This is a genomic window from Megasphaera jansseni (assembly GCF_047974155.1).
In the GTDB taxonomy this organism is placed as follows: Bacteria; Bacillota; Negativicutes; order Veillonellales; family Megasphaeraceae; genus Megasphaera.
The window spans coordinates 1-87,547 of record NZ_JBHYRR010000010.1; the positions used below are offsets into that span (position 1 = coordinate 1).

The 87,547-nt window shown below is 53.3% G+C and carries 74 protein-coding genes, 3 tRNA genes and 2 riboswitches; of the genes, 11 read left to right on the forward strand and 66 right to left on the reverse strand.

All coding sequences use genetic code 11. From position 1 onward, the window contains the following. Positions 1–331 precede the first annotated feature (331 nt). From ACE418_RS05275 to ACE418_RS05290, 4 genes are all read right to left on the reverse strand, one after another. Positions 332–2,032, reverse strand: a complete 1,701-nt coding sequence (locus ACE418_RS05275) for a sensor histidine kinase (protein ID WP_416449629.1) — start codon at positions 2,030–2,032, stop codon at positions 332–334. After that, complete coding sequence (locus ACE418_RS05280; protein WP_416449630.1) at positions 2,029–2,712, reverse strand: response regulator transcription factor; 684 nt, start codon at positions 2,710–2,712, stop codon at positions 2,029–2,031. Before ACE418_RS05280 ends, ACE418_RS05275 begins: the two co-directional genes overlap by 4 nt. Positions 2,713–2,894: 182 nt before the next feature. After that, positions 2,895–4,397 (reverse strand): LPS-assembly protein LptD, encoded by a 1,503-nt coding sequence (locus ACE418_RS05285; RefSeq protein ID WP_416449631.1) that lies wholly within the window; start codon positions 4,395–4,397, stop codon positions 2,895–2,897. Then, a complete protein-coding gene (locus ACE418_RS05290; RefSeq protein ID WP_416449632.1) occupies positions 4,390–5,583 on the reverse strand; it encodes a hypothetical protein in 1,194 nt (397 codons plus the stop codon). Before ACE418_RS05290 ends, ACE418_RS05285 begins: the two co-directional genes overlap by 8 nt. Positions 5,584–5,884: 301 nt before the next feature. Between ACE418_RS05290 and ACE418_RS05295 the strand changes: the two genes are divergently transcribed. Continuing rightward, positions 5,885–6,433, forward strand: a complete 549-nt coding sequence (locus ACE418_RS05295; RefSeq protein ID WP_416449692.1) for an NADH peroxidase — start codon at positions 5,885–5,887, stop codon at positions 6,431–6,433. A gap of 68 nt (positions 6,434–6,501) precedes the next feature. Here the strand turns inward: ACE418_RS05295 and ACE418_RS05300 are convergent, their stop codons facing one another. Then, entirely contained in the window at positions 6,502–7,509 is a 1,008-nt protein-coding gene (locus ACE418_RS05300) for an SLAC1 family transporter (RefSeq protein ID WP_416449633.1), read from the reverse strand. Positions 7,510–7,629: 120 nt separating this feature from the next. Then, on the reverse strand, positions 7,630–8,556 hold the full coding sequence (locus tag ACE418_RS05305) for a LysR family transcriptional regulator (RefSeq protein WP_416449634.1): 927 nt from the start codon (positions 8,554–8,556) through the stop codon (positions 7,630–7,632). Between the two features lie 138 nt (positions 8,557–8,694). Here ACE418_RS05305 and ACE418_RS05310 point away from each other — a divergent pair, with 138 nt between their 5' ends. After that, positions 8,695–9,594, forward strand: a complete 900-nt coding sequence (locus tag ACE418_RS05310) for a universal stress protein (protein WP_416449635.1) — start codon at positions 8,695–8,697, stop codon at positions 9,592–9,594. 26 nt (positions 9,595–9,620) lie between these two features. Continuing rightward, a complete protein-coding gene (locus ACE418_RS05315; RefSeq protein WP_416449636.1) occupies positions 9,621–11,027 on the forward strand; it encodes a radical SAM protein in 1,407 nt (468 codons plus the stop codon). 212 nt (positions 11,028–11,239) lie between these two features. Here ACE418_RS05315 and ACE418_RS05320 read toward each other — a convergent pair whose 3' ends face one another. From ACE418_RS05320 to ACE418_RS05360, 9 genes are all read right to left on the reverse strand, one after another. Further along, a complete protein-coding gene (locus ACE418_RS05320; RefSeq protein WP_416449637.1) occupies positions 11,240–11,938 on the reverse strand; it encodes a TVP38/TMEM64 family protein in 699 nt (232 codons plus the stop codon). A 45-nt stretch (positions 11,939–11,983) separates the two neighbouring features. Beyond that, positions 11,984–13,048: an anthranilate phosphoribosyltransferase gene (gene trpD, locus ACE418_RS05325; protein ID WP_416449638.1), complete on the reverse strand. Its 1,065-nt coding sequence runs from the start codon at positions 13,046–13,048 to the stop codon at positions 11,984–11,986. Between the two features lie 85 nt (positions 13,049–13,133). Then, the gene (gene truA / locus ACE418_RS05330; RefSeq protein WP_416449693.1) at positions 13,134–13,916 is read right to left on the reverse strand and encodes a tRNA pseudouridine(38-40) synthase TruA; all 783 of its coding nucleotides are present in this window, start codon (positions 13,914–13,916) and stop codon (positions 13,134–13,136) included. After that, complete coding sequence (locus ACE418_RS05335) at positions 13,916–14,713, reverse strand: energy-coupling factor transporter transmembrane component T family protein (protein WP_416449639.1); 798 nt, start codon at positions 14,711–14,713, stop codon at positions 13,916–13,918. Before ACE418_RS05335 ends, truA begins: the two co-directional genes overlap by 1 nt. Further along, positions 14,703–15,575 carry an energy-coupling factor transporter ATPase gene (locus tag ACE418_RS05340; RefSeq protein ID WP_416449640.1) on the reverse strand — a complete coding sequence of 291 codons (873 nt, stop codon included), beginning with the start codon at positions 15,573–15,575 and terminating at the stop codon, positions 14,703–14,705. The genes ACE418_RS05335 and ACE418_RS05340 overlap by 11 nt, the downstream gene beginning before the upstream one ends. Beyond that, on the reverse strand, positions 15,560–16,399 hold the full coding sequence (locus ACE418_RS05345) for an energy-coupling factor transporter ATPase (RefSeq protein ID WP_416449641.1): 840 nt from the start codon (positions 16,397–16,399) through the stop codon (positions 15,560–15,562). Before ACE418_RS05345 ends, ACE418_RS05340 begins: the two co-directional genes overlap by 16 nt. A 25-nt stretch (positions 16,400–16,424) precedes the next feature. Further along, entirely contained in the window at positions 16,425–18,530 is a 2,106-nt protein-coding gene (feoB, locus tag ACE418_RS05350) for a ferrous iron transport protein B (RefSeq protein ID WP_416449642.1), read from the reverse strand. After that, on the reverse strand, positions 18,523–18,753 hold the full coding sequence (locus tag ACE418_RS05355) for a FeoA family protein (RefSeq protein ID WP_416449643.1): 231 nt from the start codon (positions 18,751–18,753) through the stop codon (positions 18,523–18,525). The genes feoB and ACE418_RS05355 overlap by 8 nt, the downstream gene beginning before the upstream one ends. Before the next feature lie 11 nt (positions 18,754–18,764). Then, a complete protein-coding gene (locus tag ACE418_RS05360; RefSeq protein WP_416449644.1) occupies positions 18,765–19,322 on the reverse strand; it encodes a DUF805 domain-containing protein in 558 nt (185 codons plus the stop codon). A gap of 116 nt (positions 19,323–19,438) precedes the next feature. Between ACE418_RS05360 and ACE418_RS05365 the strand changes: the two genes are divergently transcribed. Then, the gene (locus ACE418_RS05365) at positions 19,439–19,900 is read left to right on the forward strand and encodes a hypothetical protein (RefSeq protein WP_416449645.1); all 462 of its coding nucleotides are present in this window, start codon (positions 19,439–19,441) and stop codon (positions 19,898–19,900) included. A 258-nt stretch (positions 19,901–20,158) separates the two neighbouring features. On the opposite strand, the gene ACE418_RS05370 is transcribed toward ACE418_RS05365, so the two are convergent. The 14 genes from ACE418_RS05370 to ACE418_RS05435 form a co-directional block, all read right to left on the reverse strand. Next, positions 20,159–20,986: an undecaprenyl-diphosphate phosphatase gene (locus tag ACE418_RS05370; protein WP_416449646.1), complete on the reverse strand. Its 828-nt coding sequence runs from the start codon at positions 20,984–20,986 to the stop codon at positions 20,159–20,161. A 192-nt stretch (positions 20,987–21,178) separates the two neighbouring features. Then, on the reverse strand, positions 21,179–21,646 hold the full coding sequence (gene brxF, locus ACE418_RS05375; RefSeq protein ID WP_416449647.1) for a BREX-3 system P-loop-containing protein BrxF: 468 nt from the start codon (positions 21,644–21,646) through the stop codon (positions 21,179–21,181). A 112-nt stretch (positions 21,647–21,758) separates the two neighbouring features. After that, the gene (locus tag ACE418_RS05380; RefSeq protein WP_416449648.1) at positions 21,759–23,057 is read right to left on the reverse strand and encodes a hypothetical protein; all 1,299 of its coding nucleotides are present in this window, start codon (positions 23,055–23,057) and stop codon (positions 21,759–21,761) included. Positions 23,058–23,261: 204 nt separating this feature from the next. Further along, a complete protein-coding gene (gene lysS / locus ACE418_RS05385) occupies positions 23,262–24,773 on the reverse strand; it encodes a lysine--tRNA ligase (protein ID WP_416449649.1) in 1,512 nt (503 codons plus the stop codon). Between the two features lie 17 nt (positions 24,774–24,790). Continuing rightward, positions 24,791–25,279: a transcription elongation factor GreA gene (gene greA / locus ACE418_RS05390; protein ID WP_416449650.1), complete on the reverse strand. Its 489-nt coding sequence runs from the start codon at positions 25,277–25,279 to the stop codon at positions 24,791–24,793. A gap of 118 nt (positions 25,280–25,397) precedes the next feature. Beyond that, a complete protein-coding gene (gene dusB, locus ACE418_RS05395; protein ID WP_416449651.1) occupies positions 25,398–26,384 on the reverse strand; it encodes a tRNA dihydrouridine synthase DusB in 987 nt (328 codons plus the stop codon). Continuing rightward, positions 26,368–27,132, reverse strand: coding sequence for a type III pantothenate kinase (locus ACE418_RS05400; protein WP_302485022.1), 765 nt, complete (start codon positions 27,130–27,132; stop codon positions 26,368–26,370). The genes dusB and ACE418_RS05400 overlap by 17 nt, the downstream gene beginning before the upstream one ends. Before the next feature lie 86 nt (positions 27,133–27,218). Then, positions 27,219–28,187 carry a biotin--[acetyl-CoA-carboxylase] ligase gene (locus tag ACE418_RS05405; protein ID WP_416449652.1) on the reverse strand — a complete coding sequence of 323 codons (969 nt, stop codon included), beginning with the start codon at positions 28,185–28,187 and terminating at the stop codon, positions 27,219–27,221. Positions 28,188–28,524: 337 nt separating this feature from the next. Next, positions 28,525–30,573, reverse strand: coding sequence for an ATP-dependent zinc metalloprotease FtsH (gene ftsH / locus ACE418_RS05410; RefSeq protein ID WP_416449653.1), 2,049 nt, complete (start codon positions 30,571–30,573; stop codon positions 28,525–28,527). An 89-nt stretch (positions 30,574–30,662) separates the two neighbouring features. Then, positions 30,663–31,202 (reverse strand): hypoxanthine phosphoribosyltransferase, encoded by a 540-nt coding sequence (hpt, locus tag ACE418_RS05415; protein WP_416449654.1) that lies wholly within the window; start codon positions 31,200–31,202, stop codon positions 30,663–30,665. A 26-nt stretch (positions 31,203–31,228) separates the two neighbouring features. Continuing rightward, positions 31,229–32,221, reverse strand: a complete 993-nt coding sequence (gene tilS / locus ACE418_RS05420) for a tRNA lysidine(34) synthetase TilS (protein WP_416449655.1) — start codon at positions 32,219–32,221, stop codon at positions 31,229–31,231. Beyond that, on the reverse strand, positions 32,218–33,141 hold the full coding sequence (locus ACE418_RS05425; RefSeq protein ID WP_416449656.1) for a Ppx/GppA phosphatase family protein: 924 nt from the start codon (positions 33,139–33,141) through the stop codon (positions 32,218–32,220). The genes tilS and ACE418_RS05425 overlap by 4 nt, the downstream gene beginning before the upstream one ends. 86 nt (positions 33,142–33,227) lie before the next feature. Next, a complete protein-coding gene (locus ACE418_RS05430) occupies positions 33,228–33,677 on the reverse strand; it encodes a S1 domain-containing RNA-binding protein (RefSeq protein WP_014015111.1) in 450 nt (149 codons plus the stop codon). Positions 33,678–33,785: 108 nt separating this feature from the next. Further along, positions 33,786–34,133, reverse strand: coding sequence for an FtsB family cell division protein (locus ACE418_RS05435; RefSeq protein ID WP_416449657.1), 348 nt, complete (start codon positions 34,131–34,133; stop codon positions 33,786–33,788). A 166-nt stretch (positions 34,134–34,299) separates the two neighbouring features. Here ACE418_RS05435 and ACE418_RS05440 point away from each other — a divergent pair, with 166 nt between their 5' ends. Both ACE418_RS05440 and ACE418_RS05445 read left to right on the forward strand, forming a co-directional pair. Then, positions 34,300–35,703, forward strand: a complete 1,404-nt coding sequence (locus ACE418_RS05440) for an FAD-binding oxidoreductase (protein ID WP_416449658.1) — start codon at positions 34,300–34,302, stop codon at positions 35,701–35,703. Positions 35,704–35,755: 52 nt separating this feature from the next. Beyond that, positions 35,756–35,887, forward strand: a riboswitch (FMN riboswitch). 115 nt (positions 35,888–36,002) lie between these two features. Next, positions 36,003–37,220, forward strand: coding sequence for a bifunctional 3,4-dihydroxy-2-butanone-4-phosphate synthase/GTP cyclohydrolase II (locus ACE418_RS05445; protein WP_416449659.1), 1,218 nt, complete (start codon positions 36,003–36,005; stop codon positions 37,218–37,220). Between the two features lie 194 nt (positions 37,221–37,414). Here the strand turns inward: ACE418_RS05445 and ACE418_RS05450 are convergent, their stop codons facing one another. Continuing rightward, on the reverse strand, positions 37,415–38,077 hold the full coding sequence (locus ACE418_RS05450) for a Crp/Fnr family transcriptional regulator (RefSeq protein WP_416449660.1): 663 nt from the start codon (positions 38,075–38,077) through the stop codon (positions 37,415–37,417). A 123-nt stretch (positions 38,078–38,200) separates the two neighbouring features. On the opposite strand from ACE418_RS05450, the gene ACE418_RS05455 reads away from it, so the two are divergent. Then, positions 38,201–38,899: a 4Fe-4S binding protein gene (locus tag ACE418_RS05455; RefSeq protein WP_416449661.1), complete on the forward strand. Its 699-nt coding sequence runs from the start codon at positions 38,201–38,203 to the stop codon at positions 38,897–38,899. A 235-nt stretch (positions 38,900–39,134) separates the two neighbouring features. Here ACE418_RS05455 and ACE418_RS05460 read toward each other — a convergent pair whose 3' ends face one another. The 19 genes from ACE418_RS05460 to ACE418_RS05550 form a co-directional block, all read right to left on the reverse strand. Further along, positions 39,135–39,575 (reverse strand): Lrp/AsnC family transcriptional regulator, encoded by a 441-nt coding sequence (locus ACE418_RS05460; RefSeq protein WP_014015117.1) that lies wholly within the window; start codon positions 39,573–39,575, stop codon positions 39,135–39,137. Between the two features lie 129 nt (positions 39,576–39,704). Then, entirely contained in the window at positions 39,705–40,652 is a 948-nt protein-coding gene (locus ACE418_RS05465) for an FAD:protein FMN transferase (RefSeq protein WP_416449663.1), read from the reverse strand. 117 nt (positions 40,653–40,769) lie between these two features. Beyond that, complete coding sequence (gene rnfB / locus ACE418_RS05470; RefSeq protein ID WP_416449664.1) at positions 40,770–41,627, reverse strand: RnfABCDGE type electron transport complex subunit B; 858 nt, start codon at positions 41,625–41,627, stop codon at positions 40,770–40,772. Between the two features lie 21 nt (positions 41,628–41,648). After that, positions 41,649–42,221 carry an electron transport complex protein RnfA gene (locus ACE418_RS05475; protein WP_020311510.1) on the reverse strand — a complete coding sequence of 191 codons (573 nt, stop codon included), beginning with the start codon at positions 42,219–42,221 and terminating at the stop codon, positions 41,649–41,651. Next, the gene (rsxE, locus tag ACE418_RS05480; protein WP_416449665.1) at positions 42,221–42,844 is read right to left on the reverse strand and encodes an electron transport complex subunit RsxE; all 624 of its coding nucleotides are present in this window, start codon (positions 42,842–42,844) and stop codon (positions 42,221–42,223) included. The genes ACE418_RS05475 and rsxE overlap by 1 nt, the downstream gene beginning before the upstream one ends. A 2-nt stretch (positions 42,845–42,846) precedes the next feature. Then, positions 42,847–43,398, reverse strand: coding sequence for an RnfABCDGE type electron transport complex subunit G (locus ACE418_RS05485; protein WP_416449666.1), 552 nt, complete (start codon positions 43,396–43,398; stop codon positions 42,847–42,849). A gap of 1 nt (position 43,399) precedes the next feature. Then, positions 43,400–44,431, reverse strand: a complete 1,032-nt coding sequence (locus tag ACE418_RS05490) for an RnfABCDGE type electron transport complex subunit D (RefSeq protein ID WP_416449667.1) — start codon at positions 44,429–44,431, stop codon at positions 43,400–43,402. Positions 44,432–44,448: 17 nt separating this feature from the next. Then, positions 44,449–45,804: an electron transport complex subunit RsxC gene (rsxC, locus tag ACE418_RS05495; RefSeq protein WP_014015125.1), complete on the reverse strand. Its 1,356-nt coding sequence runs from the start codon at positions 45,802–45,804 to the stop codon at positions 44,449–44,451. 566 nt (positions 45,805–46,370) lie between these two features. Beyond that, positions 46,371–47,981, reverse strand: coding sequence for a CTP synthase (locus ACE418_RS05500; RefSeq protein ID WP_298587117.1), 1,611 nt, complete (start codon positions 47,979–47,981; stop codon positions 46,371–46,373). A 66-nt stretch (positions 47,982–48,047) separates the two neighbouring features. After that, positions 48,048–49,712 (reverse strand): arginine--tRNA ligase, encoded by a 1,665-nt coding sequence (gene argS / locus ACE418_RS05505; RefSeq protein WP_416449668.1) that lies wholly within the window; start codon positions 49,710–49,712, stop codon positions 48,048–48,050. Then, a complete protein-coding gene (locus ACE418_RS05510) occupies positions 49,712–50,140 on the reverse strand; it encodes a YwiB family protein (RefSeq protein ID WP_292296663.1) in 429 nt (142 codons plus the stop codon). Before ACE418_RS05510 ends, argS begins: the two co-directional genes overlap by 1 nt. Positions 50,141–50,215: 75 nt before the next feature. Continuing rightward, positions 50,216–50,953, reverse strand: coding sequence for a TIGR03915 family putative DNA repair protein (locus tag ACE418_RS05515; protein WP_416449669.1), 738 nt, complete (start codon positions 50,951–50,953; stop codon positions 50,216–50,218). A gap of 12 nt (positions 50,954–50,965) precedes the next feature. After that, the gene (locus ACE418_RS05520) at positions 50,966–52,210 is read right to left on the reverse strand and encodes a putative DNA modification/repair radical SAM protein (protein ID WP_416449670.1); all 1,245 of its coding nucleotides are present in this window, start codon (positions 52,208–52,210) and stop codon (positions 50,966–50,968) included. A 276-nt stretch (positions 52,211–52,486) separates the two neighbouring features. Next, on the reverse strand, positions 52,487–52,642 hold the full coding sequence (locus tag ACE418_RS05525) for a hypothetical protein (protein WP_014015129.1): 156 nt from the start codon (positions 52,640–52,642) through the stop codon (positions 52,487–52,489). Between the two features lie 12 nt (positions 52,643–52,654). Then, a complete protein-coding gene (locus tag ACE418_RS05530; protein WP_298589988.1) occupies positions 52,655–53,890 on the reverse strand; it encodes an FprA family A-type flavoprotein in 1,236 nt (411 codons plus the stop codon). Between the two features lie 126 nt (positions 53,891–54,016). Then, positions 54,017–55,300 carry a hypothetical protein gene (locus ACE418_RS05535; protein ID WP_416449671.1) on the reverse strand — a complete coding sequence of 428 codons (1,284 nt, stop codon included), beginning with the start codon at positions 55,298–55,300 and terminating at the stop codon, positions 54,017–54,019. 26 nt (positions 55,301–55,326) lie between these two features. Beyond that, positions 55,327–56,001 (reverse strand): hypothetical protein, encoded by a 675-nt coding sequence (locus ACE418_RS05540; RefSeq protein WP_416449672.1) that lies wholly within the window; start codon positions 55,999–56,001, stop codon positions 55,327–55,329. Further along, positions 55,998–57,812, reverse strand: coding sequence for a DUF2157 domain-containing protein (locus ACE418_RS05545; RefSeq protein WP_416449673.1), 1,815 nt, complete (start codon positions 57,810–57,812; stop codon positions 55,998–56,000). Before ACE418_RS05545 ends, ACE418_RS05540 begins: the two co-directional genes overlap by 4 nt. A gap of 389 nt (positions 57,813–58,201) precedes the next feature. Continuing rightward, positions 58,202–58,648: a universal stress protein gene (locus tag ACE418_RS05550; protein ID WP_014015134.1), complete on the reverse strand. Its 447-nt coding sequence runs from the start codon at positions 58,646–58,648 to the stop codon at positions 58,202–58,204. A 263-nt stretch (positions 58,649–58,911) separates the two neighbouring features. Between ACE418_RS05550 and ACE418_RS05555 the strand changes: the two genes are divergently transcribed. Beyond that, positions 58,912–60,279 carry a sodium:proton antiporter gene (locus ACE418_RS05555; RefSeq protein ID WP_416449674.1) on the forward strand — a complete coding sequence of 456 codons (1,368 nt, stop codon included), beginning with the start codon at positions 58,912–58,914 and terminating at the stop codon, positions 60,277–60,279. 410 nt (positions 60,280–60,689) lie between these two features. Here the strand turns inward: ACE418_RS05555 and ACE418_RS05560 are convergent. The 4 genes from ACE418_RS05560 to speE all read right to left on the reverse strand — a co-directional run bounded on the left by ACE418_RS05560 (position 60,690) and on the right by speE (position 61,871). Beyond that, positions 60,690–60,765, reverse strand: a tRNA-Lys gene (locus ACE418_RS05560). Positions 60,766–60,770: 5 nt separating this feature from the next. Then, positions 60,771–60,845, reverse strand: a tRNA-Gln gene (locus ACE418_RS05565). Position 60,846: 1 nt separating this feature from the next. After that, a tRNA-His gene (locus ACE418_RS05570) sits at positions 60,847–60,922 on the reverse strand. 100 nt (positions 60,923–61,022) lie between these two features. Further along, complete coding sequence (speE, locus tag ACE418_RS05575) at positions 61,023–61,871, reverse strand: polyamine aminopropyltransferase (protein ID WP_416449675.1); 849 nt, start codon at positions 61,869–61,871, stop codon at positions 61,023–61,025. Positions 61,872–62,108: 237 nt separating this feature from the next. Here speE and ACE418_RS05580 point away from each other — a divergent pair, with 237 nt between their 5' ends. Both ACE418_RS05580 and ACE418_RS05585 read left to right on the forward strand, forming a co-directional pair. Next, the gene (locus tag ACE418_RS05580; protein WP_416449676.1) at positions 62,109–66,404 is read left to right on the forward strand and encodes an acyl-CoA dehydratase activase-related protein; all 4,296 of its coding nucleotides are present in this window, start codon (positions 62,109–62,111) and stop codon (positions 66,402–66,404) included. Positions 66,405–66,429: 25 nt separating this feature from the next. Beyond that, a complete protein-coding gene (locus ACE418_RS05585; protein WP_416449677.1) occupies positions 66,430–67,326 on the forward strand; it encodes a universal stress protein in 897 nt (298 codons plus the stop codon). A 419-nt stretch (positions 67,327–67,745) separates the two neighbouring features. Here ACE418_RS05585 and ACE418_RS05590 read toward each other — a convergent pair whose 3' ends face one another. The 11 genes from ACE418_RS05590 to ACE418_RS05640 form a co-directional block, all read right to left on the reverse strand. Then, complete coding sequence (locus ACE418_RS05590) at positions 67,746–70,031, reverse strand: xanthine dehydrogenase family protein molybdopterin-binding subunit (protein WP_416449678.1); 2,286 nt, start codon at positions 70,029–70,031, stop codon at positions 67,746–67,748. Next, positions 70,031–70,498 carry a (2Fe-2S)-binding protein gene (locus ACE418_RS05595; RefSeq protein ID WP_416449679.1) on the reverse strand — a complete coding sequence of 156 codons (468 nt, stop codon included), beginning with the start codon at positions 70,496–70,498 and terminating at the stop codon, positions 70,031–70,033. The genes ACE418_RS05590 and ACE418_RS05595 overlap by 1 nt, the downstream gene beginning before the upstream one ends. Beyond that, the gene (locus ACE418_RS05600; RefSeq protein WP_416449680.1) at positions 70,498–71,280 is read right to left on the reverse strand and encodes an FAD binding domain-containing protein; all 783 of its coding nucleotides are present in this window, start codon (positions 71,278–71,280) and stop codon (positions 70,498–70,500) included. Before ACE418_RS05600 ends, ACE418_RS05595 begins: the two co-directional genes overlap by 1 nt. Positions 71,281–71,378: 98 nt before the next feature. Continuing rightward, a complete protein-coding gene (locus tag ACE418_RS05605) occupies positions 71,379–72,341 on the reverse strand; it encodes a GGDEF domain-containing protein (protein ID WP_416449681.1) in 963 nt (320 codons plus the stop codon). A gap of 112 nt (positions 72,342–72,453) precedes the next feature. Beyond that, positions 72,454–72,527: riboswitch (cyclic di-GMP riboswitch) on the reverse strand. A gap of 75 nt (positions 72,528–72,602) precedes the next feature. Next, on the reverse strand, positions 72,603–73,679 hold the full coding sequence (locus ACE418_RS05610) for a glycosyl hydrolase family 18 protein (protein WP_416449682.1): 1,077 nt from the start codon (positions 73,677–73,679) through the stop codon (positions 72,603–72,605). An 18-nt stretch (positions 73,680–73,697) separates the two neighbouring features. Continuing rightward, positions 73,698–75,566: a hypothetical protein gene (locus ACE418_RS05615; protein ID WP_416449683.1), complete on the reverse strand. Its 1,869-nt coding sequence runs from the start codon at positions 75,564–75,566 to the stop codon at positions 73,698–73,700. After that, a complete protein-coding gene (locus tag ACE418_RS05620; protein ID WP_416449684.1) occupies positions 75,553–77,664 on the reverse strand; it encodes a glycosyltransferase family 2 protein in 2,112 nt (703 codons plus the stop codon). The genes ACE418_RS05615 and ACE418_RS05620 overlap by 14 nt, the downstream gene beginning before the upstream one ends. Further along, positions 77,661–79,784, reverse strand: coding sequence for a polysaccharide deacetylase family protein (locus ACE418_RS05625; protein WP_416449685.1), 2,124 nt, complete (start codon positions 79,782–79,784; stop codon positions 77,661–77,663). Before ACE418_RS05625 ends, ACE418_RS05620 begins: the two co-directional genes overlap by 4 nt. After that, positions 79,774–80,709, reverse strand: a complete 936-nt coding sequence (locus tag ACE418_RS05630) for a polysaccharide deacetylase family protein (protein ID WP_416449686.1) — start codon at positions 80,707–80,709, stop codon at positions 79,774–79,776. The genes ACE418_RS05625 and ACE418_RS05630 overlap by 11 nt, the downstream gene beginning before the upstream one ends. A gap of 1 nt (position 80,710) precedes the next feature. Further along, entirely contained in the window at positions 80,711–82,024 is a 1,314-nt protein-coding gene (locus ACE418_RS05635) for a nucleotide sugar dehydrogenase (RefSeq protein WP_416449687.1), read from the reverse strand. 22 nt (positions 82,025–82,046) lie between these two features. Beyond that, positions 82,047–83,339 (reverse strand): hypothetical protein, encoded by a 1,293-nt coding sequence (locus tag ACE418_RS05640; protein ID WP_416449688.1) that lies wholly within the window; start codon positions 83,337–83,339, stop codon positions 82,047–82,049. 370 nt (positions 83,340–83,709) lie between these two features. Between ACE418_RS05640 and ACE418_RS05645 the strand changes: the two genes are divergently transcribed. Further along, positions 83,710–84,369, forward strand: a complete 660-nt coding sequence (locus tag ACE418_RS05645) for a DUF4143 domain-containing protein (protein ID WP_416449689.1) — start codon at positions 83,710–83,712, stop codon at positions 84,367–84,369. Positions 84,370–84,501: 132 nt separating this feature from the next. On the opposite strand, the gene ACE418_RS05650 is transcribed toward ACE418_RS05645, so the two are convergent. Beyond that, entirely contained in the window at positions 84,502–86,319 is a 1,818-nt protein-coding gene (locus ACE418_RS05650) for an ammonium transporter (protein ID WP_416449690.1), read from the reverse strand. A gap of 150 nt (positions 86,320–86,469) precedes the next feature. Beyond that, positions 86,470–87,246, reverse strand: coding sequence for a TatD family hydrolase (locus tag ACE418_RS05655; RefSeq protein ID WP_416449691.1), 777 nt, complete (start codon positions 87,244–87,246; stop codon positions 86,470–86,472). Positions 87,247–87,547 lie beyond the last annotated feature (301 nt).

Genomic DNA, 87,547 nt, shown 5'->3' on the forward strand with positions numbered 1-87,547 from the left:
AACGAAAAACTTTTAAGTTGAAGGGGCCTCGCATGATGGCAAAAACCTTCGTGCGACAGCCCCTTTTAAGTGGTTAGCAGTTAGTGGCTAGTGGCTAGAGGATGGGGTTAAATTTAAAGGTTTTCTCTGCAAACTACAAACTCTATTGCTACAAACTATAAAGTAAATGGGGCCTAGCATGAAAGCAAAAGCCTTCGTGCGACAGCCCCCTTTTTTGTAGGGGCGTCCCGTGGGACGCCCGCTTCGGACAAGTATTGAACTCCCAGACCGGAAATTTCTCCTCCAAATGTTGGGGCGGGCTTGCCACGTGCAAGCCCCTACGGATGGCTCCCTACATCGGCAGGGTGACGGTGATGGTCGTGCCTTCGTTTTCTTTACTGCTCAAGGCAATGGTGCCGTGATGCTGTTCGACGATGTGCTTGACGATAGCCAGGCCCAGGCCAGTCCCCTTGATTTTGCGTGAACGGCTGGAATCGGCCCGGTAAAAGCGTTCAAAGACACGCTGCTGTTTATCCTCAGGTATGCCGATACCTGTATCACGGATGATGAAGAAGGCCTTGTGCCCATCGTGTCGGACATCGATGTAGACATGGCCGCCAGGCCGATTGTACTTGATGGCATTGTCGAGGAGATTCATGATCATTTCCCGGAACAGGCCACGGTCCGCCCAGACTTCTGTATCGTCCATGGTGCAGTGGACGGTGACTTTCTTTTCCATCAGGACCGGTTCCATGAATTCCACGATATCCTGGATCAAATCGCGCAGGCACAGCCGGTCGGGATGGATTTGGCGCTTGCCATCTTCGATGCGGGCCAAGTGCATGATTTCTTCGATCATCTGCAAGAGGCGCAGGGCTTCCTTGCGGATGAGCGTCCCGAAATGGATGACGTCGTCTTTATTCTTGAAAATACCCGTCGACAAGACTTCGGCGAAGCCGCTGATCGACGTGAGGGGCGTCTTCAGTTCATGCGATACATTAGATGTAAATTCCCGGCGCAGCTGTTCCCGATGTTCCTGTTCGGTCACGTCGTCGATGATGAAGAGGGTCCCATAAAAATCGTCATCTTTATAGACGGGCTGAATGGTCAGCAAGTACAGGCGGTCCGACCGGATCAGCTTCACGTCACAGGCACTGTCGATATGCTGCAAGGCATCCCAGGATACATCAGGGATGAGTTCCTTCAGATTGCGCTGCAAGACGTCCTGAGTCTGGCTGGCTCCGAGGAAATGGGCAGCCCGCAGGTTGAGGCCGGCAATACCGCAGGCCTTGTCTGTCAGAATGACGCCTTCCTGAAGATTTTCCATGATGAGGCGCATAATATTGCGCTGCTGCTCCAGGCTGCGCATATTGTCGGTAATGGTCTGGCTCTGCAAGAAAATTTTATCGACTAACGGCTGCAGTTCATGGTCGACCTGCGGCGGCTGCCCCATCTTCACATCGCTGTCGTTGATCTGACGGATGAACAGGGCCGTCTGCCGCAGCGGGCTGAGCAGGCTCGCCGTCAGCAGCCGCGACGCCTTGATGCAGGCCAGGGCTGACAACCCCAGTAAGAGCAAGGCCCAGGGCAGGAGGCTGAGGAAGTGGGCATAAAACGTATCCCGTTCCAAACTGACCCGGAGAATAGTCCCATCGGGCAGCTTCTTGGCATAATAGTAGAGGGCTTTCGATACGGTCTGAGAATCGCGGACAGCTGTCCCCTTGCCGTTCTCGATAGCGGCCTTGACTTCCGGCCGGGCCAGGTGGTTTTCCATGACGCCCTTATCATAATCCGACTCAAAGAGGACATCGCCGTTGGTGTTGATCCAGGTGATGCGCAGACCATCCGTATCATGAATGCCGAGTTTCTTCAAATACAGCGACGTATCCTTTCCTTCTTCAATCGTCGTCTCGACAACATCCATGGTCATGACCAGTTCCTGCTGGATCTGATGCTGCGTAGAGTTCCAGAAGAACCACGTCGAAATGAGCAGGGTCACGGCCATGCAGGCCAGGCCCATCGTCAGCAGGCTGAGGTAGACTTTACGCTTCATACGTTCCCTCCGATGACGTAGCCTACGCCGCGGACGGTATGGATGATCTTGCCGCCATCGCCCAATTTCTGGCGCAGGCTCTTGATGTGCATATCAATGGTCCGGCTTTCGCCTTCATAAGTAAAGCCCCAGACGGCTTCCATAATCTGTTCCCGCTTGAGGACGATATCCGTATTGACCAGGAGATAGCGCAGGAGCTCAAATTCCTTGACCGTCAGGTGGCAGGGCTTGCCGTCGACGGTCACGATGTGTTTTTCCTGGTCCAAGGAAACGGGGCCATACGTATAGAGATTCGTTTCCGTGTTCTGCCGGCCGGAACGGCGCAGGACGGCACGGATACGGGAAATGAGCTCGACGATGCCGAACGGCTTGCAGACGTAGTCATCGGCGCCGCCGTCCAGGCCTTTGACGATATCGTATTCACTGGTCTTGGCCGTCAGCATGATGACGGGCAGCGTCTTGTACTGCTGGGTCTTGCGCAGTTTATCGAGGATATCATTGCCGCTTTCACCGGGCAGCATGATATCCAGGAGGAGCAGGGCCGGCGTCCGCTTCTCTAAAGCCGGCCAGAATTCCTTACTGTCGGCAAACGTTTCGACTTCGAAATCCTGGCTGCGCAGGGCATACCCGACGAGTTCACGAATATTTTCATCATCTTCCACACAGTAAATCAAAGGCATAAAGCTACAGTCCTTTCCTGTAAAATCTAGTTTTCTCATTTTATTCCATTATAGCGCAAAATCACAAAAATGCGCTGTAAAAAGAGGGTAAAAAAAGGAGCTGTCGCATCGCGACAGCTCCTTTCAAGTTGTTAGTGGCTAGTTGTTAGTTGTTAGCGGATGGATTCAAAATCACCCATCCTTTAGAAATCGAAGTCCTTGGCTTTTATTTTGACCTGCCATTCTTTGTCTACCTGTTTGTAGGTAATGGTGGCGATGAAGGAGTGGAGGTCGCGGACCCAGGTGTAGTTACGGTCGGAAATGTGGTCATCGTCGAGGTCCTGAGCCCAGGTGAAGATGATGGTATCCCGCGGCGTCAGGACGTAGCCGATGGACAGGCCATGCTGGCGGGGATCATCGAGGGTATCGAAGCGGTATGGCGTGTAGCCGCTGACATTGTGCTTCTTATACCAGAAACTGGTCCACAAGCGGTCGTTGATGCCCTGGTTGAGGATGACACCCGAATAGGGATCGCGGCGCTGGGCATCATTGGTAGAATACAAGTCCTTGCGATAGCCGGCGAAGAAACGGACATTGGCCCGCTGCCACAAGGGAATGGGCGTATGGGTGATTTCCGTGCGGAAGCCTTTATGGGTCCCCGTCTTGACACCATCTTCGGCCCAGCGGCCCCAGTTGGCACTGGAATCGATGTAGAGGCCCGTGTCACCGAGATGGATGCGTGGCGCGAAATATTCCAGTTCCGGCCACTTCGTAGCCCAGATATTATCGTCATTATCGGTACTTTCTTCCTGGCTGTAGCCAAAGCGGAAAGTGCCTATCTTGGTATTCTTCTGAAGCTGGGCAGCCGGCTTGAAGCCATTCTTGGTATTCAAGGCATAGCTGGCATGGAAGCTCAAGTCGCCGGACTGGTTGAGGGGCACATCGGCATAGCCCCGGACGCCTAAGCCGTCATCACTGTTATATGTCGGCCGCGGCAGCAGCGTGAATAAATAGGATTTCGTATGTTCGCTATCCAGGCGGCCTTCATAATGGCCATAGGTGAACAGGCGGATGTGCTTGAACCAAAGGGCCGTATTTTCAGCCGTGAACTTTTCGCCCGGGTAGATGCGGATGTCGTCGCCGGTGATATAATAGTCCGGCGTCTTGGCAACGGCATGGGGCGTCGTAATCAGGCCATGCTTGATGTAGCCGACGTTATCGTACATTTCAGCATCGGTCCCGCGGACGTATGTCGTCGGGCCGACGAAGCCTTCGACCTTGTCCATGACCATGCTGCCGTTCTGGCTGTTATAGGTCACATCCTGACCGGTCAGGGCATTGGTTTCGTTGACGTAGACTACAGGGCCTTTCGTATGATAGACACCGCTCTTCATGTTGCCTTCGACATAGTTGGCATGGACTTCATCCATGCCCTGCTTGATATCGACATTGCCCCGGCTCTTGACATAGCCATCGGAGTTGCGGGCGACAAAGGTATCGGCCGTCATGTGGACGGGCTGCTGCGGCAGGACGACGTCCTGCGAAGCAGAGGCCTGGTCCAAATCGACGGGCAGGATTTTCTTTTCTGTCACGGGAACGGCCATGACCTTATCTGTATGAAGTTTCGCTGTATTATCAGCTGCACTGGCCGAAAAGGTCAAGGGCAGCAGGGCTGCAATCATCGCCGCTGTCCACGTTTTATTCATTCGCGTCACCTGCTGTATTGGATTGAATGGTCACGACGGCCTGCTGGTCGTCATTATGTTTGCTGTTTTCCAAATCGATAGGCGTAACCGTACCGTCTTTCAGGCCGGCCTGCAAGTCGCCGTTGCTGCTCTGGGGAGCCGTATCGCTATCGCTGTAGGTTCCGGCATCGCCAGCACCGCTGTTGTCGACATCACCATTGGTAACGGGAGCAAAGGACGGGACTTGTACGCCGCTGGCAGCCATATTGGCCGTCTTCATATCATCCATGACCCCATTTTCCTTGAAGCCGACGACTTCGGCATTTTCCTTGGTTTCGGCGTACATCGTCGTCCCTGCCGGGATATCGACTTCATTGCCATGGACGAAGAGGCCGCCGACCAGGCCGACCGGGCCGAGGATGATGGCCCCGGCTGCCGAAGCGCCGACAGCACCGGCCATGCGCTTATATTCTTCTTTCGTCTTATCGCCGACCGTCAGGGCTACGGGCGAACCATCGGCGGCGCGGACGTTGTCATAAGTGATTTCGATTTTGCCGTCCTTGCCAAAGCGCCCCGATTTCCGGGCTTTCGTAACCGTCCCCGTCGCTTCCATGCCGCGGGGGATAGCGATGACGTCGCCGACGCAGACATCATCGGCCACAGCAAAGCGGACGACGTCGCCTTCCTGAATGGTCTTCGAGTTAAGGGCGTCGATATTGGTCAGCGTCACCAGCGTATTGGCCGGGATGGTCACGGTCTGAGAAACATACTTCTTATTGCCCAGGAGTGTGCGGCGCAGGGCCAGGATGCGGCCTTCCAGCGAGCCGCTCATGGTCTTGCCGTCGATGCTCTGTTCCAAGGATTCGACACGGACCAGCAGCGGTTCATCCGTAATCTGGCCGGAATACTGCCACTGCATGAGATTGACGGCTGTCAGCAGGGACAAATCAGAACCGGAATTCCCATATACATCTTTATATAAGGTATCGGTCTTATCCTGTAAGCTGCCCGATACTGTTGACTGGCCGTTGAGCAACTTGTCCAGTGCTGCGATGCGGTCGTTCAGGGATCCGGTCTGTGTCGTCCCGTAAACCGTCGTTTCGACTTTATCCGCTTTTTCCAGAATTGTATAATTGGCTGCACTGGCGGCCATGGTTCCACACAAGGCCATGACAGCCAGGATGCATGCTGCTTTCTTCTTCCACATAGGCGTAACCTCCAAATTTCAGTCTCTTTCTATGCTAATCGTATCGTCTTGGCTTTTTCTGAATACTACCTCCATTATATAAGACTCATGTATAAATTGCAATAAAATGGTGCCGCCTCGGCCTTTCAAGGGCTTACTTTTTAATCAATAATTATTTTCAATTAAAAGTTTTACAAAATTACTCTTGATTTTCCACCATCGGTCTGTTATAATGTAGCCATAACAAATAAAAGTTATTTGTTAGTATTCAGTTAATATCCATTTTATTCAAAATGTATTATAATATCAGGAGGAATGAATGATGAAAAAATTTGTATGCGGTATCTGCGGTTTTGTTTATGAAGGTACAGAAGCTCCGGAAAAGTGTCCTCAGTGCGGCGCTCCGAAAGAAAAATTCACGGAACTCGTCGCTGGCGTCAAAGAATATGCTGACGAACATCGCGTAGGCGTTGCTAAAGGCGTCGACGAACGCATCCTCGAAGGCCTCCACCTTAACTTCACCGGTGAATGCTCCGAAGTCGGCATGTACCTTGCTATGAGCCGTGTCGCTGACCGCCAGGGTTATCCGGAAGTTGCTGAAGCTTACAAACGCATCGCTTTTGAAGAAGCTGAACACGCTGCTAAATTCGCTGAACTCCTCGGCGAAGTCGTTACACCGGACACCAAGAAAAACCTCGAAATGCGCGCTGCTGCTGAACAGGGTGCCTGCGCTGGCAAGAAAGAACTCGCTACCCTCGCAAAACAGCTCAACCTCGACGCTATCCATGATACTGTTCATGAAATGGCAAAAGACGAAGCTCGTCATGGCCGTGTATTCGATGGCCTCCTGGCTCGTTACTTCGCAAAATAATCCTTTTCAGGATTCTAAAAGCCCTGCTGCACATGCAGCAGGGCTTTTTTGCGCTATCGTGAACCAGGTCAATATAATTTCCATAACTCCCGATGAAAGGCAGCGCTCATCGTCTTCCAAGACAAGTACAGGAGCAGGATGGTCCCGAACAGCAATAAGAATAAGGCCAGTCCTTCCGTCCAGGCCGCAGCATGGTCGACGCTATAATGGAGGACGCCATTGGTAAAGGCCATGGTAGGAAAACTACAGGCCCACCAGCCCATGCAAAAGGAAGAATGGCGCATGACGTGCAGGACTTTCAAGGCAATCGGCCAAAACATAAAAATCCCGGCATTGATGAACAGTTCCGTAAAAATATCAGCTTCAAAAGTCTGTGTATAGGTAATATAGCCCATGCCGAACGGCGCCATCAGAATCATCAGGCTGGGCTGGACCGCATCTTCAACATGTTTGGCAAAGACACTGTGCGTAAACAGCAGGGCAATGACGGGAATCCCCGTTACCAGGCCGATAGCTACACAAAAAATGGAAATATCATGATAGCCAGGATTTTGCAGGACATTGCCTGCAACGGGAATGGTAATGGGGCCGAGGACGGCCAGCAGCCACGCCGGCGTCACCGAAGAAATTTGCTGGTCATCATACAGCCAGTGCTTCAGCAAGACCCAGCTGAAAACCAGGATGATAATCATGCCGGCATACCAAAAGACACTGGCTGCGACCGTATTGTACGGTGCCAAGACGGCAGCCAGCAAAACTGTCGAAACATTGAAGGTCCCAAAAAAATTGACCTTTGTCGGACTGTTCCATTCAGCCCGGACAGCTTCTGCATCGATACGCCATTTCTGGAAATAACGAAAGAAGATATACACATACAGGCCAAGCGCACAGAAGCCAAAGAATTCGCCAATGAACGGCGTAATTCCCCAAATATCATGCGCCATGCGCCAGGCAAAACAGAGACCGCAATACCCCATAGCCGCTGCAAAAGTCGAGATGGACATAAAATGTACAAAGCCAATGTCCCGGACACGCTGCCGGTCTGCCCGCTTGATGATTTCAATATGCCGTGCCATACAGGATCTTCCCCTTTCATAAATCGTGACTGGATTCACATGCAACTCCACTGTAGCACGGCCGGCATCATAGGACAAATATTTTTTAATTTATTATTTTCATAAGTTTTTGGCTATGGTTTATGGCCTGACGACATCACAGATGACGCTGATGACCGCTTTGTCGGCCTTAGATAAGTACCGTCCCCGTTTATAAGCCAGGACGACATCCCAATCGTCCAGATAGGCCCGTAAGGAAAAATATTGCGGTTCCACAGCCGGAATATTGGATACAGCCAGGCCGCCCGGTACGATAGCCGCGCCGACGCCGATGCCGGCCAGAGTCTGAGCCGTAGCCATGTCGGTCGTTTCCAGGGCGATGTCCGGCGTTATGTTCAGCGCTTCGATTAGGGAAAAAAAGGAATGGCGCAGTTCCTGGCCTTCTTTCATGACTAAAAAAGGATGCCCGTCGAGGTCGTGATAATCAAAGACCGGATAGATGGAATGGAGGCCCTTGTCATACAGCGGTTCCCGTCCCAGTCCCCACTCCGGCGAGACGGCCAAGAGCAATTCTTCCCGGAAAAGTTCGATATAGTCCAAATCCGTATGACCGGCTGGCTTGACGACGATAGAAAAATCCGTTTTCCCCTGGAGGGCAAAATCCTCCAATTCCCGCGTCGTCCCTTCTTCCAGACAGATGTTGATATGCGGATATCGTTCATTGATGATGGGAATCGCCCGTGCCAGGATTGTTGAACTGCGATAATTAGAACTGCCAATGCGCACAGTCCCGCCAATGGTCTGTCCCAAATCCTGGATACGCTGTTCCCGGACCTTGCACAAGTCTTGTATCTGCCCTTCGATTTCCAGATAAATCCGCCCGGCTTCGGTCAAGGTCACGGGCTGATGGGAACGGTCAAAGAGTTCCGCACCGATATTGCGCTCGATGCGGCGAATGAACTGGCTCAGCGACGGCTGCGTAATATATAATTTTTCCGCTGCTGCCATGAAACTCCCTGTTTCAGCAATTTTACGAATATATTCATATTCACGTCTTTCTGAATCCATAAGCACTCCTTTCAAGTACAAAAATGCTTCGTAATACTAATTATAACACATCGATTATATTTGGTATATCGCAAAACCACTTTGACGGAAGACCCCTGCAAGACTATGCTAAAGATAACCTGGTAAGGAGGTATTTTTATGAAAACATATCATCATATCCTCGTCCCCGTCGACGGGTCTGATCATGCTAAACAAGCACTGCAGCATGCTATTGATATCGCTACGATTACCGGCGCATCGATTACCCTGCTAAGTGTTGCCAATATGGCGGACATCATCAATCAATTCAGCCAGATAGAAAATACGAGCAAATTGACGATGGACGAAATGACGGCTTCCGCCCAGGCGAACAGCACGGGCATTTTAAAACAATTTGCAGCAATGGTGCCCGATTCGATTCCGGTACAGTCCATTTTTGAGCTCAGTGCCCCGGAAGCGGCCATACTGGAAGAGCAGAAATCCCAATCGGCAGACCTCATCTGTATGGGCCGTGGTGGCAGCCAGCCCTTCAAGAATTTCCTGCTCGGCAGTGTCAGCACGTACGTCGTCACCCACGCGCCTTGCCCGATTCTCCTGGCCCGCGATGAAAAGAAAGGGCCATACCAGCATATTCTGGTCCCGGTAGATGGCTCGGAATCATCCTTGCAGGCTTTACAGCAGGCTGAAGTCCTGGCCAAAGGAGATGGCGCTTCCCTGACGCTCCTCTACGTCGCCAGTGTTAGTGACAGCCTGCATGATACGGCAGTTCCCGACACGATGGAGCCACATAAACTGCAAGAATTGGCCGAACATATGAAGAACAAGGGCCAGAATGCCTTTCTGCGCTGTAAAGAACAGCTTACTTCTGAAGTTCCATTGCAATGTCTCTACCGCATAGGCTCACCGGGTCCGGTCATCTTACAGACTGCCGCCGCATCAGATACGGACCTCATCGTCATGGGCAGCCGCGGCCTGGGCCGCATCCAAAGCGTCCTCTTAGGCAGTGTCGGCCGCTACGTTTCGTCCCATTCCGGACTTCCAGTCCTCATTATCCGCTAGAACTGCCGCTTGTATTTCCTTAGGAGATGATACCCTTGAACAAACTCGTACATAAAGCCCAAAAAGAATCCGTCTCCCTTCTGGTCAACCGCATCATGGCCGAAAAAAATCCTGAAGACAGAAAAAAGACCTTGAAGCGCCTGTCCTATATTATGGAAACCTTTTTTGGCGATTTATTTGAAAAGGAATCTTTTGCCAATGCCCGCAAGCTCATCGATGAAGGTGGCAAATGGTTCCAATTCCTGAACCGGGCCTTAGACACCCTCAATCCGAATGTCGTCCGTACGGCCATCATGGACCTCGGCTTTGAATCCGGTTTCTACGGCCTGCGCACGCGGGAAGAAGCCAAAACAAAATATCACTGCAATATCCCCTGGGCCATCCTCTTCGACCCGACCAGTGCCTGCAATCTGCACTGCATTGGCTGTTGGGCCGCCGAATATGGCCATACCATGAACCTGTCCTACGACGTTATGGACAAAATCGTAAGCCAGGGCAAGGAAGTCGGTTGTCATTTCTATCTGCTCACCGGTGGGGAACCGCTGGTCCGCAAAGCCGATATCCTCAAGCTCTGCCAGAAACATCGGGACTGTGAATTCCACGCCTTTACCAACGGGACCCTGATTGACGAAGCGTTCTGCCAGGAAGTCACCCGGGTCGGGAATCTCAGTTTTTCCCTCAGTGTCGAAGGCTTCCGCGAAGTCAATGACAGCCGCCGCGGCGAAGGCGTCTTTGACAAAGTCATGCACGCCATGGACCTGCTCCGTCAGTACGGCATCGTTTTCGGTACTTCGATTTGCTATACCCGTAAAAACATCCAGACCGTCACGTCGGACAAGTTCCTCGACCTCCTCATCAGCAAGGGAGCCTGGTTCACCTGGTACTTCCATTATATGCCCGTCGGCAACGACGCGTCCGTCGATTTATTGCCAACGGCAGAACAGCGTGCCTATATGGTCCGCCGCATCCGTGAAATCCGCAGCGTCAAAGGCGGCAAGCCGATCTTCGCCATTGATTTCCAGAACGACGGCCAGTTCATCGACGGCTGCGTCGCCGGCGGCCGCAATTACTGCCACATCAACCCGAACGGTGATGTAGAACCGTGCGTCTTCATCCATTATTCCAGCGCCAATATCAATGACCAGGACCTCATCTCCTGTCTCCAGCAGCCGTTATTCCAGGAATATGCCAAAGGGCAGCCCTTTAATCACAACCACCTTCGTCCCTGCCCGATGCTGGAAAATCCCCAGGCCCTCGTCGATATGGTCAAACGAACGGGAGCCAAATCGACGGACATGCAGTCACCAGAATCGGTTGAACACCTCTGTGCCAAATGTAAAGCCTATGCTAAACATTGGCAGCCGGTAGCCGATAAGTTATGGACTGATATCGTCCAGGACGATAAAAAATCGTCAGAACAAGAAATCTCGTAAAAATTAAATCCATCCGCTAACAACTAACAACTTGAAAGGGGCTGTCGCACGAAGGTTTTTGCCATCATGCGAGGCCCCTTCAACTTAAAAGTTTTTCGTTCGTAGTTCATCGTTCATCGCGATGGATTGATATTTTTAATCCCATACGACAAACGATGAACGACCTACGATCAACGTAAAAAGAGGCTGTCTTAATGCGACAGCCTCTTTTTTTACTTCACGCTATGATATCGGTTTTTTTTTATGTGACGCTTGCGCCACCAGATGATGCCGTAGATTACGGAGACGACAGCTATCAGTATGAGCAGGCGGCCCCAGTGTTCCTGGATGCGCAGCAAATCATGGCCCAGCCAGACTTCGACCAGGACGGCCGGCATCTTGCCGAAGAAGTTGGCGATGAAATGGTCGCGGTAGGAAATATGACTCAGCGCGCTGAACGCCGTGACGACGACATTCGGTGCATACGGGATGGCCCGGCCCATCATGACCGTCTTGATGCAGCTGTAGGAATCGAGTTTCTCCAGCATCTTGCTCTTGGAAATGACCTTCTGTGCCTGCTTGCGGAGCAGCGTCCGCGTCAGGCGGAAGCTGATTTCAATGCCGATGACTTCGCCGATCCAGGAAATGATGATGCCCGGGATGAGGCCGAAGATGATGCCGTTGACAGTCAGGAAAGGAATGGACGGCAGGCCGATAGCATTGACAAAGGCAATCATGAAAATGCTGATGCCGATGGCATAGAAGCCAAACGAGGCAATGTAATCGGCTAACCCATCCAGATCGCCACTGACGGTCAAATGCCACATGATCGAATAAAAATCAGGCGCCATGAGCTGAATCGATAAAAACATCAAGATAACCAGCAGGCCCCCGCCGATATGAAGGAGCCAGCCTAAATATTTATCATTCATAGAAATGCGGTCCTCACGTAATAATGAATTTTTTCGTACCCTTTATTATACCATATCACCCGGGTCCTTGTCTGCTATGAGCTTCACTTTTTCAGCCTCACCCAGGCGATGGCTCAGGATGAGGAAATCATCGAGCTTCTGCCGGGCCAGGCCGCTGTCGATGAGACGGGCCGCTTTGCGGATACCGGCATAGAGATTGAGGACACTGCCCCCAACATAGAGGCCGGCGCCGGCATTGAGGAGGACCGCCGTCCGTGCCCCGCCCTTGCGGCCATCGAGAACAGCTCGGGTAATGGCGGCATTGTGCTTGGGCAGGCCGCCGCGCAGTTCGTCCCGCGAAGCCCTGGACAGGTTGAAGTCTTCCGGCCTGATTTCATAGGTTGAAAACGCTTCCGGCGTAAATTCGCAAACCGTCGTCGCTGCCGATGCCGAAATCTCATCACTGCCGTCCTGTCCATAGACGACCATGCCGTGACGGACGCCGAGAGCGGCCAGGACATGGGCCATGGGCTCGACCAGGTGCGGCGCATTGACGCCGAGGATCTCATAGGCTGCATGGGCCGGATTGGTCAGCGGCCGCAGGACATCGAAGACCGTATAGATTCCCAGCTGTTCACGGACGGCATCGATGCGCTTCATCATATAATAGTAATAACGCGTATAGAAATAGCAGAGGCCGATCTGCCGCAGCATGTCCAGGCAGCTTTCCGGACTGAGGAAGATATTGGCCCCCAAGGCCTCCAGGACGTCAGCCGAGCCGCTGCGCGACGTCTTGGCCCGGTTGCCGTGCTTGGCGACGCGGACGCCGCCGGCGGCGATGACGAAAGACGCCGTCGTCGAGATATTGAAGGTCTTGGTCCGGCCGCCGCCAGTCCCGACGATATCGAAGACGTCCATCGTACAGGGAACGTGCATGCTATATTTCCGCATCGTCCGGGCAAAGGCCGTGATTTCCTGCTCTGAGGCGCCCTTCGTCGTCAAAGCTGCAAAAAAAGCAGCCAACTGGACGTCTGAAATCGTCCCTTCCATGATCTGTTCCATGACGATAGCACTTTCCCGTTCGCTAAGGTCTCTTCCTTTAGTAATGGTTTTCAGTAAGCTGGTCAGCATCGTCCTCACCTCCGCCTGAAAAAAACGGAACTATACTATTCTCTTTTATTATAGCATATTATGCCCATCAGTGTCGCCAAAAGGCTTATTTTCCCTCTAATTCGGCAATGCGCCTTTTCAATTCCCCTTCATCATAAAAGACGGTCTCCAGGCACAGGCCCTGAGCCGGTGCTGTCGCCCCGAGCTGAGTCCGGTCACCGCTGGCGAGGATTTCCCGGAATCGGTCCGGTGTCAGGCGGTGCAGCCCCAAGTCGACGAGACCGCCGGCTATATTGCGTACCATATGATAGAGGAACCCATCTCCGACGACATCGATATCGAGGACATGGCCCCGCTCATGGAGTGTAATAGAATACATCGTCTTCACCGGATTCATGGGCGTCGTATTCTGGCCTTCAAAGGCAGAAAAATCATGGGTCCCCAAGAGGATGGCCGCCCCTTCGCGCATGGCCTGCCGGTCCAAGGGCTTGCGGATGAACCAGGCATAGCGCAGGAGAAAGGGATCGTGCATGCGGTTGTTGTCGATGGAATAGCGGTAATGCTTGCCGACATTGTCGTGCCGGACGCTGAAGCGCTCGGGCATTTCCCGGGCCGACAGGACGGCAATTTCCGGCGGCAGATAGCCCTTCATGGCATAGGGTATTTTTTCCGTCGGAATCGATCCCTGACCATAGAAATTGACGACCTGGCCGCGGGCGTGGACGCCGGCATCGGTGCGGGCTGCGCCATAAATGGTAATAGGCGTCTGAAAGATAGCCGACAATCCCTGTTCGATACAGCGTTGGATCGATTCGGCATTGGTCTGACGCTGAAAGCCGTGAAAATCCGTACCGTCATAGGCGACGACGAGGCAGATATTTTTCTTCATCATAACCACCGCATGGCAGCCAGGACGGCCGTGACGATCAGGACGGCTGCCATGGCGATGCCGTCCCGGTAAGTATAGGACAATTCGTTCATCCGCGTCCGCCCTTCCCCGCCGCGATAGCAGCGGGCTTCCATGGCCGTCGCCAGGTCATCGGCCCGGCGGAAGGCGCTGACGAAGAGGGGCACCAGCAAAGGTATCATATTCTTGCCGCGCTGCAGGAGGCTGCCGCTGGTAAAATTGGCACCCCGTGCCGTCTGGGCCTTCATGATGCGGTCTGTTTCTTCCAGCAGGGTCGGGATGAAGCGCAGGGCAATGGTCATCATCATGGCCAGCTCATGAGCCGGAACGCCGATGCGCTTAAAGGGATTGAGCAGGTGTTCAATGCCGTCAGTCAGGACGATCGGCGACGTCGTATAGGTCAGGAGCGACGAAAAGACGATGAGGAAAACCAGGCGGGCCGTCATGAGAGCCCCCTGATACAGGCCTTCTTTGGTGATGTGGAAGATGCCGTACTGCCAGAGGACATCACCGGGCGTCGTAAAGATATGGACGCCCATGGTGAAAATAATGATGACCCACAAGGGCTTCAGCGACTTGAGGATGAATTTTGCCGGCAGGCGGGAAATGGCGAAATTCAAGGCCACGAAGGCCGTGACGATGGCATAGGACGCCAGGGAATGAGCAAAGAAGATGGCGACAATGAAGATCATCGTAGCGACGATCTTGATGCGCGGGTCGAGTTTATGTAAGAAAGACGTGCCAGGGAAATACTGGCCCAACGTAATATCACTGAGCATGGCCCTTGCCTCCTTTCAGGCAGTCAAAAATAGCCTGTGCCCCTTCTTCGACCGTCCGTACCCGGTCGTCGACGGCAAAGCCCCGTCCCTGGAGATACTGGAGGACCCCCGTCACAGGCGGCACGGATACGCCGGCATCGTGCAGGGCCTGCTGCTGAGTCGCAAAGATGTCCAGCGGTTCGCCGTCGAGAACGATGTGGCCGTGGGACAAGACCAGGAGGCGGCTGGCCAAGCGGGAAATATCATCCATGTTGTGCGATACTAAAATGACGGTAATGCCCTTTTCCTGATGCCAGCGCTGGATTTCCGAAAAGATTTCCCGCCGGCCGATGGGGTCCAGGCCGGCTGACGGTTCGTCCAGGATGAGGTACGACGGATGGATGGCGATGACACCGGCAATGGCGACGCGGCGCATCTGACCGCCGCTCAGTCGGAATGGCGAGCGGTCGGCATACGTTTTATAATCGAGGCCGACGAAGTCCATAGCTTCTTTGACCCGTTCCGTGATTTCTTCTTCGCTCAGGCCGAAATTGCGCGGCCCGAAAGCGATATCCTTGGCAATGGTTTCTTCAAAGAGCTGATATTCTGGATACTGGAAGACCATGCCGACTTTATGGCGCATAGCCATGGCTTCTTTCGTCTTCTTGCCGATATCGGTCCCGTCGACGGTCACCGTCCCTCCCGTCGGCCTGATGAGGCCGTTGAGGATCTGGACCAGGGTAGACTTGCCCGAACCGGTATGACCGATGATGCCGACGAATTCCCCTTCATGGATTTCAACATCCGTATCGTAGAGGGCCGTCTTTTCAAAAGGCGTCCCGATGCCGTAGGTATAGGTCACATTGCTTAACTTAATCGACATAATGCATCTCCTAATTCTTCCTCTGTAATGATGGAATCCGGCAAATCAAGGCCTTTCTGGCGCAGCCGTTCTGCCAGCTCTGCCGCGACCGGTACGTCGAGGCCCATGGCCTTCAGTTCTTTGACACGGGTGAAGACATCGCGCGGCGTGCCGTCCATCTTCAGTTCGGCCCGGTCGACGACGACGACCCGGTCGGCCTGGACCGCTTCTTCCATGAAATGAGTGATGATGATGATGGTAATGCCTTCGTCATGGAGCTGATGGAGCGTATCCATGACTTCCTTGCGGCCGACAGGGTCGAGCATCGCTGTCGGTTCGTCGAGGACGATGCAGTCGCACTGCATGGCCAGGATGCCGGCGATGGCGACGCGCTGTTTCTGGCCGCCGCTCAGGAGATGCGGGCCGTGCTTGGCATAAATGGTCATATTGACGCGGCGCAGGGCATCGCTGACGCGTGTCTTGATTTCATCCGACGGAACGCCGAGGTTTTCCGGCCCGAAGGCGACGTCTTCTTCGACGACGGCGGCGACGATCTGGTTATCCGGATTCTGGAAGACCATGCCGACGTGCTGGCGTATCTTCCAAATATTGTCCGGGTCGTCGGTCCGCATGCCGCAGACTTCACACGAGCCGGACGTCGGCGTCAAGAGAACGTTGAAATGCTTAGCCAGGGTCGATTTGCCCGAGCCGTTGGTCCCGATAATGGCGACAAACTCGCCCTTGCCGATTTCCAGGGAAATATCCTTCAAAGCATAGACCACCTTGCCGTCTTCATCTTCATAGGTATGGCTGAGATGATCCGTTTTAATCATAGGTTCTGTCATACTGCACTCCTTAGGTGATTAGTGATTAAAAAATCCGACTTCCGATCTGGTAGACGAAGAAGGTCAGGACCCAGGCGACGGCAATCTGGAAACAGACGGAGAAAGCCGTCCACTTCCAGCTGTGCGATTCGGCATGGATCGTGGCGATCGTCGCAGCACAGGGAATATAGAGCAGCGAGAAGAGCATCATGCAATACGCATTGAGCTGGGTAAAGCCGCCTTGGCTCATCATAGAAGCCAGCGCCGCCAGGGCTGCGGGAGAATTGATGTTGACGCCATCGAAAAGGACGGCAAAGCTGGAGACGACGACTTCCTTCGCCGAAATACCGGCGATGAGGGCCAGGGAAATCTGCCAGTACCCCAGGCCGATAGGCGCAAAGAAAGGCACAATAGCCTTGCCGACGATAGCCCCGAAACTGTCGGCCATATCGCCATAGCCGGCAGGGCCGAAGTTGAGGATGAACCACATGAGGATGGAAGCGGCAAAGATGACTGTACCGGCACGGCTCAGGTAATCCTTGATCTTTTCCCAGACATAGACGTAGACCGTGTGGGCACTGGGCCGCTTGTATTCCGGCAGCTCGATGAGCAGGTCATTTTCCTTTTTCTGATGACTGAAAAGGTTCATCGCCTTCAACGCCACCAGGGCGACGATGATACCGATGAGGTACATGGAATAAGCGACGATCATGGCATCATGCGGGAAGAACATGCCCGAAAAGAGGATATAAATAGGCAGGCGGGCGCTGCAAGACATGAACGGCGTGACCAGCATCGTCCGATAGCGGTCGCGCTTATCTTCCAGGGCCCGGGAGGCCATGATGGCCGGCACGCTGCAGCCAAAACCGAGGATCATGGGGATGAAAGCCCGGCCGGATAAGCCCAGGCGGTTCATGATGTCGTTCATGACGTAGGCCACGCGGGACATATAGCCGCTGTCTTCCAGGATGGCCAGGGCAAAGAAGAGGATACAGATATTGGGCAGGAAAGTCAAAATCCCACCGACGCCGGCGATGATGCCGTCGCAGACCAGGGAAATGAGCATGTCGTCAGCGCCCAGTGAGGTCAGGCCGCTTTCAGCCATGGCCGACAAGGCGTCAATGGAGCCCTGGAAGGAATCCTGTACCATATCGCCGATGAAGAAGGTCAGAAAAAAGACGACGGCCATAATGGCCAGGAAGATAGGGATACCCATCCATTTATCGGTCAGATAACGGTCGACGGAGTCGGTCGCCGCCGCTTTCGACGCCTGATTGACGACGACTTCATGGATGATTTCTTCAATGAAGGCATATTTCTCAGTAATGATATCCGTTTCATAGCTGCGGTCCAGGACGTGATGGACGTCATCGACGGGATACTTGGCCGTAATTTCCGGGTCCCGTTCGAGGAGTTTCAGGGCGTGCCAGCGGTGATTGTACAAATCGGGATATTTATCGTGCAGGAGCTGGCGCACGGCGTCGATGCGGTCTTCCATTTCATCGCTGTAGACCATGGCGAATTCACTGTGATGGTTGTGCTGATGATGGGTATGATCCGAATGGTTGTGGATGAGCCGGTCCGGATGGACGTGGTCTTTATGGTGTACCGCCGCATGGAGCAGGACGCTCAGGCCGCGGCGTTTCAAGGCCGATACGGGGATGACCGGTACGCCGAGCATTTCAGGCAGGCGGTGCAAGTCGATTTCCATCCCCCGCTTTTCGACGATGTCCATCATGTTCAAGGCGACGACGACGGGTTTCCCCAGTTCCAGCAGCTGCAAGGTCAGGTAGAGATTGCGTTCCAGAGCCGACGCGTCGATGACATCGACGATGACGTCGACATCGTCACTGAGGATGAAATTACGTGAAACCTGTTCTTCCATAGTGTACGACGTCAAGCTGTACGTCCCGGGCAGGTCGACGAGGTGGATGTGATAGCCATGGGCATTGATGGCGCCTTCGACTTTTTCTACGGTAACGCCGGGCCAGTTGGCGACCTTGAGGTTAGCCCCCGTGTAGGCGTTGAACAGCGTCGTCTTGCCGCAGTTCGGATTGCCGATGAAAGCGACGGTCATTTCCTTTTTTTCAGCTGCTGCCGGTGCCTTCTGTACCTGTGGCCGGCTGGCTTTTGTCTTCACTTCGCTAGTCATGGTCTTTCCTCCTTACACCGATGTGCGACGAAATCCCCTTTCCCAGGGCCAGGCGGGTACTGCGCATCTTGATGATGACCGTCCCTTCATTCTTGTTGTTGAGCACGGAGATTTCCGTCCCCTCGATCATCCCCAGAGCCTGCAGGCGTTTTTCCGTCTGATCTGGCAAATCCAATTTTTCGATGATATAATCGTGTCCGATTTTTCCTTCTGCTAAGGTCATGCTGCTGCCCCCTATCGTGCCCGTTCCGGGCCATAGGCATTGTCACCAGACGTCCCCTTGACGGTGAACAGGCCTAAATATGATACGGCCATGATCGACTGGACAGCCGTCGCCGCCGTGTCCTGCCCCAGGATGGGCAGGACATAACTGGCCAGGTAACAGATAAAGGGAATGGTAAACATGAGACCCGGCTTATTGATGTCGTGACAGCGCCGGACGCCCAGGGAAATCTGGGACCAGATGGCAGGAATGGACAGCAGGACGAAAATGATACCGAAGATGATGGCATATTCCATATGATTGATTAAAATAGATTCGACAATCTTGCTGTAGAGGATGATGGAAAACATGAACTGGGCGAACATCAAAATCAGGGTCCGGAAAATAAAAGGCCGGCGCTGGATGCGGCCGGTAAAGCGGAAATACTTGGCCTTCAGATCGGCAAAGTCGCGGAAACTGACCAGGCTGTTTTCACTGCCCGGGCCGACAGGCATGGCAAAGCCGCGATGGATCCGTGCCGATTGGCGGGACCGCTTCTTCAATTTAATTTTCTGATTGCGTTGAGACACAACGATTACCTCCTATAAAATACTCTTAGTATTATCCTACTATATTCATGGCCTCGATTCAATTCATTTCTGGCAAAATATGATATAATAGAAAAAATTACTTGAAGGAGGTCCCTATGGAATCTACTGTCTTTACGAATCTGCGCGGCTCTGAAGGAGCCCTGACCTTTAATTTTTTCTGTGAATCCCTGATTACGTCGCTCCACACCCTGACACACGTCATGGAAGATGCCGGAATTACCGTCCCGGACAACGTCGGCGACATCGCCGATGCCTTAGGGGAAATGGGCAGCCACCTCATGGAAGACTATCAGCGCGACGAACTCGACTTAGGCCGCTTCAAGGACGAAATCCTCGACTTCTATGACCTCAATTTCGCCGTCAACGATGCCCTGGCCTCAGCCATCATGAGCCATGATGACCTGCAGTATTATTACTATGTCTACATGCAGGGTCTGTACATCTTCTTCCCCAACATGATGGAAGCCTTCAATGCCGACATCGACGACGAAAAGATCATCCCCTTCCTCGACAGCCTGGCCAACGAATTCCGCCAGCTTGCCGGCAGCGGGTCGTAATTCGTGGTTCGTGGCTGCGGCCTGCGGCCTAGTGGTTCGTGGCTCGGGCGACCTTCATGGCCGCATCGTAGGGGCCGTCCCAAAGGGCGGCCCGTTGTGGGAATCCCGATAACCGATTCAAAAAAAAGAGCCTGTGCACGATTACGTGCGACAGGCCCTTTTTATCGTAGGGGCCGTCCCAAAGGGCGGCCCGTTCTGGTTAGTGGTTAGCGGATGGCTTCAAATTTAAAGGTTTTCTCTGAAAACCAAGCCGATGCCCTACAGGATGAAGAAGTAGACGAAGGAAATGACGGCTACGACGAAGCGGTAGTAGGCAAAGGATGCCAGCGTCGATTTGTTCATGAATTTCAGGAACCAAAGGACCGAGACATAAGCGACGATGAAGGCCGTAATGAAGCCGATGACGATCATGACCAGGTCGTTGCCGCTGAGGTCGCTCAGGCTCTTCAAGAGGTCGTAGAAGCAGGCGACAATCATGACCGGTACGGCAATGATGAAGGAAAAGTCAGCGGCTGCCTTACGGCTGAGGCCCAGGAAGAGGCCGCCGGCAATGGTCGAACCGGAACGGGAAAAACCAGGCCATAAAGCCAGGATCTGGAACATGCCCGTCAGGAAGGCCTGGGCAATGGTCATCTTTTCGACGTCGTTACAGACCGTCTTGGTATGGGACTTTTCAGCGACGAGCATGAAGATACCGCCGATGATGAGGCCGATGATAACTGTCCCTGCCGAAAAGAGATAGGTCTTGATGGCATGATGGGCCAGATAACCGATACCCATGACCGGTACGATGCCGGCTGCGATGTGCGCCAGGGTCAGGCCCGTATCGGTGCGGAACCAGTTTTCCCGGCGGAAGAGGTCCCAGCAGCGGTACTGATGGAGCATGCGGATGAATTTTTCCTTATAGATGATGATGACCGACAAGATAGCGCCGAGCTGGATGAAGACTTCGAAGACGCTGGCCCTGGGGCCGGTAAAGCCGAGCATATCGCCGACGAGAATCATATGGCCTGTCGAAGAAACTGGCAAATATTCCGTTACCCCTTCGACGATGCCCAGGATGACGGCAATAATATAATCACTCATGTTTTTAACTCCTTTTCGCTGAATACCTGATGAAATGCTTACAACAATACTAGAAAGTATACCACAATGGCTGGTAAAAAAAAAGTGCTGCCGCGCAAAGAGCTTGTCTTCACGTGACAGCACCCATTCTAACAGGGATCTATGAAAAAACGATTGCGAAAAGATAACGAATCTTTAAACTACGCTTCTTTTTTATTCATCGAGGCAAATGACGTGATTCGGGTTATCGATGACGAATTTAGCGTATTTCGGATCGCCATTGTGTTCAAAATACAACGTATTGCCTTCCAGGCTGCCGCGCCAGCTGACGATGATCGGGCATTCGCGGCTCAGCTTCTTCAACATCGCTACGGGATCGAGATTCAGGATCGGTGCGAACAAGAATTCAACGTTATCAATCATGACAACACGGGCATTGAGACGGTGAATAGCTTCCGACACCAGGGCAATGGCCTTATCCGGGCGGTCAGCACGGGGGATTTCCAGGAATTCATCGTCAAAGAGTTCCCGGGCTTCACAGATTTTCCAGCCATCCTGGAATGTCAGTTCACGAATCAGTTTGCTCTTGCCGGAGCCGGGTCCGCCAATGAGAATCAACAATTTTTCATCGTCCTGGGCAATGTACTTCCACCGTTTTAAAACATCTGCATCTGTAACCATGAAAATCACCTTCGTTTTCTTATATTATTTATTTTATTATACCTAACTTTCATCATATAAGTAAAGCATTTTTGCTATTTTATTTTGACATATGATAAAACAGTATGTATCATCATTTCAATCCATACCGTTCCATCGGGTCCTGGATGTTCTTGATCGGCATCGACGTCAGGATGATGTCATCGACGTAAGGCTCATTGTGGCGCACGACGATGACCAGGGACACGCCTTTCTGATAAGGGCTGTCATAGTAATAGGCGTCGACGGATTTTTCTTTGTCCGGACCCCATTCGACGCGGTCCGGCCGGCCATATAAGGCCAGGATGGTCGAGACGTGATAGCCCAGGGTCGCTCCGCGGCCGGTATAGGCATTATTCGTCAAGAGGAAGACTTTCTGCACGATGTTGCGCCGGTCCACTTCGACGCCGTAATCGCCGTAGAGCCAGAAATTACTATTATTGCGCTTGACCAGGTTGGTCCACATGTTGTATTTGTTCGGCTCGAACGGCTGGTTAAGGGCGAAGCCCATGAGGGTAAAGTCCCGTTCACTCAGCTTCATGCGGTCTGCCGGTTCGTCACCGGTAATATACGGCGGCCGCACCGGCATGAGGGCGACGCGTTCGATGCGGCGGTTGCCGATAGCAAAGACGTACATGACATCTTTCCGCGGGCTCTCATAGGTAAAGTAATAGACATTGGCGTCGGCATCACGCAGGACCGAATCGGGCAGGCCATACTGGCGCAGCAGCACTTCAGCCGGATATTTCAGGCGCACGTCCCGGCCGATGAGGATGTTCGTCCCGGCAGACAGGAACATCGATTCGGCACCGGGAATGACGGCTTTGCGCGTCTCTGCGCTGTGGCGCAGGCTGTCGGCCGTCTTATTGCGGAAGACGAAGCGCATCTTCAAGTCCTTGTCATTGTACTGCATGGTCGTATAATGAGTACTGCTGGAAAATTTCGCCGGCGGCCCAAAAATACGCTTGACTTTGGCCTGGCTGTCGCCATGGTGGATACTGCCTATGTAGAAATCACTGGCCTGCAGGGGCGGAATGGTCAGCGTATCCAGCGAATCGAGGAGGGCATAGTCATCATCCGTCGGTATATGGGCCGTTTCTTTTTTGCTATCTTTATTATCTTTGCCGTCTTTATCGGCTTTATCGGCTTTATCGGCTTTACCGTCTTTATCGGCTTTACCGGTTTTATCCGCTTGGCCGGCTTTATCACCGGCCCCCGGTGTGACGGCCTTATCGGCGGACTGGACGGCCCCGGCATTCCCGCCGGCATCCACTGCGGCAATAGCGGCCCCGGGCAGGGCTTTTTCCGGCTTTTCAGCCGACGCCGCTCCCGTTGCCGGCCCCCAGGCCAGGCAGGCAGCGAAGACCAGCGCAGCCATGGCTGTACATTTCATAGCGATCCTCCTTCGTAGGATTGAGAAAACGGAGCTGTCCAATGAAGACAGCTCCGTTTTACGTTGGTCGCAGGCCGTTCATCGTTTGTCGCAAGGGAGCAAAAATAACAAGCCATCGCGATGAACGATGAACGACGAACGAAAAACTTTTAAGTCAAAGGAATCGTGCATGATGGCAGAAACCTTCATGGAACCGTCCTTGTCTTATTTATGCTGTTCCGGACGGCTCAACGGGAAGAGGAGGACGTCGCGGATAGACGGGCTGTTGGTCAGGAACATGACCAGCCGGTCAATGCCGATGCCCAGGCCGCCTGTCGGAGGCAGGCCGTATTCCAGTGCGCGGCAGTAATCTTCGTCCATCTGATGGGCTTCGTCATCGCCGCGTTCCCGTTCCTTCATCTGTTCGATGAAGCGGTTGCGCTGATCGATGGGGTCATTCAATTCCGAGAAGCCATTAGCCAGTTCACGGCCATAGATGAAGGCTTCAAAACGATAGGTCAGAAGCGGGTTGTCCCGATCCTGTTTGGTGAGCGGTGAGATTTCCAGGGGATGACCGGTAATGATCGTCGGCTGGATGAGGTTTTCTTCGACGAATTTTTCAAAGAAAGCGTTGATAATCTTGCCGACACCATCGTACTGTCCATATTCGACGTCGTGTTCGTCAGCCATCTTGCGGGCCGTTTCGACATCGGTGATGCCTTCAAAATCAGCGCCGCTGAATTTCTTGACAGCTTCGATCATGGTCATGCGGTCCCACGGCGGCGTGAGGTCGATTTCCTTGTCGATGTAGGTTAGTTTCATCGTGCCATAGAGCATTTCTGCCAGTTTGGAAACCATGTCTTCCGTAATGTTGATGACGTCTTCCAAGTCGCCATAAGCCTGGTACAATTCGACGGTCGTGAATTCCGGGTTATGACGTGTATCGATGCCTTCGTTGCGGAAGCAGCGGTTCATTTCATAGACCCGTTCCAAGCCGCCGACGAGGAGGCGTTTGAGGTGGAGTTCCGGGGCGATACGCAGGTAGATGTCCATATCAAGGGCGTTGTGATGCGTCTTGAACGGGCGGGCAGCTGCACCGCCGGCGATGGTATGGAGCATCGGCGTTTCGACTTCCAGGAAATGGCGGTCATCGAGGTATTTGCGGATGCCCTTGATGATCTTCGACCGTTTGATGAACGTATCTTTGACTTCCGGATTGACGATGAGGTCGAGATAACGCTGGCGATAACGCGTTTCCTTATCGGTCAGGCCGTGGAATTTTTCCGGCAGCGGACGGAGCGATTTGGACAAGAGGGTCCACTTTTCGACGCGGATCGTCGTTTCTCCCGTATGAGTGACGAAGACGGTCCCTTCGACGCCGACGATATCACCGATATCGAGGAGCTTGAACAAATTATACGATTCTTCACCGAGTACGTCTTTACGGAAATAGAGCTGGATTTCACCGCTCAAGTCGCGGAGGACGCAGAATGCGGTCTTGCCGTGACGGCGGATGGCCATGAGGCGGCCGGCGACGCTGACGACGGTTTCATTCTTTTCCAGTTCGACGGCGTCATCTTTGACTTCCTGTGCATGATGATCCCAGTTGTATTTCTGACCGAAGGGATAGATACCGGCATCGATGAATGCCTGCATCTTTTCGCGGCGGACCTTCATCTGGTCATTCAATTTTTCTTCTTCAATAATGGGCGTTTCTTTTTCTTTCGTGTCCGACATGATATTCCTCCTAGGATTTATTCTGCATCAGGCGGCAAGATGCGGTATTTGATTTCACCTGCCGGTGCTTTGACGGTAACGACAGCCGGATTGGCAGCATCGATGACCTGGCCGAGAATGGCTTTCCCTACAGGAGATTCATTGGAAATACGGCCGTTGAACGGATCGGCTTCAGCCGTACCGACGACGGTGTAATCGAAGCGGTCCCCTGTTTCGGCATCTTCCAGGATGACTTTGGAACCGAGGCGGACTTTATCAGAACCATCATCGGTTTCTTTGATGATCTTAGCCGTGCGGATCTTGGCTTCCAGTTCGGCAATGCGGCCTTCGATGATGCCCTGTTCATTCTTGGCAGCATCGTATTCGGCGTTTTCGCTCAAGTCACCGAGGGCGATAGCTTCTTTGATGCGCTGAGAAATTTCAATACGGCGGACCGATTTCAATTCATTCAATTCATCTTGTAATTTCTGTAACCCTTCCTGGGTAATCAGCGTTTCGTTGGTCATGATATTGTGCTCCTCCTGCGATATAATCACGTTTCAATATTATATCTTTAATTTATACCGTACTCTTAATTATATGCACATCCGTCCCTTGTGTCAATAAAACAGCTATTTTCCTGCTTCAGCGCGCCTTATCCATCATATCGTGGACGACAGCCCGGAATTCATCAGCCGAGCCGGCCCGATTGATGCGTTCGCGGAGCGCCGCCGAGCCATAGAGGCCGTGGGTATACCACGAGGCGTGGGAGCGCATCTCCCGGACGCCGATGTACTCGCCTTTATAGGCCAGCAGGGCTTCAAAATGAGACAGCATCTGTTCATAGCGTTCCATAGCCGTCGGCGGCGGCAGGACTTCACCCGTCGCCAGATAATGACGTATCTGCGGGAAAACCCAGGGATTCCCCTGGGCGCCGCGGCCGACCATGACGGCACCACAGCCGGTCTGGCCCATCATGGCCGCAGCCGACGGGCCATCGACGACGTCGCCGTTGCCGATGACCGGGATGGATACGGCATCGACGACGGCTTTGATTTTCTGCCAGTCGGCCTTGCCGCTATAGAATTGTTCCCGCGTCCGGCCGTGGACGGTGACGGCAGCGGCGCCAGCCGCTTCCGCCCGTTTCGCCAGCTCCGGTGCCGTGAAAGAAGCGTCATCCCAGCCGGTGCGCATCTTGACCGTGACCGGGATGGACACGGCATGGACGACGGCGCGGATGACTTTCTCTGCCAGGGGCAGATTCTTCATCAGGGCCGAGCCATCGCCGTTCTTGACGACTTTCTTGACAGGGCAGCCCATATTGATGTCGACGATATCGGCACCGGCTTCTTCCACGACAGCCGCTGCCTGGGCCATGACGTCCGGATCCGAGCCGAAAATCTGCATGGACAGGGGATGTTCCCCGTCTTCGATGTGCAGCAGTTCTTCCGTGTGCTGGTTGCGGTAACGGATGCCCTGGGAGCTGACCATCTCCGCACAGACCAGGGCTGCCCCATAGCGGTGGGCGATGACCCGGTACGGCGCATCGCAGACGCCGGCCATAGGGGCCAGGATGACGGGCGCATCCAGTTCGACAGTCCCGATGGAAAAAGGCTTAATGGTTGCGGTCATAAATGATTCTCAACCCTTCCAGGGTCAGCATGGGTTCGACGACGTCGATGGCGTCCGTTGCCGGGGCGACGATGACAGCCAGGCCGCCCGTAGCGACGACTTTGGCCTTACAGCCCAATTCCTTGCGCATCCGGGCGACAATGCCGTCGACCTGGCCGACGAAGCCGTAGAAGACACCGGCCTGCATACTTTCGACCGTATTGCGGCAGATGACCTTATCCGTGCGGACGACTTCGATACGCGGCAATTTCGCCGTGCGCTGTACCAGGGCATCCGTAGAAATGCCGATGCCCGGGCAGATGGCACCGCCGAGATAGGTTCCCTTCTTGTCGACGGCACAGAACGTCGTCGCCGTGCCGAAATCGATGATGATGACTGGGCCGCCGAATTTTTCATAGGCTGCGACGGCGTTGACGATGCGGTCGGCCCCGACTTCACGGGGATTGTCGTATTTGATGTCCATGCCCGTCTTGACACCGGGTCCGATGACCAGCGGCGTCAGGCCGAAATAGCGCTGGCACATGCGTTCCAGCGTAGGCATGACCGGCGGGACGACGGACGAAATGATGATGGCATCGATTTCGTCAGAGTTGACGCCGTTCAAATAAAAGAGGTTGCGGATTAGGACGCCGTATTCATCGGTCGTCCGGAGGCGGTTCGTCGATACGCGCCAATGGTCCATGAGCTCTTTTCCCTTGAAAATGCCCAGGACAATATTTGTATTCCCTACATCAATGACTAATAGCATAACTTTATCTCCTGCCTACTTTAAGTTGATAATACGCCTATTATAATAACAGAGTTTGCCCCTCTTGAATAGTCTTTACAGTCAAATTAAGCCGGACGGACATGAATATCCCCTGCCAGGACGACTTCCACCCCTTCTGGCGTCGCGACGAGGAGATTTCCGTTCTCGTCGATGTCGACGGCTTTTCCAGAAAAGGTCTTGTCGATGGACGTGACCGTCACGTCCTGGCCCAGCATACAGGCCAGGGTCCGCCATTCGGCCAGAACCGGGCCGAAGCCCTGACGGCAGACCGTATCATAGAGCCGTTCCAGTTCAGACAGGATAGTCTGCAGCAGTCTGGCACGGCGGACGGGTACCCCTTCGATGGCAAAACTGGTGACAGTCCCCTTCAGGTCTTTGGGCAGATCCTTTTCCGTAATGCCCGTGTTGATGCCGATACCCATGATGATATAATTGACTTTTTCCGCCGAGCCGTTGAGTTCAGTCAGGATGCCCACCATCTTGCGGCCCTTGACCAGGATGTCGTTAGGCCACTTGATACCGCAGTCCTTCAAGCCGTGATGACGGATAGCCCGGGCCACGGCGACGGCAGCCAAGAGCGTCATCTTGGAGACTTCCATGGGCGGGATATTGGGCCGCAGGATCAGGGAAAACCAGACGCCCTTGGCAAAGGGCGACAAGAACGAGCGGTTGATGCGTCCCCGGCCGCCCGTCTGTTCTTCGGCGACGACGACCGTCCCTTCCGCAGCTCCTTCATCGGCCAGCTTCTTGGCAACGTTGTTCGTCGAGTCGACGCGTTCCCGGTAGATGATATGACGCCCCAGGACCTTCGTCGTAAGCCCTTCTCCGATAGCCTGTTCCGACAGCAGTTCCGGTGCTTCCCGCAGACAATAGCCTTTCTTGGTATACGACTCGATGACATAGCCCCGCTGTTTGAGGACGCGGATGTGCTTCCATACCGCCGTCCGGGAAATACCGAGCTGTTCAGAAATCTGCTGGCCCGATACGAATTCATCTTTATGCTGTATCAAAAAATCGAGAATGTCTTGTCTCATAGCAATCACCCCTGCCGCTGCCCCTGGCAGCATCCATTCAAAAAAAAGCGCTACTCCTAGCGCAGAACCTACCTATTCTATGTAGAAATTGTAACATAAACGATAACCCTGTCAAGGGGAGGCTGGGGGGTTAGGGGTTAGTGGCTCGTGGTTAGTGGTTAGTGGCTCGTGGCTAGCAGTCAGCTAGTGGCCCGTAGAAAGAATTTCCAAATATCCAGCGGATTGCCTACGTAGCGTTCCCTTTAAATTTAAAACCATCCGCTAACAACTAGCTACTAGCCACTAGCAACGTAAAAGGGTTTGTCGTCATGCGACAAACCCTTTTTTCACTTGTTTCCTATTTTTCTTCGTCAGCCTTTTTTTCTTCTTCGTCTTTATCGGTCAGGCCTGTTGTCAGGCCGCCTTTGGGGACGGGGTTGCCCCAGGGGCTGATCTGTACTTCTGTCTGTTCGGCTTTGGGAGCTGCCGGGGCAGGAGTTTCTTCTTTAGCTGCCGGGACGGCTTCGGGATCCGCTGCCGTGTCCGGTGTTCCGGCTTCTGCCGTCACAGCCGGCTTTTCTCCGGCTTCTTCCTTAGCGTCCTGCGGCCCTTCCAAGGTGCCGTATTTGACCAGGTTATCGACTTGCTGATGGTTGATCGTTTCGACTTCCATCAGGGCGTTAGCCATATTCTTCAGCGTATCCAGGTGTTCCCGCAGCATGTGGAGCACGTCGGCATAGGCTTCGGATACGGTATCGTGCATTTCCTTGTCGATGAGTTCGGCTACGCTTTCGCCATAATTGCGTTCGTGGCCCAGGCTCTTGCCGAGGAAGACCTGGTCCTGCTGTTCGCCGAAGACCATGGGGCCCAGTTTCGGGCTCATGCCCAGGCGGGTGATCATCTGGCGGGCGATGCGGGTGACGCTCTGCAAGTCGCCAGAAGCACCGCTGCTGATTTCGTTGAAGACGATTTCTTCCGCAGCCCGGCCGCCGAGGGCGACGCGGATCTGTGCCAGGTAATACGACTTCGTTTCATACGACCGGTCTTCTTCCGGCAGCATCATGGTATAGCCGCCAGCCCGGCCGCGCGGGATGATGGTGACCTTGTGGACCGGATCGGCATCAGGCAGGAGATACGCGATGAGGGCGTGGCCCGATTCATGGACCGCCGTCAGGCGTTTTTCCTTATCGCTGATGACATGGCTGCGGCGTTCCGGACCGAAGCAGACTTTTTCACTGGCTTCTTCCAGTTCAGCCATGTTGATGACTTTCTTATTGGCCCGGGCTGCCAAGAGGGCTGCTTCATTGAGCAGGTTGCCCAAGTCGGCCCCAGTAAAGCCCGGCGTCTTCTTGGCGATGACGTCGAGGTCGACATCCTTGCCGAGGGGCTTGCCTTTGGCATGGACGTCGAGGATAGCCCGGCGGCCGCGCAGGTCTGGTCGGTCGACGGTGATCTGCCGGTCGAAACGGCCCGGACGGAGGAGCGCCGGGTCGAGGATATCCGGACGGTTGGTCGCAGCGATGGTGATGATACCTTCATTGGAACCAAAGCCATCCATTTCGACCAGGAGCTGGTTCAGCGTCTGTTCCCGTTCGTCATGACCGCCGCCAAGACCAGCACCGCGCTGGCGGCCGACGGCATCGATTTCGTCGATGAAGACGATACAGGGCGCGTTCTTCTTGGCCTGGGTGAACAAATCGCGGACACGGGAAGCACCGACACCGACGAACATTTCGACGAAGTCGGAACCGCTGATGCTGAAGAAGGGGACACCGGCTTCGCCGGCTACGGCACGGGCCAGGAGGGTCTTGCCGGTCCCCGGAGGGCCGAAGAGGAGCACCCCTTTGGGTATCTTGGCGCCAATGGCATTATACTTGCTGGGGTTACGCAGGAATTCGACGATTTCCGCCAGTTCCTCCTTCGCTTCGTCTTCACCAGCAACGTCTTTAAAGGTAACCTTGATCTTACCTTCCCCGTGCATCTTGGCATGGCTCTTGCCGAAGTTCATGACCCGGCCGCCGCCGCCCTGTGTCTGCTGCATGATGAAGAACCAGACGGCAATGAGGACCAGGATTGGCAGGACTGCTGTCAGCATGTTCATCCACCACGAAGGCTGTTCGGGCGGTTTGGCGATGATGTTGACATCAGCATCGCGCAGTGCCGGCAAGAGTGCCGAATCGGTCGGGGCGTAGGAGGTAAAGGATGTTCCGTCTTTCAGCTGGCCGACGATAGCATGGTCAGCTGTAATCTGGACGGCATCGACTTTTTTCTGCTGCACCTGACTCATGAAATTCGTGTAAGAGATTTCCGATTTATCTGTCTTACTGCTCGTAAAGGCATCTATGATCGATACGGCGACGATGATGATGAGTAAGTATAAACTTACATTCCGCACAAATTTACTCAAAATATGGCTCCTTTCACTTAATTTATGATAATGCTTTTTTATTCCAACCAATACAGTCTTATATTACCACACTTCTTCTAAAGCAACAACTACTTGGAATATACTTCTTCTTTCAAAATGCCAATGTACGGCAGGTTGCGATAACGGCTGTCATAGTCGAGGCCATAGCCGACGACGAAGGCATCGGGGATTTCAAAACCGTTGTAATCGACAGGGACTTCGACCTGGCGGCGGGCCGGCTTGCTGAGGAGTGTTGCCAGTTTGACCGAGCGGGCCCCCCGTTCCTTGAGCATGGGGACGAGATGGCTCAAGGTGACGCCGGTATCGATGATGTCTTCGACGATGAGTACATCTTTATCCTTGACGTCGTTGTCAAGGTCCTTGCGGATCTTGAGGACGCCAGACGACGTCGTCGACGAGCCATAGCTGGAACAGCTCATGAAGTCGAAGTAGACCGGGCCGTCGATGCAGCGGGCCAGGTCGGTGAAAAAGGTGACGGCCCCTTTGAGGATGCCGCACATGAGGATGGTTCTGCCGGCATAATCCTTGGTGATCTGTGCGCCCAGTTCGCGGACGCGGGCTGCGATCTGTTCTTCTGTCAATAAAATTTCTTTGATATCCTGATGCATCTTGTTTTCCTCCGTGAAAAAGTGAATTACCGCTGCCGTCCCCGACGGGGAACGGCAGGCCCCAGGCAGAGGGCTGTCCGGGTCGTATAAGCACAGGCCCGGCCGCACTGGAACTGTTTCCCAGCTCCTTTGGCGGCCAGGTCCCGTATGGTTTCAACATAATGAAAAGGCAGGTCCTGACGAGAGCCCGTCGCTTCCTGCCACAAGCGGCGGATGAGGCGCCGCTGCATGGCCAGCGGCTGGGCCAGCAGGCGTTTTTTGTCTAAAGCCGGCACGGCTCCGGGAAGGACGAGCTGCCCATAGCGCACTTTGGCAGCGTCGTCCAGAAAGGCTTCGTCAGCTCTGACGATATCGGCCAGGCGGTTCAAATCTGCCGTAATGGCCGGGTTATAGGCCTGCAGCTGCGGCAGCAGATCCAGCCGTATCCGGTTGCGGCCGTAGCGCCGGCTGTCATTGGTTTCGTCGTGACAGACCGGAAGCTGACGTTCTGCGGCATAAGCCGCCAGCTCCGCCTTGGTCAGCGTCAGGAGCGGCCGGATGATGTCGCCCCGCCGGGGAGCCATGCCGCAGAGGCCGTCGAGGCCGCTGCCGCGCAGGAGATGGAGCAGCACCGTTTCGGCCTGGTCATCGGCGTGATGGGCCACGGCAATGCGGTCGGCGCCGCAGGCCCGGGCCGTTTCCCGCAGGATGCGGTAGCGTTCGCGCCGGCCGACAGCTTCTTCGGAAGCTTTTTCCTGCCGGGCCAGGGCCGGCACGTCGACGTACTGCCAGGCAAAGCCGCAATGGCGGCGCACGGCTTCGCGCCGTACCAGGCCGACTTCCCCATCAGCAGCCTGGCGGATGCCGTGATGGACGTAGCAGGCCGTCAAAGTCAGCCTATATAACGGGGCCAGGCGGCTCAGTATATCCAGCAGGGCCAATGAATCGGGACCGCCGGAACAGGCGACGACGATGGCACTGCCCGGCTGCCACAGGCCGTGCTGCCTGCCGTAATCGTCTACGCGGCCGACGAGGGTCACGACTGGCGATCCCGGGAGTTCCAGGCCGCATCATGGAAGGAATGGCGGAAAAATACGCCTTCCATGAGATCCCGTTCGCTGACGGTGATGGCCGGGATGTGATAGCGCTGGAGAAAGGATTTGGCAATAAGCAGGCCGGCGACGATGATATCACTGCGCTTGGGCTGCAGACCCGGTACGTGGCGCCGTTCTTCCGGCGTCATGGCCTGGAGGCGTTCGATGTGGCCGCACAGGGCTTCATAGGAAACGCGATGACCTTCGACTTTCTTGGCATCATAGACGGCCAGCTGCAAATCCATCGCCGCCAAGGTCGTCAGCGTCCCGCCGACGCCGATGAGCAGGTCCGGCTGGACCTGCATGGGCAGCCATTCCTGATGACAGCGGTTTTCCAGATGGGCGACAGCCTGATGGCTCATGACTTCCCCCCGTGTGAAGCGCACAGCCCCCATGGGGTAGCTGTGGGACCAGCACAGGTCGCCGCCGCGGCCGACGGCGACTTCGCTGCTGCCGCCGCCGATGTCGATGACGGCAGCCATCACATCGGGACTGAGCGAAGCCGTGGCCCCGGTGAAACTGAGCGATGCTTCTTCCAGGCCCGAAATGGCCCGGCAGTGCCAGCCAAAGCGGGCCCGCACTTCGGCCAGGAAGGCCTGGCCGTCGACGGCTTCGCGGACGGCACTGGTCGCTACCGCACAGACCGGGACGCCTGTCAGCTGCGCTTTCCAGCCTTCCATGGCCGCAAAGGACGCTTCCATCCCTGCCGGTGACAAATGATGTGTTTCATCGATATCTTTTCCCAGCCGCGTCGTCGCCAGTTCTTTCGGCGAAAAGATCCACGTGCCCGGGACTTCCTGCCAGCCTGTCATGAGGCGCAGGGAGTTGGAGCCGATGTCGATGACTGCATACTTCTGATACTCCATATCTGCTCCTTTCCATAAACGTAAAAAGACGCTGTCTTTGTGCAACAGCGCCCTTCTTTTTTTACCTTCCGCTATTCAATACGCACTCAATCAGCATGGCGCGCACCGCGGCCGCCGCGTTTCGATTCCGTATTGCGCTTCAAATCCATCAGGCGTTCATCGCTTTCCTTCAGGAATTTGCTGAGCCGGTCTTCAAAAGACAGCGAGCCCGACGAACGGCGCGAATCAAAGCCGTTATGCTGGCGGAATTCATGTTTCTGCCGAAAATCGCGTTTCGGGCGGAATTCTTTCTTTTCCGGCGCCGGCTGGGTCTGTTTGATAGACAGGGCGATCTTTCCCTTATCGTCTACAGACAACACTTTGACGTTGACCTTGTCTCGAACTTTCAAAAAATCATTTACATCTTTGACATACTCATTAGCGACTTCAGAAATATGTACAAGACCTACTTTCTTATCCGGAAGCTCTACGAATGCGCCAAATTTTGTGATTCCTGTAACGGTACCTTCCATCACACTGCCTACTTCGATTGTCATGCTGTTTTAATTTCCTCCTTGTAATATCAGCATTACTGCTAAACGTATACAGCCATTATACTCATAAATGCCAAAAAATTCAATCATCAAAATACAAAATATAGGGAATCACGGCTTATAGGGAATTTCATCGGGCTTGGCCAGGCCGAACTGTTCGCGCGCTTCCCGGGCGATTTCATCGGGATCGTTCAGCTTGTCACGCCGTTCCCGGAGCCGGAGATTTTCGTCGCGCAAGGTCTGTTCCTGCTGCAGGGTCTGATTCATGTCATCATGGATTTCCCACAGCCGGTAGAGGCGGACGCCGATGAGATAGAAGCCGGCGACGACGATGGCTATGAGGATAAGATTGTACCAGCTTATCTGCCGGAGCCGGATGAGCAGCCCTGAACGGCGCTTCCTGGGAACCTTGCGGCGCTTCTTCCTGCGCCGAGGCTGGCGATACTGCTTGGTTTCCACCCAATCACCCTTTCTAAAGAATAAGAGACTGAAAAAAGTCTTACTCTATAGTATACCGTGCTTTGATGGCAAGATAAAGTTTTTTTGTAAAATTCCTTTTAAAATAAGCAGTAGTTATATATAATAGAGGCACGACATTTGTATCTTATTCCGAGGGGGAACCTTTATGCACTATGAAAAAATAACGACAGAAATCCTGGAAAAATTAAAGGCCATCGTCGGCCCGAAAGACGTCGTCACCGACGCCGATGCCATGCAGCCCTATTCCCATGACGAAGTGACCGACCCGGCTTATCACCACATGCCCGAAGCCGTCGTCTTTGCCGAAACGGCCCAGCAGGTCAGCGCCATCATCAAGCTGGCCAACGCCTGCCACTTCCCTGTCGTCCCCCGCGGGGCCGGCACGGGCCTGGCTTGCGGCGCCGTCCCGGAATACGGCGGCATCGTCTTGTCGCTGGAAAAGATGAACAAGATCCTGGAAATCAATGAAGACGGTCTCTATGCCGTCGTCGAACCGGGCGTGCGCACGTCGGACCTGCAGGAAGCAGCGGAAAAGAAAGGTCTCTTCTACGCCGGCGACCCGTGCAGCGGTGATTCGTGCTTCATCGGCGGCAACATCGCCACCAATGCCGGCGGCAACCGGGCCGTCAAATACGGGACGACGCGCCACCAGGTATACAGCGTGGAAGTCGTCAATCCTACCGGGCGCATCGTCAACCTCGGCGCGCGCCTGCAGAAACAGTCGACAGGCTATTCCCTGGACCAGCTGGTCATCGGCTCCGAGGGGACGCTGGGCATCATCACCAAGGCGACGCTGAAGCTCCTGCCCAAGCCGAAATACGCCCTCGACCTGCTGGCCATCTTCGACGACCGCCGCCAGGCAATGGGCGTCGTCACCAAGATCATCAAGGCCGGCATCACGCCGACGTGCGTCGAATTCATGGACAACATCACCATCAAATCCGTCGAAAAATACCTCAATGAAAGCCTCCAGGGCAGCGACAACGGCAACTACGTCATCGTCGAAGTCGAAGGGACCAGTGACGACGACCTGGACGACAAGGCCGTCGTCCTCGACGAAGTCTGCACGGAAAACGGGGCATCGTCGGTCCTCGTCGCCGACCACAACAAGATCTGGCAGGCCCGCAAGGCCTTTGCCGAAGCCGTCCGTGCCGAAAGCCTCATCGTCTGCAAAGAAGACGTCGTCGTCCCGGTTGACCAGGAAGCGGCCCTCCTCGATGAAATCCTGCGCCTGGCCAAGAAATATCATTTAGTCACCCGCATCGCCAGTCATGCCGGCGACGGCAACATCCACCTGAACATCCTCAAAAACGAAGACGCTACCTATGAAGACTGGGACCAGCGGGTCAAGGCCAACCAGCAGGAACTGTACAAGTTCATCTATGCCCACGGCGGCCGCCTGTCCGGCGAACACGGCATCGGCTACAAGCGCAAGCACTTGATGGAAGAATTCACCGATCCGGGCGAACTGGAAATGATGAAAGCCATCAAGAAGGCCCTCGATCCGAACGACATCCTCAACCCGGGGAAAATCTTCGACGTCGACTAACTTGCAAAAATCGCTGCTACCGTGTATAATACATAACAGAACTGAATAAAACGTATATCTTCAGGGCAGGGTGAAATTCCCGATCGGCGGTATAGTCCGCGAACGCTACGGCGTAGGAGCCATTGGCTCGTGATTTGGTGCAATTCCAAAACCGACAGTATAGTCTGGATGGAAGAAGATGTGGCGTGCTGTCTTTTCAGCGTGCCTTTCCTTGCATGTCAAAGCCCTGTGCCTTACCGCCAGGGCTTTTTAAGTACCACCAAACTATCAACAATACAGACTTTAAGGAGGTCTTTATTTTGACTACAGAAAAACGCAAATTCAACACCATCGAAGAAGCATTGGAAGAATTACAGGCCGGCCACGTCATCATCGTCACCGATGACCCGGACCGCGAAAACGAAGGCGACTTCATCTGCGCCGCCCAGTACTGCACGACAGAAAACATGAACTTCATGGCCAGCCACGGCAAGGGCCTGATCTGCATGCCCATGAGCATCGAATACGCCCATAAGCTCGGCCTGCCCCAGATGGTCAGCGAAAATACAGATAACCACGAAACGGCCTTCACCGTTTCCATCGACCACGTCGACACGACGACGGGTATCTCCGCTGTCGAACGCGCCCTGACAGCCCGCAAATGTGCTGAAGAATCGGCTCGTCCCGAAGATTTCCGCCGTCCTGGCCACAACTTCCCCCTCGTCGCCAAACGCGGCGGCGTCCTGACTCGCAACGGCCATACAGAAGCTACGGTCGACCTCCTGCGCCTGGCAGGCCTCAAACAGGTCGGCCTGTGCTGCGAAATCATGGCCGATGACGGCACGATGATGCGCACACCGGACCTCTGGAAAATCGCCGATGAATACGGCCTGAAATTCATCACCATCCACGATCTCCAGAACTACTGCCGCCGCCACGATAAACACGTCATCCGCGAAGCCGTCGCCAAGATGCCGACGAAATACGGCGATTTCAAGATCTACGGCTACGTCAACGACCTGACCGGTGAACACCACGTCGCCCTGGTCAAAGGGGAAATCGGCGACGGTAAGAACCTCTTGTGCCGCGTCCATTCCGAATGCCTCACAGGCGACGTCTTCGGCTCCCGCCGCTGCGACTGCGGTGAACAGCTGGCAGCAGCCCTCACGCAGATCAACGCCGAAGGCCGGGGCATCCTTCTCTACATGCGCCAGGAAGGCCGCGGCATCGGCCTCATCAACAAACTCAAAGCCTATGTCCTCCAGGAACAGGGCTATGACACAGTAGAAGCCAACGAAAAACTCGGCTTCGCTCCGGATCTGCGCGAATACTGGATCGGTGCCCAGATCCTTCAGGACATGGGCGCTAAAGAAATCCGCCTGCTCACCAACAACCCGGAAAAAATCTACGGCCTCGAAGGCTTCGGCGTCGAAATCGTAGAACGCGTCCCCATCGAAATGAAACCGCAGAAATTCGACGAATTCTACTTGGAAACGAAAAAGAATAAAATGGGCCACATCCTCCCCCATTTGCATTAAAAGCGAGGAAAAAAGGCGCTGTCCCATGAAGACAGCGCCTTTTTTAGTGGTTAGTGGTTAGTGGTTAGTGGTTAGTGGCTCTCCTTATAGGAGAGCTGTCAGCGAAGCTGACTGAGAGGTTGCTCTTTCAGCATGTGGTTCGTAGTTCGTAGGGGCCGTCCTGTAAAGGCGGCCCGCCATTTTCCTTAATGGTTCTATTGCAGCAAAGTGAATTTGTCCTTATGGTAATCGATGAGGCCTTCTTTTTTCATCTTGCTCAGTTCGGCCGACAAGGCACTGCGGTCGACGGAGAGGAAGTCGGCCATCTGCTGGCGGTTGAAGGGCAGGATGAAGGTGGACTTCCCTTTTTTCCGGGCCAGGTCGGACAAATAGAGCATGATTTTCTGGCGCGTCGAGCGCTGGGTCAGGTAGCGTATCTTTTCCGTAAGGAGGCGGTTCTTTTCAGACATCAGGGCCAGGAGATTGCCCATGAAACGGGCCTGAGCCGGTGTCAGGACCTGACCGGCATGGAGGACGTTGCCGACATAGATCTGCATGATGACCGTATCCGCTGCGGCGACGACATCGACTGTCGCCGGCGAGTCGGGCAGACAGGCAAAGGCTTCGCCGAAAAAGAAGCCTGCCGGAATCTGGGAAAGGATATTGCGGTTCCCCCAGTAATCTTCCTGGATGATGTGGACCGCCCCTTCCAGGACCAGGCCGATATAGGGGACGGCATCGCCGGAATAAAAGAGGAATTCTCCTTTCTCATATTTCTTCTTACGCACCTTCAAGCGCTGCAAGAGCGGCAGGACATCGGCTTCGGCCACGCCGTGGAAAAGCGGCGACGTTTCAATGAGGGACAGATATTGTTCCATGGAAAGACCTCCCAAGAAAAGATAATAGTTGGAAAAACAACAGCCAATTCTCGCTCCATAGGGTATACTAAGACCATAAAGGTCCCAAACCAGTTTGATTCATGTAACACGATGGAGGAAATTATGATACGTAAAATTATACAGATTGATTCGGAAAAATGCAATGGCTGCGGCGCCTGCGCCACGGCCTGTCACGAAGGGGCTATCGCCATGGTCGACGGCAAGGCCCGCCTCATGCGCGATGATTATTGCGACGGTCTGGGCGACTGCCTGCCCCATTGCCCGACGGATGCCATCACCTTTGTTGAACGCGAAGCCGCTGCCTATGACGAAGAAGCCGTAAAGCAGCACATGGCCGCTCAGGGAAGAGTCTACACCGGCCGCTGTCCCGGCAGCCAGGCCCGCCGCCTCGCGGACACACCGAAAGGCGCTGGTGAAATCCCTGCCGGACCGTCTATTTCCCGCCTGAGCCAGTGGCCAGTCCAGATCAAGCTCGTACCGCCTCATACGCCTTATTTCAACGGTGCCAGCCTGCTCATCGCTGCCGACTGCACGGCCTATGCCTACGCCCGCTTCCACGAAGATTTCATCAAGGGCCGCATCACCCTCATCGGCTGCCCGAAACTCGACAACATCGACTACGCTGAAAAATTGACAGAAATCCTTCGCCAGAACGATATCCATGACGTCACCCTAGTCCGCATGGAAGTCCCATGCTGCGGCGGCCTGGAAATGGCTGCCAAAAAAGCCCTCGCCCAGAGCGGCAAGGACATCCCCTTCAAGGTTCACATCATCAGCCTCGACGGGAAGATAAAAGGATAGTAAAAAGGGCTTGTCGCACGACGACAAGCCCTTTAAAGTGGTTAGTGGCTAGCAGTTAGTTGTTAGCGAATGGCTTTAAATTTAACGGTCTTTTCTGAAAACTACAAACTCCGTGCTACAAACTATAAAGTAAAAGGGACCTCGTATGATGGCAGAATCCTTCGTGCGACAGTCCCTTTTTATCGTAGGGGCCGTCCCAAAGGGCGGCCCCTACTAGCTACGAACCACGACGCTCTTACACATTCCATTCTTCCTTCAGTGTCGACAGGCACATGAAGGTCTGAGACGAGGCGACCGTCGGGATTTCGTTCAATACCTGCATGAGGAAGTGTTCCAGGTCATCCGGTGTCTTGACCAGTACTTTCAGCAAGTAGTCAAAGGCGCCGACGACGTGGTGACATTCCAGGACTTCCGGATACTGGACGATCTTCGAGCGGAATTCTTCGACATCGCCAGAGCGTTCGAGGTTGACCATGATGAAAGCCGTCACGTTATAACCGGTTTTGCGGCGGCTGATCTTGGCACCGTAGCCTTCGATGATGCCATTGTGTTCCATCTTGCGGATGCGTTCGGCGACAGCCGGGATGGACAGGCCGACAACCTTGCTGATTTCCGTAGCCGAAGCTTTGCCATTGTGTTTGAGTATCGTTAAAATTTTGTCATCGATATGATCCATATGTAGATACTACCCTCCATAATTTCTAAAATTTACATATCTATTATCTTACAAACGAATGAAAAAGTAAATAGACTTAAAGATATTAATTTTTTTTCTGCTATACTTTTTACTTCTATGGAGGCCGGTTTATTCCGAATCGGAAAGATGGAAATCACTATTCAAGTCAGAGAAATTATCGGCAAAGCCCTGCGTCATGTAGACGGCATTATCGCTGCCTGTGATTTCACAGTTGACGCCTTCCATGCTGCTTACCAGTTCCATCCCCTTCTGCGGTCCCAGGACGAAGACGATAGTCGTCATCATATCGCTGAGCATACCGGCATGAGGCACCGAACCGTCGATGACGACGGAGTCGCTCATGACGCCGGACCGGGCCGGATAGCCCGTGCGGGGGTCGAAAATGTGGTGGTAGCGGACGCCATCCTGAATGAAATAGCGTTCGTAGTCGCCCGACGTGGACAGGGCCTGGTTCTCGATGGATACGATCCCCAGAAAGGTCTTGTCGTCATCCGAGCGGGGATGCTTGATGCCAATCCGCCAGGGCTTGCCTTTTGTCGTCTTGCCAACGGCATACATCGAGCTGGCCCCGAGGTTGATGAGACCGCTTTCGATGTGGTGTTTTTCGTAAATCTTGCGGATTTCGTCGACGGCATAGCCTTTGGCCACGCCGCCCAGGTCAATGGCCATACCGGGCTTGGCCAGCATGACGCTGTGGTCTTGCGGCCGCAGAAGAATATCCTTGTAGTTGACCTTCATCAGGGCCTGGGAAATTTCATCGGCTGACGGCACATGCTGGTCGTCGTTGCCGATGCGCCATAAATTGGTCATGACGCCGACCGTGATGTCCCATTCGCCCTGGCTCTTGGCCGAATAATCCTTGGCGTATTCAATCATTTCATAAATGGCCGGATCGACCTGGACGTATTCCTTGCCGGCAGCGGCATTGATACGGCTCACGTCACTGTCTTCATTCTGTCCGGCCAGTTTATCCAGCTGATTCAGGCGGTCAAAGCCCTCGTCGACTGCTTCTTTGGCTTCTTTCCCGGACGCCCGCAGGGAGACCGTCGTATCCATAGCGACACCGCTCCTATCAAAAGAAGACTCCGGATGCAAAGTGCATCCGGAGCAACTTAAAACGATGAGCAACGCCATGGTGAGAAGAACCCATACATACCGTTTCTTATCCATGTATTAACCTACGTTTTCTTCTTTCTTGAAGGAACCTTTGATCATTTCGTTGATAGCACCTGTCGGGCACTTGGTCAGGCACGTAGCATTGTCACAGTTGCGGCAGATTTCCTGATTGATGACAGCCAGATGGTCGACGATCTTGATAGCGCCTTCATCTTTGTGAGAGCAGTTACGCATGCAAGAACCGCAGCCAAGGCACATAGCCTTGCAGTTCTTCATAGCCGGAGCGCCGAAATCTTTAGAGCTGCAGCTGATGCTGACTTTGGCACTGACCGGTAACAGTTCGATGACGTGGTTCGGGCAGACAGAAGCGCATTTGCCACAGCCTGTGCACAGCGTCTTATTGACGACAGGCAGGCCATTTTCGCCCATGCTCATAGCACCGAACGGGCAGGCACGCGTGCAGTTGCCGAAGCCGAGACAGCCAAATTTACAGAATTTCGGGCCCTGCTGGACAATCTTAGCAGCAGCGCAGTCATGAACGCCTTTGTATTCATAAGCCAGTTTGGCAATGCCATTGCCGCCGCGGCATTTGATGTGAGCGTATTTCGGTTCCGTAGCTTCAGCGACTTTGCCCGTCAACTTAGCGACGACAGCAGCGACTTCAGCTTTCCCAGGAACACAGAGGTTAGGCGGAACGTTCGGGTCGAGGACGACGGCTTCCGCATATTTTGCACAGCCGGCGAAACCGCAGGCACCGCACTGGCCCTGAGGAAGTGCTTCTTTTACTTCGCCGATGAGCGGATTTTCTTCCATGGCAAATTTCTTATCAGCACTTGCAAGGATAAAGCCGAAGACGATACCGATGCAAACCATGACGCCGACAGCATACATAGCTATCGTTGTATAATCGTACATAATCTAATTCACTCCTTTGCCTTAAATCATACCGGAGAAGCCGAGGAATGCCAGGGACATCATACCGGCGACGATGAAAGCGATTGGTGTGCCTTTCAAAGCGTGCGGAACAGCGGCATAGTCCAATTTTTCACGGCAGCTTGCCATGAGGATCAGGGCTACGGCGAAACCGAGACCTGCGCCAACAGCGAAGACGATGTTTTCCAAGAAGTTATAACCGCTGGTGACACTGATGACCGGGACGGACAGGACGATACAGTTCGTAGCGATCAGCATGAGGTAAATGCCCCACATGTTATACAGGGTCGGCGATTCTTTCTTGATGACGATTTCCAGCAACTGTACGAAACTTGCAATCAAGATAACGAAGGAAATCGTGCGCAGGAATTCCAAATGAAGCGGTACCAGGACTAAGTTGTACAGGCACCATGCCAGGATAGTACTCATAGTGATGACGGCAGTGACGGCGAAGCCCATGCCGACAGAGGCGTTCAGGTTCTTGGAAACGCCGAAGAAGATACACAAACCGAGGAACTTGGTCAATACGAAGTTGTTAATCAAGACAGCCCCGATGAACAGCGTAAAGTATTCCATTATCCTTCACTCCCTTTCAGTTGTCTCTGTCTTTCAACATGTTCATTCCACATCTTGAAACCAGCCATGATGAAACCGATGAGCATGAAGGCTCCAGGCGGCAAAGCCATGATCAGGGCCGGCTGATAGGACGGACCGAAGACAGGGATACCAAAGAAGGTACCATTGCCGAGGATTTCACGGACGAAGGAAATGAGGAACATAGCAATGGTGAAGCCAATGCCCATGCCCATGCCGTCGAGGAAGGAAACGACGACGCCGTTTTTCGATGCAACCGATTCAGCACGAGCCAGGATGATAGCAAATACGACGACCAGGTCGAGGTATACGCCCAAGGCTTTGTACAGATCCGGAGCAAAGGCCTGCAGGAACAACTGTACGCAGGTTACGATGGTAGCGATACAGGTGATATAAACAGGGATACGGACTTTTTTGTTGATCAGCTTGTGAATGATGGAAACGACCGTATTGTTGGCCGTGATAACGAACCATACTGTGCAGCCCATGGTCAGGCCATTGACGATGCTTGTCGTAACGGCAAGGCCCGGGCACAGGCTCAAGGCCAGGACGAAGTACGGGTTTTCTTCAATAATGCCTCTAGTAAATACTTTCCAAAGATTCATTATTATTTACCCCCTAACTGTGCTGCTTTTTCAACAGCCTGCTTAACGCCCAAAGTGAAAGCACGGGAAGAAATGGTAGCACCGGTCATGGCCTGGATCTTATCTTTTACGCCAGCGTCCTTGGTGACTTCCAAGTTTTCCAGTTTCTTGCCTTTGAACTGATCTTTAAACGGAGATTTAGCACCTCTGTCGCCGAGGCCCGGCGTTTCGTTAGCTTCGAGGACGGTGTAATCCATAACCGTGCCATCCATGGAAACGGCCGTCAGCATCTTGATAGTGCCGCCGTAACCTTTCGGAGCCGTCGGAATGATATAAGCCACTTTTTTACCGCCCTGTTCAGCGACGAAGGTATCTTTTTCACCAGGGACGGGATCGAATTTTTCAGCCTGCGGAACGAGGGATTTCATGGAATCCTGTTTCATCTGTTCTGCCTTTTCATAGGCGATCTTGCCAGTAGCAGCATAGACGACGCCGATGATACAGCCGGAAACCAGGCAGGTCAGGATCAGGTTCATCGCAACCTTGAAGATTCCGCTTTCGTTTTTGTCTGCCATTTTATTTAGCCCCCTTTTTTACTGCGCCAAAGACGGTCGGTTTGACCAGACGGTCGATGAGCGGAGTCAAGGTATTCATGAGCAAGATGGAGTAGCAAACCCCTTCCGGATAACCGCCGAGCGTACGGATGAGGACCGTAATCAGGCCGCAGCCCAATGCGAAGATCATCTGGCCTTTCAGGGTAATCGGAGCCGTGACCATATCGGTTGCCATGAAGAAGGCGCCGATGATGAGGCCGCCAGCCATCATTTCAAAGATTGCAACGTTGACGCCATAGAAAGCACCCATGAGGACGCCGACGGTAGCAATCATGATGACCGGAACCTGCCAGTTGATGTAGCCTTTGTAGATCAGCCACAGACCACCGAGGATGAGGAGAACCGTCGACGTTTCACCGAGGGACCCGTTGCGGAACCCGAAGAACAAGCTCTGATAAATAGTGCCCCAATCGTTCGTACCGAAGAGATTGAAGAGAGCATCTGTGCCGCCATGTTTGAAGACGTTCAGCGGCGTAGCCCCAGCGACACCGTCGATGACGGTCCCATTGAGCTGGGTCCAGGTCGTCATGGCAATCGGCCAGGAAACCATCAAGCCAGCACGGCCGACGTGAGCCGGGTTGAAGATGTTGTAGCCAAGGCCGCCCATGGCCTGTTTACAAACGACGATAGCCAGGAAGGAACCGACGATGCTCATCCACCAGGGAAGGTTCGGCGGGCAGCACATAGCCAGGAGAAGGCCCGTGATGACGGCAGAACCATCTTTGATGGTGACGCGTTTGTGCATCAGTTTTTCCCATAAGAATTCAAATACAACTGCCGAGACAATTGCGACGATGATATTGACGAGAGCATTGACACCGAAATAGTAGACGCCGAACGCAGCAGCCGGTACAAGGGCAGCGACGACATTCCACATGATCTTAGGAATGGTTTCGTTACAGCGAACATGCGGTGAAGATGCTACGGTAAGTTTAAATTCCTGCATGTCTTTAGCATCCTTTCCATTTGTTTGTCCTTTAGCTTCTGGACTCATGATATCCCTTCTTCCAATTAGTTCTTGGCTTTCTGTGCTTCAGCTTTAGCCTGCGCTGCGCGCTGGATAGCTTTGCACTGGCCTTTCGCATTGCGGATATACTGGACAATGTTACGTTTTGCCGGGCAGGTATAGACACAGCTGCCACATTCGACACAGTTCATGACGCCGTATTCCATGCATTTATCCCATGCCTGGCAGGACGAGAAGATGCTGAGCTGGCTCGGAATGAGGCCCATGGGACATGCTTCTACGCAACGGCCGCAGCGGATGCACGGAGATTCTTCGCCGACCTGGCATTTTTCCGGAGAGAGAGCCAGGATACCGGAAGCCCCTTTGGTGATCGGCACATCGAGCTGATACTGGGCCAGGCCCATCATCGGGCCGCCGGCGATCAGGCGATCCGGCTGTTTGGAGAAGCCGCCGCAGTAATCAATGGCTTCCTGGAAAGTCGTACCGATACGGAGACGGAGGTTCTTCGGTTCTTTGATGCAGTCACCGGTAACGGTCGTAAGGCGTTCGATGAAGGGGATGCCCTGGCAGACAGCATCGGTGATGGCAATGACCGTACCGACGTTGCTGACGACGCAGCCGACGTTCATAGGAAGTCCGCCCGGTTCGACCTGACGGCCTGTGCAGGCTTCGATCATCATCTTTTCAGCACCCTGAGGGTACTTCGTCTTACAAGCGAGGACTGTAACTTCAGGAATATCTTTGAAAGCTTCGGTCAGGTTCTGGATAGCTTCCGGCTTGTTGTCTTCAATGCCGATGAAGGCCTTCTTGACACCGAGGACTTTCATGCAGATTTGGACGCCTGTGACGAGTTTGTCCGTCGTTTCCTTTTCGACCATGGCACGATAGTCGCAGGTCAGATACGGTTCACATTCCGCACCGTTGACGATGAACGTATCGACCGGTTTGTTCGGAGCCAATTTGACATGAGCCGGGAAGGTAGCACCGCCGCAACCGACGACGCCGGCTTTCTTGATGAGTTCCAGGATTTCCTTGCTGTCGAGCTGTTTCCAGTCGTGAGCCTGGGGAATCCCTTCTGCCCATTCATCTTTACCATCTGCTTCGATGACGACAGCCATGCATTTGACCATCATGTTGTGCGGCATAGGCGCAACTTTGATGACTTTGCCGGACGTAGATGCATGGATGTCGGCATGCAAGAATGCGTCACTCGTCCCGATAAGCTGGCCTTTCTTGACCAGGTCACCGACTTTGACGGTCGGCGTACAAGGCGCACCAAAGTGCTGGCTCATGGGAATGACGACTTGAGCCGGTACTGCCGGGGTTTCTATGGCTTTGTCTTTTGCATAGATCTTGCCATCATCAGGATGGACCCCACCTCTTTTAAAGGTATTCAACATCAAAAATCACCTCATTATTATATAATGAAAAATAATAAAAACATGAATCATGCTTTCAATCGCTTACATTATATCATTATGTAGCATATTATTCAATGTGAAAATCAGAGCAAAGTTACACATTTAACTTATTTTTATGACCTGCAATGCGCAGGAAAAAGAAGTCAAAATTCGTCCAAATTCAAAGAGATAATGTAGTTTACATTTTCGTATACATCACCTGTTTTGTATAGTATGAAGCCCATTCTTACCGTATTTTATAAGGATGCATAATAACAAAAAATAGTTTATTTTTCTCTCCATAGCAACTAACTTTTGTCATATTTCACGGGAATAAAGCGTTCTGCCATATGTTCAATAAATCACATATATATGCATCCTATATGCGTTTGCCGCATAGACGTGAAAAAGGCGCTGTCTTATGACAGCGCCTTTTTAGTGGCTAGTGGCTAGGGGTTAGGGGTTAGGGGCTAGGGGTTAGGGGTTAACTGTTAACTGTTAACTGCTAACTGCTGACCGGACCCCTACGAGCCACGAATCACGAAGCACGAGCCACGAGCCACCAATTATTCCCCTTTCAATTCCAGGGCCGTTTTGATCAGGCCTTTGAATAACGGATGGGCTTTGGTCGGGCGGGATTTGAATTCCGGATGGAACTGGCAGCCTACGAACCAGGGGTGATCCTTGAGTTCGACGATTTCTACCAAGCGGTCATCCGGCGATGTCCCAGAAAGGACGAGACCGGCATTGACCATTTCCGTGCGGTATTTGTTGTTGAATTCCCAGCGATGGCGATGGCGTTCGTAAATGAGGTTGGTGCCATAGACTTCATGAGCTTTCGTGCCTTCTGTCAGTTTGCAGGGATAGAGGCCGAGGCGCATGGTGCCGCCTTTATCGGAGATGTCGACCTGGTCCGGCATGAGGTCGATGACCGGGAATTTGGCATCTTCATGGAATTCCGACGACGTAGCACCTTCGAGGCCGACGACGTGGCGGGCGAATTCCATGACAGCGCACTGCATGCCCAGGCAGAGGCCGAGATAGGGAACCTTGTTTTCACGGGCATACTGAACGGCGCGGATCTTGCCTTCGACGCCGCGGTTGCCGAAACCGCCGGGAACGACGATGCCGTCGATGCCCTTGAAGACTTCTTCCATCGAGAGGTTCGGGTCTTCCAGCGTTTCCGAATCGATCCAATGGATGTTGACTTTCGTCTTATAGGCGATGCCAGCATGGTTCAGGGCTTCAGCGACGCTGAGGTAGGCATCGTGGAGGGCGACGTATTTGCCGACCAGGGCGATTTCCAAGGTCTTTTCCGTATTGTAAATGGCATGGACCATCTTCTTCCAGTCTTCCATGTCGCAGGGACGGTTGGGCAGGTCGAGTTTTTCCAGGACGATGCGGTCCATCCCTTCTTCAGAGAGCAGGAGAGGAACTTCATAGATGCTGTTCAAGGTCTTGTTTTCAATGACGGCGTCTTTGTCGATGTCGCAGAACAAGGCCAGTTTTTCTTTCATTTCATCCGACAGCGGCCGTTCCGTACGGCAGACGATGATGTCCGGCTGGATACCGATGCCGCGCAGTTCCTTGACGCTGTGCTGGGTCGGTTTGGTCTTCAATTCGCCAGCAGCCCCGATGTACGGTACGAGAGTGACGTGGATGTACAAGACGTCATTGCGGCCGACTTCCTTCTTGATCTGGCGGATAGCTTCCAGGAACGGCAGGCTTTCGATGTCGCCGACAGTGCCGCCGATTTCGGTGATGACGATATCCGCATTGTCATCGTCGCCGACGCGGTAGACGCGGTTCTTGATTTCATTGGTGATGTGCGGGATGACCTGGACAGTATGGCCCAAATAGTCGCCGCGCCGTTCTTTCTGCAGGACCGACCAGTAAATCTTGCCGGTCGTGACGTTGGAGTTCTTGCCGAGGTTAATGTCGATGAAGCGTTCATAATGACCGAGGTCGAGGTCCGTTTCCGTGCCATCGTCGGTGACGAAGACTTCGCCGTGCTGATACGGGCTCATCGTACCCGGGTCGATGTTGATATAGGGGTCAAACTTCTGGATCGTGACCTTATAGCCGCGGTTCTTCAGCAAACGGCCCAGCGATGCTGCTGTAATGCCTTTCCCTAACGAAGAAACGACGCCGCCTGTGACAAAGATGTATTTAGCCATATTTCCTCCCTGTTGAGCTTCTGCTCATCGAATCAAAAATCAATCAATAACGTTTATTTTATTATATTACATTTTTTCAGGAGCAGAAACCCCTAAAATAGCCAAACTGTTGGCGATGGTGATGCGGACTGCCGTGACCAGGGCCAGACGGGCTCTTTCCAGATTCTTGTCTTCCTGGATGATACGGCAGTGATTGTAGAACGTATGGAACATGCCAGCCAGTTCGTGGACAAAGTGGGCAATGCGGTGCGGTGCCCGTTCGCGGGCGGCACGCTGGACTTCTTCCGGGAAAGCAGCCATCTTCTTGATCAGTTCCAGTTCGTATTCATTGGTCAGCGTATCCCATTTGACGTCGGACCAGTCCGTGCTGAGGTCTGCACCGGCTTCCTTGGCCTGACGGTAAATGCTGTAGATACGGGCATGGGCGTACTGGATGTAGTAGACCGGGTTTTCGTTGCTGTGCGATTTCGCTAAATCGAGGTCGAAATCGAGCTGCGTATCCAGGGACCGCATGATGAAGAAGTAACGGGCTGCATCGGTGCCGACTTCTTCGATGAGTTCGTTCAGCGTAATGGCCTGGCCCGTACGCTTGCTCATCTTGACCGGTTTGCCGTCGCGGAAGAGGCTGACCATCTGCAAGAGGAGCACTTCCAGCTGGTTGACGTCATAGCCGAGAGCCGCCATAGCCGCTTTGACGCGGGCGACATAACCGTGGTGGTCGGCACCCCAGATATTGATCATCTTCTTGAAGCCCCGGTCGTATTTATTCTTATGATAAGCGATATCGGCAGCCAGGTAGGTCGGCACGCCGTTATCGCGGATGACGACGCGGTCTTTGTCATCGCCGTAATCCGTCGATTTCAGCCACAGGGCGCCGTCTTTTTCATAAATCTTGCCCCGTTCTTCCAGGACCTTGCAGGCTGCCTGGATGGCATCGGGATGAAGGGTCCGTTCGCTGAACCAGTTGTCATAATGGACGTTGAAATGAGCCAGGTCGCGTTTGAGGGCCTTGAGCTTTTCGGCATAGGCCCGATCCTTGAAGAGTTCCAGCCGTTCTTCTTCGGGCATGTCCAAATATTTATCGCCGTCCTGGTCGATGATGGCCTGGGCCGTTTCAATGATGTCGTGACCGTGATAGCCGTTTTCCGGGATTTCTGCCGGCTTGCCCAACAGTTCCAGGTAGCGGGCATTGACGGAAGCGGCCAGGTTGTTCATCTGGTTGCCGGCATCGTTGATGTAGTATTCAGCCTGGACGTTATAACCGGCAGCCCGCAGGAGATTGACCAAAGCACTGCCGTAAGCGGCGCCGCGGCCATGGCCGACGTGGAGCGGCCCAGTCGGGTTGGCGCTGACGTATTCGACCTGGATCGTGTCTTCCTGGCGCAGCGGTGCATGGCCATAGGCATCGCCGGCAGCCAGGATCTGTTTGAGCGTATCGTAGATGACGTCGTTCTTCAAGAAGAAGTTGATGAAGCCGGCACCGGCGATTTCAGCATGGTCGAGCCAGGGATAATCCATCCCGTCGACGATGGCCTGGGCAATGAGTCTCGGTGCTTTATGGGCGACGCGGGCCGACTGCATGGCAATGTTGCTGGCGAAGTCGCCAAATTCCTTCTGCGGCGGTACTTCCAGTGCGACGTCGGGATAGTCGCCGGCTGGAAGGGTGCCGGCTGCAATAGCCTTGTTCAGGGCTTCCGTAATGCCCTGCTTCAATAAATCCTTCATTTCCATTACGCTTGATCCTCCTGCACGGTTATGGTTAATTGTGTATAATTGGCACTGACGCCTTCGATATGGACGTCGTAGCCCAACTGAATCGTACCGATTCCATCGATTAAATCGGCACGGCATTCATAGGTCTTCATCTGCACGTCGAACGTGCCGACCGGTGTGTCATACTGGGAGCGCGTCACCTTCCCCTTGCGGAATTCCTGACGCTGGCGCAGCTTCCCAAGGCGCAACAATAAGACGGACCCTCCGGGTAATACCTTGATGACCGTCGTAACGCCTTTCATTTCCGTCAGCTCGCTTTCTTCATAGACGATGTACTGCGTCCCGTCCTTGACGTAAAACTTGCCTTCAGAAACGAGCTCCATTTTCAGCTCTTCTCCCTCTTTGTTACGTTGGATACTTTTTACACTTACTAAGACAGGTTTCAATGTATTCCACCTTTCCTATCACAAATCCAATGTTACTATTATATAACAAGTGCCGGGAAAAAGAAATACTTTTTTTCACTTCATTTCAATCAGGGAGGACCAATACTTCTTGGGCATATAACTGCGGCGCAGGGCCTCGTTGCGGCGTGATGGGATGGCAATGGTCCGGTAATAATCCTGCCAGACATGTTCGATGGCCTCTTCATCGGCCGACAGGTCCGGTGCCGCCGCAGCCCGGGGGATGGTCACCATGACCGGCTGATGGCCGTCATAATAGACGCCGATGCCGCGGCCTGTGTCGTGGAGGACCCAGCGTTCAGCCGGGAAGCGGCGGACGAAATGAGGTGCCATGACGGGGACGACACAGCACGTCGGCTGGAGCTGACAATAGAGCATGCCGTCGGACAATTCCCGGAAGCGGGCCAGGCCCAGGAGTTTATGGCGTTCATTCCCGGCCTTACGGGCCCACTGGCGGACCGTCCAGATAGGTTTTTCACTGAGATGATGCAGAAAGCCGCCTTTATACCGGAAGGCCAGCCACAGATACTGCAGGAGGGCCGGGCCGCGCCCTTCCTGTTCGGCCAGGAAAGCATAGTACAGATAATGGCAGGGCTTGGGCCCGCACTGGGCCAGAAGAGCGTCGAGGATGCGCCGGGCTTTGCCGTCATCAGCCGGGACGAAGCGCTGCTGGGAAAAAATCAATCCCAGCCGGCTGTCCGGGCAGATGTCTTCGACTTGGCCCAGGCCATCGTGCCAGGCATCGAAGACGGCCGACAAATAGCCGAAGAAAGTTCCATCGTAACTATAAATCATATCCCATCGCCCCTAAAACAGACTCATCGGTTCATAAGCCGCCTGCACTGCCGGCCGGGCCAGGAGCAGCCGGCGGATGCGGACCGGGTCCGTCGTCGCCCCATAATACTTCCCCTTGCAGGTAATGAAATACTGGGCCCGCTTGAGGACGATGCCCAGGCGGCGCAGCGTATCATAGGACAAGAAGGCCTGGCGCCGGGCCGCACAGATGCGCCGGGCCGATGTGACGCCGATACCGGGGACGCGCAGCAGGGCATGGTACGACGCGCGGTTGACTTCGACCGGAAAGAATTCGGGATGGCGCAGGGCCCAACAGGCCTTGGGGTCCAGGTCGAGGTCGAAATCGGGTGCCTCGTCGGTCAAGATCTCATCGGCCTTGAACTGGTAGAAGCGCAGCAGCCAGTCGGCCTGATAGAGACGGTGCTCCCGCAGGAGCGGCGGCTTGGCAATGGCCGGCAGGTTCGGGCCGGTCACAGCCGGGACATAGGCCGAATAATAGACACGTTTCAATTCCACCTTGTCATATAGGGCCTGGCTCAGGCGCAGGATCGTCCGGTCGCTGTCGGGCGTCGCACCGACGATGAGCTGTGTCGTCTGGCCGGCCGGGACGAAGGAAGGTACCTTCTTATGGTGCTTTTTCTCTTCCCGCCGCTCGAGGATTCCCTGGCGGATATGCCCCATAGGGACGAGGATGTTCTCCTTCGTCTTCTGCGGCGCCAGCAGGTGCAGGCTCGGTGCCGACGGCAGTTCGATGTTGACGCTCAGACGGTCGACGTAGCGACCCAGTTCACGGATAAGGGGGGCACTCGTCCCGGGGATGCCCTTCATATGGATGTAGCCGTTGAATTTCTTTTCGTCCCGCAGGATGCGAGCCGTCCGGATGAGGAGCTCTGTCGTATAGTCCGGCGAGCGATAGACACCGGAACTGAGGAACAGGCCTTCGATGTAATTGCGCCGGTAAAAGGCGATGGTCACATCGGCGATTTCTTCCGGCGTCAGGATAGCCCGTTCCGCTTCCCGGCTGGCCGCGTTGACACAGTAGGCGCAGTCGTAGATACAGCGGTTGGTCATGAGGATCTTGAGGAGTGACACGCAGCGGCCGTCAGACGACCAGGTATGGCAGATGCCACAGGCAGCGCCATTGCCGATACCCCCGGCCTGATTGGCCCGCCGGCTGCCGCTGGATGAACAGGACACGTCGTACTTGGCCGCGTCGCTGAGAATATGAAGTTTCTGTTGAATCCGGTCCCAATCCATGATAAAGCCCCCTCTTTCCCTTTATCATAGCATAACGCCGCCGCCATTGCAAACGTATGTTTTAGTCAACAGTCCGCAGGTCGCTAAAATCATACCTCATGGTCAAGAAGGGGTTATCGCCAGCTTTCCACAGCGGGCCGCCCTTTGGGACGGCCCCTACGATGCGCCATATAGGCGCCCCTACATTTGCGGCCTGCGAACGGCGAACGGCGGGCGCCCCACGCGGGCGCCCCTACAGCGGAAAAAGGACTTGCCCTATGGGCAAGTCCTTTTTCCTTACATATGTAATCCTTCGCGCAATTTTTCAAAGATTTTTTGTTCGTCTTCGGTCAGGTCGCGGCCCAAGTCGATGTGGAGTTCTTCCCCATTGCTGCGGGCCTTATCCTGTTCGTGCTTATCGCCGCTCTTGGCGCTATCGTCACGGATGATCACGCTTACACCACCTTAGATCAAAGTTTTCGGATCCGGATAAGCTTTGATGCTTTCAGCAAGCTTATCAGCCAATTCATCGAGTTCACATTCCTGGTCGTCGCGGAGGGACGATTTCATATCCATCGTCGGTTCCAGGAGTTCGCAGCATTTGAACTGGTTTTCAACATAGTCGACCATGGTCTTATAAGCAGCCGATGCCCAGCTGTGGCAGGCGAGGACGCCGATGGTACGTTTCTGGAACATGAGGGTCTTCAAGTCGTGGAGGAAGTTTTCCATGGGCAGGAAGAGATTCAGGTTGTACGTCGGAGCAGCCAGGACGAGATGGCTGTATTCCCAGGCCTTAGCCGTAATGTACGACGAATGGATCTTGGCGACGTCGTAGAGGCGGATATCCTGGATACCGCGCTGGCTCAATTTATGGGCCAGGACGCAGGCAGCCCGTTCGGTATTGCCATAAATGGACGAGAAAGCGATGACGACGCCTTTCTTTTCCGGTACGTATTTAGCCCAGTGGAGGTATTTGTCGATGATGTACTTAATCGTAGCCGGCGTACGGAATACGAACCCATGGAGCGGGCAGATGAAGTCGATAGGAAGGCCCGATGCCTTCTTGAGGACGTTGACGACCTGCGGGCCGTATTTGCCAACGATGTTGACATAGTAACGGCGGGCCGAATCGAGGTAGTTTTCTTCAAAGTCGACCTGGTCGGCATAGACGTTGCCGACGGTACCGAACTGGCCAAAGGCGTCGGCACTGAAGAGGACATGGTCTGTCAGGTCATAGGACATGATGACTTCCGGCCAGTGAACCATAGGCGCTTTGACGAACTGCAGGGTATGTTTGCCGAGAGCCAGCTGGTCCCCTTCTTTGACAGCGACGTAACGGTCCGTCATGGGATGGCGGAAGAACTGTTCAAAGAGCTTGAACGTCTGCGGCTGGCCGATGATCTTGGCATCCGGATATTTTTCCAGGAGAGCCAAGGCAGAGCTGGCATGGTCCGGTTCCATATGCTGGAGGACGAAGTAGTCCAGTTTACGGCCTTTGAGCAGGTATTCGACGTCTTCCAGGAATTCGTCGCGGCACGATTTGTCCATAGCATCGACGACGCATGTCTTTTCGTCATCGATGAAATAGGAGTTGTACGTAACGCCTTCGGGAATCGGGAAAATCCGTTCAAACAATTCCGTGCGGAAATCGTTGCATCCCATCCAATAAATACCATTTTTGATTTCTTCTACACAATGCATACTGATATGACCTCCTTAAAAAGTACAAGCAGCATTCATGCTGTAATGTCAATTCTCATACCCATATCATACCATTTTTCGGACAAATAGGAAATACTAACAAGAAAAAAAGTTAATTAAAAATCTTTATTGTTTATTTGTCTTGCTCGTATCGCGGTTGTTATCGGACGACTGGCGGGTCTTCGACGAGTCACTGCTCTTGGTGTTGGACGTCGACTTATCATCCGACCGGCTGCGGGTCGTGCTCTGGGACTCGGAAACGGATTCACTGCGCCGCGTTTCCTGCGAGGAGCTGCGGCTCGGTGCCGATGCGCCGATGGAGTCCGCTTCGGCTACGACATTGTCGATGAGCTGTTCCAGGACATCGCGGTCGGCCTGGGACAAATTCGTGCTTTCACTGAGCATGTCCTTGGCCTGCTGGGCCAGGCTCTGTGCCTGGGAACGGGCCGAGCTGCGGCTGATGGATCCATTGCGGTACTGGACTTTCAGATTGCGCAGTTCATTGGAAATATCGTTGGCCTTGCTGCGGATGCGGGCCGCTGCCATTTCACCACTGCGCTGCTTGCGGGCATCGGCATCCTGCAGGCGTTTATCTTCTTCCCTGTTTTCCAGCAGTTCTTCCTGCTGCTGTTCGGCGACTTTGTCCAGCGATGCCGCCGTCACATGGGTCCCGACGTAGTATTCATAGCCCATGTAGCCCAGGATGATGATCGGGATGCAGAGGAGCATCATTTCCAGTTTACGCATGTGCGCCGCCCGTTTCCAGCTGATGACGTTCTTGCGGCGGTGTTCCATGATGAGGACGATGATCAGGATAAGGACGACCAGGAACAGGGCGATATAGATGAACAATTTATGCCAGACCGTGGCCTGGAGCTTGATTTCCGTCGGGTTGGAATTGGACAGGTTCCACAAATAGGTGCTGCCCTGGTCATCGGCTTTATCGCTGTTGCTGACGACGCGCGTTCCCGACGGGAAGGAGACGATGTATTCCAGGTCGACGCCATTTTCCGGCATCGGCGTGCCTAAGCGCAGGGTCTGGATACTGTTTCCATCAAAGTTATAATCGATATAATAGGTCGAACAGATGAGGCCGTCGTGTGTCTTGTGGACAATGTGGTCGACAGAGCTCTTGCTGGCTCCGTCCTTGGTGATCGTCTTCATAGCCCGGAAGCCTTCGCCATTATCGTTGTTATAATCCATAATGGTATAATTGCGCTTCTGGAATTCATCGGCATCGTCTTTCAAGTCTTTCTGCCCCTTAGCCGAATCGGATACTTTCAGGACATCTTGTGTTTCGCTGCCATCGTCGTGGATGATGGTCTGCGCCCGGAACCCCGATAAGAGGAAGAACGCTGCCAACAGCATGACAGTCATAGCAATCTTGGCAATTTTCGCGTATGCTTTCATAAACTCCTCGCTTTCTTTCTGTGCCATCATTCTTCTTTCGGCGGTACCATCCCGGTATCGACGAGATGAGGCCGGTCAAATAAGGTCTGGGCCTCTTTCTCCTGGCGGGCCTTGGCCATGGCTGCGCCATTGCTGATATTTTCCAACGGGACCCCATTGACGAAGATGCCTTCGATGACGCCTTCGCCCCGCTTTATGCGGATGCTGGCGATGATGCTGTCATCCGGACGGAGGCTGTAGATGCCATCGGTCAGCTCCGGTGCCATGCGATAGCGGTCAAAGCCGACCTGGAACTGGACGAAGCCATCCTGATAGGAAACGACAGTGGCTTGCATATAGTCGCCGCCGACGAAAGGCTTCGACGCCGAAGCCCCCTGGATTTCCATAAGGCCCGACGTATCCCGTGAAATATAGACATAAATCTGCTGCCCTTTTTCGGGCGGCGTGTCGTCCTTCCACTGCGTCGTGTCTTCAGGAAAGACGACGCGGACGTAATCCGTCCCAAAAGCGGAAACTTCCAGCCGCGGGACGCAGCGCCACTGATAGGGAATGCCATCGACGGCGATGTTATGCCAGCGCCAGCCCATATAGGCGACGACGGCAAACTGGACGAGGACGACAAAGATGAAAAAGATCCAGCGATACCGTCCATCCAGCGAAAAGGAAAGACGGAACCCCTGCAAAGGCGGTGAAAATTTCATTTCGTATCGCCTCCTTGATGAGACCACGGCGAGTGGGTAAAGTATTTTTTACGTTTCGGTGCCGGCTTCATCGAGCTCCACGGCGACTCGGTCACCCGCGGCTTTTCTTCCGGGACCGGTTCCTGGGGAACGGCCATCTGCTGCGGCACGGCTTCGGTCTTTTCGTGGACTGTCGGCGTGACCGGTACTGCCGGCGTCTCCGGTGTTTCATCCGTTACAGAATCAGCCGGTGCCGTAAAGGTGAAGGCTGGCGGCGCTTCTTCCGGTTCTGCCGGGACAGGCGGCGCTTTCGGCAGGTCATCAGCCGTCTTTTCCCCTGCCGGTTCGGCCGGCAGTCCCAATTCGGACGGCGACGGGATACGGACTTCTTTCATCCACTCGGCCAGGGTATCGGCATCGCTGGCTGCATCCTGGGTCTGCCAGGACGGCGTCTCTGTAGGTGGAAGTTCGGCCTGGACTTCTTCGCCTTCACGGCGGACGCGCGTCGACGAATGGCGAAGGCCGGCCCGCCGGGCAGCGCGCAAGGCGGCAGCGGCTTTATCTTTCCGGGTCCGTTTGAACTGGAAGATGATCAGGGCCAGGACGATGATGGCCAAAAGTGGTGCCAGCGGTGAGAACTGGGTCCCAAAAATAAAGGCCAGCACCAGGCTGATGAAGAGGACGACGCCGAACTTCATATGGAGACTGTGTCCCGGCTTGAAGCCCTGGGACGTTTCAAAGAAGCCTAAGACGACCATATATAACGATGAAAGGACCAGGGGAATCGACGAATAGAGCCCGGCCCGGACGAGGATCGTTTCAAAGGCCAGGATGAAGGGGACGGCCAGGTAGAAGACGGGGCCCCACAAGCGTTTCTTCACGGTTTGTGCCATAAGGGCGATCATGACGGCAAAGAGGACGATGGTCACCAAAGCTGTCACCCAATGAAACGCATGGACCCTGGCAATGCCATCCCAAGCCGCAGGCAGGCAGGAAATAAGCAGCGAGCCGGCAGCGGCAAAACGGCCGAACCAGCGGAAGGGCACGCCCCAGGACTGGTGGATGTCGATGGAATAGCCGACGAGCATGATGGTGACGGCCAGGCTCCCCAGCATGAGGAAGGGAATGTAATCCGTCGACCTGGCAGCCAGGCCAAAGGCAGCGAAGACGGTAATCGTCATGACCCAGGAAAAAATGGACAGACGCCGTTCATCGCGCATGGTGATGAGGGTATTGTAAAAGGGAACGGCCAGGAGGAGGAAAATCCACAACAACGCCGTCCCGCCCAATGTATTCATGGGGCCGCCGGCAGCCGTCCAGTACAGGAGGGCCAGGTCATAGACGACGAGGGCCGCTACGGAACGCAGCAGGTAGACGACGGGCAGGCAGAGGATGGCACAGACGGCGACATAGGCCGTCACATCCCAGCCGATATAGAAAGACTGTTCCGCCATAGCCAGGACGGCAAAGACGCCCAGACAATGGACCAAGGCCACGCCTTCGGCGGCGAGGCTCCCCTGCCGTTCCTGGAACATGGCGACGCCGACCCCGATCTGGGTGAGCAGGAGCAGGCTACAGGCCAGGCCCATGCGGACCGTAAGCGATACGTAGTACCAGAACTGGGAAAGGCCCCAGATCAAGGCGATACCGGCAGCAGCCAAGCCGATAACGGCCAGCAGGGCATATAAAGGCAGGGTCGTCAAAAGAGGATTCCTTTGTTCGTCCCTGCCATAAGATTTTCGTATTTTTTGCTGGGATTCTTCACTGATCCATCCCTTAGAAACCCAGTCAGCGACCTTGCGGTCGAGCCATTCGTTGGTATTTCGTTTCATACTTGCCTCCCAGGCACTTATCCCGGAACGAGGCACTCCGGGACCCTATACTCATGAATAGGTATTGTGTAATCAGGCAAAAAAAGGCATACCTGTGTACCCAGTATACCACAAAAAGAACGATTCCCCTATGGCGTAACGTAAAATTTTCAAAAAAAGGCGCTGTCCTATGGAGACAGCGCCTTTTTTCTGTAGGGGCGCCACGTGGGGCGCCCGTTCGGGACATGTAAAATTTCCCAATCAGTTTGCTAGATGAATCATCCAAATTCCTAACGGGTCGCCCACGTGACGACCCCTACAAACTCCATACTACTTTTTAGGGGCTAGGGGTTAGTAACACAGATTGTCTTTCCGCGAACCACGAACCACGAACTACGAACCACTAATCACTATTTAACGATCAATACAGGGCAGACGGAATGGGTGACGACGTAGCTGCTGACGGAACCCATGAACAAGCCTTTCAACGGCCCGAGGCCGCGGCTGCCCATGACGATGAGGTCGGCGTTATATTTCTTGGCGACCGATAAGACGGCCGGTCCCGGAGACCCGACTTCAAAGACACTCTTGACTTCGATGTTCTGCGGAATGGATTTGGCGAATTCGTCGAGGATGCCTTTCCCTTCTTCTTCCATATCCAGGGCGACTTGTTCCGTGACGTAGCCGCTGGCATTAGGGATCTGGTCAAAATTAGAGATAACCGATACGATATTGGCGACATAGACCAGGGTAATCGTAGCCCCTAAAGACGAAGCGATGACGACGGCATGTTCCAGCGCACGTTTCGAGTTAACCGAACCATCCGTCGGCACGATGATGTTATTATATTTTTTCATATGAATCCCTCCTTATTAAGGCCTGTTCTTATCCTTAACTTATATATTCGCCATGACTTTTACAGATTCCTGCTTAGCTGACAAAAAAATTTCAGAAATTATCAGCCTTTTATTTTTTAGAGAAACCTCGGTCCTATGCTTAAATGACGATGCGAAATCCGAAAAATGAGTATAAACTTTCTTGTCCATATGCTATAATACTGAATATGATTGTAAAAATTTTTAAGTTTATCTACAATCAGATAACAAGAAAGGTGGTTTTTATGACACATGAACTCGTAAGTGCGACCTTGCCCGTATGGAGTATCATCCCCTTCGCCGGGATGCTCTTGTCCATCGCCATCGTCCCCCTCGTCCGTCCGGAATGGTGGGAAAAACACATGCTCGGCGCTGCTTTCGCCTGGTCTCTTTTATTCCTCATCCCCTTTGCTGCCGCCTATGGCGTCGGTGAGTCGTGGTTCCGCCTGCTCGAATCGGTGCTCCTCGACTATATCCCTTTCATTGTCCTCCTCTTCGGTCTCTTTGTCGTCGCCGGCGGTATCGCCGTCCGCGGTACCTTAGCCGGGACAACGAAGATCAACTGTCTTCTGCTCTTCATCGGCACTTTCCTGGCCAGCTGGATCGGTACGACCGGCGCAGCTATGCTGCTCATCCGTCCTATCATCCGTGCCAATTCCTGGCGCAAGAATAAAGTACACCTCATGGTGTTCTTCATCTTCCTCGTCGCCAACATGGGCGGCTGTCTGACCCCGCTCGGCGACCCTCCCCTGTTCATGGGCTTCCAGCGCGGCGTTCCCTTCACCTGGACTTTCCATCTCCTGCCCATCCTGATTTTCAATCTGGTCCTCATGTTCGCCTTATTCGCCTTCCTTGACAAGCATTTCTATAATAAGGAAATAAAAGAAGGCCGCACGCCGCTCGACTTGATTGATGAAAACGATAAGCAGCCTCTCCGCCTGGAAGGGGCCCACAACCTCATCTTCATCGCCATGATCATCGTCGGCGTCCTGGCCAACGGCCTCCTGCCGGACCTCTTCCCGGCCTTTGCCAATGGCGCTGGCCTGCATATCTACGATGAAATCGTCTTCCCCTATGCAACCCTTGCAGAAATCGTCATCATCCTCGTCGCCGCTTTCCTCTCCATCAAGACGACGAAGACGTCGACGCGGGAACTCAACGAATTCACGTATGCTCCTATCCTGGAAGTCGCGAAACTGTTCATCGGCATCTTCATCACCATGATTCCGGCCCTGATCCTGCTCAAAGCCCATGGCGCTGAACTGGGTCTGACCCATCCGTGGCAGATGTTCTGGGCAGCCGGTGCCCTGTCGTCCTTCCTGGACAACACGCCGACATACCTGGTCTTCCTTCAGACAGCCGGCGCCCTCGGTGCTACCCAGGGAATCACGACCTCTGTCGGGACCGTATCCCAGCTCATGCTGGAAGCCATCTCGGCCGGTGCCGTCTTCATGGGCGCCAACACGTACATCGGCAATGCACCGAACTTCATGGTCAAATCCATTGCCGAAGAAAACAAGATCAAGATGCCGAGCTTCTTCGGTTACATGGGCTGGTCCGTCGCCATCCTCATCCCGTTGTTCGTCATCGACATGGTCGTCTTCTTCTTGTAAGTTGTGAGCAGCCGTTAGTGGCTCGTGGTTAGTGGTTAGTGGCTCGTGGCTCGTGGTTAGTGGCTCGTGGCTCGTGGCTCGTGGCCCGTGGCTCGTGGCTCGTGGCCCGTGGCTAGTAGCTAGTGGCTCGTGGCTAGCGGTCCCATGGACCGCATTTGTAGGGGCCGTCCCAGCGGGCGGCCCGTTTCTTTGTTAGAACGCCAAAAAGGGGCTGTCGCACATGCGACAGCCCCTTTTAAGTGGTTAGGGGATGACTTCAAATTTAAAGCTTTTCACTACAAACTCCATACGACAAACTATAAAAAGCGGGGCCGTGCATAGCAGAAACCATCTGTAACAGCACCTTCTAACCACGAACTACGAACTACGAGCAACAAAAAAGCTGTCGCAAATGCGACAGCTTTTTTAATTGGTGATCCATCCGAGATTCGAACTCGGGACACCCTGATTAAAAGTCAGGTGCTCTACCAGCTGAGCTAATGAATCATGGCTGGCAGGGGTAGCTGGATTCGAACCAGCGCATAGCGGAGTCAAAGTCCGGTGCCTTACCACTTGGCTATACCCCTATGGGGCGAGTATAGGGATTCGAACCCTAGCGTAACGGAGCCACAATCCGCCGTGTTAACCACTTCACCATACCCGCCATATTGGATTATCTGCGTCGGCCGCGCTGTGTTAGCGCCGTCAACGTAGATAATCTTACCATGAGTCGCTCACAAAGTCAAGCACTTTTTCAAACTTTTTTATCTTTCTTTTTCACCGTATAATAAATCTTTGACAAAGTTCGGCAGGACGAAGGCGCTCTGCTGGATGCCTTCGTTATAGTACCGCGTCGGGAAGGTCCGTTTACGGTTCGGCTGCCACGTGAGGGGGTCGTATTTCTTCGAGCCCATGGTGAAACAGTGCATGCCCGACGGATAGAGGGGGATGAAGGCCGTGTACAGGCGGGTGATGGGGAAGATGTCCGACACGCAGTCGAAGATGTCCTTGACCAGCTTGCGGTGCATGAACGGCGATTCCGTCTGCTGTACGAAGAGGCCGTCGTCTTTGAGGGCCTTGAAGGTATCTTTGTAGAAATCATACGAGAACAGGCCTTCGCCGGGACCGACCGGGTCTGAGCAGTCTACGATGATGACATCGTAGTAATTTTCCGCTTCCCGCATGAAAGCGATGCCGTCGCCGACTTTGACGGTCAGTTTCGGGTCGCCTTCAATCATAGCCTTGGCGATTTCCGGGAAATATTTCTTGGACAATTCGATGACCTGGCCATCGATGTCGACCATGGTAACCGATTCGACTTCAGGATGACGGACGGCTTCCCTTGCGGCGCCACCATCACCGCCACCGATGATGAGGACTTTCTTAGGATTGGGATGGAGGAACATGGGGATGTGGACGATGCTCTCATGGTACATGAATTCATCCTTGATAGACGTCTGGAAAACGCCGTCCAGGACGAGCATACGGCCGAATTCCTTAGAGTCGGCGACGATGATATCCTGGAACTGCGAATGGCCGCGATAGAGGATATCCGACACTTCCGTCGTCAAATCCAGGTATGGGGACTGATGTTCGCTTACGAATTTTCTCATGACAAGGCTCCTTTATCATAAAAAGTATAGATTTCATTAAGACATTGGCACTTTTATTTTACCATATTTACAGCCATTTGTCGTAACCCATTTTGCAGCACAAAAAAAAATCCTCTGCCCCACCCCTTACAGAATAAGAGGAATATGGTACAATATAAAGTAGACTCTTTATATAGTCTTTATCATATAGAAATTTATAAGAAAGAATCGGTTGGTAAACCGATAGGGTGACAAAACATGAAAAATCTCTTACATATCGGCATTGACATCGGTTCGACGACGGTAAAAATCGCCGTCCTCAACCATGCCAAACAGTGCCTTCACGCATGCTATGTCCGCCACTATACGGATATACGCCAAAAAGTCTGGGATTTACTGCAAAACGCCTATGAAATCTTTGGCGACCGTCAAATCACCATGGCCATTACCGGCTCTGGCGGCATCGCCCTGGCAGACTACCTGCATATCCCCTTTTTGCAGGAAGTCATTGCCGGTACCAAAGCCGTCCGCGCGTACTATCCCCAGTCGGACGTCATCATCGAACTCGGCGGTGAAGATGCCAAGATCACCTACCTGACCGGCGGCAACGAACACCGCATGAACGGCAACTGCGCCGGCGGGACCGGGGCCTTCATCGACCAGATGGCGACCCTCCTCGATACCGATGCCGGCGGCCTCAATGAAATGGCCAAGAAAGCTGATACGATTTATCCTATCGCCGCCCGCTGCGGCGTCTTCGCCAAGACCGATATCCAGGCCTTGCTCAACGAAGGAGCCAGCAAGGAAAATGTCGCGGCGTCGGTCTTCCAGTCCATCGTCTTCCAGACCATCACCGGCTTGGCCTGCGGCCGCCCCATCAAGGGTACGGTCTGCTTCCTCGGCGGTCCGCTGACCTACTTGTCCCAGCTGCGGGAACAGTTCGCCAAGACCCTCCACCTGACGCCGGAACAGGTCATCGCTCCGGAAAACGCCCAGGTCTACGTAGCCATCGGTGCCGCTCTGGGCAGTATGGACACAAAACCCGTGTCCTTCATGAACCTCATGGGCCAGCTGAAGAACGTCGACGAATCGACACTGGCCAAATCGGACCGCGTCGAACCGCTGTTCAACAATCAGGCTGAGCTCGACGAATTCCGGGCCCGCCACAGCCAGCACACAGTTCCGCAAGCGGACATAGCTGCCTACAGCGGCCCATGCTACCTGGGCATCGACGCTGGCTCGACGACAATCAAAGCCGTCGTCCTCAGCGAAGACATGAAGATTCTCTATTCGCACTATCAGAATAACGAAGGCAGCCCGCTGGCAGCCGCCAAGAAAATCGTCGCTGAAGTCTACCGCCGTCTGCCGGAAAAGGCCTTCATCGCCAAGGCTGGCATCACGGGTTATGGCGAATCGCTGCTCAAAGAAGCGCTGCACCTCGATTTGGGTGAAGTCGAAACCATTGCCCACTATCAGGCAGCATCCCACTTCTGCCCGGACGTCGACTTTCTCCTCGACATCGGCGGCCAGGACATGAAGTGCAGCCGCATCAAAGACGGCCATATCGAAGATATCCTGCTCAACGAAGCCTGCTCGTCGGGCTGCGGTTCTTTCCTGGATACCTTCGCCAAATCCCTGAAGATGTCCATCCAGGACTTCTCCCAGGCCGCCCTCTTGGCCAAGAGCCCTATCGACCTGGGCTCGCGCTGCACGGTCTTCATGAATTCCAAAGTCAAGCAGGCCCAGAAAGAAGGAGCCACATTGGCCGACATTTCCGCCGGTCTTTCCTATTCCGTCATCAAGAATGCCCTTTATAAAGTCATCAAAGTCAAAGACCCGGCCAAATTAGGCAAGCACATCGTCGTCCAGGGCGGTACTTTTTACAACGACGCCGTCCTGCGGGCTTTTGAAAAGCTCCTGGGCCGCCACGTCATCCGCCCGGCTATTTCCGGCCTCATGGGGGCCTTTGGCATGGGCCTCATCTGCCGCACGGCCTACCACGAAGACCACGCCAAATCGACCATCGTCAGCCCGAAAGCCCTGGAAGAATTGCAGGTCACGACGTCCATCCGCCACTGCGGCTTGTGCACCAACAACTGCCTGCTGACGGTCAACACCTTTAACGACGGCCGTTCCTTCATCACGGGCAACCGCTGCGAACGCGGTGCCGCCGGTTCGACAGCAGTCCGCAAGAAGCCCTTGCCCAATATGTACAAAGTCAAATATAACCTGCTTTTTGGCTATAAACCGGTAAAAGATGCGCCGCGCGGCACGGTCGGGATTCCGCGGGTCCTCAACATGTATGAAGATTATCCTTTCTGGTTCACGTTCTTCACCAAGCTCGGCTATACCGTCGTCCTCTCGGACCCGTCGTCGAAGGCCCTCTTTGAAAAGGCCATGGACACGGTCCCGTCGGACTCGGCCTGCTACCCGGCTAAACTGGTCCACGGCCACATCGAGAACCTCCTGGAAAAAGGCGTCGACCGCATCTTCTATCCGTGCATCCAGAATGGCCCCAGCGAAGGCAGCAAGGACAATACCTTCAACTGCCCCATGGTCATGAGCTATCCCGAAGTCATCCGCAACAACATGGGCGAACGCCTGGCCGAAACCAACACGCCTTACCTCTGCCCCTTCCTGCCCCTCCACGACAAGAAGCGCATCGGCAAGCGCCTGGCCGAAGAACTGAAAGCCTGGAACCTGCCGGCTCACGAAGTCAAGGCCGCTGCAGCTGCCGCTTGGGACGAAGAAGAAGCGTACAAACAGAAGATATACGACATTACCAAAAAAATCCTGGATAACCTGGAAAAGACGGGCCAGCGGGCTATCGTCCTCTGCGGCCGCCCGTACCACGTCGACCCGGAAATCAACCACGGCATACCGGAACTCATCAACAGCCTGGGCCTGGCCGTCCTCACTGAAGACGGCGTCGCTCCCCTGGGTCAGTTCTCCGGCCATCTGCGCGTCGTCGACCAGTGGTCTTATCATTCGCGCCTCTACCGGGCTGCCCAGTACATCACGCAGCATCCGAACCTGGAACTGGTCGAACTCAATTCCTTCGGCTGCGGCCTCGATGCCATCGTCGCCGACCAGGTACAGGACATCCTGGCCCACGGCCATAAAATCCACACGCTGCTCAAGATCGACGAAGGCTCTAACCTGGGCGCCATCCGCATCCGCCTGCGTTCGCTGCTCTTCGTCATGAACCACCGTCCCAAAGAAGATCACGTCGTCGAACCTTATTCCTACGAAAAGACGATTTTCACCAAGGAAGACGCCAAACAGAACGTCATCCTGGCTCCGTCGATGACACCGATCCACTTCCCCTTGTTCAGTGCCGCCTTTGAACACGAAGGCTACCGCGTCGAGCTCCTGCCCCACCAGGGACAGAAGGCCATCGATACGGGCCTGGCCTATATCCACAACGATGCCTGCTATCCGGCCATCATGAGCCTGGGCCAGATCATTACGGCCCTCAAATCGGGCAAATATGACCTGGACCACACGACGGTCATGATTTCCCAGACTGGCGGCTGCTGCCGGGCGACGAACTACATCGGCATGATTCGCAAAGCCCTGAACGATGCCAACATGTCGCAAGTCGCCATCTTGTCGCTGAACCTCAAAGGCATGAACAAACAGCCCGGGTTCCAGCCCGGCATCGGCTTCTGGCACCGCCTGGTCATGGGCATGATCTATGGCGACGCCCTGCAGCAGGTCCTCTACCGCACACGGCCTTATGAAAAGGTCAAGGGTACGGCCGAAGCCCTCTTCCACAAGTGGCAGAAGAAATGTGCCGAACAGTTGAAGAAAGCCGATTTCAAATCGTTCAAGAGAAATATCCGCGACCTCATCGATGAATTCGACCATATCGACATGAGCGAAACCATGAAGCCGCGTATCGGCCTGGTCGGTGAAATCTACGTCAAGTTCCACCCCATCGCCAATAACCATATCGTCCGCATGATTGAAGAAGAAGGCGGCGAAATCATTGTCTCCGGCCTGGCAGATTTCTTCCTCTACGGCCAGCTGGACAACCAGTTCCGCCATAAATACCTGTCGGGCAGCTGGAAGGATTCCTTCCTCAGTAAGACTGCCGTCCGCCTCTTGGAATGGTACCGCAAACCCTACGAACAGGCCGTTGCCAAGAGCCGCCATTTCGACCCCATCACTTCGATTTACGACATCGCTGACGAAGCGAAGAAATACTTGTCCCTGGGCCATGAAGCCGGTGAAGGCTGGTTCCTCACGGGGGATATGATCGACCTCATCCACCGCGGAGCCAAGAACATCGTCTGCCTCCAGCCCTGGGCCTGCCTGCCGAATCACGTTACGGGCAAAGGCATGATCAAGACTTTAAAAGCTGCCTTCCCGGAAACGAATATCGTCGCTATCGACTATGACCCCAGCGCCAGCTCGGTCAACCAGACCAACCGCCTGAAGCTGATGCTGACGACGACCTTTGAAGGCATCCGTGAACCGGTACAGGAAGATACAAAACCGGTCATGCCCTTTATGAGCGGCGTCCGCATCAACAGTTCGCTGGAAAAATAGTCTCTATACAAAGGGGGTATGTATCATGAAAAACATCTTGGTTCCTATTGATGGTTCCAAACCGTCGCGCAACGCCTTGCAGCATGCCATCGACATTGCCAACGTCTACAACGCTGAATTGACCATCGTCAATATCACCAATGCCGATGCCGTCCTGGACTCGTTCGACGTCTTTGAAGACATGACCGACGAAAAGGTCAAGGACCTGACCAAACTGGCTAAGGACAAGAGCGGCTACGTCCTGGAAAAAGCCATGGAATCCGTTCCGGAAAATCTGACCGTCCACACGGTCCAGCTGGTCAGCACGCCGGAAATCGGCATCCTTAGCGAAGCCGATAAATGCGACGCCGACCTCATCGTCATGGGACGCCGTGGCAGTCATTCCCTGTCGGAACAGCTCCTGGGCAGTGCCAGCACGTACGTCCTGGCCCATGCCAAATGCCCGGTCCTCCTGGCACATAACGAAAAAGAAGGGCCGTACCGGCGCATCCTCGTCCCGGCTGACGGCTCGGAAGAATCGCTGAAAGCCGTCCGCTATGCCGTAGAATTCGCCAAAGCCGACGGCGCATCGGTCACGGTCTTCCACGTCGCCAACATGCGCGACCTCATCGCCGAAGAAACGGCGCTGGACCAGAAGAAACGCGGCCTCGAAGACCTGACAGACCGCCTGCGCCAGAGCGCCGACCGCGTCTTCGCCCTGTGCAAGGCCGCCATTGCCGACCATAAAGGCGGCGTCGACGTCCACTTCGTCGCCAACATCGGCCGTCCGGGCCCGACAATCCTCAAAAAAGCTGAAAAAGACGGCTCGGACCTGGTCATCATGGGCAGCCGCGGCCGCAGCGGCCTGACTTCCATCCTCCTGGGCAGCGTCAGCCGTTACATCACGACCCATTCGGGCCTGCCCGTCATGATTGTGAAGTGAGGAGCTCGTGGCTTCGGCCTTCGGCCTAGTGGTTCGTGGTTCGTAAGCCGCAGGTCGCAGATCACATAGCCGAAGCGGTCCCCTGGACCGTATGTAGGGGCCGTCCTGCTAAGGCGGCCCGCCCTGAATGATGGGGATAACGCAGACCGCAGTTCTCCGACTACACCCGAATACATAAAAAGGGGCTATCGCATTAAGCAAAAACACTTAATACGATAGCCCCTTTTTCATTGAAATTTCTGAGAAAAAGCAACCTCTCAGTCAGCGTTGCTGACAGCTCCCCTATAAAGGGAGCCAGAGCAAGCCGTACAGGACGGCTCCTGCATTGCGGAGTACGTAATGCGGAGTGCGACCTGCGACCTGCTGCCTGCGACCTGCGGGCGCCCTTACACGAACCACGAATCACTAGCCACGAGCCACTATTTTTTTCTCATAGCCTTATAGAGTTTTTCGGCGGTCATGGGCAGGTCGCGCAGCCAGATGCCGGTGGCATTATAGATGGCGTGGGCGATGGCCGGTGCCGGCGAGTCGATGACGAGTTCGCCGATGGATTTGGCGCCGAATGGCCCGTTCGGTTCATAGCTCGGTTCAAATTCGACGTTGATCTGGCCCAAGTCCATGCGCGTCGGCATGCGGTACTGCATAAAGGAGTTGTTCTGAATACGGCCCGACGGCGTAAACTGGATGTTTTCGGTCAGGGCCATGCCGATGGCCTGGACGATGCCCCCTTCGGTCTGGACTTTTGCCAAAGCCGGGTTGATGACCGTACCGCAGTCGACGACGGCGTCATACTGTACCAGGGAGATATGGCCCGTTTCCGGGTCGACGTCGACCGTTGCTGCGCCAGCCATGTACGGCGGCGGGCTCGTCGGCGAATAGCACGATTCGGTCGCTTCCAGGGCAATATCATTCATGAACATGGCGTCGTTGCCCAAGTCCTTGAGGCTGATTTTCTTCCCTGTCGCTAAATCGGTAATCGCCTGGCCGTCGAATTCCAAATCATCGATGCTGGCCGAGCCGAGCTTGACAGCTGCCCGTTCTTTCATGCGCTGTATCAGGCTCTGGCAGGTCTTGACGACGGCATTGCCCGTGAGGTACGTCGTCGACGACGCATAGGAGCCGCTGTCATACGGCGACGTATCCGTATCGACACCATAGGTGACGATGTTGTCGACAGGGCACATGAGACATTCGGCGGCAATCTGGGCCAGGATGGTATCGCAGCCCGTCCCCATATCAGTAGCACCGATATTGAGCGAATAGAAGCCGTCGTCGTTGACCTTGATGGTGACAGAAGCGACGTCGACGTTGGAAATGCTCGACCCCTGCATGGCCGTCGCGATGCCGATAGCCCGGATATGGCCGTTGGGCAGGACCTGGCGCGGGCAGTCGTCCTTCCAGCCTGCCATCTGGACGACCCTTTCCAGACACTTATCCAAGGTGCAGCTCAATGCCGTTTCATTGAAATAGGCCGGCAGGACCTGTCCCTGGCGAACCATGTTCTTCAGGCGCAGGGCGACAGGACTCATGTGCAGGGCTGCAGCCAGTTCATTGACAGCCGTTTCCAGGGCGAACAGACCTTGCGTCGCACCGTAACCGCGATAAGCGCCGGCTGCAATGGTATTGGTATAGACGCAGGTATAGCTGAAACGAAAGGCTTCGGCTGCATTGTATAGCGGAATCGACTTATGGCCTGACAAAGTAACCGTCGTCGGCGTATGTTCGCCATAAGCGCCGGCATTCCACAAGGAATCGAGGAAGATGCCGCGGATATGGCCATCCTTGCTGGCGCCGAGAACGACGCGAATCTGCGATTCATGACGCGGCGTCGAGACGGTCATCGATTCTTCCCGGCTGTAGACCATGTACGCCGGCTTGCCCGTCAGCCAGGCAATATAGGCCGGATAGACTTCCATGACGACAGTCTGCTTGGAGCCAAAACCGCCGCCGATACGCGGCTTGATGACGCGGATCTTCGATTTCGGGATTTCCAGGGCGTTGGCGACGACGCGGCGGACATGGAACGGGACCTGCGTCGAGCTGACGATGGTCAGGCGCCCGAAGGCGTCCTTATAGGCATAGGCCCGGAATGTTTCCATGGCCCCCTGCTGATTCTGGCGCGTATGATAGGTCCTGTCGATGACGACATCCGACGAAGCCAGGACGGCATCGACGTCGCCGTGTTCGTCGCAGGCCTGGGCGACGAGATTGCGCTTGTTGTCGCCGCCGACATCGACGAGGGGCTTCCAGTTGTCTTCAGGATGGACGACGATATCATTGTCCAGGGCCTTGGTAAAATCGAGGAGCGGTTCCTGGACTTCGTATTCGACACGGATAACGCGCAAGGCCTTGTCGACGGCGTCTTCGCTGGTACCGGCAACGAGGGCTACCGGGTCACCGACGAAGCGGATCTGCTTATCCAGGATGAGGCGGTCGTACGGGCTCAGTTCCGGATAGGTCTGGCCGGCAATGGTGAAGCGCGACTGCGGCACGTCGTCAGCCGTGACGATGCAGACGATGCCCGGCACCTTTTCGGCAGCACTCTTATTCACCGTTTTGACAATGGCTCTGGCATGGGGACTGCGCAGGGCCTTGACGATGAGACAGTCCTTGGGCCGCAGATCATCCGTATAGACCGGCTGGCCCGTGACCAGGGCCTGGGAATCCTTCTTGGCGACGACGTGATTGATAGCTTTGTATTCCATTATGCCCGGACCTCCTTCCCTTTGGCTTTGAAATAGGCCTTGATAGCCCGCATATGGCTCACATAGCCCGTACAGCGGCAGAGATTACCCGACAGGAATTCCTTGATTTCATCTTCCGTGGGCGCATCCAGCTTGCGGACCATGGCCAGGACGTTCATGACGAAACCGGGATTGCAGAAACCGCACTGGTCAGCGCCTTCACGGCCCATATAGATGGCGAATTCCTTGGCTTCGTCCTGCAAGCCTTCGAGGGTCGTCACATGACGGCCGTCGATGCGGACAGCCAGCAGAGCACACGACAACATGGGCACGTCGTCGACCCAGACCGTACAGAGGCCGCAGTTCGTCGTTTCACAGCCGCATTTGACACTGTAACAGCCCTGACTGCGGAGAAAATCATAAAGCATCAGGCCCGGTGCGACGTCAGCCGTCGCTTTCCTGCCATTCAGCCAATAGGTAATGGTCATCACTGGTCACCTCCCAGAACTTTTGCCAATAAGCGCCGACAGAATACGACAGCAATATCCTGACGGTAACCGGCGGAACCGCGCATATTGCTTTCATAAGTCATGGAATGGGCTATCTGTTTCGCAGCCTCTTCCAGTCCCTGGCGGCGCACATTACGGATGGGCAGGCAGACGACCTGGGCCCGGGCCGGTCGGGCACCGATGGCACAGCGCACGTTTTCTCCATCAGCCGATACGGCTACAGCAATGACAGGAAAGTCCGTTTCATTGAGGCGCAGCGAATCATACGCCGTCTGACAGGCCTTTTTCGGGACGATGATGTGCGTCACGATATCCTTTCCCGGGCCGGTCTGGCCGAAATCAGCCAGGCTGACGACGCCGCCCTTGTACAATTCGACCTGGGCATCCAGGGCCAGGAACAGCGTCCAGATGTCGGAAAAGCCGAAGCGGCCGCTGATACTGCCGCCGAGAGTCGCCATATTGCGGAACTGAGTCCCGACGATATGACGGACCGCTTCCTTCATGGCGCCCTGCGTGAACGCAGCCAGCCCGTCATGGCCTTCGAGCTGCCCTAAGGTAACCATAGCACCGATGCGGAAAGAGTCCTCCCCTTCTTCAATCTGGTCCAGCCCCAGCGCCGACAAGTCGATAGCCTGGGCAATGCGCCGCTGCGGCGACAAGCGGAGCCAGCAGCAGCCGCCGAGGACGACAGCGGACCGTTTCTGGTTGAGCTCCCACGCTTCTTCCAGCGATGCCGCTTTCGTATATTGCGCAATATTCATAAGAAACCCTCCTTTGCAGGGAGAAAAAGAAAATTTTATGCATATTTTATCAAGTTTATTATACCAGCAAAAAAGGGCATGCCGCAAGTGGCTTGTGGCTAACGGCTGACTTGCATTTTATGATAGCGCCGTTTTTCTTCATACATATGATGATCCGCTATTTTCATAACCGGCGCGATACCGTCCTTTACGTCGGGCACCCAGTGATTTCCCAGGGAAATATTCAGATCCTGAAGATAGAGATGTTTCCGTATCTGCCGACAGGCTTGCTGGAAATCAAGCTCTTCAATGTGCTTCCAAATGACGACGAACTCATCGCCGCCGATGCGGAAGACCTCGCCGCCATGACGGTATTTAAACAAAACCGAAGCCGTATGGCAGATGAGCCGGTCCCCACTGGCATGGCCTTGTTCATCGTTTATCTGCTTGAGGTTATTGATGTCGGCAAAGAGGACGCCCATACTGCCCTGACAGGCCAAATGTTGTTGGTACGCGTTAAAGGCGTTGCGGTTGAAGACCCCGGTCATCTGGTCGATGAAACTATGATGACGCAGCTGATAAATATAGCCGCGGTTTTTGAGCATCATCAAAAGGAAACTGCTACCCAGGCGCAAGAGTTCTCCGGCTTGTTCCAGATTTTCCGGCGGGATATTTTCCAAGCTAATGGCGCCGATCCGGTTGCCAGGCATAGAAATCCCAATCAGCGCCAGGTTATGGATGTGAGCCTCATCCATACTTTGACGCATAGAAGGCACCAAATCCGGACAGACATCCACATCGGGAATGACGACCGGTTCTCCCTTTTGCGCCACCGTCTTCATCCAGGTCCGCAAGATATGGCGTACTTCTTTCTGAATGACCCGCTGATTGTCATATTTCATCCCCTGATCGGTCCAACAATAGAAATGAAGCGGCATATCATCAAAGAGAAACGCACTTTTAGCCCCCAGGAATCGGCCGATGCTGTCAATAAAAGAAAATAACACATCATCGGGATCCTCTTTAGCCATAGCCTTGCACACCGCCGTCTGCAACATGGTTATGATTGTAGTTATCATCATTTGCTGATTATATTCCATGAAATCCCCTTCTATGTGGCACAAAAAAACGGCCCCGTACATTAAACTGCCGGCAGCCGTTCTACACTATGTAACTATCACACACAAAAAAAGAGATTGCAACTGGCTGCCAGGATAGGCCCTATAGCTTTGCGTCGCCGGGTTTCCCCGGGTTTGCCGAATTTAATGTTTACTTTTTACATCAAGTATTATATACCTGGCAGGAAATTATGTCAACAAACAAGGTACAATGTTGCAACTATTTTATGGCATTAATCCGACATAGTATGGCTTAATACGGTCATTTCCGCCAAGACGCCACAAGGAAATGCCATCGACACCGTGTTCCAAGGCCTGCTGCTTCCATGCCTTGAGGGTCTCGCTGTCGGCATACCAGCCAGTAACAGCCGTTCCATCAGCACGGCGCCCTTCAAAGTGCAAAGCCTGGCTGGCTTCGTCACGCTGGACATCGGCATGGAGGGACTTGGCCAGATTGCGGGCTTCTTCTTCGGTTACCATCCGCGGAGACTGCGCCCCTTCCCAGATACAGCCGCCCGTGGCAAAGGCGATGCTGTGCGGCCGGGGCAGGCGGTCCACCCGTCCCAGGATGGTGTCGATGAAGGCCTTGTCCGCCTTGGGTCCGGCCTCTTTCGTATGCGTCCCGTACAAGTTATAACTCATGATGACGTATTCCGGACCTTCCGGAAAAATGAGCTTATTCGCCGGGACAGACGGTTCAAAGATGATGCGCAGGGGGATCTGCTGTTCATCAGCAGACGCAGCGATTTCCTGGATGAACTTCACGTACCGGAAGGCCACGAGGGGATTCTTCCATACCTGTTCGTAATCGATTTCCAGTCCGTCATAGCCGTACTGCTTCACCGTGTCAAAGAGGTCGTCAATGTGAGCCTGCCGCGTCTCCTTCGTCGCCAGGATATTTTCCAGGACTGCCGTATCCTTGACCTTGGTCTGGCTCTTCAAGTCCTGCGGATTGCCATAGACATCGTTGACGACGGTCAGGTACTTCTTGACCGTCACTTTGTAGCGGGGCAGTTTTTCCTGGGAAAAATCCCTGGCCGGCCCCAGGACGATGACCTTCCCCTGACTATCGAGGGCGCCGCCGAAATAGCTGACCGAATTGAGCTGGCTGCTGACGGCCTTGGCTTCTTTCAGGCCTTTATCATAATCCCAGTAAGCCACCCAGGCGTTACTGTCAAAGGACGGCTGAGGCCGCTGCTTGGCTGCCGACGTAGACGGCACCATGAGCGATACCGTCCCGGCGACGATCAGGATGACACCGGCGGCCATGGCGCCGGAGAGAATCTTCATGATTTTGCGCATATTGGCTTTCCTCATTTCCTAAAAATGTGCCAAAGTCCAATCGAGGACTTTACGCCACCAGATGCTGGCTTTATATTTCCACTTCTGCCAGCCCTGATAATGGACATCATACAAGACAGCCCCTTCACTTTCATTGGCTGCCCATTCGGTAACTTTCAAACCGTCAAAAACGGCATCATAAACATCATCGGCCAGGTTAGTCTGACTATACCCATAACCGGGCCATTGGGCACCGAGAACCAGGCGGCCGGCATCCAAATCACTGACGGTTACGTTAGAGGCCGCCGGCCTGCCATCAATATTAACACTTAGTAAATCATCCCGGAGTTCAATATTCAGCTGGCGGTTGCCCCGCTTATGATAACTCAGGGTAGGCCGATATTCGGGCGAACCTTCAGCGACCGTACGGGCATCTTCATTCTCAACTTCTGCCAAACGCCCTAACTGTTTCTGGATCATATTGACATTAGCACCATAACGGGCCAGTACCTGCCGTTCCGTCGAGGCCACTTCTTTCTTGTCTTCATCTTCAGACAGATAATCCTGCCCATCAAAGAGCTGCAAATCAACTTTCTTCAGTTCTTGATAAGCCCCATCGCGGCACTCACCGATGACCAGATTATTATTGACCAGGCCTACGACGATATACGTCGTCAAATCACGATTAGCCCGCAAGAAAATCTTCTGCGTCCCGAACTGGTTGCCTTTGAGACGCGTTGTCAGACGCAGATTCTGGAAATCATCCTTGCCCTTGAGGCTCATCTGCCCCTTTCCTTTCCCTGTTGTCGTCAGGTAAATAGCTTCATTTTTAAATTCAGCAGCGCCGTCTTCGATATCCCACTGGGCGTACTGCTCCGTATCGCCCTTTTCAAACTGGATATCATCGGCGCCGTCATCATGGATGCGCATGAGCAGGTGGTTGACAGGCCAGTAAGCCCGCGGTTCCATGCGCGTCAAGTCATAAATACTACTCTGGCGATCGTTATGGCTGTCGCCTTCGCGGTTGAAATTCATCTTGAAGAGCTTGCGGATCCATCTTTCATTGACGCGGCTCACGTCTTCATGATTGCCGAAACGGCCCGTATTGGCATGCATGAGCGTGTAAATTTCCGGCACATAACCGATATCTTCCGTGTAGGTATCGCGGAGCATGGTATAATCGTCGCTGATGCGGTCTTTCATGACCTGATACGTTTCAACAGGAAAATCCTTATCATCGCGGATATAATCCATAAGATAGTGATTATAGTCACGCCCCAGGACGCCCGTAAGATGAGAATAGACGACAGGGTTCATGTTGCCCAAGTAATGATGCCAGCGGTCGAAGACGTTGATGTAATACAGGCGATAGCCGTTGGTGCCGAGTTCCCAATAGCCCTGCTTAGTCAAGGCCTTCAATTCATCAGGCCGCAGAAACTTGCTGTCATTGCCGTTCAAGTTGTCGGCATACGTCGAGATGGCTGCATGGTAATTATATTTTTCCAGCAGCTTTTCCGCAAAAACAATCGTATCGCGGCGGCCATCTTCAAAATTGAGGAACAGGGCGTGTTTCGGCAGCGCTTTCCCGTTATGATAATAGTCTTGAATATCTTTTCCCGTAAGGGTGACATAGCCATTCTTATGGAGAGCTGCCAGATGTTCATCGAGCAAATCGACGCCAATGAGGTCATTCGTCCCCGTCCGGTCGACACCAAAGTAAGACAAGGCCACAAAGCCCCGGTCTTTATCGGTTGCAACATCGCCATCATCATACGGCTGATACGTCGAAAAAACGAACAGGGCATCGATAATGATAGCCAAGACAGCCAGTAAAAATAGGCCTTCACAAAGAAAGCGTATACGTTTCTGCTTATCTTTCCGGCGGGTCACGTCTTTATCGGCCAGCATGGTTATCTGCCTCCTTTACTCGTTTTTCCAGTTGATTCAGCTCATTTTGCTGATGACGTATCTTTTCCTGTAAAGCGGCAATCTGAGCCCGAAGGTCCGCATCCGTTTCCGCTTTCGGCTGCGCCGGTGACATTTTCTTTTTAGCAGGATTACCTTCAGGTTTCGGTACAAAGGCAGAAACAGCCACATTAGGAGATGGAGCCGATATCGATTCTTTAACCGCGGTAGCATGGGATGGCACCGGTTTTCCCGCTTTCTTAGCTGCTTCAGCTACGTCGGCCGGCGTCATGCGCGTACCCCACGTCGATTTCCAGAAGGTGAACCAGGCAATAGGCATCTGCCACAAGAGGACCATTTCATAATAGAGGCAGAACCAGATGCCATAGAGCCAGGTCGTACTGCGCCGCAGGAAAAGCTGGCAGGCGCTCATGAGACCAGCCATGAGGAACATGCCAAAAATAAAGGTAAAGGGAAAGACGCGATGCATGATGGGGATGTAAATGAGGTTATAGCAGACGATGAAAGGCGCAATGATAGGCACTAAGACGCCCATATAAAACATGACTGACATGAACGGCTCTTTTTTCCACATGAAGGTACTAGCGACCAGCGATTCCCGGAGCCAGCTCCGCTTCCAGCGCATCTGCTGTTTGAGGAAGACATCATAGTCATTGGGTACGATGGTATAACAGATAGCGGTATCCTGATAATCCGTCCGGTGATGGCGCAAGATGAAGTTGGTCATGGCCCGGTCGTCGCCGAACGTCGCCTTATGGCCGAGGAAGCGTTGATTCAGCCAGTCATCAGCATAGCGCAGGACCAGGTCCTTGCGGTAACACGACAACGGTCCGGATAGACAGGTGACGGCATCAAAGAGGCCTTCAGCAGCCTTCATGATGCGGAAGGCAATATAATAACGGACTGACTGCATCTTGGTCAGGGAATTGGTATACGTATTGGCTACGTCCGTCCGCCCCGACACGCCGCCGCAGCGGGCGTCCTTAAAAGGCTGGACGATGTTGCGGATAGCATAGGGATTGAGGAAGCTGTCGGAGTCGACGAACAGGACCAGCTCGTGCTTGGCCTCTTTGGCCCCGGCGACCAGGGCTTCCCGCTTCCCCTGGTTGACAGGCTGGACGATATAATGGATGCGCTCTGCTGTTTCCGGCCCTTCCTTGGTCTGGATTTCCTCGATGGTCTCGCGGATGCGCTCGACAGAATGATCCGTCGAACAGTCGTCGATGACGATGACTTCCAATTTGTCCGGCGGGTAGAATTGGTCCATAGCATTCAAAATCGTCCGCCGTATCCACGTCTCTTCATTGAAACAGGGCACGAGGATAGTGACGCCTGGCGTGTAGTTAGCGTCAATCTTAACGGGCCGATAAAAGGCCCCGAAAATATATTTAACCAGCAAGAATGTACTGGCAATGATACTGTATAAATATAAGTACTTGTTGAATTTAAAGTACACGACGCTTTCCGTTCGCATGAGGACGATGCACAGGCAGATGACGAATAGCAAGAAAGAGACAAAGGGCACGGCAAAGCGCGAACTGTGACGGCTGGAATATTCCAACAAATTTTCACTGAACTCAATGCCTAAAAAGACCGGCTGATCTTCCCCGTGTTCTGCCAAAAAAGCCTCTAAATTCTCCGAAGTCGGCCGGACACATTTGGCCGGTGTCTTGACCTTCATCTCTAAGCCTTCGGGCATGGTCCCCGGCGTGATTTCAAAAGAAACGGTCATAGAGCCATGCTTGACGATGTCCCGAGCCGCGTCGGCATCGACGGTCAATCCCATGCCGGTGACAGAGACATCTTTGGCATGTCCTACATAGGTATGACCAAAGCCTTTTGTTCCCGTCGTAATACGCACTTCATAATCGACGAGATAGCGGGCGTTGGCATCTTCACCATTGGCGAATTTCAAATAACTATACTTAGCGACTTCTTCGTCAGGCAGGGCGCGGCGGTTATGACCGCTGCGCTGGCGGCCCGGTACATGCGGCAGGAGCCGCCGGTCGGGCCGTTCCTTCATGAGGACTTCTTCTAATTTTTCTTCTGGTTTATCTTTCTTTTTTCCTTTCCACATCATGACCACCACTTTATCTTCCTGCGTTCATGTCGGAGTTGTTTTTCTGTCTTGGCCTGTGAATAGTCACCATTCAAGTACTGCGATAACTGGCCGACGCGGAACTTCGTCGGATCGCCATCGGCTTTCTTTTCGTTTTCTGTCAGGATGACATCCAAGGCCGTCGCGGTATACTTAGCTTCATTTGTCATATGCATGACAAAGATGGCTCCCTTGCGTACTTTTCCGCGATAATAGAGGCCGTCGCGGATACGCTTGATTTCCGTTTCCAAGTCCGGCGCGGCATAATCTTCCGTTGTTGTATGACCATTGACGATATATTCAAAGCCATTTTCCAATATGACCCTTGTCCCCATATCACTGAAAGACAGCGTTGGCGGCCGCATCATCTTAGTCAATACGGGCGACCCGTCCTGCCATTTTAAATCACCGAGGACACTTTCCAATCGTTCATACGAAGTCTTCACATCGTTATAGTATTCTTCATAACTTTCTGTCGGCACTTCTTTTCCCTTCTCATTTTCCGTGGCCATCGGCTTATGAAGATTGGTATGACTGCCGATATCATGGCCTTCCATGGCAATAGCTCGTAATAAGTTGGGGTTATAAATCATATTGTGGGTCAAAATGAAAAATGTCGCCGGCACATGGTGTTTGCGAAGAACATAGAGCAGCTTATTGACAGAATTATCATACCCCCAGTCATCGAAAGTCAGGAAAATGACTGGCTCATCGGTCTTCACCGTGCCCGTTAAATCAAGTTTTTCAAAATCTTTAGCTATAAATCCGATGACGCGGTCTTCTTTCACGGTATGTTCCCCGATATAGCGTCCCGCCAGCGTATCGACAAGCTGTTCATGCGTCGCTTGGGGAGAAATAAGCGGATGCATCGCTAATTGCGGCAAATAGCGTTCTTTCGGTACCGGATAAGTCCAAAGATGCGCCGTATCTGCCAAGATATCGCCGACAGAGCGTAGGGCATAAGCTGAATCATTGGCCGGGTTGACGCCGCTGACATCATCAAAAGCATTATAGGCGATATTGTCGATTTTCTTGCGCTTAATGTATAAGAAGAGTTCCGCCGATAAATCAGGCTTGGTATACCAGTCCATGCGAAGGTTGATGATACCACCTCTTGTAGCCGATAAAATTCCCTTGGTAAAAATTTCCGGCAGGATTTTTTCAGCCGATGGATAGTCTTTATGACGGCTCTGGACCGCATTGATGCGGGCCCCGATAAGCCGGTTCCCCGTAGCTGCTACGGCTTCCTGAGTTTCTTTGCGTACGACGCCGGAGAACTGCTTGACCAGCTGTGTGTCGACACCATATTTATTCTTTAATAATTCTTTACCCCGGATGATATCGGCGCAGATGTCAGCTACCGATTCCGTCGGTTTCGGATAGATGCAAAGGGCCAGTTCCTGCCCATCCCGAAGGACGTCGCGGACAGCAGCTTCATTCTTGCGCATTTCGCCTTCCGTAACAAAGAAGGTCGCCCGCCCCTGTACTTCCCGCAAGGCATCGAGGACGGCATCGACAGACTCACGGCGGGAAAATCCCGTAAAGGTAAAGGGAATGGCTGCTTCTGTCGTATAGATATCCTTTTCTTCTCGTGCCAATACACCATGATTGCGGACAATCATCTGCTGAATAGTTGCCACATTCACAGTTTTAGGCATTTTGACGGCAGGAGCTGTCGTCGCTTCATTCTGGACTGCCTGTTTCCCTGGTAAAATAGTGGGTTTCAAGGGTTCTGGAACCGATTCTGTTTCAATGGGCAATTCGACTGGACGAATGACGGGTGCCGTCGCATAGGGCCGTATCTTATTTCCATCAGAAGAGGCTGCTACGGAAATGTTAGACAGTGAACTATTTATCTCCGAATTGGATTTCCCCGTCGCCTGTTGTAAGGCTAACCGCTGTTTGGCAATCAGTGCCCGCTGCGCCTGGATTAAGTTATCTTGAGCCACTAATAACTCCCGTTCTGCTTTTCGTACAGCCGCTTCCTCTTGGGATGTATCGACAGTCCCGGCAGCCGATACCAGGCTAGGCAGGAAACAGGCTCCCTGCAGGAACAGGACAGCAGCGACGAATGCCGCCTTATGCCGGTATTTATGGTTCATGTAAGGACGCTCCTTCCCTTATATTCTCTGAAATCGGAACCAACGTTGATACGGGTTTCACCGTATACCCTTGATCAGCTAAAGCATTACATAAAGTCTGAACAGCCTCGACGACAGGTACGCTTTGCCCATCGACAGCCGTATCATCTTTAATCGTCGGCTTTTTGTCAATCGCCGGGACATCGGCCTCTTTCTTTTCATAAAAAATAATAGGGACCGGATGGTCTAAGCGGATAGATACTACCATACCTGGCTGAATCTGCTGCAACAGTTTTTCAACCCCATTAGGCCGAGTAAAATCACTCTCTTTGATGACAATATCGCTTTCAACGGCATAATCCAGGCCGCAGGCCTTGGCCGCCCTCAGCAAAGCCGGTAAATAACGCGTTTCTGGCAGGGCAAAATATGTAGCCGGTTTACCAGCTACTAAAGACAGTACCTTCTGGGTCTTGCAGAACTGTTCAATGAGGCGGTCGGCATCCAGCCGTTCAGCTTTGGTAATGCCGACGAACCCGTAATTGCCGATGAGCTGGTCTTCGTCGATGAGTTTCTGCGTCACCTTTTCTTCATGAGCCGCATTGGCCCCTTCGACAAAAAAGGTCCCATGGAAGCCATGCTGAAGCATCACTTTGAGGATGCCTTCCATGTTCCCCCGGCTCTCCATGCCGTTAAAGGTCAGATAGATGACTTTTTTATCCGTTCCCGGTGTCCCCTTGACGATACGGGCCATATCCGCCGATTTTGCATAGGTTTCCGTGGCTTCGTTGATTTCTTCTGTCGCGTCGTATTCCTCGCTGATTTCTGTGAAATTTTCATAAGAAGCTACCTGTTTAGGATGGAAAATATCCGATAAAGCCAGAAAATAGATAAGTCCCAAAATCAGTAATCCCAAACAGATATACATGACATGTTTTTTGAGATGCATATTACAGGCTCCAATACAAAAATCCTAAAGATTCCAGGGCATGACGGTCATACATCCCTTTGACGTCGACAAGCACCTTCAGGCGATTATCCTTTCGGTAAAGGCCGGTCAATGTCTCCGGTGTAAGCTGGCTGAATTGCCGATGCTGGACGGCAAATACGAGTACATCCATATTCTGTACTTCTTCCAAAGGGATAAGGCGGTCGCGTAAATCGGCCGGTAAGGCAGCCGGATTAATCCAGGGGTCGACAATAGATAAGTCGACTTCATATTTCAATAAATGCTGTGCGATTTGAAAAGCCTTGGAATTACGCGTATCCGGGCAGTTTTCCTTAAACGTCAGGCCTAAGAGACAAACGCGGGAATGATGGACTCGCAAATCAGCCCGGATCATTTCGCGGATCGTCGACGTCGCCACGAATTCAGCCATACTGTCATTGACCAGGCGGCTGGCTGCGGCCAGGTGTGTGACATAGCCGGAACGGCGGGCTTCATAAATGAAGTAATACGGATCGACGCTGATACAGTGACCGCCGACCAGGCCCGGCGTGAAATGCAATGCGTTCCACTTGGTATTCATGGCCTTGATGACTTCTTTCGTGTCGATATTCATGTGATGGAAGGCCCGAGCCACTTCATTCATGAAAGCGATATTGACGTCGCGCTGGGCATTTTCGATGAGCTTGGCTGCCTCTGCCACTTCCAGGGTCGGCGCCTTATAGATTTCGGCTTCGATGACCAGGCCATAGACCTGAGCTACGTCTTCTAGGGCCGCTTCGTCTGTCGCCGATACGATCTTACAGATATTCTGCAGGCGATGGACCTTATCGCCGGGATTGATGCGTTCCGGTGAATAGGCTACTTTAAAATCCTTGCCGCAGACCAGGCCCGATGCTTCTTCGAGGATAGGCGCACAGATGCGGCGGGTTACACCGGGATAGACTGTCGATTCGTAACAGACGATAGTCCCGGGACGGAGATGTTCGCCGACGATACGGCTGGCCGATTTCACCGCCGTCAAATCGGGCATATCATCTTCGGTAATCGGCGTCGGCACGGCGACGATGATGAAGGCTGCCTGTTCTAAGGCCGCCGGGTCTGCTGTGAATGTCAGCGTCGTCTGGCGGACGGCTTCGTCGCCAGCTTCTTTCGTCGGGTCGATGCCCTGTTCGTAAGTCTTCAATTTTTTCTCATTGATATCGAAACCAATAGTCTGAATCTTCTTGGCAAATGCCAAAGCCAGCGGCAGGCCCACATACCCCAGCCCGACAACGGCCAGTGTCTTGCCTCCTTTCAATAAATCATCTATAACCATAGTGTCCCACACCCTTTCAATATTAGAAGAAATAAGTCAAATCAGCCCAAGCCGTTTTACCTTTATCTCCTGTTGTCAGCTCATGCAGATAATAATATTCCACAGTAAAGACCAAATTTTCTGCTATTGTATGATGGTAAGTCATACCTAAGCCTTTAAATCCATCCATATAATCGGCTAACCCTGTCATCGTATGGATGACATAAGTTCCTCGTGGCTGATAATAGTAACGTACATCGAATTCATTGGAACCGGGTTCCCAACTTTGGATATTCCCCCAGGCCCCTTTCAAAACATACCCATTATGGCGGCCATCTTCATCACCACGGCTCGTTCCCAGATACATGCCCCCTAGGAGAAATTTTTCATTAATATGATGTATATACCAGGCATCCCAAATGGTTTCATCCCGGGTCCCCCAATTATCATCCCCAAAATGCTGGATACCGCCGCCGTATTCATTACGGCCTTTTTCTTTTTTCATCGTCAATGCCGCAATATCGCCATCGGCTTTGGTTTTTCCGACAGTCGCTTCATATTCAGGTTGGTCTCCCCAATTAGCCGTTATCCCTTTGATAGAAGAATCAAAGATATTTCCATCAGCTAATTCATAACCGTAGCGGCCAGCTGTAATAACCGTTTCCCCTAACATCCCGCGGACATAAAGTCTTTTATCATCGAGCCAATCATCATCATTCCCTCGATTGCCATGGAGGAAGTGCTTATTTCCTTCAATCATCCCGAAGATATGCCAATTATCATTCAAACGTCCTTCAAAGAACAATCGTCCCCGCAGACGGCTATCACTCCAATCCCAACGCTTATTGCCACCATTTTTGACGTAGTTATAGCGTATTTCACCGGAAATCTTGTACTTCCGTTCTTCATCTTTCTTTTCATCCGTCGCTTCTGACGAAGGTGATAAATCCGTAAGCAGCGTCGCATCTTCAATCATACCTTTATTTTGCAGATCCTTATAGAAAAAATCACGCAAATAAAGTGCATCGGTAACGCCAGCTATCCTCGTTTCCCGCAGGCCATCGATATCACCGTGTACATCCATCTTCAAACGGCTCATGGCTTGTAAGGTCAAAGCAGTCATTTCATCCTGTGTAAAATGACTGCTTTGGACATCACGACATCCTGCTGGAAGCCGTACAATGCCCAAATCCACCAGATTTTGCATATGTTGACAAGCCACTTCAGAAACACTTGTCGTCGCAATAGCTGCATCCTGCGATACTTTTGCAGAAGCAGAACTAAAAAAAGCCATCGTTAAAGCCATTGCCGAGGCAATCGTTTTCAGCTTATTCATGACAATCACTCCTGCAACTTTATAATAGTGCGATAATATATTACATATTTATAAGTAATTATTCTCTTTAATTTTAACTATACTACATCCTATTTCAAGCGTCAAATTTAAAAGTATATACATCATTAATATATCTTTAATATTTTAATTATCTCTTTTATATAAAAAATATATCTTTCATCTTATTCTTATGATATATAATTTATTTTCCATATAGCCTTAATATTTATTGATTTTAATATTTTCCTTAAAATTTTCTGCATTGAGACAAAAACTGTCCCTCTCATCACTTCATATGCAGGCGATGACAAAATTCCCTTGAAAAATAGGAAAAAGTTTAAAAAACTCCCTTGAAAAATAGGAAATTGCATTGAATATTGTCCGGACTTATGAAGATGATATGGTAAAATATGCCGAAAACAGGGATAAAGCGAAAATCAAGCAATGTTTCCAATCTATCCCCAAACAACTCAGCAAAGAAAATAAGAAATTCCAGTATTCGCTCATCAAAAAGGGTTCAAAAGCCTCTCAATACGCTGGCAGCCTGCAATGGATTGAAGATGCCGGTATCATCCGCCGCTGCTACAATCTCTCGCTGCCCGAATTGCCTTTGGATGGAAATGCCATCGATTCCGTCTTCAAGGTCTATATGGTCGATATGGGGCTGTTCGTCAGCATGTTGGAAGACGGGACGCAGTTCGATATCCTGAAGGGCAATTTATATGCCTATAAAGGTGCTATCTATGAAAATCTCGTCGCTGATTTCTTTATCAAAATGGGCCGGAAGCTGTACTATTTCCATAAAGACTCAGGCCTCGAAATCGACTTCGTCATCCGATATCGTGGCCAGGCAACGCTCATTGAGGCCAAAGCTGCCACAGGAGATACGAAAAGTACAAAAACTATCTTGAAACATCCTGAAAAATATCATGTCCATCAAACGATTAAACTAGGAGATTACAATATAGGCCGTACCCAGGATATCCTGACACTTCCGATGTACATGGGATTTCTCCTGGATGAGGCATAAAAAAAGGGCTTGTCGCACGACGACAAGCCCTTTAAAGTTGTTAGTGGCTAGCAGTTAGTTGTTAGCGGATGGCTTTAAATTTGAAGGTTTTCTCTGCAAACTACAAAATCCGTACTACAAACTATAAAGCACTTACTTATCAATGGGATAGTCCTGCAGGGCTTCATAGCCTTCTTCGCCGGTACGAATCTTGACGGCGTTGTCAATGGTCGAGACGAAGACTTTGCCGTCGCCGTATTTACCGGTGTAGAGGACTTTCTTGGCCACTTCGATGATGGTCCGCGGCGATACTTTGGAGACGACCATTTCTACGCGGACTTTGGGCAGGAGTTTGGCCGATACTTTAGCGCCACGATAGAGTTCTGTCCGGCCTTTTTCAATGCCGAAACCCAGGGCGCGGGTGATGGTCATGCCGGTGATGCCGATGGCTTCCATAGCGCCTTTCAGCGATTCAAAGCGTTTTTCATCGGTAATGATAGTAACGTTATACAGATGGTGTCCATCAGCTGGCATGGACTTAACGGTAACGGCCGACGGAGCCGTTTCAGGTTTATCCAAGGGCACTTCGACAGCTCCAGCCGGTACCTTGCCGGCATCGATGGCTTCGGTCACGGTATCCGGTGTAATCATGAAGCCGGCATAGGCCGAAGCGATGCCGTGTTCTTCAAAGTCCAGGCCATTGATTTCTTCTTCTGCCGTAACGCGCAGGCCCAGGGTGGCGTTGAGGATGCGGAAGACGATGTTGATGGCGACGAAAACATAGAGGGCGACGACGCAGACGCCGAGGACCTGGATGAGGAAGAAGTGCGTTTCCCCCGTATAGAGCAGGCCGTCTTTGACGCTGAACAGGCCCGTCAGGATGGTCCCTAAAGCGCCACAGCCACCGTGAGCGGCAACAGCGCCGACAGGGTCATCGATTTTCAGTTTCTGGTCGATGAATTCGATGAGGAAAATGATGGCAGCCCCGGAAATGACCCCGATGATGAAGGCACCGGTGACACTGACGGCATCGCAGCCGGCCGTAATAGCAACCAAGCCAGCCAGGCCGCCGTTCAAAGTCATGGAAACATCGGGCTTGCCATAATGGATCCAGGTGACAATCATGGCCGTGCAGGCCCCAGCGGCAGCAGCCATATTGGTCGTAACGAAAATCATGGAAGCCGATACCAGCGTTTCATCACCGGTCATGGACACGGTCGAGCAGCCGTTGAACCCGAACCAGCCGAACCAGAGGATGAACATGCCCAGGCAGGCCAGGGGCAGGCTGTGACCGGGAATGGCGTTGACTGTACCATCTTTATTGTACTTGCCAATACGCGGCCCCAGGATCCAGGCACCGACGAGGGCGCAGACGCCGCCGACCATGTGTACGCACGTGGAACCGGCGAAATCATGGAAGCCCAATTCCTGGAGCCAGCCGCCACCCCAGATCCAGTGACCGGAAATCGGGTAAATGAGGAGACTGATTAAAACGGAATACAGACAATAGACAGAAAACTTCGTCCGTTCTGCCATAGCGCCGGAAACGATGGTCGCCGACGTCGCGCAGAAGACGGTCTGGAAGATGAGGAAAGCCATGTCCGGGAAACCAGCGTCATCGGCGACGTGGAAGTTCTGTACAAAGGGATCGGGAATACCGATGATACCGTGGAAATCCGTGCCGAACATAAGGCCGAAGCCGAGGAACCAGAAGAAAACCGTCCCCAAAGCAAAATCCATGAAATTCTTCATGACGATATTGCCAGCATTCTTGGCCCGCGTCAGGCCCGTTTCCAGCATGGCGAACCCAGGCTGCATGAAGAAGACCAGGGCCGCGCCGAGGAGAATCCATATCGTGTCGACCGACGAATAGCGGCCCGGCTCCGCATCCGCCGCCCAAACAGCTAAAGGACTACAAGTCAAAACAGCTAGCAAAGTGCTGCGCTGAAGGATACGTCTGAGTTCATCCATAGGATCTCCCCCTCTGCTGAAAAAAATAAGTGCCTGACTGCAAAAAGCAATCAGGCACCCTTGCCAACCGTATTTAATTTAATATTTCAAACTAAATACTTTTAAATTTAAATATATTATAAAAATAAACGTTATACTTGTCAAGTACTTTTATCTTATTTTGAAAAGTTTTTCTGTATTGGCCTTGGCATGAGCCGTCAGTTCTTCAACGGATACCCCCATATACCCGGCCAAAGTCTGGGCCACATAGGTGATGTTGTTGGGTACATTCGTCCGAGGCAGATGGAAGCCCCGCGGCGTCAGGTACGGCGCATCCGTTTCGATGAGGACCCGGTCCAAGGGCAGGATAGACACGGCATCACGCAAGGGAGCGGCCCGCCGTTCATCGCAAATCCAGCCGGTAATGCCGATATAAAAGCCCAAATCGAGCATTTTTTCCAGGGTCTTCTTGTCACCGGTATAACAATGGACGACGGATTGTGGGCAAAGCCCTTCATGCCCTTTGAAACAAGCCAGGAAGTCCTCAGCGGCATCCCGTTCATGGAGGAACATGGGTTTATCCAGTTCTTCTGCCATGGCGATGAGGGCTTTGAAAAAGTGGAGCTGGTTTTCCTTCTTAGAATACATGCGGTCGTAATCAAGTCCCGTTTCACCGACGGCGACGACTTTCGGATTCGTCGTGACGATACGCCGGATTTCCTCCAGGTCCGCCTCCGTCGCTTCATCGGCCACATGGGGATGGATGCCAGCCGTGCCGAAGGCCGTATGGTTGCGGACAAAGCCGTCGACCAGGCGATTCTCCCGCGCCTCCGACCCGGTCAGGATGCAGCAGATACCGTCTGCCGCTGCATCGGCAATGATTTTTTCCGGCTTGGGAAAAGACCGGGTAAACAAATTGAGTCCAATATCATAATATGTTATATCCATGTCAGACACCTCGTGAAAATAAGATTCCACGAATATTGTACCAAAAAACCAGGCCGCTGCGTAGCGTTTCCAGCCTATTCAGTTTATGTCCATATAGTATCAGTTTAATTTCAGCGTTGGTTCCATATGGTAAGCGGAAAATAAATCGGTGGATTTAATCTTCTGGCTGTTTGTGAGACAATAGGCTCATCAAACAGGATAAATGAGACAAATTAGAGTTTCTACCATTTTGTCTAAAAACTCTAATTTATCCTATTCAGTAAGGAGGATGTTTTTGGATACTCAAAAAATTACACACGAA

Excerpts from the sequence above, each read along its gene's own strand:
- ACE418_RS05475 (WP_020311510.1), bottom strand. The coding sequence starts at position 42,221 with ATGGAATACTTTACGCTGTTCATCGGGGCTGTCTTGATTAACAACTTC.
- rnfB (WP_416449664.1), bottom strand. The coding sequence starts at position 41,627 with ATGTACGATTATACAACGATAGCTATGTATGCTGTCGGCGTCATGGTT.
- ACE418_RS05450 (WP_416449660.1), bottom strand. The coding sequence starts at position 38,077 with ATGGAACAATATCTGTCCCTCATTGAAACGTCGCCGCTTTTCCACGGC.
- ACE418_RS05540 (WP_416449672.1), bottom strand. The coding sequence starts at position 56,001 with ATGAAATTTTCACCGCCTTTGCAGGGGTTCCGTCTTTCCTTTTCGCTG.
- ACE418_RS05600 (WP_416449680.1), bottom strand. The coding sequence starts at position 71,280 with ATGAATATTGCGCAATATACGAAAGCGGCATCGCTGGAAGAAGCGTGG.
- ACE418_RS05290 (WP_416449632.1), bottom strand. The coding sequence starts at position 5,583 with ATGTGGAAGAAGAAAGCAGCATGCATCCTGGCTGTCATGGCCTTGTGT.
- ACE418_RS05305 (WP_416449634.1), bottom strand. The coding sequence starts at position 8,556 with ATGGATTCAGAAAGACGTGAATATGAATATATTCGTAAAATTGCTGAA.
- ACE418_RS05320 (WP_416449637.1), bottom strand. The coding sequence starts at position 11,938 with ATGAATGATAAATATTTAGGCTGGCTCCTTCATATCGGCGGGGGCCTG.
- rsxC (WP_014015125.1), bottom strand. The coding sequence starts at position 45,804 with ATGTTGAATACCTTTAAAAGAGGTGGGGTCCATCCTGATGATGGCAAG.
- ACE418_RS05590 (WP_416449678.1), bottom strand. The coding sequence starts at position 70,031 with ATGGAATACAAAGCTATCAATCACGTCGTCGCCAAGAAGGATTCCCAG.
- ACE418_RS05440 (WP_416449658.1), top strand. The coding sequence starts at position 34,300 with ATGCACTATGAAAAAATAACGACAGAAATCCTGGAAAAATTAAAGGCC.
- ACE418_RS05585 (WP_416449677.1), top strand. The coding sequence starts at position 66,430 with ATGAAAAACATCTTGGTTCCTATTGATGGTTCCAAACCGTCGCGCAAC.
- ACE418_RS05610 (WP_416449682.1), bottom strand. The coding sequence starts at position 73,679 with ATGCGCAAAATCATGAAGATTCTCTCCGGCGCCATGGCCGCCGGTGTC.
- ACE418_RS05315 (WP_416449636.1), top strand. The coding sequence starts at position 9,621 with ATGATACCCTTGAACAAACTCGTACATAAAGCCCAAAAAGAATCCGTC.
- ACE418_RS05490 (WP_416449667.1), bottom strand. The coding sequence starts at position 44,431 with ATGAGTCCAGAAGCTAAAGGACAAACAAATGGAAAGGATGCTAAAGAC.
- ACE418_RS05345 (WP_416449641.1), bottom strand. The coding sequence starts at position 16,399 with ATGACAGAACCTATGATTAAAACGGATCATCTCAGCCATACCTATGAA.
- ACE418_RS05335 (WP_416449639.1), bottom strand. The coding sequence starts at position 14,713 with ATGCTCAGTGATATTACGTTGGGCCAGTATTTCCCTGGCACGTCTTTC.
- ACE418_RS05530 (WP_298589988.1), bottom strand. The coding sequence starts at position 53,890 with ATGCATTGTGTAGAAGAAATCAAAAATGGTATTTATTGGATGGGATGC.
- ACE418_RS05310 (WP_416449635.1), top strand. The coding sequence starts at position 8,695 with ATGAAAACATATCATCATATCCTCGTCCCCGTCGACGGGTCTGATCAT.
- ACE418_RS05595 (WP_416449679.1), bottom strand. The coding sequence starts at position 70,498 with ATGACCATTACCTATTGGCTGAATGGCAGGAAAGCGACGGCTGACGTC.
- ACE418_RS05640 (WP_416449688.1), bottom strand. The coding sequence starts at position 83,339 with ATGAATAAGCTGAAAACGATTGCCTCGGCAATGGCTTTAACGATGGCT.
- ACE418_RS05555 (WP_416449674.1), top strand. The coding sequence starts at position 58,912 with ATGACACATGAACTCGTAAGTGCGACCTTGCCCGTATGGAGTATCATC.
- hpt (WP_416449654.1), bottom strand. The coding sequence starts at position 31,202 with ATGCATCAGGATATCAAAGAAATTTTATTGACAGAAGAACAGATCGCA.
- ACE418_RS05300 (WP_416449633.1), bottom strand. The coding sequence starts at position 7,509 with ATGGCACGGCATATTGAAATCATCAAGCGGGCAGACCGGCAGCGTGTC.
- ACE418_RS05630 (WP_416449686.1), bottom strand. The coding sequence starts at position 80,709 with ATGCATCTCAAAAAACATGTCATGTATATCTGTTTGGGATTACTGATT.
- ACE418_RS05620 (WP_416449684.1), bottom strand. The coding sequence starts at position 77,664 with ATGATGTGGAAAGGAAAAAAGAAAGATAAACCAGAAGAAAAATTAGAA.
- ACE418_RS05365 (WP_416449645.1), top strand. The coding sequence starts at position 19,439 with ATGGAATCTACTGTCTTTACGAATCTGCGCGGCTCTGAAGGAGCCCTG.
- ACE418_RS05380 (WP_416449648.1), bottom strand. The coding sequence starts at position 23,057 with ATGAAATGTACAGCCATGGCTGCGCTGGTCTTCGCTGCCTGCCTGGCC.
- ACE418_RS05605 (WP_416449681.1), bottom strand. The coding sequence starts at position 72,341 with ATGATGATAACTACAATCATAACCATGTTGCAGACGGCGGTGTGCAAG.
- ACE418_RS05465 (WP_416449663.1), bottom strand. The coding sequence starts at position 40,652 with ATGGATACGACGGTCTCCCTGCGGGCGTCCGGGAAAGAAGCCAAAGAA.
- argS (WP_416449668.1), bottom strand. The coding sequence starts at position 49,712 with ATGGAAATGAAGGATTTATTGAAGCAGGGCATTACGGAAGCCCTGAAC.
- ACE418_RS05425 (WP_416449656.1), bottom strand. The coding sequence starts at position 33,141 with ATGGAGTATCAGAAGTATGCAGTCATCGACATCGGCTCCAACTCCCTG.
- ACE418_RS05515 (WP_416449669.1), bottom strand. The coding sequence starts at position 50,953 with ATGATTTATAGTTACGATGGAACTTTCTTCGGCTATTTGTCGGCCGTC.
- ACE418_RS05655 (WP_416449691.1), bottom strand. The coding sequence starts at position 87,246 with ATGGATATAACATATTATGATATTGGACTCAATTTGTTTACCCGGTCT.
- rsxE (WP_416449665.1), bottom strand. The coding sequence starts at position 42,844 with ATGAATCTTTGGAAAGTATTTACTAGAGGCATTATTGAAGAAAACCCG.
- ACE418_RS05550 (WP_014015134.1), bottom strand. The coding sequence starts at position 58,648 with ATGAAAAAATATAATAACATCATCGTGCCGACGGATGGTTCGGTTAAC.
- lysS (WP_416449649.1), bottom strand. The coding sequence starts at position 24,773 with ATGTCGGACACGAAAGAAAAAGAAACGCCCATTATTGAAGAAGAAAAA.
- ACE418_RS05635 (WP_416449687.1), bottom strand. The coding sequence starts at position 82,024 with ATGGTTATAGATGATTTATTGAAAGGAGGCAAGACACTGGCCGTTGTC.
- ACE418_RS05625 (WP_416449685.1), bottom strand. The coding sequence starts at position 79,784 with ATGAACCATAAATACCGGCATAAGGCGGCATTCGTCGCTGCTGTCCTG.
- ACE418_RS05545 (WP_416449673.1), bottom strand. The coding sequence starts at position 57,812 with ATGAAACGAAATACCAACGAATGGCTCGACCGCAAGGTCGCTGACTGG.
- ACE418_RS05370 (WP_416449646.1), bottom strand. The coding sequence starts at position 20,986 with ATGAGTGATTATATTATTGCCGTCATCCTGGGCATCGTCGAAGGGGTA.
- ACE418_RS05405 (WP_416449652.1), bottom strand. The coding sequence starts at position 28,187 with ATGAGACAAGACATTCTCGATTTTTTGATACAGCATAAAGATGAATTC.
- dusB (WP_416449651.1), bottom strand. The coding sequence starts at position 26,384 with ATGACCGCAACCATTAAGCCTTTTTCCATCGGGACTGTCGAACTGGAT.
- ACE418_RS05455 (WP_416449661.1), top strand. The coding sequence starts at position 38,201 with ATGATACGTAAAATTATACAGATTGATTCGGAAAAATGCAATGGCTGC.
- ACE418_RS05275 (WP_416449629.1), bottom strand. The coding sequence starts at position 2,032 with ATGAAGCGTAAAGTCTACCTCAGCCTGCTGACGATGGGCCTGGCCTGC.
- ACE418_RS05355 (WP_416449643.1), bottom strand. The coding sequence starts at position 18,753 with ATGACCTTAGCAGAAGGAAAAATCGGACACGATTATATCATCGAAAAA.
- trpD (WP_416449638.1), bottom strand. The coding sequence starts at position 13,048 with ATGCTGACCAGCTTACTGAAAACCATTACTAAAGGAAGAGACCTTAGC.
- ACE418_RS05615 (WP_416449683.1), bottom strand. The coding sequence starts at position 75,566 with ATGCTGGCCGATAAAGACGTGACCCGCCGGAAAGATAAGCAGAAACGT.
- ACE418_RS05500 (WP_298587117.1), bottom strand. The coding sequence starts at position 47,981 with ATGGCTAAATACATCTTTGTCACAGGCGGCGTCGTTTCTTCGTTAGGG.
- ACE418_RS05430 (WP_014015111.1), bottom strand. The coding sequence starts at position 33,677 with ATGACAATCGAAGTAGGCAGTGTGATGGAAGGTACCGTTACAGGAATC.
- feoB (WP_416449642.1), bottom strand. The coding sequence starts at position 18,530 with ATGACTAGCGAAGTGAAGACAAAAGCCAGCCGGCCACAGGTACAGAAG.
- ACE418_RS05285 (WP_416449631.1), bottom strand. The coding sequence starts at position 4,397 with ATGAATAAAACGTGGACAGCGGCGATGATTGCAGCCCTGCTGCCCTTG.
- ACE418_RS05535 (WP_416449671.1), bottom strand. The coding sequence starts at position 55,300 with ATGAAAGCATACGCGAAAATTGCCAAGATTGCTATGACTGTCATGCTG.
- truA (WP_416449693.1), bottom strand. The coding sequence starts at position 13,916 with ATGAAGAAAAATATCTGCCTCGTCGTCGCCTATGACGGTACGGATTTT.
- ACE418_RS05340 (WP_416449640.1), bottom strand. The coding sequence starts at position 15,575 with ATGTCGATTAAGTTAAGCAATGTGACCTATACCTACGGCATCGGGACG.
- ACE418_RS05460 (WP_014015117.1), bottom strand. The coding sequence starts at position 39,575 with ATGGATCATATCGATGACAAAATTTTAACGATACTCAAACACAATGGC.
- brxF (WP_416449647.1), bottom strand. The coding sequence starts at position 21,646 with ATGGTTACAGATGCAGATGTTTTAAAACGGTGGAAGTACATTGCCCAG.
- ACE418_RS05295 (WP_416449692.1), top strand. The coding sequence starts at position 5,885 with ATGAAAAAATTTGTATGCGGTATCTGCGGTTTTGTTTATGAAGGTACA.
- ACE418_RS05650 (WP_416449690.1), bottom strand. The coding sequence starts at position 86,319 with ATGGATGAACTCAGACGTATCCTTCAGCGCAGCACTTTGCTAGCTGTT.
- greA (WP_416449650.1), bottom strand. The coding sequence starts at position 25,279 with ATGACCAACGAAACGCTGATTACCCAGGAAGGGTTACAGAAATTACAA.
- ACE418_RS05520 (WP_416449670.1), bottom strand. The coding sequence starts at position 52,210 with ATGGATTGGGACCGGATTCAACAGAAACTTCATATTCTCAGCGACGCG.
- speE (WP_416449675.1), bottom strand. The coding sequence starts at position 61,871 with ATGAGAAAATTCGTAAGCGAACATCAGTCCCCATACCTGGATTTGACG.
- ACE418_RS05280 (WP_416449630.1), bottom strand. The coding sequence starts at position 2,712 with ATGCCTTTGATTTACTGTGTGGAAGATGATGAAAATATTCGTGAACTC.
- ACE418_RS05580 (WP_416449676.1), top strand. The coding sequence starts at position 62,109 with ATGAAAAATCTCTTACATATCGGCATTGACATCGGTTCGACGACGGTA.
- ACE418_RS05485 (WP_416449666.1), bottom strand. The coding sequence starts at position 43,398 with ATGGCAGACAAAAACGAAAGCGGAATCTTCAAGGTTGCGATGAACCTG.
- ACE418_RS05400 (WP_302485022.1), bottom strand. The coding sequence starts at position 27,132 with ATGCTATTAGTCATTGATGTAGGGAATACAAATATTGTCCTGGGCATT.